Origin of the sequence: Arthrobacter sp. ISL-5, assembly GCF_018613835.1 — a bacterium.
Taxonomy (GTDB): Bacteria; Actinomycetota; Actinomycetes; order Actinomycetales; family Micrococcaceae; genus Arthrobacter.
The window spans coordinates 1-113,617 of sequence record NZ_JAGGPM010000016.1; the positions used below are offsets into that span (position 1 = coordinate 1).

At 66.9% G+C, this 113,617-nt stretch carries 105 protein-coding genes, 1 tRNA gene, 1 pseudogene and 2 riboswitches (1 of these 109 cut by a window edge); of the genes and pseudogenes, 51 read left to right on the forward strand and 56 right to left on the reverse strand.

The window, feature by feature from the left end; genetic code table 11:
- Positions 1-18: 18 nt before the first annotated feature.
- Together J7I89_RS08320 and J7I89_RS08325 are read right to left on the reverse strand one after the other, a co-directional pair.
- Entirely contained in the window at positions 19-159 is a 141-nt protein-coding gene (locus tag J7I89_RS08320; RefSeq protein WP_214969016.1) for a hypothetical protein, read from the reverse strand.
- A gap of 277 nt (positions 160-436) precedes the next feature.
- Positions 437-1,924: an MFS transporter gene (locus J7I89_RS08325; protein ID WP_214969018.1), complete on the reverse strand. Its 1,488-nt coding sequence runs from the start codon at positions 1,922-1,924 to the stop codon at positions 437-439.
- An 84-nt stretch (positions 1,925-2,008) separates the two neighbouring features.
- Between J7I89_RS08325 and J7I89_RS08330 the strand changes: the two genes are divergently transcribed.
- Entirely contained in the window at positions 2,009-2,386 is a 378-nt protein-coding gene (locus J7I89_RS08330) for a MarR family winged helix-turn-helix transcriptional regulator (RefSeq protein WP_214969020.1), read from the forward strand.
- A gap of 51 nt (positions 2,387-2,437) precedes the next feature.
- Complete coding sequence (locus tag J7I89_RS08335) at positions 2,438-3,025, forward strand: adenylate kinase (RefSeq protein ID WP_214969021.1); 588 nt, start codon at positions 2,438-2,440, stop codon at positions 3,023-3,025.
- Between the two features lie 36 nt (positions 3,026-3,061).
- On the opposite strand, the gene J7I89_RS08340 is transcribed toward J7I89_RS08335, so the two are convergent.
- The 8 genes from J7I89_RS08340 to J7I89_RS08375 all read right to left on the reverse strand — a co-directional run bounded on the left by J7I89_RS08340 (position 3,062) and on the right by J7I89_RS08375 (position 10,036).
- Positions 3,062-3,730, reverse strand: coding sequence for a response regulator (locus J7I89_RS08340; RefSeq protein ID WP_214969023.1), 669 nt, complete (start codon positions 3,728-3,730; stop codon positions 3,062-3,064).
- Positions 3,727-5,415 carry a sensor histidine kinase gene (locus tag J7I89_RS08345; protein WP_214969185.1) on the reverse strand — a complete coding sequence of 563 codons (1,689 nt, stop codon included), beginning with the start codon at positions 5,413-5,415 and terminating at the stop codon, positions 3,727-3,729. The genes J7I89_RS08340 and J7I89_RS08345 overlap by 4 nt, the downstream gene beginning before the upstream one ends.
- Before the next feature lie 173 nt (positions 5,416-5,588).
- A complete protein-coding gene (locus tag J7I89_RS08350; protein WP_214969024.1) occupies positions 5,589-6,656 on the reverse strand; it encodes a maleylacetate reductase in 1,068 nt (355 codons plus the stop codon).
- Between the two features lie 11 nt (positions 6,657-6,667).
- Positions 6,668-7,018: a GNAT family N-acetyltransferase gene (locus J7I89_RS08355; protein ID WP_214969026.1), complete on the reverse strand. Its 351-nt coding sequence runs from the start codon at positions 7,016-7,018 to the stop codon at positions 6,668-6,670.
- A 22-nt stretch (positions 7,019-7,040) separates the two neighbouring features.
- The gene (locus J7I89_RS08360) at positions 7,041-8,054 is read right to left on the reverse strand and encodes a pirin family protein (protein WP_214969028.1); all 1,014 of its coding nucleotides are present in this window, start codon (positions 8,052-8,054) and stop codon (positions 7,041-7,043) included.
- Positions 8,051-8,560 carry a carboxymuconolactone decarboxylase family protein gene (locus tag J7I89_RS08365; protein ID WP_214969030.1) on the reverse strand — a complete coding sequence of 170 codons (510 nt, stop codon included), beginning with the start codon at positions 8,558-8,560 and terminating at the stop codon, positions 8,051-8,053. Before J7I89_RS08365 ends, J7I89_RS08360 begins: the two co-directional genes overlap by 4 nt.
- 113 nt (positions 8,561-8,673) lie before the next feature.
- Positions 8,674-9,219, reverse strand: coding sequence for a YceI family protein (locus J7I89_RS08370; protein ID WP_214969032.1), 546 nt, complete (start codon positions 9,217-9,219; stop codon positions 8,674-8,676).
- A gap of 346 nt (positions 9,220-9,565) precedes the next feature.
- Positions 9,566-10,036: a MarR family winged helix-turn-helix transcriptional regulator gene (locus J7I89_RS08375; RefSeq protein WP_214969034.1), complete on the reverse strand. Its 471-nt coding sequence runs from the start codon at positions 10,034-10,036 to the stop codon at positions 9,566-9,568.
- Positions 10,037-10,227: 191 nt separating this feature from the next.
- Here J7I89_RS08375 and J7I89_RS08380 point away from each other — a divergent pair, with 191 nt between their 5' ends.
- The 3 genes from J7I89_RS08380 (at position 10,228) to J7I89_RS08390 (ending at position 12,642) form a co-directional block, all read left to right on the forward strand.
- Positions 10,228-11,199: a ring-cleaving dioxygenase gene (locus J7I89_RS08380; RefSeq protein WP_214969036.1), complete on the forward strand. Its 972-nt coding sequence runs from the start codon at positions 10,228-10,230 to the stop codon at positions 11,197-11,199.
- A 6-nt stretch (positions 11,200-11,205) separates the two neighbouring features.
- A complete protein-coding gene (locus tag J7I89_RS08385; RefSeq protein WP_308159840.1) occupies positions 11,206-11,844 on the forward strand; it encodes an alpha/beta hydrolase in 639 nt (212 codons plus the stop codon).
- Between the two features lie 90 nt (positions 11,845-11,934).
- Positions 11,935-12,642, forward strand: a complete 708-nt coding sequence (locus tag J7I89_RS08390) for a hypothetical protein (protein ID WP_214969037.1) — start codon at positions 11,935-11,937, stop codon at positions 12,640-12,642.
- An 87-nt stretch (positions 12,643-12,729) separates the two neighbouring features.
- On the opposite strand, the gene J7I89_RS08395 is transcribed toward J7I89_RS08390, so the two are convergent.
- Complete coding sequence (locus J7I89_RS08395) at positions 12,730-13,368, reverse strand: dihydrofolate reductase family protein (protein ID WP_214969039.1); 639 nt, start codon at positions 13,366-13,368, stop codon at positions 12,730-12,732.
- 156 nt (positions 13,369-13,524) lie between these two features.
- On the opposite strand from J7I89_RS08395, the gene J7I89_RS08400 reads away from it, so the two are divergent.
- Positions 13,525-14,115: a dihydrofolate reductase family protein gene (locus J7I89_RS08400; protein WP_214969041.1), complete on the forward strand. Its 591-nt coding sequence runs from the start codon at positions 13,525-13,527 to the stop codon at positions 14,113-14,115.
- 25 nt (positions 14,116-14,140) lie between these two features.
- Here J7I89_RS08400 and J7I89_RS08405 read toward each other — a convergent pair.
- From J7I89_RS08405 to J7I89_RS08415, 3 genes and pseudogenes are all read right to left on the reverse strand, one after another.
- Positions 14,141-14,908: pseudogene (locus J7I89_RS08405) on the reverse strand (SDR family NAD(P)-dependent oxidoreductase).
- 15 nt (positions 14,909-14,923) lie between these two features.
- Positions 14,924-15,691: a hypothetical protein gene (locus J7I89_RS08410; protein WP_214969042.1), complete on the reverse strand. Its 768-nt coding sequence runs from the start codon at positions 15,689-15,691 to the stop codon at positions 14,924-14,926.
- 255 nt (positions 15,692-15,946) lie between these two features.
- Positions 15,947-16,369, reverse strand: a complete 423-nt coding sequence (locus J7I89_RS08415) for a hypothetical protein (RefSeq protein WP_214969044.1) — start codon at positions 16,367-16,369, stop codon at positions 15,947-15,949.
- Positions 16,370-16,458: 89 nt separating this feature from the next.
- Here J7I89_RS08415 and J7I89_RS08420 point away from each other — a divergent pair, with 89 nt between their 5' ends.
- The 8 genes from J7I89_RS08420 to J7I89_RS08455 all read left to right on the forward strand — a co-directional run bounded on the left by J7I89_RS08420 (position 16,459) and on the right by J7I89_RS08455 (position 24,185).
- A complete protein-coding gene (locus J7I89_RS08420; protein WP_214969046.1) occupies positions 16,459-17,823 on the forward strand; it encodes a glutamine synthetase family protein in 1,365 nt (454 codons plus the stop codon).
- Positions 17,823-18,965: an amidohydrolase family protein gene (locus tag J7I89_RS08425; protein ID WP_214969048.1), complete on the forward strand. Its 1,143-nt coding sequence runs from the start codon at positions 17,823-17,825 to the stop codon at positions 18,963-18,965. Before J7I89_RS08420 ends, J7I89_RS08425 begins: the two co-directional genes overlap by 1 nt.
- 194 nt (positions 18,966-19,159) lie before the next feature.
- Positions 19,160-20,167, forward strand: coding sequence for a tripartite tricarboxylate transporter substrate binding protein (locus tag J7I89_RS08430; protein ID WP_214969050.1), 1,008 nt, complete (start codon positions 19,160-19,162; stop codon positions 20,165-20,167).
- Positions 20,164-20,667: a tripartite tricarboxylate transporter TctB family protein gene (locus J7I89_RS08435; RefSeq protein ID WP_214969052.1), complete on the forward strand. Its 504-nt coding sequence runs from the start codon at positions 20,164-20,166 to the stop codon at positions 20,665-20,667. Before J7I89_RS08430 ends, J7I89_RS08435 begins: the two co-directional genes overlap by 4 nt.
- Entirely contained in the window at positions 20,668-22,353 is a 1,686-nt protein-coding gene (locus J7I89_RS08440) for a tripartite tricarboxylate transporter permease (protein ID WP_251045080.1), read from the forward strand.
- The gene (locus J7I89_RS08445) at positions 22,350-22,745 is read left to right on the forward strand and encodes a universal stress protein (RefSeq protein ID WP_214969054.1); all 396 of its coding nucleotides are present in this window, start codon (positions 22,350-22,352) and stop codon (positions 22,743-22,745) included. Before J7I89_RS08440 ends, J7I89_RS08445 begins: the two co-directional genes overlap by 4 nt.
- Positions 22,746-22,870: 125 nt before the next feature.
- Entirely contained in the window at positions 22,871-23,182 is a 312-nt protein-coding gene (locus J7I89_RS08450) for a hypothetical protein (protein ID WP_214969056.1), read from the forward strand.
- A 40-nt stretch (positions 23,183-23,222) separates the two neighbouring features.
- Complete coding sequence (locus J7I89_RS08455) at positions 23,223-24,185, forward strand: D-2-hydroxyacid dehydrogenase family protein (protein WP_214969057.1); 963 nt, start codon at positions 23,223-23,225, stop codon at positions 24,183-24,185.
- Positions 24,186-24,195: 10 nt separating this feature from the next.
- Here the strand turns inward: J7I89_RS08455 and J7I89_RS25095 are convergent, their stop codons facing one another.
- From J7I89_RS25095 to J7I89_RS08505, 11 genes are all read right to left on the reverse strand, one after another.
- A complete protein-coding gene (locus tag J7I89_RS25095; protein WP_251045081.1) occupies positions 24,196-25,629 on the reverse strand; it encodes a PEP-utilizing enzyme in 1,434 nt (477 codons plus the stop codon).
- Between the two features lie 30 nt (positions 25,630-25,659).
- Entirely contained in the window at positions 25,660-26,862 is a 1,203-nt protein-coding gene (locus J7I89_RS25100; RefSeq protein WP_251045082.1) for a PEP/pyruvate-binding domain-containing protein, read from the reverse strand.
- A gap of 221 nt (positions 26,863-27,083) precedes the next feature.
- A complete protein-coding gene (locus J7I89_RS08465) occupies positions 27,084-27,506 on the reverse strand; it encodes a heat shock protein transcriptional repressor HspR (RefSeq protein ID WP_214969059.1) in 423 nt (140 codons plus the stop codon).
- A gap of 15 nt (positions 27,507-27,521) precedes the next feature.
- Complete coding sequence (locus J7I89_RS08470; RefSeq protein WP_214969061.1) at positions 27,522-28,505, reverse strand: DnaJ C-terminal domain-containing protein; 984 nt, start codon at positions 28,503-28,505, stop codon at positions 27,522-27,524.
- A 111-nt stretch (positions 28,506-28,616) separates the two neighbouring features.
- The gene (locus J7I89_RS08475; RefSeq protein WP_214969063.1) at positions 28,617-29,306 is read right to left on the reverse strand and encodes a nucleotide exchange factor GrpE; all 690 of its coding nucleotides are present in this window, start codon (positions 29,304-29,306) and stop codon (positions 28,617-28,619) included.
- Between the two features lie 2 nt (positions 29,307-29,308).
- A complete protein-coding gene (gene dnaK / locus J7I89_RS08480; protein ID WP_214969065.1) occupies positions 29,309-31,192 on the reverse strand; it encodes a molecular chaperone DnaK in 1,884 nt (627 codons plus the stop codon).
- Positions 31,193-31,521: 329 nt separating this feature from the next.
- Positions 31,522-31,944: a hypothetical protein gene (locus J7I89_RS08485; RefSeq protein WP_214969067.1), complete on the reverse strand. Its 423-nt coding sequence runs from the start codon at positions 31,942-31,944 to the stop codon at positions 31,522-31,524.
- Between the two features lie 126 nt (positions 31,945-32,070).
- The gene (locus tag J7I89_RS08490) at positions 32,071-32,970 is read right to left on the reverse strand and encodes a carbohydrate ABC transporter permease (protein WP_214969069.1); all 900 of its coding nucleotides are present in this window, start codon (positions 32,968-32,970) and stop codon (positions 32,071-32,073) included.
- Between the two features lie 2 nt (positions 32,971-32,972).
- Positions 32,973-33,941 (reverse strand): carbohydrate ABC transporter permease, encoded by a 969-nt coding sequence (locus tag J7I89_RS08495; protein WP_214969071.1) that lies wholly within the window; start codon positions 33,939-33,941, stop codon positions 32,973-32,975.
- Between the two features lie 68 nt (positions 33,942-34,009).
- Entirely contained in the window at positions 34,010-35,341 is a 1,332-nt protein-coding gene (locus J7I89_RS08500) for an extracellular solute-binding protein (protein WP_374102010.1), read from the reverse strand.
- A gap of 176 nt (positions 35,342-35,517) precedes the next feature.
- A complete protein-coding gene (locus J7I89_RS08505) occupies positions 35,518-36,228 on the reverse strand; it encodes a TetR/AcrR family transcriptional regulator (RefSeq protein WP_214969073.1) in 711 nt (236 codons plus the stop codon).
- Positions 36,229-36,359: 131 nt separating this feature from the next.
- On the opposite strand from J7I89_RS08505, the gene J7I89_RS08510 reads away from it, so the two are divergent.
- Positions 36,360-37,313 (forward strand): NAD-dependent epimerase/dehydratase family protein, encoded by a 954-nt coding sequence (locus tag J7I89_RS08510; RefSeq protein WP_214969075.1) that lies wholly within the window; start codon positions 36,360-36,362, stop codon positions 37,311-37,313.
- 185 nt (positions 37,314-37,498) lie between these two features.
- The gene (locus J7I89_RS08515) at positions 37,499-39,061 is read left to right on the forward strand and encodes a hypothetical protein (RefSeq protein WP_214969077.1); all 1,563 of its coding nucleotides are present in this window, start codon (positions 37,499-37,501) and stop codon (positions 39,059-39,061) included.
- Here the strand turns inward: J7I89_RS08515 and J7I89_RS08520 are convergent.
- Entirely contained in the window at positions 39,051-40,379 is a 1,329-nt protein-coding gene (locus J7I89_RS08520) for an APC family permease (protein WP_308159843.1), read from the reverse strand. The two genes, J7I89_RS08515 and J7I89_RS08520, sit on opposite strands and share 11 nt — an antisense overlap.
- Before the next feature lie 116 nt (positions 40,380-40,495).
- Between J7I89_RS08520 and J7I89_RS08525 the strand changes: the two genes are divergently transcribed.
- The 4 genes from J7I89_RS08525 to J7I89_RS08540 all read left to right on the forward strand — a co-directional run bounded on the left by J7I89_RS08525 (position 40,496) and on the right by J7I89_RS08540 (position 44,954).
- A complete protein-coding gene (locus J7I89_RS08525; protein ID WP_214969081.1) occupies positions 40,496-41,311 on the forward strand; it encodes a methyltransferase domain-containing protein in 816 nt (271 codons plus the stop codon).
- Positions 41,312-41,471: 160 nt separating this feature from the next.
- Positions 41,472-42,095: a LysE family transporter gene (locus J7I89_RS08530; protein ID WP_214969083.1), complete on the forward strand. Its 624-nt coding sequence runs from the start codon at positions 41,472-41,474 to the stop codon at positions 42,093-42,095.
- 145 nt (positions 42,096-42,240) lie between these two features.
- Positions 42,241-42,813 (forward strand): low molecular weight protein-tyrosine-phosphatase, encoded by a 573-nt coding sequence (locus J7I89_RS08535; RefSeq protein ID WP_214969085.1) that lies wholly within the window; start codon positions 42,241-42,243, stop codon positions 42,811-42,813.
- A complete protein-coding gene (locus tag J7I89_RS08540) occupies positions 42,810-44,954 on the forward strand; it encodes a chorismate-binding protein (RefSeq protein ID WP_214969087.1) in 2,145 nt (714 codons plus the stop codon). The genes J7I89_RS08535 and J7I89_RS08540 overlap by 4 nt, the downstream gene beginning before the upstream one ends.
- Positions 44,955-44,981: 27 nt before the next feature.
- Here J7I89_RS08540 and cls read toward each other — a convergent pair whose 3' ends face one another.
- On the reverse strand, positions 44,982-46,469 hold the full coding sequence (cls, locus tag J7I89_RS08545; RefSeq protein ID WP_308159844.1) for a cardiolipin synthase: 1,488 nt from the start codon (positions 46,467-46,469) through the stop codon (positions 44,982-44,984).
- Between the two features lie 93 nt (positions 46,470-46,562).
- Between cls and J7I89_RS08550 the strand changes: the two genes are divergently transcribed.
- The 6 genes from J7I89_RS08550 to J7I89_RS08570 all read left to right on the forward strand — a co-directional run bounded on the left by J7I89_RS08550 (position 46,563) and on the right by J7I89_RS08570 (position 50,987).
- Positions 46,563-47,495, forward strand: a complete 933-nt coding sequence (locus J7I89_RS08550) for an aminodeoxychorismate lyase (RefSeq protein ID WP_214969091.1) — start codon at positions 46,563-46,565, stop codon at positions 47,493-47,495.
- Positions 47,496-47,545: 50 nt separating this feature from the next.
- The gene (locus J7I89_RS08555) at positions 47,546-48,328 is read left to right on the forward strand and encodes an alpha/beta fold hydrolase (protein ID WP_214969093.1); all 783 of its coding nucleotides are present in this window, start codon (positions 47,546-47,548) and stop codon (positions 48,326-48,328) included.
- 146 nt (positions 48,329-48,474) lie between these two features.
- Positions 48,475-48,612, forward strand: coding sequence for a hypothetical protein (locus J7I89_RS08560; protein ID WP_214969094.1), 138 nt, complete (start codon positions 48,475-48,477; stop codon positions 48,610-48,612).
- A gap of 17 nt (positions 48,613-48,629) precedes the next feature.
- Positions 48,630-49,028, forward strand: coding sequence for a hypothetical protein (locus tag J7I89_RS25105; protein ID WP_251045084.1), 399 nt, complete (start codon positions 48,630-48,632; stop codon positions 49,026-49,028).
- Positions 48,925-49,881 (forward strand): FAD-binding oxidoreductase, encoded by a 957-nt coding sequence (locus J7I89_RS08565; RefSeq protein ID WP_251045085.1) that lies wholly within the window; start codon positions 48,925-48,927, stop codon positions 49,879-49,881. Before J7I89_RS25105 ends, J7I89_RS08565 begins: the two co-directional genes overlap by 104 nt.
- 95 nt (positions 49,882-49,976) lie before the next feature.
- A complete protein-coding gene (locus tag J7I89_RS08570; protein WP_308159845.1) occupies positions 49,977-50,987 on the forward strand; it encodes an EAL domain-containing protein in 1,011 nt (336 codons plus the stop codon).
- A gap of 17 nt (positions 50,988-51,004) precedes the next feature.
- Here the strand turns inward: J7I89_RS08570 and J7I89_RS08575 are convergent, their stop codons facing one another.
- Genes J7I89_RS08575 through J7I89_RS08585 form a run of 3 tightly spaced genes read right to left on the reverse strand, consistent with a single transcriptional unit; the run spans position 51,005 to position 55,006 of the window.
- The gene (locus tag J7I89_RS08575; RefSeq protein WP_214969096.1) at positions 51,005-52,054 is read right to left on the reverse strand and encodes a PLP-dependent cysteine synthase family protein; all 1,050 of its coding nucleotides are present in this window, start codon (positions 52,052-52,054) and stop codon (positions 51,005-51,007) included.
- On the reverse strand, positions 52,051-53,706 hold the full coding sequence (locus J7I89_RS08580; protein WP_214969097.1) for an aromatic amino acid ammonia-lyase: 1,656 nt from the start codon (positions 53,704-53,706) through the stop codon (positions 52,051-52,053). Before J7I89_RS08580 ends, J7I89_RS08575 begins: the two co-directional genes overlap by 4 nt.
- Before the next feature lie 4 nt (positions 53,707-53,710).
- The gene (locus tag J7I89_RS08585; RefSeq protein ID WP_214969098.1) at positions 53,711-55,006 is read right to left on the reverse strand and encodes an NtaA/DmoA family FMN-dependent monooxygenase; all 1,296 of its coding nucleotides are present in this window, start codon (positions 55,004-55,006) and stop codon (positions 53,711-53,713) included.
- 187 nt (positions 55,007-55,193) lie between these two features.
- A riboswitch (SAM riboswitch) is annotated at positions 55,194-55,309 on the forward strand.
- A gap of 13 nt (positions 55,310-55,322) precedes the next feature.
- Between J7I89_RS08585 and J7I89_RS08590 the strand changes: the two genes are divergently transcribed.
- Genes J7I89_RS08590 through J7I89_RS08600 form a run of 3 tightly spaced genes read left to right on the forward strand, consistent with a single transcriptional unit; the run spans position 55,323 to position 57,247 of the window.
- On the forward strand, positions 55,323-55,631 hold the full coding sequence (locus J7I89_RS08590) for a DUF1737 domain-containing protein (RefSeq protein ID WP_214969099.1): 309 nt from the start codon (positions 55,323-55,325) through the stop codon (positions 55,629-55,631).
- Entirely contained in the window at positions 55,628-56,038 is a 411-nt protein-coding gene (locus tag J7I89_RS08595) for a rhodanese-like domain-containing protein (RefSeq protein ID WP_214969100.1), read from the forward strand. Before J7I89_RS08590 ends, J7I89_RS08595 begins: the two co-directional genes overlap by 4 nt.
- Positions 56,039-57,247, forward strand: a complete 1,209-nt coding sequence (locus tag J7I89_RS08600) for an O-succinylhomoserine sulfhydrylase (RefSeq protein WP_214969101.1) — start codon at positions 56,039-56,041, stop codon at positions 57,245-57,247.
- Between the two features lie 33 nt (positions 57,248-57,280).
- On the opposite strand, the gene J7I89_RS08605 is transcribed toward J7I89_RS08600, so the two are convergent.
- Complete coding sequence (locus tag J7I89_RS08605) at positions 57,281-57,586, reverse strand: DUF1905 domain-containing protein (protein WP_214969103.1); 306 nt, start codon at positions 57,584-57,586, stop codon at positions 57,281-57,283.
- 75 nt (positions 57,587-57,661) lie between these two features.
- Here J7I89_RS08605 and J7I89_RS08610 point away from each other — a divergent pair, with 75 nt between their 5' ends.
- Positions 57,662-60,250, forward strand: a complete 2,589-nt coding sequence (locus J7I89_RS08610; protein WP_214969105.1) for an AMP-binding protein — start codon at positions 57,662-57,664, stop codon at positions 60,248-60,250.
- Here J7I89_RS08610 and J7I89_RS08615 read toward each other — a convergent pair.
- The 3 genes from J7I89_RS08615 to J7I89_RS08625 form a co-directional block, all read right to left on the reverse strand.
- Complete coding sequence (locus J7I89_RS08615) at positions 60,238-60,906, reverse strand: aspartate/glutamate racemase family protein (protein ID WP_214969107.1); 669 nt, start codon at positions 60,904-60,906, stop codon at positions 60,238-60,240. The genes J7I89_RS08610 and J7I89_RS08615 overlap by 13 nt on opposite strands.
- 238 nt (positions 60,907-61,144) lie before the next feature.
- Positions 61,145-62,383, reverse strand: coding sequence for a glutamate--cysteine ligase (locus tag J7I89_RS08620; protein WP_214969109.1), 1,239 nt, complete (start codon positions 62,381-62,383; stop codon positions 61,145-61,147).
- A 161-nt stretch (positions 62,384-62,544) separates the two neighbouring features.
- Entirely contained in the window at positions 62,545-64,068 is a 1,524-nt protein-coding gene (locus J7I89_RS08625) for a UDP-N-acetylglucosamine 1-carboxyvinyltransferase (RefSeq protein ID WP_214969111.1), read from the reverse strand.
- A gap of 246 nt (positions 64,069-64,314) precedes the next feature.
- Here J7I89_RS08625 and J7I89_RS08630 point away from each other — a divergent pair, with 246 nt between their 5' ends.
- Both J7I89_RS08630 and J7I89_RS08635 read left to right on the forward strand, forming a co-directional pair.
- Positions 64,315-65,292 (forward strand): hypothetical protein, encoded by a 978-nt coding sequence (locus J7I89_RS08630; protein WP_214969113.1) that lies wholly within the window; start codon positions 64,315-64,317, stop codon positions 65,290-65,292.
- A 27-nt stretch (positions 65,293-65,319) separates the two neighbouring features.
- Positions 65,320-65,805 (forward strand): GNAT family N-acetyltransferase, encoded by a 486-nt coding sequence (locus J7I89_RS08635; RefSeq protein WP_214969115.1) that lies wholly within the window; start codon positions 65,320-65,322, stop codon positions 65,803-65,805.
- Between the two features lie 16 nt (positions 65,806-65,821).
- Here the strand turns inward: J7I89_RS08635 and J7I89_RS08640 are convergent, their stop codons facing one another.
- From J7I89_RS08640 to J7I89_RS08650, 3 genes are read right to left on the reverse strand one after another with little or no spacing between them, the layout of a single operon-like run.
- Complete coding sequence (locus tag J7I89_RS08640; protein WP_214969117.1) at positions 65,822-66,625, reverse strand: energy-coupling factor transporter transmembrane protein EcfT; 804 nt, start codon at positions 66,623-66,625, stop codon at positions 65,822-65,824.
- A complete protein-coding gene (locus tag J7I89_RS08645) occupies positions 66,622-68,265 on the reverse strand; it encodes an ABC transporter ATP-binding protein (protein WP_214969118.1) in 1,644 nt (547 codons plus the stop codon). The genes J7I89_RS08640 and J7I89_RS08645 overlap by 4 nt, the downstream gene beginning before the upstream one ends.
- On the reverse strand, positions 68,265-68,885 hold the full coding sequence (locus J7I89_RS08650; RefSeq protein ID WP_214969120.1) for an ECF transporter S component: 621 nt from the start codon (positions 68,883-68,885) through the stop codon (positions 68,265-68,267). The genes J7I89_RS08645 and J7I89_RS08650 overlap by 1 nt, the downstream gene beginning before the upstream one ends.
- Before the next feature lie 71 nt (positions 68,886-68,956).
- A riboswitch (TPP riboswitch) is annotated at positions 68,957-69,100 on the reverse strand.
- Between the two features lie 120 nt (positions 69,101-69,220).
- Between J7I89_RS08650 and J7I89_RS08655 the strand changes: the two genes are divergently transcribed.
- Positions 69,221-69,772 (forward strand): heme-degrading domain-containing protein, encoded by a 552-nt coding sequence (locus J7I89_RS08655; RefSeq protein ID WP_214969122.1) that lies wholly within the window; start codon positions 69,221-69,223, stop codon positions 69,770-69,772.
- A 36-nt stretch (positions 69,773-69,808) separates the two neighbouring features.
- The gene (locus J7I89_RS08660) at positions 69,809-70,072 is read left to right on the forward strand and encodes a DUF4235 domain-containing protein (RefSeq protein WP_214969124.1); all 264 of its coding nucleotides are present in this window, start codon (positions 69,809-69,811) and stop codon (positions 70,070-70,072) included.
- A gap of 40 nt (positions 70,073-70,112) precedes the next feature.
- Here the strand turns inward: J7I89_RS08660 and J7I89_RS08665 are convergent, their stop codons facing one another.
- Together J7I89_RS08665 and J7I89_RS08670 are read right to left on the reverse strand one after the other, a co-directional pair.
- Entirely contained in the window at positions 70,113-70,319 is a 207-nt protein-coding gene (locus J7I89_RS08665; protein WP_214969126.1) for a helix-turn-helix transcriptional regulator, read from the reverse strand.
- Positions 70,319-70,798: a DUF2975 domain-containing protein gene (locus J7I89_RS08670; RefSeq protein WP_214969127.1), complete on the reverse strand. Its 480-nt coding sequence runs from the start codon at positions 70,796-70,798 to the stop codon at positions 70,319-70,321. The genes J7I89_RS08665 and J7I89_RS08670 overlap by 1 nt, the downstream gene beginning before the upstream one ends.
- 608 nt (positions 70,799-71,406) lie before the next feature.
- Here J7I89_RS08670 and J7I89_RS08675 point away from each other — a divergent pair.
- Positions 71,407-71,652 carry a hypothetical protein gene (locus tag J7I89_RS08675; protein WP_214969129.1) on the forward strand — a complete coding sequence of 82 codons (246 nt, stop codon included), beginning with the start codon at positions 71,407-71,409 and terminating at the stop codon, positions 71,650-71,652.
- A gap of 20 nt (positions 71,653-71,672) precedes the next feature.
- Here J7I89_RS08675 and mnhG read toward each other — a convergent pair whose 3' ends face one another.
- From mnhG to J7I89_RS08705, 6 genes are read right to left on the reverse strand one after another with little or no spacing between them, the layout of a single operon-like run.
- Positions 71,673-72,092 carry a monovalent cation/H(+) antiporter subunit G gene (mnhG, locus tag J7I89_RS08680; RefSeq protein WP_214969131.1) on the reverse strand — a complete coding sequence of 140 codons (420 nt, stop codon included), beginning with the start codon at positions 72,090-72,092 and terminating at the stop codon, positions 71,673-71,675.
- Positions 72,082-72,360, reverse strand: a complete 279-nt coding sequence (locus tag J7I89_RS08685; protein ID WP_104137894.1) for a monovalent cation/H+ antiporter complex subunit F — start codon at positions 72,358-72,360, stop codon at positions 72,082-72,084. Before J7I89_RS08685 ends, mnhG begins: the two co-directional genes overlap by 11 nt.
- Positions 72,357-72,902 carry a Na+/H+ antiporter subunit E gene (locus J7I89_RS08690; RefSeq protein ID WP_214969132.1) on the reverse strand — a complete coding sequence of 182 codons (546 nt, stop codon included), beginning with the start codon at positions 72,900-72,902 and terminating at the stop codon, positions 72,357-72,359. The genes J7I89_RS08685 and J7I89_RS08690 overlap by 4 nt, the downstream gene beginning before the upstream one ends.
- Positions 72,899-74,500, reverse strand: a complete 1,602-nt coding sequence (locus tag J7I89_RS08695) for a Na+/H+ antiporter subunit D (RefSeq protein WP_214969134.1) — start codon at positions 74,498-74,500, stop codon at positions 72,899-72,901. Before J7I89_RS08695 ends, J7I89_RS08690 begins: the two co-directional genes overlap by 4 nt.
- Positions 74,497-75,060: a Na(+)/H(+) antiporter subunit C gene (locus J7I89_RS08700; RefSeq protein ID WP_214969136.1), complete on the reverse strand. Its 564-nt coding sequence runs from the start codon at positions 75,058-75,060 to the stop codon at positions 74,497-74,499. Before J7I89_RS08700 ends, J7I89_RS08695 begins: the two co-directional genes overlap by 4 nt.
- Positions 75,057-78,143: a Na+/H+ antiporter subunit A gene (locus J7I89_RS08705; protein WP_214969138.1), complete on the reverse strand. Its 3,087-nt coding sequence runs from the start codon at positions 78,141-78,143 to the stop codon at positions 75,057-75,059. The genes J7I89_RS08700 and J7I89_RS08705 overlap by 4 nt, the downstream gene beginning before the upstream one ends.
- 193 nt (positions 78,144-78,336) lie before the next feature.
- Here J7I89_RS08705 and J7I89_RS08710 point away from each other — a divergent pair, with 193 nt between their 5' ends.
- The 4 genes from J7I89_RS08710 to J7I89_RS08725 all read left to right on the forward strand — a co-directional run bounded on the left by J7I89_RS08710 (position 78,337) and on the right by J7I89_RS08725 (position 82,914).
- Complete coding sequence (locus tag J7I89_RS08710; RefSeq protein WP_214969140.1) at positions 78,337-79,740, forward strand: MFS transporter; 1,404 nt, start codon at positions 78,337-78,339, stop codon at positions 79,738-79,740.
- A gap of 103 nt (positions 79,741-79,843) precedes the next feature.
- The gene (locus tag J7I89_RS08715; RefSeq protein ID WP_214969142.1) at positions 79,844-80,326 is read left to right on the forward strand and encodes a cation:proton antiporter regulatory subunit; all 483 of its coding nucleotides are present in this window, start codon (positions 79,844-79,846) and stop codon (positions 80,324-80,326) included.
- Between the two features lie 5 nt (positions 80,327-80,331).
- Entirely contained in the window at positions 80,332-81,516 is a 1,185-nt protein-coding gene (locus J7I89_RS08720; RefSeq protein WP_214969144.1) for a cation:proton antiporter, read from the forward strand.
- 252 nt (positions 81,517-81,768) lie between these two features.
- Entirely contained in the window at positions 81,769-82,914 is a 1,146-nt protein-coding gene (locus tag J7I89_RS08725; RefSeq protein ID WP_374102012.1) for a DDE-type integrase/transposase/recombinase, read from the forward strand.
- A gap of 113 nt (positions 82,915-83,027) precedes the next feature.
- Here the strand turns inward: J7I89_RS08725 and dcd are convergent, their stop codons facing one another.
- Positions 83,028-83,603 (reverse strand): dCTP deaminase, encoded by a 576-nt coding sequence (gene dcd / locus J7I89_RS08730; protein WP_214969148.1) that lies wholly within the window; start codon positions 83,601-83,603, stop codon positions 83,028-83,030.
- A 104-nt stretch (positions 83,604-83,707) separates the two neighbouring features.
- On the opposite strand from dcd, the gene J7I89_RS08735 reads away from it, so the two are divergent.
- Positions 83,708-85,570: a CAP domain-containing protein gene (locus J7I89_RS08735; RefSeq protein ID WP_251045087.1), complete on the forward strand. Its 1,863-nt coding sequence runs from the start codon at positions 83,708-83,710 to the stop codon at positions 85,568-85,570.
- 145 nt (positions 85,571-85,715) lie between these two features.
- On the opposite strand, the gene J7I89_RS08740 is transcribed toward J7I89_RS08735, so the two are convergent.
- Entirely contained in the window at positions 85,716-86,162 is a 447-nt protein-coding gene (locus J7I89_RS08740; protein ID WP_214969150.1) for an SRPBCC family protein, read from the reverse strand.
- Positions 86,163-86,404: 242 nt separating this feature from the next.
- On the opposite strand from J7I89_RS08740, the gene J7I89_RS08745 reads away from it, so the two are divergent.
- From J7I89_RS08745 to J7I89_RS08755, 3 genes are all read left to right on the forward strand, one after another.
- Positions 86,405-86,478: transfer RNA gene (locus tag J7I89_RS08745), tRNA-Gly, on the forward strand.
- A gap of 157 nt (positions 86,479-86,635) precedes the next feature.
- Positions 86,636-86,782 carry a hypothetical protein gene (locus J7I89_RS08750; protein ID WP_181038455.1) on the forward strand — a complete coding sequence of 49 codons (147 nt, stop codon included), beginning with the start codon at positions 86,636-86,638 and terminating at the stop codon, positions 86,780-86,782.
- Positions 86,779-87,942 carry a N(5)-(carboxyethyl)ornithine synthase gene (locus J7I89_RS08755; protein ID WP_214969152.1) on the forward strand — a complete coding sequence of 388 codons (1,164 nt, stop codon included), beginning with the start codon at positions 86,779-86,781 and terminating at the stop codon, positions 87,940-87,942. The genes J7I89_RS08750 and J7I89_RS08755 overlap by 4 nt, the downstream gene beginning before the upstream one ends.
- A gap of 3 nt (positions 87,943-87,945) precedes the next feature.
- On the opposite strand, the gene J7I89_RS08760 is transcribed toward J7I89_RS08755, so the two are convergent.
- A complete protein-coding gene (locus J7I89_RS08760) occupies positions 87,946-89,274 on the reverse strand; it encodes an MFS transporter (RefSeq protein ID WP_214969154.1) in 1,329 nt (442 codons plus the stop codon).
- A gap of 172 nt (positions 89,275-89,446) precedes the next feature.
- On the opposite strand from J7I89_RS08760, the gene J7I89_RS08765 reads away from it, so the two are divergent.
- Together J7I89_RS08765 and J7I89_RS08770 are read left to right on the forward strand one after the other, a co-directional pair.
- Entirely contained in the window at positions 89,447-90,301 is an 855-nt protein-coding gene (locus tag J7I89_RS08765; protein WP_214969155.1) for a LysR substrate-binding domain-containing protein, read from the forward strand.
- Between the two features lie 108 nt (positions 90,302-90,409).
- Positions 90,410-90,763, forward strand: coding sequence for a hypothetical protein (locus J7I89_RS08770; RefSeq protein WP_374102011.1), 354 nt, complete (start codon positions 90,410-90,412; stop codon positions 90,761-90,763).
- Between the two features lie 74 nt (positions 90,764-90,837).
- Here the strand turns inward: J7I89_RS08770 and J7I89_RS08775 are convergent, their stop codons facing one another.
- A complete protein-coding gene (locus J7I89_RS08775) occupies positions 90,838-94,362 on the reverse strand; it encodes a bifunctional proline dehydrogenase/L-glutamate gamma-semialdehyde dehydrogenase (RefSeq protein WP_214969157.1) in 3,525 nt (1,174 codons plus the stop codon).
- Between the two features lie 402 nt (positions 94,363-94,764).
- A complete protein-coding gene (locus tag J7I89_RS08780) occupies positions 94,765-96,228 on the reverse strand; it encodes an amino acid permease (protein ID WP_214969159.1) in 1,464 nt (487 codons plus the stop codon).
- Between the two features lie 171 nt (positions 96,229-96,399).
- Here J7I89_RS08780 and J7I89_RS08785 point away from each other — a divergent pair, with 171 nt between their 5' ends.
- The 4 genes from J7I89_RS08785 to J7I89_RS08800 all read left to right on the forward strand — a co-directional run bounded on the left by J7I89_RS08785 (position 96,400) and on the right by J7I89_RS08800 (position 100,055).
- Positions 96,400-97,341 (forward strand): LysR substrate-binding domain-containing protein, encoded by a 942-nt coding sequence (locus tag J7I89_RS08785; protein WP_214969161.1) that lies wholly within the window; start codon positions 96,400-96,402, stop codon positions 97,339-97,341.
- A gap of 59 nt (positions 97,342-97,400) precedes the next feature.
- Positions 97,401-97,829, forward strand: coding sequence for an aspartate 1-decarboxylase (panD, locus tag J7I89_RS08790; protein ID WP_214969163.1), 429 nt, complete (start codon positions 97,401-97,403; stop codon positions 97,827-97,829).
- Between the two features lie 143 nt (positions 97,830-97,972).
- Positions 97,973-98,899 carry an AEC family transporter gene (locus J7I89_RS08795; RefSeq protein ID WP_214969165.1) on the forward strand — a complete coding sequence of 309 codons (927 nt, stop codon included), beginning with the start codon at positions 97,973-97,975 and terminating at the stop codon, positions 98,897-98,899.
- A gap of 25 nt (positions 98,900-98,924) precedes the next feature.
- Positions 98,925-100,055 (forward strand): FAD-dependent oxidoreductase, encoded by a 1,131-nt coding sequence (locus J7I89_RS08800; RefSeq protein WP_214969167.1) that lies wholly within the window; start codon positions 98,925-98,927, stop codon positions 100,053-100,055.
- Positions 100,056-100,141: 86 nt separating this feature from the next.
- On the opposite strand, the gene J7I89_RS08805 is transcribed toward J7I89_RS08800, so the two are convergent.
- The 4 genes from J7I89_RS08805 to J7I89_RS25770 all read right to left on the reverse strand — a co-directional run bounded on the left by J7I89_RS08805 (position 100,142) and on the right by J7I89_RS25770 (position 108,259).
- Positions 100,142-102,769 (reverse strand): trehalase-like domain-containing protein, encoded by a 2,628-nt coding sequence (locus J7I89_RS08805; protein WP_214969169.1) that lies wholly within the window; start codon positions 102,767-102,769, stop codon positions 100,142-100,144.
- Positions 102,770-103,006: 237 nt separating this feature from the next.
- Entirely contained in the window at positions 103,007-104,329 is a 1,323-nt protein-coding gene (locus tag J7I89_RS08810; RefSeq protein WP_214969170.1) for a hypothetical protein, read from the reverse strand.
- 407 nt (positions 104,330-104,736) lie between these two features.
- Positions 104,737-105,726 (reverse strand): LLM class flavin-dependent oxidoreductase, encoded by a 990-nt coding sequence (locus tag J7I89_RS08815; RefSeq protein ID WP_214969172.1) that lies wholly within the window; start codon positions 105,724-105,726, stop codon positions 104,737-104,739.
- 208 nt (positions 105,727-105,934) lie between these two features.
- Entirely contained in the window at positions 105,935-108,259 is a 2,325-nt protein-coding gene (locus J7I89_RS25770; RefSeq protein WP_214969174.1) for a PxKF domain-containing protein, read from the reverse strand.
- A 306-nt stretch (positions 108,260-108,565) separates the two neighbouring features.
- Here J7I89_RS25770 and J7I89_RS08825 point away from each other — a divergent pair, with 306 nt between their 5' ends.
- Both J7I89_RS08825 and J7I89_RS08830 read left to right on the forward strand, forming a co-directional pair.
- Entirely contained in the window at positions 108,566-110,266 is a 1,701-nt protein-coding gene (locus J7I89_RS08825) for a helicase HerA-like domain-containing protein (RefSeq protein ID WP_214969176.1), read from the forward strand.
- A gap of 128 nt (positions 110,267-110,394) precedes the next feature.
- Entirely contained in the window at positions 110,395-111,387 is a 993-nt protein-coding gene (locus J7I89_RS08830) for a hypothetical protein (protein ID WP_214969178.1), read from the forward strand.
- Positions 111,388-111,448: 61 nt separating this feature from the next.
- On the opposite strand, the gene J7I89_RS08835 is transcribed toward J7I89_RS08830, so the two are convergent.
- Positions 111,449-112,330 (reverse strand): type IV toxin-antitoxin system AbiEi family antitoxin domain-containing protein, encoded by an 882-nt coding sequence (locus J7I89_RS08835; RefSeq protein WP_214969179.1) that lies wholly within the window; start codon positions 112,328-112,330, stop codon positions 111,449-111,451.
- A 200-nt stretch (positions 112,331-112,530) separates the two neighbouring features.
- On the reverse strand, positions 112,531-113,617 hold the 3' portion of the coding sequence (locus J7I89_RS08840; RefSeq protein ID WP_214969181.1) for an NHL domain-containing thioredoxin family protein. It continues 923 nt past the right edge of the window; only the last 1,087 of its 2,010 coding nucleotides appear in the window; its start codon lies off the right edge, out of view; the stop codon is at positions 112,531-112,533.

Here is a 113,617-nt window from a genome sequence, read left to right on the forward strand (position 1 = left end):
AACCATTAACACGTGACACTAGGCCTCGTCGTGCCACCAGCCTGCCCAGGCGGTGGAGGTCAACTGGCCGCTGGGGAATCCGGGGCCGGCGCCGCCAAATTCGTGCCGGTCGTTCCGGCGGGAGTCAAGAAAGAGGGTAAGGCTGTTCCAGATCATCATGGCTGTGTCCTTCCGTTCACCGTCCTGACGACGGTTTCCAAGTAGGCATCAGCATAGCCAAGCAGTGTTTCGTGGTATCGACGCCACGTTTCGGATTTGTATCTGGAATCTATCGTGGCTGTGCAGGGCCCTTGTGAGGGTCCGTTCAAGACCGGCAGTTTTAGTCGAATCCCAATCTGGACGAAGTTAGGCCGGGCCCCGGCTGCTCACCGCACCGGCCCGGGAATGCGGGCGCCGGGGGCGGCGCCGGCAACCGCCCCCGATTTCAACTCATGAGTCAGGCCGTTACGCGGTCTGCGGCGCTGGATACCCGGCTGCGGGATGGCGCCGCAGCGATGAGCAGGGCGGCTATGGCCACCGCTGCGCTCAGGATCAGGCCGGGGCGGTACTGTTCCAGCATCGCCGCCGCATCCACCGAGGTGCCGGCGGCGGGCGCGTTGCCGTGACCGCTGACCATCGCGGTGGTAACGGCAAGCACCAGGGCGGCCCCCACCTGTGTGCTGGTCTGGATCAGACCGGCCGCCAGACCCTGTTCCGAATTTCGGATGCCTGCGGTGGCCTGGACGTTGATGGACGGGAAGGCCAGAGCGAAGCCAATGCCCAGCAGCAGGACCGACGGCAGGATATCCGTCACGTAGTTGGGTGAGGTGCCCACGCGCAGGAACAGTACGTAGCCGAGCGCCAATGACGCCAGACCGGTCAGAATGAGCCGCGGGGCGCCAAACCTGTCGATGAGCCGGTCCGCGAAGGGAGCGCTCGAGGCCACCAGCAGGCCGGTGGGAAGCAGCGCCAGCGCCATGCCCAGCGGGCTCCACCCCAGCACGGACTGCAGGTAGAGCGTCAGGATGAACTGGAAGCTCAGGTACGAGCCGAACAGCCCCACGGCACTGAGGTTGGCCCGGGCAACCCAGCCTTCCTTGAGGATGTTGAACCGGATCAGCGGGTGCCTGACCCGGTTTTCGATCACGGCGAAGGCTGCCAGCACCGCTGCGGAGGCTGCGAATCCGGCGATAGTTGCCACAGATCCCCAGCCGTTCCCGGGTGCCGAAACCAGCGTGTAAACCAGCCCCAGCATGCCTGCCGCGAGCGTCACGGCACCCCAAACGTCATGTCCGCTGTCCTGGCCCTTGCCTTCGGCCTTGCCGGCGGCAGCGTCCCGGGGGATGTACTTCAGGCCAAGAATCACGACGGCGACCGCCACAGGCACCGAGACAAGGAAAGTCCAGCGCCAACTCATGGCGGTCATGAGGCCTCCGACAACAAGGCCGAGTGAGAAGCCGCTAGCGCCGAAGGTGGTGAAAATGGACACGGCGCGGTTTCGTTCGCGCCCTTCCGCGAAGTTGGTGGTGATGATCGAGAAGCCGGCAGGAGCCGTGAACGCGGCGGCCAGCCCTTTGATGAAGCGCGTGGCGATCAGCAGGGCAGGGTCATCCACCAGGCCGCCGAGCAGGGAAGCTGCGGCAAAGACGCTGAGCGCAATGAGGAAGATGCGCCGCCGGCCGAGCAGGTCCGCCATCCGGCCGCCCAGCAGGAGCAGGCTTCCGTAGCCGAGTACGTAGGCGGAGACGATCCATTGGAGGGATTCGGTCCCCAGGTGGAGTTCGGTGCCGATCGAGGGCAGCGCCACTCCGACCATGGAAACGTCCAGCGCGTCGAGCGCCAGTACGGTGCACAGGACCAGGAGCAGCATCCACTGCGCACGGGTCCAGCGGACGGGCGAAAGCCGTTCTCCGGCAGATCTTTCAAGGGTGGAAGTTGAAGTCATGGGTTCAACTTATATGACACGTCATTGAATGACAAGGAATATTATGACGTGGACTTTTAATTCGTCATGAACTAGAATCGCTGCATGGCAACACCGCAGGACCGACAGCTGGTTGAGCAATGGCGCAGCATCCAGAGCACCTACTTCCGCACCGCGGGCGCGATCGACCGAGCCCTGGAATCGCGGTTCAGCATCGGCCTGACCGAGTTTGAAATCCTGGACCTTGTGGCCGAAAGCGCGGACGCGGCGTGCAGGATGAAGCAGCTCGGCGAGCGGACGCCCATGACCCAGAGCGCGATGTCCAAGGTGGTGGACAGGCTCGAGAAAGCCGGACTCATATCCCGCCATTCCTGCGAGGACGACCGGCGTTCGCTGTTTCTGGAACTCACCGACGCGGGCCGCGCCCTGCACGGGGAAGCGGCCGTCGAACACCGCGCCCTGCTGAAGGAAAACCTGGCCTGAGAGCGTCACTCCCCCGCACTGTCAGCACGTACTACCTGAACGGATAGGCGCATGACAAGATTACTGATCATCGGCCCTCCGGGCTCGGGCAAAGGCACCCAGGCTCACCGCATCAGCAAACAGCTGGGGATCGTGGAGATCTCCACGGGAGACATGTTCCGCACCCACCTGGCCGACCGCACGCCCCTGGGTACCGAGGCCCAAAAGTACCTGGATTCCGGTGACCTGGTGCCGGACCATCTCACCACGGCCATGGTGCGCGAACGGCTGCAGCAACCGGACACGAAGAACGGCTTCCTTCTGGACGGCTACCCACGAACGGTCAGCCAGATGGACGACCTGGGCGGCATCCTCGAGGAGACTGGTGACACCCTGGACGCCGTCCTGGAAATCACTGCGGACGACGACGAGATCGTCCGCCGGCTCCTGCTGCGGGCCGAGGCCGAAGGGCGCAGCGATGACACCGAAAGCGTCATCCGGCACCGCCTGCAGCTTTACCGGGAGGAAACCGAGCCCGTCATCTCGCGCTACGCCGAGCGCGGCCTGCTGGTCCGCGTGGACGGAACGGCCGACGTCGACCACGTCACCGCGGGCGCGCTGAAGGCCATCGAAACCGCCAAGGCGGGCCGGGCAAGGTAGCCGCCGGCACCTGACAACGGCCGCGCAGCTAGGGCATCACGCCTGCTTCCAGGCATACCGGCGTTCGGGGCGTCCGACGCCGTACTTAAGGGTGACGTCCACCATCCCCTCGTCATTGAGGTACTCAAGGTAGCGCCGCGCGCTCACCCGCGACGTGCCGACCACCACGGCCAGTTCGGCGGCCGAAAGATCGCCCATGGAGGCGAGCAGCGCCCGCTCCACGAGCTGCAGCGTCTCGGCGCTGCAGCCTTTGGGCAGCGGCCGGTCGCCGCGCTCCAGCCCGAAGACCCGGTTGACGTCAGCCTGTTCCGCCACGTCCTTGGAGGAAGCCAGGCTTTGATAGGTGTTCCGGTAGTGCTCCAGGCGCTCCTGCAGGTCCGTTTGGGAAAACGGCTTGATCAGGTAGTGAACGATTCCGCCGCGCAGTGCCCGGCGCACCGTCTCCACCTCCCTGGCCGCACTGATCACCAGGACGTCCAGCTCGGGCGCCACCTCCCGCAGCTGATGCATCAGGTCCAGCCCGTTGATATCCGGGAGGTGGATGTCCAGCAGCACCAGGTCCGGCTGCAGCCGCTGCGTCTCCAGCACCGCCTGCGCGCCGGTATGGGCGACACCGACGACGGCGAACCCCGGCGTGCGCTGGATGAACCCGGCGTGGACCTTGGCCACCATGAAATCATCATCAACAATCAGGACGCTGATCATGGCTGCTTCCCCTCATTGATCTGGTTGGCCCGCAGCTGTTCGGCGGGCAACTGTTCGGCACCGGTCTGGGCCGCACCGGTCTGGGCCGCGCCGGTCCGACCGTCGGCGCGCACCGGATCCGCACCGAAAAGTTCCGCCGTGAACACGGCGCCGCCGTCGTTGTGCACGGTCAGCCGGCCGCCGCGGCGCTGGCAGACCACCCGGGCGAGCGCGAGGCCGTAGCCGCGCCCACCGTCGGGCGAATTCTTCGTGCTGAACCCCTGGCGGAAGATGTCCTCCATGACGTCCGCCGGGACTCCCGGTCCGGAGTCCCGCACCACAACCCGCACGCCGCCGTCGTCGTCCTCCCCGATGAGCACCTCCACCTCAGCGTCGGCAGCGGCGTTGGTGACCGCGTCGAGCGCGTTGTCCACGAGGTTGCCCACCACGGTGGTCAGGTCCCGGGACAGTGCCTCATCAATCCGGCCCAGCCGGGACTCTCCGGCCAGCTGGAGTGACACGCCGCGCTCCGTGGCGAGGCTCGATTTGGCGATGAGCAAGGCGGCCAGCGCCGGGTCCTGGATCCTGCTGGTGACCTCGTCGTTGAGGCGGGTGCGGTTCAACGTAGTGCCGTTGACGAACTGCACCACGGCGTCATACTCGCCGATCTGGATCAGTCCGGAAATCGTGTGCAGCTGGTTGGCGAACTCATGTGCCTGGGCGCGGAGAGTGTCCGTGGCTGTCCGGGTGGTGCCCAGTTCCCGTTCCAGGGAGGCCAGTTCCGTCCGGTCACGCAGCGTGGTCACCGACCCGATGACGCGGCCGTGCGAGCGCATGGGCATCCGGTTCAGGACCACCAGACTCTCGCCCACCAGCACCAGCCTGTCCGGTCCGGGCTGGTCCTGCGTGAGGACCTCCTTGAGCGCCGGCTGCACGGCAAGGCTGCGGAGATCCTTCCCCACGCAGTCGTCGGGGAGGCCCAGCAGGCGCCGGGCGCTGTCGTTGACCACGGTGATCCGCTGCTGCGGATCCAGCGCCACCACACCCTCCTTGAGCCCGTGAAGCATCGCTTCCCGGTTCTCGACGAGCCCGGTGATCTCGTCCGGCTCCATGCCCAGCGTCTGGCGCTTGACCCGCCGCGCGAGCAGAAGCGAACCGGCCACCCCCAGGACACTCGCCACGCCCAGATACGTCAGCAGGTTCGGCACGGCATCGCCCAGCCGCTCCAGTACGGACGGGAAGTTCCTGCCGACGGCGGCGATGCCCACGATCTTCCCGCCGTCGTCCAGCACGGGAACGTGGGCGGAGAGCGCTTCGGCACCTCCCGTATCCACGAGGCCGGTCCAGGCCCGCCCGGTCATCACGACGCTGTCGCCGAGTTCCATCGCGCGGCCCTCCTGCGAGGGGTCCGATGACGTCACCACCGTCCGGTCAGCGCGGGCCAAGGCGACATGTGAGGAGCCGGAGATTGTCCGCACGGATTCGGCGACGGCCGGCAGTGCGGACCCGCTGCCCGGCTGGGCATCTGCCAGCAGGCTGCGGACGGCCGGGTGTGCCGCAAGCGTTTCGGCCGCCGACAGCGCGCGGCGGCCTTCGATCCGCTCGAACGCGGCCGCGGACTGCGCCAGCGAGATCGCCACCACGGCCACCAGCACGGCCAGCACTATCAGCAGCTGCAGCCGGAGATACTGCCCCGCAAGGGACATCCCTCGCCGTCGAGTCATGTGCTGCTGTCTTTCTGTGTGTGTTGGCCGCGGTCGTGCGGGAGGTGGGGCAGGGGCCGGTTCGCCGTACCCGCGATTCCGCGCCGTTTCCGTCGCGGTGGGGTGAACTATACCGCACCCGTGGTGGCTGGTTTTCGCGGGGTGCGGGGGCCCGGTTAGAGGTGAGCCGGTGAGGTTCCGGCTTGGGCTGCTGTGATCAACGCGGTGAGGTTTTCCCTAGTGACTGGGCGGGGGTTGGAGGCGGGGATGACGGGGAGGATGAGCTGGACTGCTTCGGCGATGTTTTCCTCGGCAAAACCGAGATCTTTGAGTGAGGTGGGGCCGTCCAGTGTGTCCCGGAGCGTGTTCAGGCCCTCCAGGGCGTTGCCGGTGCCGAGTGCGGCTGCGATCCTGGCGGCCGCATCGTTGATGGCGGGGGCGTTGAATGCCAGGACGTGCGGGAGCACGACGGCGTGGGTTTGGGCGTGGGGCAGGTTCCATCTGCCGCCGAGGATGTGGCAGATCTTGTGGTGCATCCCGGACCCTGCGGACGCGAAGGCGACGGCGGACAGGTAGGCCCCGTACTGGGCTTGCTCCCTGCCGGTGAGATCGTTCGGGTTGCTGCTAATAGCCGGAAGGCCGTCGGTGAGGGCGCGGATGCCTCCTAGTGCCAGCGCCTGGTTGATGGGGTCTGTGCGGGGCGCCCATATGGAGTCGATGCAGTGGGCCAGAGCGTTTAGCCCTGAGGCTATGCTCAGTTCCTTGGGCAGGGACAGTGTGAGCTCGGCGTCGTAAATGACGGTTAAGGGCAGCACGCGGTCGTCGACGCCGGTGGTTTTGTGGGAGGCATCGGTCAGTCCCCAGACGTTGGTCGCCTCGGAACCGGCGTAGGTCGTCGGCAGGGCGATGATCGGCAGGCCGGTCGTCAGTGCGATGGCTTTGGCCAGCCCTATGGCGGAGCCGCCGCCGACGCTGACGAGCAGGTCTATGCCGTTCCGGATCGCTGCGTTTCGGGCCGTGTCGGCCTTGTGGAGGGGCACGTGCGGGGCGACGTCGTCATGGATCAGTTTTACCTTTATGCCGGCGGTGATCTTTTCGGCTTCTGGCCGTTCCCTGGCGGAGGCGATGACCATGATTTTTTGGGCGGTGAGGCGTTTGACCTCGGCAGTGAGGTGTTCGGCTGCTTTTCCGGCGCCGAACAGCACTCGCTGGCCCAGGGTGTTGTGCACGAATGTCAGTCCCACGGCCCTTGTCCTTACGGCGTGTAGACGCGACCGACGGCGGCCAGGTGCTCGGGCCGGATCGGCGCGGCGTGCTGCTGGTAGTCAGGGTGCCGGCGTATCCAGCCCTTGATGTAGGGGCAGACGGGGATGATGGTCAGCCCGGCGGCGATGGTGTCGTCCAAGGCATGCTTGGCCAGGACTGCGGCGGGGCCCTTGCCTGCGTAGGCCTCGCTCACCTCGGTGTGGTAAAAAATCCGTTCGCTGTCGTCCGGGCCGCTGGCGGGCACGTACTCGGTCTTGCCGATGGCGGTCTCCCCGTCGATGAGCTCGTAGCAGTGGTCGGCGGGGTCGTGTCGGACGGTGATGCTTTTTTCCAGTTCCATGGGGACTCCTGATGGTCGGTTGCTAGCCGCGGGGCCGCAGCTGTGCGTTGGGCAGGACGGGCGCGGGCAGCGGAGCGGGGGTTCCTTGCGGGAACGGACCGAAGCGCGGGTAGGAGGCCCCGTCGGGGTAGGCGCCGCCGCTGGGCTGGGAGGCGCGTTCCGCACCGATTTCTGCCTGCCACGCTGCCCGGTAGGCGACGACTTCCTCGTGCGTCCGTCCGACGAAGTTCCACCACATGACGATCTGCTCCCCCAAAGGTTCGCCACCGAGGATGAGCACCCTTACAGGGGTGTCCCCGGCTTCCAGGACCAGACGGGACTGCCCGGCGGGCAGGTAAGCCAGGTGGTCAACGGGCAGGAGTGAACCGTTGAGGAGCACGTTCCCGGTGTCGAGCAGGATGCCGTGCTCGAAGGATGGGTCGAGGTCCAGATCCAGTGTCCCGCCGGAGCGGATAGTGGCCTCGGCCGCCATCAGCGGCGGGGTGTAGGTTTCCACCGGCGACGTGGATCCGGCCAGGGAACCGAGGAAGACCTTCAGTTCGGCGTTCCCAAGGCGCTCCGGCTCAGGGGCATAGTGCTCGAACGTGGGGGCCATGTGGCGGGTGGAATCCGGCAACGCGAACCACAGCTGCGCTCCGTGCAGGACCGTTGTGGCAGGGGTGGAGAGTTCCTGGTGGGAGATTCCGCGGCCGGCGACCATGAGGTTGACCTCCCCTGGGCGGACGGTGGCCGTGTAGCCGGCGGAGTCGCGGTGCTCGATTTCTCCGGTGAACAGCCAGCTGACAGTGGCCAAGCCGGTGTGCGGGTGCCGTGCCACCTTCATGCCTCCCGAGGAGGAGACCAGGTCCGGGCCGTAGTGGTCCAGGAAGCACCAGGAACCGATGAGGCTGCGTTTTTTCTGGGGCAGGGTCCGGCGTACGGGCATGGCGCGGGGCCCGCCCAGGGGAACTACACGCGGGGGCAGGAATTCGATGCCTTCGGGCTGCCCGTCCTCACCACAGAGTATTTCCTGGGGGACGGTTTCCAGGTTGCTCATGCCTGGCTCCCCACGGGTTCCCGGCCGGGGCCGGCGGCCCCGGCGGAGGACCGGGGGCGGACCGGGTGGCGGCTGAGGATGGAGATCCGGTTGAAGGCGGTCATGGTGACCGCTGCCCACTGCAGGGCCGAATACTGGGCGTCGGTCAGTGCTGCGCGCGCTGCAGTCATACCGGCGTGGAGGCTGTCGTGACCGGGCAGTCCGGTGACGGCTTCGCCGATGGTGAGTGCGGCGCGCTCGGCCTGGGTGAACAGGGCGGTATCCCGCCAGGCGGGGAGCACCGCGAGCTGCCGGTCGCTGACGCCGGCGTCACGGGCGAGCCGGACGTGCAGGTCCAGGCAGAAAGCGCAGCCGTTCAGCTGGGAGGTCCGCACGTTGACCAGTTCCATGACCGATCTGGGCAGGCCCGCCTGCTCGGCGGCGTCTGCGACCTTGAGTGCGAGCCCGTTCAGGGCCCGCCAGCTGGCCGGGTCGGACTTGTCGAGAAAGAAATTACTGCCTGGCATGCCGCTCCTTGTCATCACCCGGCCGGCATTGCTCGCCGGCCTCATCCAACCTCACCACATTGCCCTCCAGTCTCTCCCCCAACTTCCGGCGTGGCGCCGGCCCCCGGGTGGGGTTAGCTGGCGGGGAGAACGAAGGCCGAATCGACCGTGATGGTGACCTTGTCGCCGACGAGGACTCCGCCGGCCTCGAGGGCGGCGTTCCAGGTGATGCCGAATTCCTTGCGGGAGATCTGCGCGGAGGCGGAGAAACCGGCGCGGGTCGCGCCGAAGGGGTCAACGGCCACGCCGCCGAACTCGACGTCAAAGGTCACCGGCCTGGTGGTTTCCTTGATGGTCAGGTCACCGCTGAGGCTGAAGTTCTCCGGTGTTCCATGGACCTCGGTTGCCGTGAAGGTCATGTTCGGGAACTGCTCAACGTTGAAAAAGTCCGGCCCCTTGACGTGGGCGTCGCGGTCGTTGTTGTTCGAGTCGAACGAGGCGGTTTTCACGGTGGCCTCAACGGACGAGGTGCCGAGGGTACCGCCGACGACGAGCGTGGCGTCTGCCTCGGTGAACTGACCGCGTACCTTGCTAATGCCGGCGTGGCGGACTGAGAAGCCTACTTCGGTGTGTGCCTGGTCGAGCGTCCAGGTGCCGGGGGTGAGTTCAATCGTGGTCATGGTCTGCTCCTTGGGCTGGTCGTCGCAAGTAGAGGATTTACATGCGTATGCATATAACTATCACCGCCTCTTGCGTGCTTGTCAACTGAGAAGATTCTTTATGGAATATAGCTTGCTGGAAAGCTATCCACTGCCTGCCCTGTCCGGGGCGGGGATACGTACTGGATTTGGTGCCGTCTCCGGGCGGGCTGGATGCCACCGAAGTCTCCGACGGCACCCCCGTCGCCTCCCCCGAGTACAACCGGCCCTTCCCCGGGCACTGAAGGCATGCAGAACGGCGCCCGGATGACGCAAGTGTGCCGTGGGGGCCCGTTCCGGCTTCCGAAACTAGGAGGCGGAGGAGTTCCTACAAGGTGGCGTTGGCTTCGCGCAGTTCAGCCATGGCCTCGGCGACCATTTTCGCCCGGTCGGCCCCGAGGACGTCGATGTAGGTTTTGCGGACGATGTCGGCAACGAGGTCGTGGAGTTCGTCGGCGAGCTTCACACCAGCCGCGGTCAGTTCTAGGTAGACGACCCTGCGGTCGTCGGCGCAGGGGTTTCGGACAGCCAGGTCGCGTTTGGCCAGGCGGTCCGCGATCTTGGTAAATCCGCCCGTGCTGAAAGCCGCCTCACGGGCCAGCGCCGCCATGGGCATCCGGCGCTCCGGGCTCCGGGTGAGTCGCAGCAGCGTCTCGGCTTCGGCCGGATCCAGGGAGAGAGCGTCAGCCACCGCCCGGTGCAGCTTCTTGTTCGTGATCTGGAAGCCTTCGATGACCAAGCCCCACTGCGTGACCGGATCAAGGCCCCGGCCAGCCTTCGTCGTCGCCTGCTGTGTCATGTCCGGTCCTTTCCGCTTCAAATGATACTGCGCTGCAGAAGCTGTTTCCATGCAATCTTCTTGCTCGGCAGTTTCTTGCGACCTTGACGGATTTATCTTCCTAGGAAATAATCTTCTCGATAGATGCATTTGCATATACATCACCGGCCGGGGGCTTCCTGACCGGATCAGTCCGAACAGGAGGGGTCAACATGACCGCGAATACCTCAGGCTTGCACCACGTCACAGCCATCGCCGGCGATCCGCAGTCCAACATCGATTTCTACGTCAAGGGCTTGGGCCTGCGCCTGGTGAAGAAGACCGTCAACTTCGATGACCCTTCCACGTACCACCTGTACTACGGCGACGAGGCTGGCCAGCCCGGCACGCTCATGACTTTCTTCCCGTGGCGGGGCATCGCGCCGGGCCGCATCGGTGCAGGGCAGTCCACCTCCACTGCGTTCTCCGTCCCGGAGGGAACCCTTGGCTGGTGGCAGAACCACTTCAAGGCCCTGGGCGTCGAATCCAGCATCACCCGAGCCTCGGCCGAGGAAGAGCGCCTCTCCTTGCGCGACCCGGACGGGCTGCAGCTGGACCTGGTCGCCTCCAGCACCATCGATCCTCGGAATCCCTGGGATTCGGCCTCCGTGCCTGCCGAGTACGCCGTGGGCGGCCAGCACTCCTCGGTGCTCACCGTCGCCAATCCGGACAAGACCGTAGCCGTGCTGACCGAAGACCTCGGCCTGCACCTGGTCGGGACCTCCGGTAACCGCACGCGTCTGGCCGCCGGAAACGGCGGCCCGGGAAACATCGTTGACGTCATCGCGGACCCCAAGGCCAGACCCGGCCTTTCCGCCGGCGGCACCGTCCACCACATCGCCTTCCGCGTCCCCGACGTCGCCACCCAGGAGACATGGCGCCAGGAACTGGTCGGCCGTGGTTTCCACGTTACGGAGATCCTCGACCGCCAGTACTTCACCTCCATCTACTTCCGCGAACCGGGCGGCGTGCTCTACGAAGTCGCCACCGATACCCCCGGCTTCGATATCGACGAACCGCTGCTGGAACTCGGCCGTTCCCTGAAGCTGCCGCCATGGCTCGAGCCCTCCCGCGAGGCCATCGAACACTCCGTGGCCCGCATCCAACTGCCCGCCGAAAACAACCCCGCCCTGGCGGGACGGTAGGCACCGGTGAGTACCGCAATCACCCCCGTCACCTGGCCACACGTCTTCAGTCCCGGTGAGGCAGGCGCTCCGGTGCTGCTGATGCTGCACGGCACCGGCGGCAACGAACACGAGATCCCTTCCCTCGCCGTCGAACTCCACTCGGGAGCGGGTGTCCTCGCGCCGCGGGGGCAGGTGCAGGAAAACGGAATGCTCCGCTGGTTCCGGCGCCACGGCGAAGGGGTTTTTGACGTGGACGACGTCATCGCCCGCGCCACGGAGCTGGCCGCCTTCCTGAACGCGGCGCGGGAACACTACAACCTCGGCAACAGGCCCGTGGTGGCAGTCGGGTTCTCCAACGGCGCCAACATAGCCCTGGCCACCGCCATGCTCCAGCCCCAGACCCTGGACCGGGTCATCGCGTTCTCCGGCATGTACCCCTTCGCCGACCGGGAATCCCCCGCTGACCTGGCCGGCAGCAGGCTGCTGATCCTGAACGGCGAGGCCGACCCCATGGCCCCGCCCGCCAGCGTCAGCACGCTCATCGCCGCCCTGCACCAAAACGGTGCAGACGTAGAACAGGTCCTACGTCCCGGAGGACACGGCATTGCCCACACGGACCTGGAAGCCGCCAAGGAGTGGCTGGCAAAGGTCCTCGCAGCGTAAGAGGAAGCGGCCCGGCCGGAAACGTGAAAGTCCGGCCCCATCTAAGCTGGCAATGTGCCCGTTGGTGGAGCAAGAGCAGAGGGGAAATGAGTGGAACGAGACGACACTTACCCGGCGCCTGAGGGCCATGGGGATGCACCGGTACTGCCCAATGCCGGGGATTCCTTTCACGCCTTGCCTGACCGGCCGCAGGCTTTCTTCAGTTCTCTACTCACCGAGCACTTCGTGCTGGAGTCCGCCAGGGGAATAACGGTGGCCGAGTCCAGCAGCAGGGCGTCGCTTTACCTCATGACACTATCGAGCTCCCTAGTTGCGTATGGATTCCTCGCCCAGACTCCAATAGCCCTAAATTTCTTAGCAGTAGTGATTCCTGTGGTCGTTGTCCTGGGCCTGTTCACGTACGAACGACTGGTCCAGACGTCGCTGGAGGACGTGGCCGCATTGGACTCGATGCAGCGAATTCGCCGGTACTACGCTCGCATACTCCCGGGGGCCGAAGATTTCTTTTCCATGCCGCATGGGCAACACGCGCTGAATGAACTGCTCGATATCGGAGGCCGCGGATCGTGGCGGGGTGTCTTCTTCACAATGTCTACGGCTATCGCCACGGTGAATTCCATCGTTGCGGGCGCGGGCGTGGCACTTCTCAGTTACCCCACGGTCGGTAGTGAAACTGCTGCCATCCTCCTTGGGGCAGCGCTAGGTGCCCTCTTCCTTCTGGCGCAGGCCGGATATCAAGTGCGCCGCTACCAGAAAGTGATCCGGATTATCCTGGCAGGGCACCGCCCCCGCAGGTAGGCCAGGGTCACCGGCAAAAGAAGCTGTTGCGCAGTTCGACGACGCTGACGGGTCCTGAGCACAGGGTGTCGTCCGTAGTGACAACTGCTACTTCGCGGCGACGTGATTCGGGTCGGCCGTGGACGTTGCGTACTCCGGGCGCCCAACAGGCCGATAGGTCTGGATGGTTATGCCGCGGGAAGTGGTCCGCGAGCTGACCAGATCGAGCGCGATGTCCGGACCGGAATCGGGGAACAGCCGTGTGCCCTGGCCGACGACGACTGGATAGGTGAGCAGGTCGAGCTGGTCGACCAGGCCGTTGGCGAGCAGCCATCGGACGAGGGCACCGCTGCCGGGCACCAGCAGTTCGCCGTCTTGCTGCGCCTTCAGATCACCGATGGCTGCTGCGATATCGCCGGTCAGGACAGTCGTGCCCGCCCACTTCGGGTCGGTGAGGCTGGTCGATGCCACGTACTTCGGACGGCTGTTCAGCGCGGTGGCAATCGGGTTCGTGCTCGGGTCGGCCATCGCTCCCCAGTAGCCGGCGAAGATCTCGTACGTCCGCCGGCCGAACAGGAACGCGGCCGCGCCGCCGTAGATCTGGTTGAGATAGTCCCCGGTTTCGGTATCGAGAAGCGGTATGGCCCATCCGCCGCGGTCGAAGCCGCCGCTGCGGTCTTCGTCCGGTCCGCCCAACCCCTGCATCACGCCGTCCACCGAGACGTTGGTCGTGGTCGTCAACCTCATGTCGTGGTCACCTCGCCGAACAAGGGCCGCATATCCCTTCTGGATCTGCGCTACTTGCTTCAGACAAGCACAATTGCTCCTGTTTATCCACGCCGGAATCGTGCATTAGATGCGAGGAACCTATGCCTACCAAAATGGTGGTGACAGGATGGGCTCATGAGCCAAGTCACGTGCGATCTGACCATCTCCCTCGACGGATTCGCCGCCGGCCCGAACCAAACCCTGGCGGAGCCCCTGGGCGAGGGTGGAGAGCTCCTGCACAGGTGGCAGTTCGAAGAACCCGAGTCCAACGCGGCCGCCATCGCAGGCATCCTGGAAGCCGGCGCCTACATTATGGGACGGAACATGTTCGCAGGGCCCGGGCCGTGGGATGCGGAATGGCGGGGATGGTGGGGTGAGGAACCGCCCTATCACGCACCCGTGTTCGTTCTCACCCATCATCCATGCGAGCCCCTGGAGATGCAGGGCGGCACCACGTTCAACTTCGTGACCGATGGGATCGAATCAGCGCTGGCCCAGGCGCGGAAGGCCGCCGGTACCAAGGACGTGGCCATTGCCGGCGGAGCGGAGGCCGTCCGCCAATACCTTTCGGCGGGGCTGATCGACGAGCTGCGCCTCCACATCGCGCCCATCGTCCTTGGAGCAGGCGAGCGGCTGCTGGACGGCGTCGCGAACCTCAAGCTTGAGCCAACGGAAGTAAGCGGTACCCGCCTCGTCACCCACGTCCGCTATCGGGTAAACCACTGAAATCGCCGCCGACGACGCCGGGAAGTCATAGTGCCGTCAGGCCGCCGTCGACGGTGAAGAGGCCTCCGGTCGCGTAGGCCGATTCATCGCTGGCGAGGAAGACCATGATGCCTTCGACGTCGGCAGCGGTGCCTGCCCGTCCGAGCATGGTGGAATCCACCAGGCCGGCGCGGCTGGCGGGGTCGTCTGCGATGGTCTGCACCAGCGGGGTCTCGGTGTACCCGGGTACCACGGTGTTCACCCGGATGCCTTCGTTGGCGTAGTTGGCCGCGACGACGCGCGCCAGTCCGTGGACGCCGGCCTTGGAGCTGGAATAGGCGGTGAACGTTTGCCCGCATGCGACGACGGCGGTCGGGCTGCCGGTGCAGATGATCGACCCGCCCCGCCCTTGGAGGGCCCGCACCGCGTGCTTGAGGGTAAGGAACGCTCCCCGGTGGTTGATGGAGACGGTTTTTTCCCAGACTTCCAGGGACAGCTCGCCTACTTTGGCGTCCTGGCCGAAGAGCTGGACTCCGGCGTTGGCCACGACGATGTCCAGCGGCCCGCCGGCGGCGATGGTGGCGTAGGCGGCTTCCACGCTGTTCTCGTCGGAGATATCCATGGGCAGGGCTGCGGCACGGTCGTTGCCCGTGGCTGCGGCCGCTTTTTCGGCAGCTTCGATGTTGATGTCGGCGAATTACACGCGGGCGCCTTCGGCGGTGAAGCGCTGTGCCACGGCCAGCCCGATTCCGGATCCGGCGCCGGTTACGAGGGCGGTCTTCCCTGCAAGCCTGTTGGACATCTTGTTCCTCATTTCGTGGTGGATGGATCAGCCGAGCGGCCGGATTGTTGCCGACCAGGCAGGAATGTCTAGAGTTCGCGTGTATTCCCCGGCTTCGAGCCTGACGCCTGTGCGCAGCGGCCCTGCGGTGAGGTTCGCGGCGAAGAGCAGCACGCCGGAGTCTGCAGTGACCGGGTAGAGAACCAGCCCGGGGACGGCGCCCTCCACCTGCAGCACGTCGGCGCCGCGCAGTGCGGCCAGTTTCTCCAGAATCTGGAGTGCCGGCGTCGGGGTGCCGTCCTCGGTGAGGAGGCCCCTGGGTCCGCTTGCCTCGAAGTAGCTGAGGGACTCCACGCCGGGCAGCGTTAAGGCCGCGATGCTGCCCAGCAGCCAGGCGGCGGTGAAGTTTTCTGCCTGCAGCGGGTCGGTCGTCATCGCCTCGGCGGTCAGGGAGTCGTAGGCTCCCTCGGTCGAGACGGCGTTGAAGCGTGCCTTGAGGGTCACGGGGCCAATGTGAAGTGGTTTGCCGGACCCGATCCGGAGGGCGTTCAGCGCTGTTTGCCGTTGGATCGGGAGGCTTTCGACGATGTGGGGTACTTCGGTCGCGTGCATCTGGGGCGTGATGCTGTAGGTGGTGGCGTCGGCGTTGCCGCGAAGGACGTCTTGCCGACGGTTGAGCTCGGTGAAATGGGAGCGGGCGCCGGCGAGCAGTGTGCCGGTGAAACCGCGCCGCTGCGCTGCGGAGTGCAGTTCTCCCCCACAGGCCGGGCTCTGTGACGTGGCTGCCGGAGCTGAATGCGCCGATTCTGAGGACATTCTCCAAGGGCAGCAGGTCCATCACGGGTCGGATGTCCCCGGGGCCGGTCGCGGTGATCCTCACGTCCAGCGCAGTGCCGAGCTGGGCGGCCTGGTCGGCTGCCTGCCGGAGGATCTGGGTGGCCGCGGCGGTGTCATCGCCCGGAACTTCGACGGTCAGCGCGTCCAGGCCGGGCATGGCGCCGAGTCTGGCTGCTGACCGGGACGACGACGTTCCCAGGGCGGGAACCCGGCCTTTGGCCTGCCGGCGCACCGTCAGCACGTCGGGTGCGGGTTCCGGGGAAAGAGCTTCTGCCGTCCGGGTGCGGCGGTGAGGCGGATGCCCTGGTGGACCCGGTCCCCGGCTCGCACGGTCACCGGGAAGGGACGGGACAGCGGCGTGCTGTAGGTCTTGAAGGAGGCGTCGGTCCAGTTTCTCTGGTCTTCCGTTTCAAAGATGTCGCCGCTGAATTCGAGCCCGAGCGCGGTGCCGTCACGTTCCCAGCTCATCGCGGCAATGTCCAGGAAGGGCTGGTGCGGGCTGATGTCCGTGGGAAATGCGCGCTCGGTCCGGCTCTGGTCCGGCGCGGTGATGGTGACGTTGCGTCCGGCGTCGTCGGTTCTGTGCAGGACGACCAGGCCGATGCGATTGCACGTCGTCGAGCCCGAGCTCGTGATTCGCGATTCGACGTCACGCATCGCACGGCCTTGAGAGGCAGCGGCATAAGCCAAAAGTCCGCACATTTGTGAACCTTTCATTGGACGGGGAGGCGCCGCATGATAGGCGCATGACTCAAATCACATCAGCCGAGGAGCCCGCCGTCGCAAGGGCACAACGCGAGCTCCAAGACGCCGGTGTCCGCACAGTGATCGGCACGGTGGTGAATGCTGCGGGCGTCACGCTGGCGAAGAGCGTTCCGCTGGCCCGGCTCGGAGCCTTCCACCAATCCGGGATGGGCGCCGCCCCTGTCTGGCATGTCTTCACCATCGACGGCGGGATAGCGTTCACGGACACCATCACCCCCGTTGGCGATATGCGCCTCAAGATCGATATCGCGGGACTCCGTGTCCTGCCGGGGGGCCGGGCATGGGGACCAGCCAGCCTTTTCGAACAAGACGGAGCCGCCTCCCCGGCCTGTGCCCGCGGCCTTCTGACCGACGTCGAGGGCAGTCTCAACGAGGCCGGATACCAAGCGTTCGTGGGCCACGAACTTGAATTCTTCCTCGTCTCCCCGGATGGTTCAGCGCTGGAAAACACGCCCTGGGTTCCGTACGGGGCAACCGGCATTCTGGACCGATCGGAATTCCTCGATGATCTGCTGGCAGCGATGAACCAGGCCGGCATTCCCATGGAGCAGATCCACGCCGAGTACGGCAGAAACCAGTTCGAGTTTTCCCTTCCCCCTGCCTCGCCCGTTCACGCCGCGGACACCGTGGTCTTTGCCAAGATCATCGTTGGCATCGTCTCCAGAGCCCACGGCATGCAGGCCTCGTTCTCCCCCTCACCCTTTCCCGGCACCGTCGGAAACGGAGCCCACCAGCACCTGTCGCTCCAAAAGAACGGCCTGTCACTGTTCTCCGGCGGCAGCGGACCGCACGGCATCTCCGCCGAGGGAGGTGCGGCCATCGGAGGAATCATCGCAGGACTCCCCGATATCCAGGGTTTCCTCACGGGATCAGTTCTGTCCGGAAGCCGGTTGGCACCCGGCACCTGGTCGGGAGCCTACTTGTGCTGGGGTCTGGAAAACCGGGAAGCGTCGGTGCGCTTTCTGAACGAGGGCGGGAGCAATCCGCACGGAGCCAACGTCGAGGTGAAAATCATCGACCCGTCGGCAAACGTGTACCTGGCCTCCGCAGCCATCCTTGCACTCGCCCTTGACGGCATCCGCAGCGGGCGCGAGCTTCCGGCAGAAATCCCGGGTGACCCGGCAAGGCTTTCCGAAGACGAACGGCATCGGGCCAACGTCCGTTTGCTCTCCGACTCCCCCGCCGCCATCATCGACACACTGGACAAGTCGCGCCTGGCACGCGGGCTTCTCGGAGACGCCATCGTCGATGCCACCGTGGCCGTCCGGCGCTATGAACAGCGGACCTCCGCGGACCTCGCACCGGACGAGCTTGCCGAACGCTTTCGACTTGCCTGGTCGATCTAATGGCGGGCGGTTCCTTCCCGGACTTCGTGGAACAAGTGAGCCTCATCGACCACCATGTGCATGGCGCGTTTCAGGCCGACGGCGACGAGGCACGCTTTCAGAACTCACTCAACGAGGGGAACAACGAACCCCTGACCAACCCCGAGGACACCTACAACACGCAAATAGGGCTCGCCATCCGACGCTGGTGCAGCGGCATTCTTGACCTGCCACGGCACGCCTCACCGGCGGACTACTGGAGCCGGCGCTCCGAGCTTACAGAACTTGAGGTCAGCCGGCGCATGACCCGCGCTGCCGGGGTGAGCGACTGGCTGATCGACACAGGACTCAATAGCGCTGACTACCTCGGCCCGGCCGGCATGGCCGACGTCTCGGGTGGGCGGACCCACGAGATCGTCCGGCTGGAAGTGCTCGCCGAGTCGCTGATCCGGGAGATTGCCAATCCGGCGGATTATGTCGAAGTGTTCGGTCAGCGGCTTCAAAACCTCACGCTCAGCGCTGTGGGCGTCAAAACAGTTCTCGCCTACCGCGCAGGCTTCGACCGGAATCTCAGCCGACCGACACCCCCTGCGGTCACTGAAGCAGCCCGCCGGTGGCAGGAGAACCTGGGCGCCGGCACCAATGCGAAGCTCACGGACGTGACACTCATTGCCCACGGGATCCATACGGCGGTGTCGATGAAGCTTCCGTTGCAGTTCCATGTCGGCTTCGGTGACCGCGACCTGGACCTCCACAAAACCAATCCCCTGTACCTCCTGGACTTCCTCCGGTCCCCCGAAGTCCGAGACACGCCGATCATGTTGCTCCACTGCTATCCGTTCGAGCGCGAGGCCGGCTATTTGGCCCACGCCTTTGAAAACGTCTATATCGACGTGGGCCTGGCCGTGAACTTCACCGGGGCACGGAGCCGGGACTTGGTGGCTCGCTCCTTCGAACTGGCTCCCTTCACAAAAATCCTCTACTCCTCCGACGCCTATGGCCCGGCCGAACTTCACTACCTCGGAGCGAGACTATGGCGCAACGCCATCACCAAAATAGTCGGCGGATGGATCGACGACGACGACTGGTCAGAGGCAGACGCCCGCAAGATCGTGCAACTCGTCGCACGCGACAACGCCCGCCGCGTGTACGCGCTCCCCTGAGCCGCCGACCCGAGGAAGGGCCACCGCTGGCCCGCCGATCGCGCCCGCTGACCCGCCGTTTGCTCCCCGTGCGCCCCCTGAAACGTGAACGCAATGAACTTAACTTTCTCTGGTTACACAAGAGTGAGCCGCGTCACTTTCGGTCCTAGCATCGGACTACACCGATCAAACGGATCAACGAGAAGAGGAACAACATGCGCGGATTGAGCGCATTGCGCGTAGCTGCAGTCGCGGCAGGCATCGCCTTGATGGCTTCGGGCTGCGGTGCGACCGGCACTAAAGCCGGCCCCGCCACCACCGGCGCAAACAGCGGCCCCATCACCGGGCTGCGCATCATGGTGCCCAACACCCCCGGCGGCGGATACGACACCACGGCACGCGCGGCGGCAAAGGTTCTCGAAGACGAGAAGCTCGCCACGAACCCCGAGGTCTTCAACCTCGCCGGCGCCGGCGGGACCGTAGGCCTGGCCCGGGTGGTTAACGAGAAGGGCAACGGCGACCTCACCATGCTGATGGGCCTCGGCGTCGTCGGAGCCAGCTACACCAACAAGTCCGAGTCGAAACTGACCGAGACCACCCCGCTGGCGCGGCTCATCGAAGAGCCCGGCGCCATCATGGTCTCCAAGGATTCCCCGTACAAGACCATCGACGACCTCATGGCTGCCTGGAAGAAAGACCCCTCAAAGGTCAGCGTCGGCGGCGGCTCATCGCCCGGCGGACCGGACCACCTCCTGCCCATGCAGCTCGCCGGTGCAGTCGGCATCGACGCCACCAAGGTCAACTTCGTCTCCTACGACGGCGGCGGCGACCTGCTTCCGGCGATCCTCGGCAACAAGCTCGGTTTCGCAGCGTCCGGTGCCGGCGAATACATCCAGCAGATCAAGTCCGGGGACATCCGTGTGCTGGCAACCAGCGGCGAGAACCGGCTTGAGGGAGTAGACGCCCCCACTCTCAAGGAATCCAACATCGACCTGGTCTTCACCAACTGGCGCGGCATAGTCGCCCCTCCGGGCATCAGCGACGCCGACCGGGACGCGCTGATCGCCACGCTGACGAAGATGCACGAGTCGGCGTCCTGGAAGGAAACCCTGAAGACGCGCGGCTGGACCGACGCTTTCATCACCGGTGACGAATTCAAGTCCTTCCTCACGGATCAGGACAAGCGCGTTGCCGACGTCCTGACGAAGCTCGGCCTGACGTGACCTCCTTGGCCTCCCGCCTCAAAGGCCGCTCCGAGCTGGGCGTTGCCGCCCTGCTCGGGGCGGCCGGCGCCCTGGTTCTCCTCGACGCAGCGCGCCTGGTCACGCCCTACTCCCAGTCGGACCCGGTTGGCCCCAAGACTGTGCCCCTGATCGTTGGAGCACTCCTGCTCGTCTGCGCCGTATTGCTGGCCGTAAACGTCCTCCGCGGCGGCCACGGCGAGGCCGAAGCCGGCGAAGACATCGACCTGACCCATCCGGCCGACTGGAGGACCATCCTTCCGCTGGCCGGCGCATTCATCGCCAACATCCTGCTGATCGACTGGGCCGGCTGGGTCATCTCCGGAACGGTGCTCTTTTGGGGCAGCGTTTGGGCTCTCGGAAGCCGCCACTATGTCCGTGACGGACTGATCGCGCTGGCCCTGGCGCTCCTGACCTTCTACGGCTTCTACCTCGGCCTGGGCATCGCCCTTCCCGCCGGGCTCCTTGAAGGGATTCTCTAGATGGACATCCTGTCCTCACTCATGGACGGGTTCGCGACGGCGCTGACCCCCATGAACCTCCTGTACGCCCTGATCGGCGTCCTCCTGGGCACCGCCGTCGGCGTCCTGCCCGGCATCGGTCCGGCCATGACCGTGGCGCTGCTGCTCCCGGTGGCCATGGTCCTCGAACCCACCAGCGCGTTCATCATGTTCGCCGGCATCTACTACGGCGGCATGTACGGCGGTTCCACCACGTCGATCCTGCTCAACACACCCGGCGAATCGTCTTCCGTAATCACCGCGATCGAGGGCAACAGGATGGCAAAGGCGGGCAGGGCCGCCCAGGCATTGGCGACGGCGGCCATCGGCTCGTTCGTGGCCGGCACCATAGGCACCGCCCTGCTCGTGGTCTTCACCCCCATCGTGGTTGATTTCGCCGTCAGTCTCGGCTCCCCCAGCTACTTCGCGATCATGGTCCTTGCCCTGCTGGCCGTCACCGCGGTCCTGGGTGCGTCCCGGCTCCGCGGCTTCGCCTCGTTGGGCCTCGGCCTGGCCATCGGTCTGGTTGGTATCGACTCCGTTACCGGGCAGCGACGCCTCACGTTCGGCCAGCCCCTGCTGGCTGATGGGCTCGACATCGTCGTCATTGCCGTCGCGATCTTCGCTGTGGGCGAGGCCCTGTGGGTCGCCGCCCACCTGCGCCGCACACCGCTGCAGATCATCCCGGTCGGCCGGCCCTGGATGGGCAAGCAGGACTGGAAGCGGTCCTGGAAGCCGTGGCTGCGCGGCACGGCATTCGGATTCCCCTTCGGCGCCCTGCCCGCAGGCGGAGCCGAAATCCCTACCTTCCTCTCCTACGTGACGGAGAAGCGGCTGTCCAAGCATCCCGAGGAGTTCGGTAAGGGTGCCATTGAAGGCGTGGCCGGGCCCGAGGCTGCCAACAACGCCGCGGCCGCCGGCACCCTGACCCCGATGCTCGCACTTGGTCTGCCCACGAACGCCACCGCCGCCGTCATGCTGGCAGCGTTCACCCAGTTTGGCATCCAGCCCGGACCGCTCCTGTTCGAAAACGAGGGACCCCTGGTGTGGGCACTGATCGCCAGCCTCTTCATCGGCAACACACTGCTGCTGCTGGTGAACCTTCCCCTGGCGCCGGTGTGGGCGAAGCTGCTCCGGCTGCCGCGCCCGTACCTGTACGCGGGCATCCTCTTCTTCGCCACGTTGGGTGCATACTCGGTCAACCTGCAGGCGTTCGACCTGGTGATTTTGCTGGTCGTGGGCGCACTGGGCTTCATGATGAGGCGCTTCGGACTCCCCGTGCTGCCGCTCATCCTCGGCGTGATCCTGGGGCCGCGTATTGAGGGCCAGCTGCGGAAGACCCTGCAGTTGAGCGCTGGCGACGTCTCCGGCCTCTGGAGTGAGCCGATCGCCGTCGGGGTCTACATCATCGTGGCACTCGTCCTGGTCTGGCCGCTGCTGTTCAAGGCATGGCGCCGGGCCCGGCCCGCCCGGGTGGCAGTCGTCGGTCCCGTCAACGGCGGCCCCATTGCAGACAGTTCGGCGGCCCGTCCGACGGCAGAGAGCCCGACGGCAGACAGCCCGACGACGGCCGGCCCGGCCGCGCGCGACGGCCAGGTCCGCGATGGCCAGGAGAATGCGGACGCACCCAAAGCCACCCATGCAAACCACGGACAGGAGAAATCGTGAGCATCGTCGTCGGCTACGTCCCCACCGCGGAGGGCGCAGCAGCCCTCGACCGGGCGATCACCGAGGCCCAGAGAAGCCAGAGCCGGCTCGTCATCATCAATTCCTCACGGGGCGACGCGCTGGTGGACAAACGGTACGTCCAGGCTGAGGACCTCACCGCGGTCACCGAGCGGCTGGAAAAGGAGGGCGTGGAACATCTCGTCCTGCAGCCGGTCCGGGGACATGATGCTGCGAACGAGGTGCTGGATGCCGCAGAGAAATACGGCGCCGACCTGATCGTCATCGGCCTGCGGAAACGCACTCCGGTCGGAAAGCTGATTATGGGCAGCACGGCGCAGCAGATCCTGCTCGAAGCCTCCTGCCCGGTGCTGGCGGTCAAAGCCGGCGGCTGACGCTGCCGGCGGAACACTAACCAGCGCCCGCCGCCAACCGGCCCGCCCCACAACCACGCCTCGGGCCGGGGCCCGGGTCCATCGCGATCCGGACCCCGGCCCGAGGCACTTTGAAAGGACCACCTATGACTGTCTGCGCCCCCGATCTCCGTGCCCGTTCACCGTGGCCGGCCCGCGAACCCGTGGCCAACTGGGCAACTCTTTCCCCGGCTGATGAGGTGGAGATCCGCCGCGACGGGCGCGCCGTCGCGTCCGGCCGCGTCGACATGCGCGCTCCCGACGGCAGCGTCATCTGGCTCATCCAGGACGCCGGACGGGGACGTGCACTGTTTCTGCACAGCGACGACGTGATGGTCTACCGACGCGCCCGGCGGCACATCGCCAGCCCGGGCCGCACCCGGATTCCGGGCGAGGCCGGCCAGGCGCGCCGGCCCTGACCGCCGGTCCTGACCCTTCGCCGTCCGATACCGTAAAGCCATGAACCAGTACCGGCTAGCCATCCTGGACGACTACCAGGGCGTCGCGGAGGACTTCGCCCCGTGGAGCTCCCTGGGGCAGCGGGGCGTCGCCGTCGTGGTGTTCGACGGGCATTTTGGCTCCGAGGCCGAAACCGTGGCGGCCCTCGCGGACTTTGACATCGTCATAGCCATGCGGGAGCGCACGCCGTTTGCCCGCAGCGTCGTCGGGCAGCTGCCCCGGCTGAAACTGCTCGTGACCACGGGCGCCGCCAACGCGGCCATCGACCTGCAGGCGGCAGCCGACCACGGCGTAGTGGTGTGCGGAACCGGTGGCTCACCCACCGCGGCGCCGGAACTGACGTGGGCGTTGCTGCTGGCATTCGCCCGGAACCTGACCGCGGAAGAGGGCTCCCTGCGCGCCGGCCACTGGCAGGCGGCCATCGGGTTCGAGCTGTCCGGAAAGACGCTAGGAATCGTCGGGCTGGGGAAGATCGGCACGCGCATCGCCGCCTACGGCCGTGCCTTCGGGATGGACGTGCTGGCCTGGAGCCAGAACCTGACCGAGGAAACCGCCGCGGCTGCCGGCGCCCGGAGGGTCAGCAAGGAAGAACTCTTCACGGAGTCCGACGTCGTGTCCCTGCACCTGCGCCTGTCGCCGCGTTCGGAGGGGACGGTTGGCGAACGGGAGCTGCAGCTGCTTGGGCCCGATGGTGTCCTGGTGAACACCGCCCGGGGCCCGCTCGTGGACCAGCAGGCACTTGTCACCGCCCTGCAGGAGGGCTGGATCCGCGGGGCAGCCATTGACGTGTTCGACGAGGAGCCACTTCCGGCAGGGCATCAGCTGCTGGCCGCTCCCCGGACACTCCTGACGCCCCACCTCGGCTACGTTACGCAGGAGAGCTACCGGGCGTTCTTCGGCGGCGCGTTCGAGGACGTGACAGCCTGGCTGGACGGCGCCCCGGTCCGGACGCTGACACCGTAGCCGAGTAGACCTACCCCTCGGCGCGCTCAATCGTGACCGTGCCGGCGTCGCCGTCGACCTTCACCTGCCGGCCGCTCGTCAGCCGCTGCGTGGCGACGCCTGTGCCGAGAACGGCAGGGATGCCGTATTCGCGGGCGACGATCGAGCTGTGACTCAGCGGTCCGCCCACGTCGGTGACCACTCCCGACGCCATGGCGAACAGCGGCGTCCACGCGGGCGTGGTCATGCGGGCAACCAGGACCTCGCCCGGCCGCATGCTGGCGAAGTCCTCGGGGCCGCCGAGGACGCGCGCCGGCGCGGTCACCTGCCCGGAACTGGCGCCGACTCCCGAGAAGGTGTCGCCGCGCTGGTCCTGGGAGCGGGCCGGCATCATGCTTCCGAACGCCCGTTCCATCCATCGGCTTTCGGGCAGGAGCTGCGGCGCGGCGGCCTTCCGCTGGCCGCGCCACACCATCTTGCGCTGCTCCACGGCGTCAGCCCGTACCGGCCGTTCGGCGCCGGTGATGGCTGCACCCGGTGTGGCAAGGCCGAACCCGATGGCGTTGCGGAGCTCGTCGAGCCGCAGCCAGAAGACGTCGGCGGGGTCGGCGATGATCCCCGAGCCGACCAGCCTCTGGCCTAGCTCCAGCAGCATCCGCCGCATCAGCGGCCACGCCAGGCCGATGTCTGCCAGCGCATCCTCACGCACGGGTGCCGCCCTTTGCGCCCAGCGCAGCAGGCGGGTGAACGCGGCGCGGCGGGCAGGGTCAAGCCTTGCGCTGATCGCCCGGCTCTGGTTCTCCCGGCGGTCGGCCGAACGCTGCTGGCGCTCATGCGGGTCGCGGCCCTCGCCGCGTAGGAAGAACTTCAAGGTTTCCAGCAGGGCCGAAGGATCGTCGGCGGGCACCGGGTTGACGAAGTCAAGGTTGTACACGGCATGCCCGAACCGGTCCAGATGCCGCTGGAAGCGCGCCCGCCACTGCTCCCAGTCCTCCGCGCCCACGCCGGCTGGCCTGTCTCCCGTCCGCACCGACGCGGCAGCGGATTCGGCGGGTCCGGAGGTCAGGGCTGCGGCCAGGTCCGGATGTCCGCGGGTCCATGCCGCCAGGTCGTACAGTGACTTCTCGGCACGGATGGGCTCGCTGTCGAACCCGAGCAGGAAGGTCTGCCCGGGCGGGTCGCCGGCACGGCGGACCAGCCGGTCGTAAAAAGCCCGAAACGTGATCTCGCTCGTTGCCGCGATGGGGATGACGGACTGCACCGCCGTGTAGTAGGCGGTTCCGGCGTCCAGCAGCTCGGAGATCCCGCCCAGCAGCTCGGGCGCCGGAAGGTCCTTCAGCGGTTTGGCGGCCCAGCGCCGCACCAGCCCGCGGTAGCGGGGGTGGGAATGGTCCCGCCAACCCTTGATGCCCATGTGCGCCTTGCCGCGGGCGAGGGCACCCACCGCAGTCAAGGACTTGCCCATCACCCGCCACATTCCGCTGGAGCTGTAGTACTAATAGGCGTAGCCGTTGATCGAGGGCAGTGAGACGTCCCCCTCCCGCACCACGTCGCGACCCACGGCCTCGGACAGCAGGGCCCTGATCGACCGCGTCACCGAGCCGTCGATGAGGTCGGCGAACAAGGGTGAGAGCGGATCGGGCAGCTGCTCCACAATGCTTGCCCGGAAGTACATGCCCTTCGGATAGGGCAGCGGCCATTCTGTCGGGGTCTCGGCCGCGGGCTCGGGCAGCGCGGTGACGGGGCGGGACTGGACAATGAAGAACTCACCGGCCGAACGCGCCCATTCGATGTCCTGCGGCGTGCCGAAATGCTCCGCGATGGCCACTCCCTGCCGGGCCAGCGCGGCCGCCGCGGCGTCATCCAGGACAGGCTGGCGGCGCTGCTGTTCCGGAACCGGCAGCTCCCTGGTGCCCTTGCCCGAGTAGGCGGTCATGACCTCCTTGTCCGCGGTCCGCCGCGACTCCACGCGGCCCGTGGCGTCCACCACGACGTCGTCGGTGGTGACGGCTCCGCTGACCACCGACTCGCCCAGGCCCCAGGCGGCGCTGATCACGACCTGGTCGCGGCGGCCGTTGGAGGGGCTCGCGGTGAACATGACCCCGGCGGCGTCGGCTTCGACCATCCGCTGGACCACCACCGCCAGGCGCACCGTGGCGGGATCGAGCCCCTCACGGGAGCGGTAGGCCATGGCGCGCGCATTCCACAGCGACGCCCAGCAGTCAATGACAGCTGCCGCGAGGTCCCCGGAGCCCCGGATGTTCAAGTAGGTGTCCTGCTGTCCTGCGAAGCTGGCCGAGGCAAGGTCCTCGGCCGTGGCTGAGGACCTGACCGCCACCGGCGCTTCCGCACCGCCGCCGTCATCCGGGGCCTCGGCCCGGGAAAGGCCGCCGTAGGCCTCGCGCAGCTCGCGGGCGATCTCCTCCGGCATCACGCCCCCGGCGAACAGCTCCCGGATCCGTTGCGCAGCGGCATCGTAGTCGGTTCCCCGTGCACCGGGAGGAAGCGTGGCAAATTCGAGAATCCGCGGGGCGAGGCCGTTGGCCTCGACGAAGTCCGCATATGCTGCGGTGGTCAGCACGAAGCCGGGCGGAACGGGAAATCCTGCCTGGGCCAGCTCCCCGAGGTTGGCGCCCTTGCCGCCGGCCATGCCGACGTCGCCGCGCCCCACCTGGTCAAAGTCCTTGATGTAGGTCATGACCGTGCGTCCCTTCTGCCCTGACCAATCAGCAGCAACCGCCCAGTTCGCAGCACCGCCCAGTTCGCAGCACCGCCCAGTTCGCAGCACCGCCCAGTTCGCAGCACCGCCCAGTTCGCAGCGCTGCGCCTGGTTGATCCCATTCTGGCACGGCCGAATGCACCGTCCTATGGCCCGGCGCGACCGTCAGAAGCGGGCGGCGGGCCCGTGAGACGCCCCTTTTACTCCGTGCCGTGCGGGCGCCACACCACCACTGCCTGGGACCTGGCCCGCGGACGCTGCCCCCGGGCCAGGCTGACCACGTCACCGGCCGTGCCGGCGGCGAAGATGCGGGAGTCCAGGGGCTGACGACGGCGGCCCAGCTCCTCGGTCAGTTCACTCACCCGCCGCTGCAGCGCGGCCACCTGGTTCTCCAGTTGGAGGATGCGTTTGATCCCCTCGAGCGAGACGCCCTCGTGGGAGAGCCGTTGCACCTCCCGGAGCATGGTCACGTCCCGCTGGGAGTACCGGCGGGATTTGCCCGGGGCGCGGCTGGGCGAGACGATGCCCAGCCGGTCGTACTGGCGGAGGGTCTGCGGGTGCATGTCAGCGAGCTCGGCCGCCACCGAGATGACGAAGATCGGCTGATCGAAGTTGATGTCCACGGCTGACGCCCGTCGCTAGAGCCGAGCCTTGGCTGCCAGGCCCTCGCGGACATCCGCGCCGGCGGTGGCGGCGGCGAATGCTTTCACGGCCTCCTCGGCTTCCTTGCTCAGGTTCCGCGGAACGGCGACGTCGATGGTAACCAGCAGATCGCCGGTGCCCTTCGAGGTCTTCACGCCGCGGCCCTTGACCCGAAGGGTGCGCCCGGACGGCGTGCCGGCAGGCACCCGGACCCGGACGTGTTCGCCGTCGATGGTGGGAACCTCGATGTCGGCGCCCATGGCAGCTTCCGGGAAGGTGACGGGGACGTGGATGCGGAGGTTGTCGCCGTCGCGCGTGTAAAAGTCGTGGGGCTTGACGTTGACCGTCACCATCAGGTCGCCGTTGCCCGAGGGGCTGTACTGGCCCTTGCCGCGGACGCGCACCTTCTGGCCGTCCTTGATGCCGGCCGGTACGCGTACGTCGATGACCTCTCCGTCCGGCTCGCGCAGGCCGATCGTGGTGCCGCGGATGGATCCGGCGAAGGAGATGCTGGTGCTCGCCGTCCGGTCGGCGCCCTTCTGGGGCGCGCGCTGGTAGCCTGCCGGACCGCCCGCGCCGCCGAAGCCGCCGCCGAACAGGTCCGCGAACTCGGGCGGGATGCCGCCGGCCGTGCTGAAACCGCCGGAGTGCCGGCCCGCGTTGCCCGTGAACAGGCCGCCGAAGAGGTCCTCGAAACCGCCGTTCGCGGTGCTGCCCGCACTGTGGGGAGCAAAGCGGGCCCCGCCGCCCATGGCACGGATGGCGTCGTACTGCTGGCGCTCATCAGGATCGGACAGCACGGAATAGGCCTCGGAGATGTCCTTGAACTTCTTCTCCGAGGCAGCGTCACCAGAGTTGGTGTCCGGGTGGTGCAGGCGTGCGAGCTTCCGGTAAGCCTTCTTGATGTCAGCGTCGGAAGCGTCCTTGGCGATGCCAAGGATCTTATAGAAGTCCTTGTCCACCCAGTCCTGGCTAGCCAATGGCGTTTCCTTTCAAAAGTGCAAAAAGCGTTAAGGCGAGATTACCGCTGAACGCCGTAGCGGATGAGGGGGCCGGGAGTGGCCCCCTCATCCGCGAAGGCGTGGAGGCAATTACGCCGGAACGGCCACAATCACTTGTGCCGCGCGGAGGACGCGTTCGCCCGACTTGTAGCCGGAGCGGAGCACCTGGCTGACGGTGTCAACCTCGATGTCGTCGCCTGGCTGCTGGATGAGTGCCTCGTGGATGGTCGGATCGAACTCCACGCCGGTCTCATCGATGCGGGTCAGGCCGTACGTCTTCAGCGCGTTTTCCAGCTTGGCGGCGATCGCGGCGAACGGGCCGTCCGCGAGGTCACCGTGCTGGCGGGCGGCGTCGACGTCGTCCAGCACCGGGAGCAGCGAGTTCAGGACGCCGATGACGGCCATCTCCCCTGCCACGGCACGGTCGCGTTCAACGCGCTTGCGGTAGTTGACGTACTCGGCCTGCAGGCGCAGCAGATCGTTCTTCAGCTCCGCGGCTGCAGCGGCTTCCGTTCCCTGGGCCACCGATTCTTCCGCCGGCACCTCCACCTGGTTGAGGATTTCCTCAGCCTGGGCGAGGGCGTCGCCGTCGGAATCCGCGGCGGTCTCGACGGGCTCGACCACCGGTTCGCGGTGGTGCTCGCCCTTCGGGTGCCGTGCCTGCCCGGTCACCGGGTCCACCTTGCGGTGGTCCCGGATGACGGGCTCGTCACGCTTGCTGTCCTGCTGCTCCTTGTCTGATGAAGAGCGGTGCTCTTCTTCATTACCGTGATGCGGCATGGTTACTTCTTCTCGTCTGCGACGTCTTCGTCAACGATCTCGGCGTCGACGATGTCTTCGTCAGCCTTGCCGCCGCCTGTGGCACCACTAGCGGCGCCTTCGGCACCGGCGGCGCCGGTTGCACCGTCCGGCGAGCCGGCCTGGGCGTAGATGGCTTCGCCGAGCTTGGACTGGGACGCCTGCAGCTTCTCAAACGCGGTCTTCACGGCTGCGTCATCGGTGCCTTCGAGCGCCTTCTTGAGGGCGTCGACGTCGGCCTTGACCTCGGTCTTGACCTCTTCCGGCAGCTTGTCGCTGTTGTCGGCGATGAGCTTGTCCACGGAGTAGGCGAGCTGCTCGGCCGTGTTGCGGGTGTCCGTTGCCTCGCGGCGGGCCTTGTCCTCGGCTGCGTGCTCCTCGGCGTCCTTGACCATGCGGTCAATGTCTTCCTTGGAGAGCGCGGTGCCGCCGGTGATGGTCATGGACTGTTCCTTGCCGGTGCCCTTGTCCTTCGCCGAGACGTGCACGATGCCGTTGGCGTCGATGTCGAAGGTGACCTCGACCTGCGGGACGCCGCGGGGAGCCGGGGCGATGCCGGTCAGTTCGAACGTGCCCAGCGGCTTATTGTCGCGGGTGAATTCACGCTCGCCCTGGAAGACCTGGATGGCCACGGACGGCTGGTTGTCGTCAGCGGTGGTGAAGGTCTCGGACCGCTTGGTGGGGATGGCCGTGTTGCGCTCGATCAGGTGCGTCATGACACCGCCCTTGGTTTCGATGCCCAGGGACAGCGGCGTGACGTCGATGAGGAGAACGTCCTTGCGCTCGCCCTTCAGCACACCGGCCTGCAGGGCCGCGCCCACAGCCACGACCTCGTCCGGGTTGACGCCCTTGTTGGGCTCCTTGCCCCCGGCCAGTTCCTTGACCAGTTCGTAGACGGCGGGCATACGGGTGGAGCCGCCCACGAGCACGATGTGGTCGATCTGGGAAAGCTTGATGCCGGCTGCCTTGATGACGTCCTGGAACGGCTTCCTGGTGCGCTCGAGCAGGTCCTTGGTGAGGTCCTGGAACTTGGCGCGGGTCAGCTGCTCGTCCAGGTGGACCGGGCCGTCGGGGGTGACGGACAGGTACTGGAGCGAGACATTGGTGCTGGAGGAGGAGGAGAGTTCCTTCTTGGCCTGCTCGGCAGCTTCACGGAGGCGCTGCAGGGCGATCTTGTCCTTGGACAGGTCGATGCCCTTGACCTTGAGTTGGTTCAGCAGGTACTCAACAACGCGCATGTCCCAGTCGTCGCCGCCGAGGTGGTTGTCACCGGCAGTCGCCTTGACCTGGATGGTGGAGAAGTTGTCTTCATCCTTGCCGACTTCCAGCAGGGAGACGTCGAACGTTCCGCCGCCGAGGTCGAAGACCAGGATGAGTTCGTCTTCCTTGCCCTTGTCCAGGCCGTACGCCAGTGCGGCGGCGGTGGGCTCGTTGACAATGCGGAGGACGTTCAGGCCGGCGATTTCGCCGGCTTCCTTGGTGGCCTGGCGCTGGGCGTCGTTGAAGTACGCCGGAACGGTGACCACCGCGTCGGTGACCTTTTCACCGAGGTAGGACTCGGCGTCGTTCTTCAGCTTCATCAGGATGCGGGCGGAGATTTCCTGCGCGGTGTACTTCTTGTCGTCGACCGGGACGCTCCAGTCGGTGCCCATGTGGCGCTTGACGGAGGCGATGGTGCGGTCGATGTTGTTGACGGCCTGGCGCTTGGCTATCTCGCCGACCAGGACTTCGCCGGACTTGGAGAACGCAACGACGGACGGCGTGGTGCGGCCACCCTCAGCGTTGGCAATAACGGTGGGCTCGCCACCTTCGAGAACGGAGACGACGGAGTTGGTAGTTCCGAGGTCAATACCTACTGCACGTGACATGTGTTGCTTCCTTCTTTCCTTGGAAACTTTCTGCCCCGATCCTGAGCCCGCCGGCCGGGCTTTCACCCGCCGGGATGACTGCAGGCCCGCTGGCCGGGCCTGTCGAGATCGAGGTTCGCCCACTCCTTGAGCGATCTACACTCAACTTTACCCAGGAGCTGATTTAAGTCAATCCAAACTTGAGTCAACTACGCTCAAGTTTGGTTCTCGGGCATCCCGTACGCAAGGAAAGGCCCCCGGTGTTCCGCGGATATCCGCGGAACACCAGGGGCCACGACGCCGGCGCCATTGCGGTTTCGCTGAGCGTGAACCTGCCCGGCGGCGAGGCGCTATGCTCCGGCGGAGGTGCCGCCGTTGTCCTTCCTTGGCGCGTTGACCTGGCCGTCCGTCAGTTCTTCCTTGAGGTCATCGGCCGTGCCGCGCTCCGGAGCGGTCCCGGCGGCACCGTAGTCGCCTTCCGGGTACTCCCCCTCTTCGTCGCCGGGCTGTTCCTGGCCCACCGTGCCGGCCTTGCCGTAGTCGCCTTCCGGGTAGGCGCCTTCCTCGACGTCGGCGGCGACTTCAACCGTTCCGGCGTCGCCATAATCGCCGACAGGGTATTCGCCTTTCTCATCGGCGCGAGCTTCGTCGCCCACCACGCCGGCGTCGCCGTAGTCGCCTTCCACATACTGGCCGCTGTCACCTTCGAGCGCCGGATTCCTGGTGCTGTTGTGGGTCTTACCTGCGGCTTCAAACTCGCTGTTCTCGGTCATCGCGTAATCACTCCTTCGGAGGACTGGGCGCGCCCATCCGGGCGCAATGGCAGTCTACTCAGCCGAGGCAGACGGCAACAGGGGCTTGGAACGGAGTGCGATTGACGCGGCTCAGGCCCCGGCGGCTCAGGTCCCGGCCAGGCCGGTGGTGGCCACGCCCCTGATGATCTGCCGCTGGAAGAACAGGAACACCACGATCAGGGGCAGCGCGGCGAGCAGGGCCGAGGCCATGTTCTGGGCGTACTGGATGCCGTAGGCGCACTTGATGGTCTGCAGCCCCACAGGGAGCGTAAGCAGCGAGCTCTCGTTGGTGGCAATGAACGGCCACAGGAAGTTGTTCCACGCCCCGATGAACACGAAGATCGCCACGGCGGCCAGGATCGGCCGGGACAGCGGGAGCACAATCGTGGTGAAAATCCGCAGCCGGCCCGCACCGTCCATCAGGGCTGCTTCCTCAAGTTCACGCGGAATCTGGTCGAAGAACTTCTTGAGCACGAACACCATGGGCGAGTGGATCACCTGCGGCAGGATCAGCGCCCAGTACGTGTCGATCAGGTTCAGCGACTGCATCTGCTGGAACAGCGGGATGATGAGGACCGGCGGCGGAATGATGATGGACGCCACGATCACACCCATCAGCATCCTCTTGCCGCGGAAATCGACCCGCGAAATGGCGTAGGCCACGGACGCGGAAATCACCAGCGTGATGGCGGTGATCGCCGCGGAAGTGAACAGCGAGTTGAGCGTCCAGGTGGGGATGTTGCCGCTCTGCAGCACCTTGGCAAAGGCATCGAGCGTGAACCCCGACGCCGGTAACCAGCTGATGGGGGTGGACGCGGCATCCGTTTCGCTCTTCAGCGCGGTGGCGGTGGCCCAGGCGAAGGGCACGAGCCACGCCACAGCGAGGACGGACACGACGACGGTGGCCAGGATGCGCGACAGCGGCGTCTTCGGGCGGCGGTTAGGCACAATGTCGGCGGTGCCCTTGGGCCGGAGTGCAGGCTTGGAAAGTGTGGTGGTAGCCATGGCTAGGCGATCCTTTTCCGTGTGGTGAAGACCTGGGCCAGCGCGATGAGCAGGATCAGGGCGAAGAAGATGTAGGAAATGGCTGCGGAATAGCCCAGCCGGTAGCCCGTGAATCCGGCCTCGAAGATGTACTGCACGATGGAGCGGGTGGCTCCGCCCGGTCCGCCTTCGGTCATCTGGTAGATCTGGTCAAAGACCTTCAGGGACGCCAGGATCTGCAGGATAACGATCATCACCGTGGTGGGGCCCAGCTGGGGAAGGCTGATGGAGAAGAACTGCCGCCAGCCGCCGGCGCCGTCGAGCGAGGCCGCTTCATAGTGCTGCTGCGGGATGTTCTGGAGCGCGGCCAGGTACAGCAGGAAGTTGAAGCCCACGGTCCACCAGACCGTTGCAATCACGACGGCCCACATCGCCACCGAGGGGTCGTTCAGCCACGCCACCGGCGGAATGCCCACCTTTGCGAGCAGATCGTTGAACAGCCCAATCTCCGGGTTGTACATCCAGGCGAAGAAGAGCGAGACCACGGTGGAGGCAAGCAGGAACGGGGAGAAGAAGGAGAGCCGCCACAGCCACTGCGCGGGAAGGCCCATGTTGACGAGTGCCGCCAGGGCCAAGGCGATCACCACCAGCGGCACGGTGCTGATCAGCGTGAAGTACAGGGTGTTCCCCAGCGACCGCCACATGTCCTGGTCGGCGAACGCCTCGGTGTAGTTGGCCAGGCCGATGAACCCGCTGCTGGCGCCGGTGAGCGACTTTCCGGTGAGGCTCATGACCGCCCCGGAAATCATGGGCCAGACCAGGAACATCAGGAAGAAGGCCAGGAACGGGGCAGAGAAGGCCCAGCCGTGGATGTTGTCGCGCCTGGAGCGGGATGATTTCGCTGCGGGCGCTGGGATGGTGGGCGCTGGAACGTCGTCGCGCCGGCTGCGGGACGGGTTCCCGGTGGGCGCTGTTGCGGGGGCGGTGCTCATGAGGACTCCTTTGTCACGAACGGGTCGATGCACAAATCGGGATTCGGCGACCATGCCGGGTTCGGCGCTCACACCGGGTTGGGCATGGCGAGGACCGAATTGATGCGCTTCATGAAGGCGTCCCAGCCGTCCGTGGCCTTGTCCCGTCCGAGGAACACGTTCTGGACGTTCTCGGCGAAATAGCTCTGGAAGTCGGATCCGGAACCGGTGAACCAGGCCTCGGGGTCGTAGTTGATGATGTCCGCGGCGTGCGCATAGTCCGCCTGCGGATCCAGTGCCGCGTACTCGCTGGACTTCACCACCGGCTGGTAGGCCGGAATGTGGCCGGCCTCTGCCCAGCTCAGGGATCCCTTGAGCATCGACGCAACGAACTGGTACACCCCGCGGCGCTTGGCCTCGTCGAGCTTGGCCTGGTGCGGCAGCACGAACGAGTGCGAGTCGGCGAAGGCCGCCGGCGTTCCGAACAGGGTGGGGATGGTGCTTGCTCCGAGCGGAACTCCCGCCGTCTTCATGGTGGGCAGTTCCCAAACACCCGTGAAAAGCAGCCCCGACCCCTGGCTGGCGAATTCGGCGATGGCCGTGCCGCCGTCACCGCTTTTCGTGGAGATGGTGTTATCCAGGAGCGACGCGATGAACTCCAGGCAGTCGATGGCCACATCCCGCTCCACCTGGGCGGGCTTGCCGGGATCCAGGACGAAGTCCGCGCCGTGCTGGCGGTAGAGGGTATAGAAAAGGCGCCACATCTGCGCGCCGTCGCCCAGGTATCCGTAGGAGAGCCCGTGCTTGCCGGTGACGCGTTGCATTTCACGGCTCACTTCAAGGAACTGCGACGGCGAGGAGATCTCGGCCAGCCGCCCGTCGTTCCCCAGCACGCCGGCCTTGCCCGCCACCTCTGTGTTGTACAGCATCACGAACGGGTGCGAGTCCAGCGCCAGCGAGAACACCTGGCCGTTGAACTGGCTCTTCTCCCAGATTCTCGGGCCGAAGTCCTCCGGCCGCACCCCGAACTCCGCCAGCAGGTCCAGGTCCCAGGCATCCAGCAGTCCGCCGGGAGCATATCCGGGCACCCTGGCCGCGTGCATGATGGCCACTTCGGGCGGCCGCCCGCCTGCAGAGGCCATGGCCAGCTTGGTGTAGTACGGCGCACCCCAGGCGAGCACGGTGGGCTTGATCGTGAAGTCGGCGTGGTCCGCGTTGGCTTTGTCGATCATGGCCATCATCTTGATGCCGTCGCCGCCGGACAGCAGGTGCCAGAAGCGGATGTCATTCCCGGCGGCCTGAGCCGCCCCGCCGCAGCCTGTCAGGCTTGCCCCGAGCGAAAGGCTGCCAACCAGCGCACCTCCTCCCAGCAGCAGTTGCCTGCGGGAAAGATGCATCGGGCGTGAATCAACTTGCTTCACCGTCACTCCTTTGGACGTAGCCGCTGGCAAATGTGCGGCCCCGGCGACCGCCGGCGCCACGCTCAACGGCTGTGGGCTGAGACACACTTTATATCGTTGTAAATTCACTTACAAGACATTTTTGTTAGCGTTAACAAACTGATAGTTGCCACTCTGCTGCCCGGGCGCAGCGGCCCTTACTCGAGGCCGGCGACGCCCGCCAGTATCTGCAGGTGATGACGGAACAACTCATCCCTCGCCGAGAAGGTGTCGGCGCCATACTGGCCGAAGACTTCGAAGCTGATGGCGCCGAAGACCGACGTCCAAGCCAGCGCACCGCGGGCCAGCAGCGTGGCCGGCACGGCCAGGTCCATTTCGCTGCGGATTGCCTCGAAGTCCGCGGCCAGCGCCGGAACCACGGCCGCGGCGTCCGGCGCAGCCAGCTTGCCGGCCCTGTAGGCGGAGTCCAGGATCCCCATCAGGCCGGTGACCACCCGCGTGCCGGGACCTGTGGTCCGCTCTGCCGGCGCCTGATACCCGGGCACCGGGCTTCCGAACAGGAGCGCGTAGCGGGCGGGCTCGCTGAGCGCCCATTTTCTGACAGCGAGCGCCAGGGCGGCAAAACGGCCCCTGAAATCGTCGGCCGGGAGGGCCTCGACGGCGGCCTCGACCGCATCCCCCAACTCGCCGTAGGCGTCGATGAGCAGAAGGGTCAGGAGCTCATCGCGGCTCTCCACATAGCGGTATACGGCGGAGGATACGACGCCGAGGTCGCGGGCGACGGCGCGCAGCGAGAGTGCGGCCGCTCCATGCAGGGCGAGATGCTCCCGGCCCAGCCGAATGATCTGCTCGATGGTCCGGGCACGGGCCTGCTCGCGGGGCGTCGGGGGCTTTAGGGGATCGGCCATGCTCCAAGGATGGCATGAAGTAGAGCAGTGAACACAATTGCGAGCAGCGCTCTTGACTTTGGGACGCGGCACGTCCATTCTGGATTCAGAGAGCACTGCTCTCACATCTCAAAAATGAAAGCGGGTACGCCATGCCAGAAGAACTATTCGTCGTCACGGGGGCCGGGCCGGTGGGCTGGACGGTCGCCGAGCAGCTCGCCGGCCAGGGCCACCGCGTCCGTGTCCTGACACGGTCCGGCAGCGGCCCGGAACACCACCTGATAGAAAAGCGCGCCGTGGATGTTTCAGACCGGACGCTGGTGGCGGAGTCGCTGGCCGACGCCAGCGCCGTTTTCCACTGCATCCATGGTTCGGCCTACAGCGTCAAGGCGTGGGAGGGGGAACTTCCGCGGGCGGAAGCGGCCGTCCTGGCGGCGGCAGGCGAGGCGGGCGCCGTCGTCGTCTTTCCCGAAAGCCTCTACTCCTACAGTGAGCCGGACCGGGTGATGACGGAGGACTCCCCGCGCGCGGCACGGGGCGGGAAGCGCGGAGTGCGGTCGGCGCTGCTGCAGGCGCGGGAGGCGAGCGCCACAAATACCGTGAGCGTGGTTGCGGGGGACTTTTTCGGTCCCCGGGTCCGGACATCGCACGCGGGCGAGCGCATGGTCCCGAGGATTCTCGCACGGCGGCCGCTGCAGGTGGTGGGCAGCGCTGACCAGCCGCATTCGTTCACGTTCGTGCCCGACCTGGCGGCGGCAATGATCAAGGCTGCGCAGACGCCCGCGCTGTGGAATCGCGTGCTGCACGCCCCCACCAATCCGGCCCTCACCCAGCAGCAACTCGCTGGCGCGCTGGCTGAAGCGGCTGGCGTACCCCGGCCAAAGGTCGGCGTGCTGCCGGGCTGGCTGCTGCGCGCGGTCGGAGTGTTCTCGGCCGATGTCCGCGAGATCGCCGAGATGCTGTACCAGTTCCAGCGGCCGTTCGTAATGGACTCGGCAGCCAGCGAGGCGGCGCTGGACCTTGGCCCCACTCCCCCGACCGCCGCGGCCCGGATGACGGTGGAGTGGTGGAGGCAGGAGGCTCCCGCAGCGGCAGCACGATCCTGACCGCGTCACGGGACGCAGACTTATGGGCCTGCCGGATCGGCTCGAGCGCCCGTTTCCGGGCCGGCCAGCCCGCTGCCGTCCCAAAAACCTGTCAGGCGTGACGCCGGGCAGCATGGATGGGCCGGACCGGATCGAGTCGTGTCAAACACCGCGGTGCATTCAGTTTCGATGATTGACTAGCAAGCATGTTCGAGTCTGTAAGTCTTTGGGGGATGCACGCCGCAGACCTGGTCTCGCTGGCACCGTCCGCACTTGCCATTTATGCCGGGTACAGCGCTTGGCGCGCCCAGCCCAGATGGCTGATGGGGCGCCGGCGTCAGCACGCAATGAAGCACGTAGGCATCCCCAAACGGGCTACGAGGCTTCGCGTAGGGCAGATCATCGCGGGAGGTCCAAGGACAGCAGCCGATGAACTGAATTGGCTCGCCACCGCATATCCTGCGAACGGATCGGCGCCTGCCTTCGGCCGTGGCAACCCCATGCCCGTGACCTTTGCGCTCCCGGCCCATGCCCTGAACCGGCTCTCCAAAGCCTACGCCGCCTATGCGGCCGACATCCGCCGGGGTTCCTTCCTTGGGACAACATCGGTACCGGTCGTTGAACATGACGCCGCGATGGCTCTCCAGACGTCGGCGCTTCTCTCCGAAGCAGCCTCGGGAGGAGGTTCCGACGCCGCGATGGAAAGCAGGCACGTCCGGCTGGAGCTGCATCACCCGAAGCGCACGCTGGACATCTGGCAGTTGCCGGATGTCAAACGAGGCACTCTCGCCTACGACCTTTACGTCAGTTACCGCCGTCACCGCCTGAGGCCGGAATTCCTGGAACCGTCTTCCGGCGGCCCATCGGCACCCGCGCCTTTGGAAGCCCCGGATATGGAGACCGAGCTCTTGCGCACCACTCCAAGCGAAGACCGCGCGCTGAGGAGCAAGTTCAGCTCCCAGCATTCCTTTGACGGGGTTCTGCCACGCCTGGTCGGCTGGCGGACTGAGCGGGACGACAGCAACGGACGGCTTCGCCTCCATCTGGCAATGGCGGAAACGACATACGCCGCCGTGCTCATTGACCACTACCCCGAAACAGTCAACGGCTTGCACGGGACCGGGCCGGGGGTACAGCGGACCGTCAACGGAAACGAGGCCAAGCTTCTAACTCTTTCCACGGTGGTGGTCAGCTCCGATCGGATGATGCTCTTTGCCGGCCGGTCCCGCAATGCCGGCTCCCATCAGGAACAATTCGGGCCAGCAGTGAACGGAAACCTCGAGCTGCGGGCGCGCAACGGAATAGTGCCGGACAGCGGCCAGTCTGGTGTCCCGGACCCTATACGCGCTTTGGCACGGGAGGCGGGCGAGGAGCTGGGCCTGGATCTGGATCCTGGGCGGTTCCAGGTGCTCGGGATAGGAAAGTTCAGCGTTGCCAAGGAGAACGGCACCCACGTGCTCTTGTCGGTGGCCCACTCCGACCTGACGGCGGAGGAGATTGTTGACGGCGTCCGAAATGCTGATCCGATGGAGGGCCGGTGGGAACTGGGCGGCGAGGTCCTGGCAGCGCCCCTGCCGCAGGATGCACATGGCGTAGAGCCGTTATTGTCATGGCTGCTTCACGATTCCGAACTAACACCTCATGCAACCCTGACGGGAATCGCCGTCGTGGCCAGATACTTCCCCGTGTCGCACGATCAGTTGATGCGCCTGGCGAGCGCTCCCTGGGATCGAAGCTATGTTCCTCGTCGGATGCAGATCAAGTTCTGACGCCGGCTTCCTGGGCCTCGGGCTTACCGACCCCTTCGTCCGCCGCGTCGTCCAGCGTTCCGCGGCGCCGGGCGTGCCCGCCGACCGCCACCGCGGCCGCGCCGAGGAGGACCGGAACCAGCAGCGCCCACCCGCTGAACAGCAGAACCAGCACCATCACCGCCGCAGCAACGATGACGCCGTACCAGGCGGCCGACCCCGGGCGAAGCAGCCGCACGCCGGACGCAAGCCCGAATGCAGTCACCGCTGTAAAGCAGGCCGACGCCGCACCGATCTGGAACTGCATGCTTGCCAGCCCGGCCGCCGCCGCGCCGAAGGACACAAACGTCAGGGCTGCCAGCACCGCAAGGCTGACGGCCGGCACCTGCCCCGGGGCTCCGCCGCGCGCCAGGCGCCGCGGCAGCACACCGTCGGACGCCAGCTTGGCACCCAACCGGCTCGCGCCCGCAATGAAGGTGTTCAGCGGGCCGAAGGTGAGGACCGCCGCCGCGACCGCGGTGAGCGGGGCGGCCACTCCTCCCAGCCCCTTCTCCAGCAGGTCCGCCACGGGCACCGCACTGCCGGGCAGCCCCGGGCCAAGGACTGCGACGGCGGCCGCCACCACGCCGATGTAGACCACGCCCACCACGATTAGCGTCAGCCAGGTGGCCCGCCTGAGGTCCCGCTCCGGGTGGCGGAATTCCGCGGCCAGATGCGTCACGGCCTCCCAGCCGGCGAAGCAGAAGAAGAGCAGGCTCGCGGCGCCGCCCACAGCCCAGTAACCATGGGGCGCGAAGGGCTCGAAGTTCTCCGCCTTCGCATACGGGGCGGCCACCGCCACGGCCAGCGCCAGCAGCCCCACGAGGACCACCACGAGCGTCAGCTGGATGCGGCTGGAGAGTTTGATTCCGACGGCGTTGCTCGCGAACCCGGCCGCCAGCAGCAGCGCTGCGGCCGCCAGGGCCGTCCCGCGGCCGCCGCCCAGGGCGTGGGCGATGTAGTTGCCGCCGATCACCCCGGTGGCGGGAGCCCCGAACGGGATGGCGAAGTAGAAGAGATAGCCGGCAACGGCCGAGGCGCGCCGCCCGAACGCCCGCGTCACGAAGTGGGCTATCCCCCCGGCGTCGGGCTGCTGGCCGCTCATTTCGGCGAAACTGAACGCCACGGGCGTGCAGAACACCAGCAGCAGCGCCCACGCGAGGAGCGACGCCGGACCCGCCTCCTGGGCCGCGATGGCCGGGAGCACCAGCACGCCTGACCCGAGAATGGCACCGATGTAGATCCCCGTCGCCCGGAAGACGCCGAGCCCTGATTTGTTGCTGGTCCTGTTGTTCTCCACCCCTCCAATCATCCGCAGAACCCGGTCCGGCAGAAGCAGGGAAACAGACGGCCGACAACAAAAAACTGCCTGTCTTGCTCCGGCCGATCCCGGGCGCGGAGGAGTAGCGTTTCCCTATGAGTGCGGAGCAGCCAGACGATGTGTACACGCACGGCCACCACGAGTCGGTGGTCCGGGCCCATGCCTCCAGGACGGCGGAGAATTCCGCGGCGTTCGTGATCCCCCACCTCACCCCCGGGGTCTCGGTGCTGGACGTCGGGTGCGGGCCGGGCAGCATCACGTGCGACTTCGCCGGGCTGGTGGCCCCCGGAAAGGTGACCGGACTGGATCGCTCCCCGGACGTGATTGCCCACGCGCGGGAGCTGGCGGCCGATCGCGGCGTGGAGAACGTCGAGTTCGTGGCCGGCAACATCTACGACCTGGACTTCGAGGACGACACGTTCGACGTCGTGCACGCGCACCAGGTCCTGCAGCACCTGACCGATCCCGTGGAGGCGCTGCGGGAGATGCGGAGGGTGGCCGAGCCGGGCGGCATCGTGGCCGTGCGCGACGCCGACTTCCACGGCATGAGCTGGTACCCCGCCATCCCCGAACTCGATGAGTGGATGAACCTGTACCAGCGGATCGCCCGGCGGAACGGCGCCGAACCGGACGCCGGACGCCGCCTCGTTTCGTGGGCGCAGGCCGCCGGCTTCACGGACGTGGCGCCGACGAGCAGCAACTGGCTCTACGCCACCGGGCAGCAGCGGCGCTGGCAGGCGCGGGTGTGGGGCGAGCGCGTGCTGCATTCGGCCTTCGCCGACCAGGCCCTCGAGTACGGGTTCGCGCAGGAGGCGGACCTCACACGCATCTCCGCCGGGTGGCACCGCTGGGGCTCCACGGACGACGGCTGGTTCCTCATCCCCAACGGCGAGGTCATCGCGAGGGCCTGAACCTGGCTCCGGCACACGCACGCACCCCACCCATGCGCCGATTCACCAAAAATGGCCGCCCAAGGCACCGTCCGGGCGGCCATTTTTGGTGAATGGCCGAGGGGCGCCGTGGTGAATGGCCGTGGAGTGACCCGCCGGCGGGCCGCACTAAGCTTGTTTGGTGCAATTCTCCCTGTGGCTGGCCCTCGCGGGTGCCGGCGTCCTCATCAGTTTCACTCCCGGCGCGGGCGCCATCAACACCATGAGCAACTCGCTGACGTCCGGCTTCCGCCGCTCCATCTGGGGCATTCTCGGCCAGCAGGCGGCGCTGATCATGCACGTTGTCATCGTTGCGCTGGGCGTCGGAGTCCTTGTTGCGGGATCCCCCGTGGCCTTCAACGTCATCCGCTACGCCGGGGCCGCCTACCTGGTGTACCTCGGGATCAGGCAGTTCCTGCACAAGCCGGACCTGGACCAGGAAAAGACCGCCGCCCTCAGGAAGGAGCCCGCCTGGTCCATGTTTCGCCGCGGCCTCTGGGTGAACCTGCTCAACCCCAAGGCGATCGTGTTCTTCCTGGCCTTCATGCCGCAGTTCATCCGGCCGGAACAGCCGCTGCTGGCGCAGTACGTCGCCCTCACGGCAACGGTGGTCATCATCGACATCCTCGTCATGTGGTTCTTCTTCGCAGCGGCGGCGAAGTCGTTCCAGCGCTTCACCCATGATGTCCGGGGCCAGACCAGGCTCAACCGGATTTTCGGCGTCCTGTTCGTCGCCGTGGGCATCCTGCTGGCGCTCATGCACTAGGTCCGGTTCACTGGGCCGGGATCACTACGTCCGGGGAGTGCGATTTCGCCAATTATGACCCGGCCAGCAGGCAACTTTACGGATTCCCCGGATCATAAGGCCCCTTACTAGCCAAGGTGGAGTGTCATCCTCCATGCTTAGCACCATGACCTCAATGACCAGCCCCTACCGGATCATCGCGGTCTGCACCGGCAACATCTGCCGGTCGCCCATTGCCGAGCTGATGCTCACCGAGGCCTTCGCCGCGGCGGGGCTGGCCGGGGACGTCGTCGTCGACTCCGCGGGCACCACGGCCTATGAGGTAGGGCGCCCCATAGACCCCCGGGCGGCGCGGAAACTGACCGCCAACAACCTCACCTCGGACCATCACGCCGCCAGGGAGTGGCGCGCCGAATGGTTCACCGAACGCCACCTGATTCTCGCCCTGGACGTGGACCACTACGGCTGGCTCCGCGCGTCGGCACCGGACAAAGAATCACTGGCGAGAATCCGTATGTTGCGCAGCTTCGACCCCGCCCTGGAATCGAAGGATCCCCTGGAGCAAGGAATCGAAGACCCCTGGTACGGCGGGCAGGCGGACTTTGATGCCGTGTGGAACCAGGTCCAGGCATCGGTGCCGGGAATCGTCCAGTATGTCCGTTCAGCCATAGCTGCAGCGTCAGAGGAAGACGCCCCGCTCCAGCTTCAGAACAATGAGCAGGTACGCTCTATTTCATGACCCCCGCTCCTGTGATCATCGCCATTGACGGGCGGTCCGGCGCAGGCAAAACCACGTTGGCCATCGAACTGGCGGCACGGCTGCGGAACCACCACAAGGTCTCCCTGTTTCATCTGGAGGACATCTATCCGGGCTGGAACGGGCTCGCCGCTGGCGTTGAACGCTATGTGACCACGGTGCTGGCGCCCCTGCGCCGCGGAGAACCGGCCACGTGGATCAGCTGGGATTGGGCGCGGCATTACGACGGCGACGCCCGGGTCACGCTGCCCGCCGAGATCGTGATCGTGGAAGGTGTGGGGGCAGCTGCCGCCGCGGCCAGGCCGCTCCTGGACGCCGTCATCTGGGCCGATTCCCCGGATGACGAACGCCGCACCCGCGCCCTGGAGCGCGACGGCGACACCTACGAGCCCTACTGGGACCAGTGGGCCGCCCAGGAATCGGAGCTCCTGGCCTCGGACAGCATCCGGGAGCACGCGGATGTCCGGGTCCTGAACCGCGCCGACGACACCGCCCCGGCCGACGTCCTGCAGGCGCTCACCTACCTCCCGGCCCTCGCCACCGTGCTGGTTCCGGAGCTCTCCGCACGCCGCGGCCTCCGGCTCCGGGCCGAGCGCATCGAGGGCCGCCCGGACGCCGCCGCCCTCTTCGGATCGCTGTACGGCAACTCTGCGAATGCAGTCTGGCTGGATTCGTCCCTCGTTCCGCCCGCCGCGGACAGCGCGGGCTGGGAGGGGACGCCCGCCGCGGAGCGCAGCCGCTTCAGCATCCTCGCGGACGACGGCGGCACGTTCGGCCAGTCGGTCCGGCACCGTTCGGGGACCAACCGGATTACTGCCGGATCCGCCACGGCGGAGGTGTCCGGCACGTTCTTCCGCTGGCTCGAGACCGTCTGGGGCCGGAAGGCGGTCCGCGGCCCCGAGGGCTACCCGTGCGACTTCACCCTGGGCTGGCTCGGGTACCTCGGCTATGAACTCAAGCGCGAAACCGGCGGATCCGACGTCGCGGCGGACACCCCGGATTCGGCCCTGATCTTCGCCGGGCGGGCAGTCGTCCTGGACCACGCGGACGGCGCCGCCTGGCTACTTGCCCTTGACGCACCGGACGCGGCCGACTGGCTCGCCGGCGCCCGCGCCGCCGTAACCGCGGCGGGCCGGGCCGCCACCGAGCGTGCGGCCGGCGGCAACGGCGTCGTGAGTCGGGCGGCGCCGGCGTTCACTAGCCGCGATACCGAGGCCGGCTACAAGCGCAAGATCGTTGAGGCCCAGCACGAGATCACCGAGGGGAACACCTACGAGGTCTGCCTCACCACTACGCTCACGGCCGACGTGCCCGCCGACGGCCTCGATCCCTGGCCGACGTACCTGGCGCTGCGGAGGAGGAACCCGGCGCCGTTCGCGAGCTACCTTCGCTTCGGCGGCCTGACGGTGGCCAGCACGTCGCCGGAGCGTTTCCTGCGGATAGCGTCCGACGGCGGCATGCGCGCCGAGCCGATCAAGGGCACCCGGCGCCGGGCTGCTGACCCGGAGCTCGATGCGGCGCTGCGGCGGGACTTGGCGACCTCGCTCAAGGACCGGGCCGAGAACATCATGATCGTCGATCTGCTCCGGAACGATCTGAGTCACTTTGCCGAACCGGGCTCCGTGACCGTCAGCCGGCTGTGCGAAATCGAAAGCTACGCCACGGTGCACCAGCTCGTGAGCACCATCGATGCCACCTTGCTGCCGGGGTCGCCGCGGGCCGAGGCGGTGGCGGCGTGCTTCCCGGCCGGCTCCATGACGGGCGCGCCGAAAATCAGCACCATGGCCATCCTGGACCGGCTGGAGGACGGCCCGCGCGGTGTCTACTCCGGGGCGATCGGATACTTTTCGCTCAATGGGGCCACGGACCTTGCAGTGGCCATCCGCACCCTGGTGATCCAGTCGGACGGCAGTGACGACTGGGCGGCCGACGGCGGCCAAGCCATCGGCGGCGACACAGACGGCAACGCGACCGGCGCCAAAGGGGGGCGGCGGGCGAGGCTCAGTCTCGGCGTCGGCGGCGCGATCACGGCCGATTCTGCGCCCCAGGAGGAATACGAGGAAATCCGCACCAAAGCCTTCGGCGTGCTGTCCGCGCTGGGTTCGGAATTCCCCGGCAGCTGAGCCCGCGGCTCAACAGCCGAACCCCGCCTACTGCACCGTCGCCGTAAGCCGTGCGACGTTGTCCACGTACCTCGCCGCGAGGGGCCGGCGCATCCAGGCGTCGAGCTTCAGCTCGTGCGAGATGTCCCGGTACGTGTCCTCCACCGCGCGCATGCTGTCCACGATCTCCGTGCCCAGCATCATCACGGAGACCTCCATGTTCAGCGAGAAGGAGCGCATGTCCATGTTGCTGGAACCAAGGACGGCCACTTCGTCGTCAATGGTGAAGTGCTTGGCATGCAGCACGAACGGAGCCTTGTAGAGGTAGATCTTCACACCAGCCTCCAGCAGCGCCTGGTAGTACGACTGCTGCGCGTGGTGGACCAGGAACTGGTCGCCTTTCTCGGAGACGAAGAGTTCGACGTCGACGCCCCGCTGCGCCGCGGTGGTGATCGCATAGAGCAGGGAGTCGTCCGGAACGAAGTACGGGCTGCAGACGGAGATCCGGTGCTGGGCGGAGTAGATGAGCGTGTTGAACAGGCGGAGGTTGTTTTCGGTGCTGAACCCGGGCCCGCTGGGAACCACCTGCGCCGTGACACTGCCCGGGGCGGCCTCGGCGGGAAGCTGCAGCTGGGCCTCGAGCTGCGCTTCCAGTGACTCGTCCGTCTCGCTGAGCCAGTCGGTGGCAAAGACCACGTTGAGCGTCGGCACGATGGGGCCGCGCAGCCGGGCCATCAGTTCCACCCATTCACGCCCCACTTTGCGGTGCTTGGGGTTGTTGTAGGACGGCTCGATCAGGTTCTGCGATCCGGTGAACGCCACTTCGCCGTCAATCACCATGATCTTGCGGTGGTTCCGCAGGTCCGGCCGGCGCCACTGGCCGTGGATGGGCAGCAGCGGGAGCATCCGCCGCCACTGGATCCGGCTGGCCCTGAGGCGCTTGAGGAGCTCGCGGTAGCCCTTGATCCGGAGAGTGCCGATGTGGTCAAACAGCACGCGCACCTCAACACCGCGGTCGGCGGCCTCTTCCAGGGCCGTGAACAGTTCATCCGTCACGTGATCCGTGCTCATGATGTAGAACTCGGCGTTGACGAACCGCTTGGCGTTCCGAACGGCCTCGGTCATGGCCGCGATGGAGTCCGGGTACCCGGGGATCAGCTCCACGGAGTTGCCGTCCACCATGGGAATGGAGCCCAGCCGGCGGTTGAGTTCGGCCGCGGACTTCACCCATTCGGGCCCCGGGTATTCACTTCCGACGTCGGACAGCACCGACGTGCGGGCCCGCACCCTTTCGCTGACCAGCTGCTGCTGCTCCACGCGGCGCCGGGAAAGCCGGAAGTTGCCGAAGAGCAGGAACAGGATCAGGCCTACGGACGGCACGAAGAAAATGCCCAGCAGCCAGGCCATGGCGGTGGTGGGGCGGCGGTTGCCGGGGATGATGCCCACCGCGAGGATCCGGATCATGAGGTCGGCGGCGCCCAGCAGCAGGATCAGCCAGGACGGCAAGGTTCCGGCAAGCGGAAATGGCCACAACACAGGCGAACCCCCGATATTTCTTGCCCTCGGAGCCATTCCGGAAGGCGCGGACCTGCCCAGCCTATCGGGCACGGCCCGCACTAAGCTGGAGGCATGACTTCTCCTGCCTCCGCCACCGTGCTGGTATTCCTCGACCCGGACTACGAATTCGGCCGGATAGCCGACCCCACGCAGCCGCAGCTGATGGCCACCGACCAGGGCGCCACGCGCGGCGACGGCGTTTTCGAGTCCATGCTCGCCGTGGCCGGCCGGACCCGGAAGGTCCAGGCTCACCTGGACCGCCTGGGCGGCTCCGCGCTGGCCCTGGACCTTGAAATCCCCGCGCAGGACGTATGGCGGCGGGCCATCGAAACGGGCGTCGCGGCGTTCCGTTCAGACAACCCCGCGTCCTCCCCCGATGAGGATGAGGCCGTGGTCAAGCTCCTGGTGACCCGCGGCGTCGAGGGAGCTTCCTCCCCGACGTGCTGGGTCCAGGTCTCGCCCGTCGGGGCTGCGGCCCGGCGGCAGCGCGAAACCGGCATCGACGTCATCCTGCTGGACCGGGGCTATGACAGCGACGTTGCCGAACGCGCCCCGTGGCTGCTGCTGGGGGCCAAGACTCTCTCCTATGCCGTCAACATGGCCACCCTCCGCCACGCGCACAAGCAGGGCGCCGACGACGTCATCTTCACATCGTCAGACGGCCGCGTGCTGGAGGGCCCGACGTCGACCGTTCTGCTGGCGCACGTCGAAACGGGCGACGGCGGCGCAACGGTCAAGCGCCTCATCACGCCGCAGCTGGACAGCGGCATCCTCGCCGGCACCTCACAGGGCGCCCTGTTCGCCGCAGCCAAGGCGGCCGGCTGGGAGCTGGGCTACGGCCCGCTGGAACCCCAGGAGCTGTTCGACGCCGACGCCGTCTGGCTGATTTCCAGCATCCGGACGCTGGCGCCGGTCAACCACATCGACGGCCGCGAAATCGGCACCCCGGCGCTTCGGAAGCAGCTGACGGCCGAGCTGAACGAGCTGTTTGCCGGGATCGGATAACGCCTGCCGGACGTTGTGGTGCTGGCCGGCCTGGAGGAAAATAGCGAACCATGGCCAGCACAGTGGAAATCGACGGGCACCCGACGTGGGTCGAAGACCGTGGCGGTTCAGGCACACCGCTCCTGCTGCTGCACGGCGGCCTCAGCAACAGTGACGAGCTACTGAACAGCATCGGGCGGGGCCTCTCCGAAAGCTACCGCGTTATCGCCTTCGACCGCCGGGGCCACGGCTATACGGCGGACACCGACGCCGACTTCCACTACGCCGGCATGGCAGCCGAAACCATCGGTGTGCTGGAAAAAGTGGTGGACGGGGCGGCCCACCTGGTGGGGTGGAGCGACGGCGGGATCATCGCCCTGCTCGTCGCCTTGCAGCGGCCCGACCTGGTTCGGAAGATGGTGGTCATCGGGGCGAACTTCCACTATGACGGCATGGTGCCCGTGGAGATGGATCCCGATTCGCCGATGGCGCGGGAACTGGGCAAGGCCTACATCGAACGCTCCCCTGACGGTGCGGGACATCTGGATGAGGTCTTTGGCAAGAGTCTCGCGATGTTCTCCGCAGAGCCGACACTCACGGCCGCTGACGTCGCGCAGATCAGCAGTCCGGTGCTCGTGCTGTCCGGCGACGACGACCTCGTCTCGCTGTCCCATACCGTCGCCCTCTACGAAGCGCTGCCTGAGGGCCAGCTGGCCGTCGTGCCGGGCGCATCGCACGCGCTTCCGCTCGAGCAGCCGGACGCGGTCAACGCCCTTATCCTCAAGTTCCTGGGTGCCGCCGGGCCGCCGCAGACGCTGTTCCCGATCCGCCGCGCGCGCCCGGCCACCGCATAGCGTCGGAGCCCATTCCTTCCGAGAGGCGGTAAGGGTATGGTCTGGCTCAGGAGGCGAGCACATGGACTGGGCGCTGGGACGATCCCCGGATTCACCGCTGCATGATCGGCCGCCATCCAGTGCGCGGCCCGTGACGAATCACCGTCATGAGCAAAGCGGAGAAGCAGAACCTGCGGTATTGCGACTACTACTGTTTCATGTCGCTGGCGGACTTCATGGCGTGGGTGCAGGAGGACGGCGGCAGTGAACCGGACATGTCCTACACCCGGGAACGCACCCGGTAGCTGTTGGAGGGCGGGCCGTGAGTGAGCGGCCCGGAGGCAAGCCCCTTTCCCTCTGGGTTGCCACGGCCGGGTCCACCACCTATGCCTCCCTGGACGCCGACATTGACGTCGACGTTGCCGTGATCGGCGGGGGCATCGCCGGACTTACGGCGGCTGAACACATCGCACGAACGGTTTCCGGGGAAGGGCTCGACTGCGGCTTCCGCCGCGTATCCAACTACACCTACGCCGAGACCGACGGCGCCTTGGGCCGCGTGCGCGACGAAGCGGCCCTTGCCGCCCGGCTCGGCCTTCCGTCCGTCTTCGCGTCCGATGTCCCGTTGCCCTTCCCCGTCAAAGGCGCCGTCCGCTTCGACGGCCAGGCGCATCCACGCGGTCAAGTACCTGCAGGGCCTGGCCGGAGCAGTCCATGGTGACGGCAGCTTCGTGTTCGAGGAGTCGCCCGCGGTCGCGCTGCAGGACGGGTCACCGACGGCGGTCAACACCGAGCGGGGCTCTGTCCGGGCGCGGGACGTCATCGTGGCCACGAATGTACCGTTCGGCGACCGGGGCGTTTTCGATGCCCGCTGTTATCCGCACCGCTCCTACCTCACCGCCAGCCTGGCCGCCGGGCGACGGCTCGATGACGCGTTCAGGAACTCCACGTTCATCGGCGTTGACGAGCCGATGCGCTCCATCCTGACGGTCGATGTGGACGGAACCAGCTACGTGCTCACCGGGGGTGAAGGCCACCGGGCGTCCGACGTCGGCGACGCCGCCGAGCGCTACAGCCGGCTCGCCGCCTTCGCCCGGGACCGCCTCGGCGCCGGAGAGACGGCGTTCCGCTGGTCAACGCAGGACGCCATGCCCGTGGACGGGCTGCCGTACGTCGGGCTCATGTCGCCGGATGCCCGCCACGTCCACGTGATCACCGGCCTGCGGAAGTGGGGCCTGACCAACGGCACCGCTGCGGCACTCATTCTCGCCGACACCCTCTGCGGCCGGCACAACGCGTGGGCCGCGGTGTTCCGGTGGCACCGTCATTCAGGGGCCGGCCGCGAAGAACCTCCCGCCCAAGCCGCTGCCCTACTGAGTACACCGGACGCCCACGTGCCGGCGAAGCCGAGTGAAGGAAAAGTGTCGCAGTACACAAATGTGGCGCAGTCCACAAATAAGAGACAGCGCGCCCTTTCCCGTTGTACGCTTCTACCACGGCCATCCCGTCCGCGCCTCGCGGGGAAGCGGCGGAGTGGCCCGGTTCCGGGCTCAGCCGGAATCGTGAACCTATAAAGGAATAGCCGATGTCTAGGGACGAAACCTCCCTTCCTGCATTGACAAACTCACTACCCGCGGGTCGGGGGGCCCAGGCAGAGCTGCAAGGGGATGTGGGTGACACAGTTGTGCGCTGGCAGGCCCGAGGAATTATCGACGAGCTGCTGGCGGAGTCCGATCCGGAGACTGAATGGACCCGGGTAAATTTGCGCGAGCTCGTGGCGGCGCATCCGGACAGCCCTGAGCAGGCGTTGCTGGAACACCTCACCGCCACCACCGCACTGGCGAACGCCCCGGAGGATGACGCGCAAGTCACCCAGGCTGAGCAGCAGCCAGTGGAGGTGCCCGCCCCCGTTCCCTTTACCAGGCGCAGCAGGAACCGGATTGAAGCCGTCCTTGGCGACAGGATGCTCATGACCGCCTTCCAGCCCGTGCGCCAGCTTCCGGCCGGGCATGTGACCGGCGTTGAAGCCCTAACCCGGTTCGTCAGTGATGACGGCGCCAGCGCCGACCACTGGTTCAACGAGGCCGAGTCTGTGGGCCTCGGCGCTGACCTTGAAATCGCCGCCCTCCACCGTGCCCTCACGGCGGCCCAGGCTGTCCCCGAGCACCTGTTCATCGCCCTGAACCTGACACCCGCCACGTGCATGGACCCCCGGATCCAGGGATTGCTCGAGCACTCCCAGCTGGCCGTGAACAGGATCGTCATCGAGCTGAACGGCCAGGTCCCCGCCAACAAGTACGCTTCCCTCTCGGCCGGCCTTGCACCGCTTCGCGCGCGCGGACTGCGAATCGCCGTGGACGGAGCCGGCGCCGGCTTCACCTCCATGGACCAGGTGCTGGAACTCCATCCGGACATCATCAAGCTGGGCCGCACGTTCATTGAAGGAATCGAAAGCTCCGAGTGGCAGCGGCTGCGGGCCACCGCCATGGCCGAGCTCGCCCAGCACATCGGCGCTGCCCTCGCCGCGCAGGGCGTCGAAACCAAGGAGGAACTGGCGGCGGTCACTGAACTCGGAGTGTCTGCCGCGCAGGGTTATCTCCTGGGCCGCCCTTCAGTCCATCCACTGGACTGGAACGCCTGGACGCGGTCCGAAAGCGAAACGGCCCAGAGCGGTTTCTGACGCCGGATGCCGGAGGATCAGTCCTCCGTCAGGTCCGTGGCGAGGCGGATGTGGTTGTCCGCCAGCCACTCCGGGTTGAAGGCTTTGCTCAGGTAGTTGCTGCCCGTGTCGGGGGCGATGGCCACCACCACGGACCCGTGCGGCGCTGCCCGCGCCACCCGGAGGGCCGCCGCAACGGTCAACCCGGACGACGGCCCGAGGGACAGCCCCTCCTCGTTGAGAAGCCGGTGCACGGTGGTGTACACCTCGTCGTTGGGGATCCGCAGGAACCGGTCCAGCAGGCTGCGGTCAAAGACCTTCGGCCAGTCCGGCTTGGGCCAGGAATTGCCAACTCCGTCCACCAGGATCTGGCCCGGGTGCCCGCCGCTGTAGACCGAGCCGTACGGGTCCGCGCCGATCACCTCCACATGCCCGGCCGATTTCTCTTTCAGGTACCGCCCGTTTCCGGTGATGGTGCCGCCGGTTCCCACTCCCGCCACGAAGTGCGTCACCCTCCCGGCCGTCTGCTCCCAGATCTCGGGCGCGGTCCCCTCGTAGTGCGCCTGTGGATTGGCGGGGTTGTCGAACTGCAGCGGCCGCCATGCCCCCGGCGTTTCCGCGGTGATGCGCGCAGCCACGGCCCTCGCATTGGCCGGTGAATCCGCGGGCGCAGTCCAGTCCGTGAACACCACGCGGGCACCGTAGCGGTGCAGCAGTTCCAGCTTTTCGGAGGATATGGAGTCTCCGGTCACCACCACCACCGGGTGGCCGGTCAGTGCCCCGATCAGGGCCAGCCCGATGCCGGTGTTCCCGGAGGTGCTCTCCACGATGGTTCCCCCCGGCTGCAGTTGCCCGCTGCGCTCGGCGGCACGGACCATGCTCAGCGCGGTCCGGTCCTTGATGGAGCCGCCCGGATTTTCCGACTCCAGCTTCACGAAAACCGTGCTGCCCAGCCCCCGGCTGAGCACGTCCAAGGGCACCAAGGGGGTGTGGCCCACCTGCGCCAGGACAGCCCCGGCGTCGGCCGTAAGGTCCACCGCTGGCGCCGCATGCCTGGGCGGCCGGTGCCTGCCGGTCACGGTGCTCATGCCTCTCCTCCCGCGTCGTCGTCCCCGGCCGGAGCCGGCGTGCGCAGCTCCGGCAGCCCGGCAAGCAGATCCCGCAGCTCGTCCCGGGCCCTGTCAACCAGCACCGCCGCCGGCAGCCGGTCCGCCAGCAGGACGGAGAGGCGGTCGACGACGGCGACGGTCCCCTTGCCGAGCGGCCTCACCTCGGCGGCGGACTCGCTTCCCCCGCCTTCCGCGCCCTGCGCCTCGGCCAGGAGGTACGCGGCCGTCAGCGCCTCGATGGTGAGCAGCTTGTCTGCGGTTTCCACGGCCCGTTCCAGCTGCTGGAGGGCCAGCGGCGCCAGGGTGGAGTGGTCCTCCACATCGGCGGAAAGGGTCGGGGCGCCGAGCGTTGCCGGGGCGGCGAGGAACTTCAGCTCGGCCAGCAGCCCCGCGGCCGAATACCAGAGCAGGCCGGGGAGGTCCTCGGACGCCAGCGGGGTGCCGCTCCGCGCAGCCTCCAGGTTGAGCTGCCGGATGAGCCGCTGCGGCGGATACAGCTTCGCAATCCGCCGCTCGCTGCTGATCCCCACGTGTGCCAGCCCCAGCCGCAGCGCCTCGAAGGCCAGGGCCAGCTGCATCGGCTGGAAGTTCCCGCCGGAGACCATCCGCCCGGAGACCAGGTCCGTCAGCGGGTTGTCGCCGCGGCCGTTGAGCTCCACCTCCAGCGCCTCGGCGAGGGCCGTGACCTGGGCCCGGAAGGCGCCGTGCGTCTGGGGCGCGGCCCGGAAGGACAGGGCGTCCTGCACCGACACGTCGCGCCGAGGATCCTCCAGCCAGCCGCCCCGCACAAGGCGCCGGACCCGGGCGGCCGAGACTCTCTGGCCGTCCACGGCCTTGGCCGCCTGCACGGCCGGCGAAAACGGGCTGAGGTTCCCGCCGCCGTCGTACCTTGCGGTTGCCTCCAGGGACAACGCAAGCGCGGTGTCCGCGAGGTCGGCGAGCCGCAGGAGCCGGCCCAATTCGAGCGCTCCGGCGCCGATCGAATACGCGTTGGCGCTGACCAGCGCGAGGGCCTCTCCCGGTGCGAGGACCAGAGGTTCCAGCCCCGCCCGGGCGAGCGCCTCGGCGCCGGCCACAATGCTGCCGTCTGCCGCGAGCGCCTGCCCTTCCCCGATGGCGACGGCGGCCACGGCGGCCAGCTGGGTCAGGTCCGACGATCCCACGGACCCGTCGCGCGGAATGGCCGGAGCCACTCCCCTGTTGAGCAGTTCGGCATAGAACCTGGCCGTGTCCGGGCGGACTCCCGAACCGCCGCGGGTGAAGCCGATGAGCCTGGCCAGGATCACGGCGCGCACCTCGTCGGGGGCCAGCAGCGCTCCCACGCCGCTGTGGTGGTACCGGATCACCTGGATCTGGTAGTCGAGGATGGACTCCTCCTCGACGGCGGTGTCCCGGCCGGAGCCGAGCAGGGTGTTCAGTCCATACACCTTGTGGCCGGAGTCGATGGCCGCCTGGACCACCTCGCGCGACAGCCCCATCAGTTCGAGGGCGTCGGCGCTCAGGAGAACCTCGACCCCCGGATCTGCCGCGGCCCTGGCCACTTCCTCGGCCCGGATGTGCGCCGTGCCGATCAGGAAGGCGCCCCGCCGGGTGCCCGGCTGGAGGCCTTCGGATACCCTGGCCCCGTCCATGGCGTCAGAAGTCCAGCAGGTTCCGGCGGAACCCGCCGTCGCCGTAGCTTGTCCGGAGCAGTCCCCGGCGGCGAAGCACCGGCGCCAGTTTGTCCAGCACCCCATGCACGGTGGCGGGGTCCACGAATCCGGAGAACAGGAAGCCGTCCCCGCCCACCGCCGCCCCCGTCTCCTCCAGGTAGTCGGCGATTTCCTCGGCCGTGCCGATGATGCTGTCGCCTGCGCCGCCGCTCCTGGCCTGCAGGAGCTGGCGCAGCGTGGAACCGGGCGGACCTGCCTTGGCGAAGTGGTCCAGCGTGCCCTGGTTGCTGTTGGTGGTGAGCTCCGGGAGGGGCTCGTCCAGGTCGAACTGCTTGAAATCGATCACGGAAAGGTAGGAGATGGAGTTCAGCTGGCTGTCGATGTCCCGCTGCGTGAGTTCCCGGCGCGCGGCCCAGAGCTCGTCCGCCTCCGCACGGGATCCCACCACGGTGGGCTTGAAAACGAAGAGGACCTTGACGTCGTCGGGGTTCCGGCCGGCGGCAGTTGCCTCGGCCCGGATCGAATCGCGGTAGGCCTTCATGCCGTCCACACCCCTCGCCAGGGCAATCGCAACGTCCGCGTTGCCGCCGGCGAAAGCCTTGCCGCGCGGCGAGGCGCCGGCCTGCACCAGCACAGGCTCCTCCGGCAGCGGTGCCGTGTTCAGCGGGCCGCGGACCTTGAAGAACTCGCCGCTGTGGTGGATGGGCCGGACCTTGGTGTGGTCCGCGAAGATGCCGGCCCGGGTGTCCTCGAGGATCGCGTCGGGTTCCCAGCTGTGCCAGAGTTTGCGCACGACGTCCACAAATTCCTCCGCCTTCTCGTACCGGAGGTCGTGTTCGATCTGCTGGTCCAGGCCATAGTTCTGCGCGGCGAGGTCGCTGCCGGACGTCACCACGTTCCAGCCGAGCTGCCCGTTGGAGAAGTGCTGCAGCGTGGCCAGCAGCCGGGCCGCGGTGAAGGGCGGGTAGAAGGACGCACTGACGGTGGGCACGATCCCCAGGTGCTCCGTGTCGGAGAGCAAATACGGCACCAGCGCTAGCGGATCATGCTTCGGCGCGAACGACGCCTGGGCCAGGCTCACCGCTGCGCTGCCGCCGTACGTATCCGGGACGGTGAGCGAATCCTCGATGATGAACAGGTCCAGGCCCGCCCGCTCGAACTCCCGCACGGCATGCTGGTACAGCGCGGGTTTCTTCCAGTCATACCCGATCCCGTAGCCCGGCGTCCCCCAGCCCTGGACTCCGAAACCATGGCCCACAAACCATCCAAAGTGCAGCATGGGACTGACTGTATTGCCGCTCGACTCGTTCACGCTTGCCTGGTTTCATCCGGCGTTACGGTGGTTCATCTCCCGTCATTATCCCCCCGGCCGGCGGCTTTGCAACCGGGCTTCCGGGGCCCCAGCGTTACGCAACATGACGGCGACGGCGGTGCGCGCCGCCGTCGTCGGTGTTACGTTTTTGGGGAGTAATGAGAATCGGTGCCAAGCCCTGACTGGCCGGTCGGCAACCCTCCCTTTCGCGGCGGGGTGCCTCAGGTGAATACTCGGCATATCGACCACTTCGAGCTGCAAGCGTGAGAGAAGGAGATCCGTCATGACGGACGCCCCCGCCGGCGTAACCCTGCCGTCCCAGCAGGACCAACCTGAGGAAAAATTGTCCTACCGCCTGATCACGGGACCGGACGACCGTGCCTTCTGTGAGCGCATCTCCACAGCCCTGGCAGAGGGGTACGTGCTGCACGGCAGCCCCGCCGCCACGTACAACGGCATCAATGTGATCGTGGCGCAGGCCCTTGTTCTGCCCTACGCAATCGCCACCGCCGACGCCGCTGTGGCCACCGCCGTGGACCGGCTGGACTCGGACGAAGACCTCAACGCCGAAGCATTCGAGGGGCACGCATGAGCTACGCCGGAGACCTGACCCCGCAGGATGCGTGGGCCAAGCTGGAGGAGGGCGCCATCCTGGTGGACGTCCGCACCGAGGGCGAGTGGGCGCACATCGGCATCCCGGACACCAAGGCCACGGAGAATGACCCGCTGTTCATCCAGTGGACCTTCCCCGGCGGCATCCCCAACCGCGACTTCATCGAGCAGCTGAAGCAGCAGGCCCCGGAGGACGCCAGCGTTGAACTCGTGTTCCTGTGCCGCTCGGGCCAGCGGTCCATCGCCGCCGCCATTGCCGCCACGCAGGCGGGTTTCACCGCCTACAACGTCCTCGAGGGCTTCGAGGGCGAGCCCGACCGCTACGGCGAACGCACCGTCAACGGCTGGAAGAACCGCGGCCTGCCAACGAACGTGGGAAAGAACTAAGTGACCTTCAATCAAGACGCCGCCGGCTGGAGCCCAGAGACCCAGGCTGTCCGCGGCGGGCTGGACCGTACCAACTTCCAGGAAACCACGGAGCCCGTGTTCCTGAACTCCGGGTTCGTCTACGAATCCGCCGCCGCCGCCGAGCGTGCCTTCACCGGCGAGGACGAACGCTTTGTCTACTCCCGCTACGGCAACCCGTCCGTGGCCACCTTCCAGGAGCGGCTGCGCCTGCTGGAGGGCACCGAGGCATGCTTTGCGACGGCGTCCGGCATGTCCGCCGTGTTCACCGCGCTCGGTGCGCTGCTCGCCGCCGGGGACCGCGTGGTGGCGGCCCGCTCCCTGTTCGGTTCCTGCTTTGTGATCCTCAACGAGATCCTGCCGCGCTGGGGCGTGGAGACGGTCTTCGTTGACGGACCAGACCTGGAGCAGTGGCGCGAGGCCCTTTCCGTGCCAACCGCCGCCGTGTTCTTCGAATCGCCGTCGAACCCGATGCAGGAGATCGTGGACATCGCCGCGGTCAGCGAACTGGCACATGCCGCGGGGGCCACCGTCGTCGTCGACAACGTCTTTGCCACGCCGCTGCTCCAGCGCTGCGGCGAGCTCGGCGCGGACGTGATCGTCTACTCCGGCACCAAGCACATCGACGGCCAGGGCCGCGTCCTGGGCGGGGCCATCCTGGGCACCAAGGAATTCATCGACGGACCGGTCAAGCAGCTCATGCGCCACACGGGGCCGGCGCTGTCCGCGTTCAACGCGTGGGTGCTCACCAAGGGCCTGGAAACCATGGCCCTGCGCGTGAACCACTCGTCGGCCACCGCCCTGCGCCTCGCCGAGTGGCTCGAAGCCCAGCCCGCCGTCAGCTGGGTCAAGTACCCCCTGCTGAAGTCCCACCCGCAGTACGAGCTCGCCGCCAAGCAGATGAAGGCCGGCGGCACCGTGCTCACCCTGGAACTTGGGACGACGGCCGGCCAGTCAGGCAAGGACGCCGCCTTCGCGCTGCTGGACGCCCTGAAGATCATCGACATCTCCAACAACCTGGGCGACGCCAAGTCCCTCATCACCCACCCCGCCACCACTACGCACCGCGCCATGGGCCCGGAAGGCCGCGCGGCCATCGGCCTCAGCGACGGCGTGGTGCGCCTGTCGGTGGGCCTGGAGGACGCCGAGGACCTGATCGGGGACCTGGAGCAGGCGCTCAAGCAGATCTGATTTTCGGGGTGACTGGGCGTCAGGCGTCAGTCGTCAGTCGTCATGCTGGAAGGTGAACACAACACCCACCTCATCTCCGGCGCTGATGCCTGCCGCCGTCCTGACGGCTTTCTTGACGGGGAGCAGGTAGGACCGGCTCTTGCTGTCGGGGAACAGGGACGTCTCCCACCGGTGGCCGGCAATCGAGGCCGCCACTTTCACGGAGCCGAAGCCTTTCCGGAATGCGGCCGACTCCTCGCGGACCTCGTCGGCGAGGTCCTCCGGCAGGGTGAGGAAGTGCCAGCCGGAGTCCCCCGGGTAGAGCCATAATTCGGCCCGGAACGCATACGAGGTCGTCACGAGATGAGTATCGCACGGCGTAACGCGGGCGGATCGGTTTTACTTAGGTAAGCCTTAACTAATAACATCTTCCGGGTGACCACACAGCTTGATTTCGAGCGGGTGTCCTTTGCCTCGGATCTTGCGAGCCACGGGGACAGGCCCGCCATCCTTGCCGACGACCTCGCCCTGACGTACCGGGAACTTGCCGACCGCGTCGACGCTCTCGCGCTCCGGCTCGGCACCGAGCGGCGCCTGGTGGCGCTGGCCGCCGCCAACGACGTCGACTCCCTGATTGCCTACCTGGCGGCTTTGGTCTCCGGCCACCCGCTGATCCTCGTCCCGGAGGACAAACCCGCCGCCCTGAACTCCATCGTCGCGGCCTACGACCCCGACGTCATTCTGCGCTCCGGGAACGGGCAGGCCGTGCTGGAGGAACGCCGTCCCGGCACCCGGCACGAGCTGCACCCCGACCTTGCACTCATGCTCAGCACCTCCGGCTCCACGGGCTCGCCCAAACTGGTGCGCCTGTCCCACGCCAACCTGCAGTCCAACGCCGAGTCCATTGCCCAGTACCTGAACATTGGCCCGGAGGACCGCGCGGCGACGACCCTGCCGATGTCCTACTGCTACGGGCTGTCCGTGATCAACAGCCACCTGCTGCGCGGTGCAGGACTGGTGCTCACGGACCTGTCGGTTGTTGATCCGTGCTTCTGGGACCTGTTCCGCAGCCGCGGGGCAACCGCGTTCGCGGCCGTTCCCTACACCTTTGAGCTGCTGGAACGGGTGGGATTCGCGGAGATGGACCTCCCCAGCCTGCGCTACGTGACCCAGGCCGGCGGCCGGCTCGCACCCGAGATGGTGCAAAGCTACGCCGGGCTCGGCCGCAGGCGCGGCTGGGAACTCTTCGTGATGTACGGCCAGACGGAGGCCACGGCCCGGATGGCGTACCTGCCACCCAAGCTGGCAGCCACCGTGCCCGGCTCCATCGGTATTCCCGTGCCCGGCGGAGCGTTCCGCATCGACCCCGTGCCCGGCCTGGCCGACGGCGAACTGGTGTACACAGGGCCCAACGTCATGCTCGGCTACGCCGAGAGCCCGGCGGACCTCGCCGCGGGCAGGACCATCAGCGAACTCCGCACCGGCGACCTCGCCCGGCGGCATCCGTCCGGCGTCTACGAGGTGGTGGGCCGGCGCAGCCGGTTCGTCAAGATCGTGGGACTGCGGGTGGACCTCGGGCAGGTGGAGCGGATCCTGGCCGACCTTGGCGTGCAGGCGGCGAGCGCCGGCACCGACCAGGGCCTTGTTGTCGCCGTCGAAGGCGACCACGACACGCACCTGCTGGGGAAGGTCCTCGCCCAGGGGATCGGGCTGCCCCGGACGGCCCTCGAGCTGCACGCCGTCGAGCATCTCCCCCGCCTGGCCACCGGCAAACTCGACTATCCGGCGGTCCTTGCCCTGTCCCGAAACAACCTGTACGGCCTGGAGCCGGCCCGCCCCGATCCGGCCCGTCCGGAGCCGGCCGACGGCTCGTCGGCGACGGCCGCCGGGCCTGACAACGTCCGCAGGATCTTCCAGGACACCCTCGAGCTCACGGACATCACCGACGGCGACACGTTCGTCTCGCTGGGCGGGGACTCGCTGTCCTATGTGGCGGCGTCCGTCCGGCTTGAACAGGCCCTGGGGCACCTCCCGCCGGACTGGCACGTCACCCCGGTCCGGGACCTGGAACCGCGACGGCGGGACGTGCCGGCGCGCGGGTTGCGGCGCTTCTTCGCGCCGCTCGAAACCAGCATCGTGCTGAGGGCCGTGTCCATCGTGCTGATCGTCAGCACGCACATCGGGTTCTTCAGCTGGCAGGGCACGGCGCATGTGCTCATGGCGGTGGCGGGCTACAACTTCGCCCGTTTCCAGCTGTCCGGGGAACGGCTCCCCAGGCTCCGGCGGCAGCTGGCCAGCCTTGCCAGGGTGGTGGTCCCCAGCATGGTGTACATCGCGTTCGCCTACCTGGTCACCGACAGATACAGCCTCGCCAACATCGTCCTCCTCAACGCCGTCATCGGGCCGGAGGCGGTGACCACCCAGTGGCACTTCTGGTTCATTGAGGTGCTGGTCTACCTGCTCGTGGGCATGACAGCCCTGCTCGCGATTCCCTGGGTGCACCGCACCGAGCGGCGCTTCCCGCTGTTCTTCCCGCTCGCCATCACCGGGGCCGGGCTGCTCTCCCGCTACGACCTGGTTGATCCCGGCGTGCCGCACACTTCGCCCGCACTGTGGCTCTTTGCCCTGGGCTGGGCCGTCGCGCGGTCCCGGACCGTGGCCCAGCGCTGCATCGTGTCTGCCCTCGCCGCCCTGACAGTTCCGGGGTTCTTCGAGAACGCCACCCGGGAACTGACCGTGGTCGCGGGGATCCTGCTGCTCATCTGGCTGCCCACGCTGCCTGTGCCGAAGGTCTTCCGCCGCCTGACCGTGCTGCTGGCCAGCGCCTCGCTCTACGCATACTTGGTCCACTGGCTGGTCTACCCGCCGCTGGTCGGGATCAGCCCTGCGCTGGCCGTCGCGGCATCGCTTGCCGCTGGCGTTGCCTACTGGGCGCTGTGCATGCGGGTGATGGGCACGGCGAGCCGGTGGAGGATTAACCGGCGGCGGGAACGTGCCGGCCGAATCCTGCCTCAGACTGTCTGAAGCTCCCGGGCCTGCAGGCCCCGCGAGGCGACGGCCGAGACCAGCATGGAACCTGCAGCCATGACCGGGTCGATCACCGGAATCCCGAGCCTGCTCCGCAGGACGTCCGCCATGCCGATGCTCGTCAGCCCGGTGCTTGCCTCAACGATGACATCCGCGCCGGCATCCACCAGCATGTGGGCGGCGGCGAGGGCGTCGAAGATTCCCGTCGGCAGGAGGAAACCTTCGGGGGTCTCCACGCTCTCCGGGCCGTCGATCAGCAGCATCCGCTCCCCGAGGGCGTCCGAGATCGGGCCCGGCACCGAGTGCTTCAGGCCCAGGACGCCCACCCGGCCGCCGAACGTGAGCGCGGCGGCAGCCGCCGCGGAACCGGCACCGATCACCGGAATCTTCACCAGGCCGCGCACCTCCGCCAGGCCGGGGTCGGCGGCGCAGCTGACAATCAGGGCATCAACGTCGCCGGCCATGTCGAGCGCCAGCTCCACGACCTTCGGAACCGCGCGCCGCAACGACTCCGCGTCGTAAACCCCCGACGGCTGGTCCGGGATGCACCGCGACGTCACGTCGAAGCCGAAGGTCTCCTGCAGCAGCTTTCCGTGGGAGTTCAGCAGACGCCGGTCCGACGTCGTCAAAACCCGGATGATTCCTACGCGCATGGTCCATGCCTTCCCCGAGCGGATCATTTGGTTCCACAGTATCCAGCCAATATTTCGGCCGGTTTACCGGAAAATGACTTTCGGAAACATCCCCGCCGCTAAGCCGCACCCGCACCCGCACCCGCCGCCGCGCGAACTGTCAGATAACGCCCTGTTTCCCGCGTTTTGAGGGCATTACCTGCCCGTTCGCGCTGCAGGAAGGGGCTGAATTGTCCGTTCGCGCTGTGGAGGAAGGCGATCAGGACTGGCGGACGCGCAGCAGCTCGGGCACCGGAACAGCGTCCGCGTCGTCCGCGTGGCCCACCGTCCCCCGCAGTGTGGCCCGGACGGCATGCGCGACGACGGCACCCAGCCCGCCGTCGTCGGGCGCTGCCTTCTCCATCACCGTTTCGCGGATGGTGCGCTGCTCCGCAGCGCCGGTTCCGCGCGCGATGATCTCCTCGACGCCCTGTCTGGCGAGCTCGAGCTCCCCGTTCTCGGCCAGGACCGGCTCGAGGAAGTCAACCAGCGAGCGCGCCACGTCGGCGGCGGGTGCCGGCCTGAAGCTGCCGAAATCCAGCAGCTCCCCGCGCAGGCCGAAGTTGCTCGCCTGCCAGGCGGCCATGCGCAGCAGCACCGTGGGGACAGGTGCCGGCTCCACGCCGTCGCGCCATTCCCTGCCCGCGGACTCCACCAGCGCGCGCACCAGGACGGCGATCAGCGCGGCGTCCTCGGCACGGAGGCAGACGTCCGCCACGCGCACTTCCACAGTCGGATGGTTCCGGGAGAGGCGGGCGTCAAAGTAGATCATGCCTTCGTCAAACACCACGCCGCTTTCCAGCAGCCGGGTCACGACGCGCCGGTAGGAGGACAGGCTGCCGTAGATGGCGGTCGGGCCCGACGACGGCCAGCGGTTCCACGCCTGCGTCCGGTAGCTTTCGAATCCGGTTTCTACGCCGTTCCAGAACGGGGAGTTGGCGCTGAGCGCTATTAGAACTGCCAGCTTGTCCCGGATCCGGTCCAGGACGGCCACCCCTTCGTCCGGGGATTCGATGTAGGTGTGGACGTGGAAGCCGCAGGTCAGCTGTTCCTGGGCTGTCAGTCCAAAACGTTCCAGCATTCTGGCGTAGCGCGGGTCCGGTGTGGTGTGGCTGGAGAGGGCCAGCGGCGAGGTGGCCAGCGCGGCCACCCGCGCGCCCTGCCTCTGGGCGGCTTCATCCGCCATGACCCGGCCTGCGAGGATCTGGCGGAGCAGTTCCGCACGGTCCAGGCAGGGGCGCGTCTGGGTCTCAATCTGCTCAAGCTTGAGTTCGGCGCTCAAGCCCATTTCGTCGTCGTCGGCCGTTGCAGTGGCCTGCTTCTGCAGCAGCCGGGGTTTGTCCGGTGCGTCGTCGGCCGCGAGTTTGCGGCCGGCCAGCAGCGCATCGGCGAGCGCAAGCGGTTCGCCGCTGTCCGGATGCACGATCAGCAGTTCTTCCTCGACCCCAAAAGTCCGCATGCCTACATTGTGCGCCAGACCAGCCAAAACGTCCCCGACATGACGAAGCGCGAACGAGCAGTTAACGCCCTCAAATCCGTCCGGAGGGGTCGTTATCTGCCAGTTCGCGCTTCGAGAAGGGGGCTTAAGTGTCCGTTCGTGCTCTGGCTTAGTCGTGGAAGTTAGTCCTGGAAGTACTCGATCTTGGCGCCGATGGTGTTAAGGCGCTCCGCCAGGTCCTCGTAGCCGCGCTCAATCACATAGATGTTGCGCAGTTCGGACACCCCCCGCGCTGCGAGCATGGCCAGGAGCAGGCAGGCTGCCGGGCGGAGGGCCGGCGGGCAGCCCACCTCGGCGGCGCGCCACCGGGTGGGGCCGTTGACGTAGATCCGGTGCGGATCCAGCAGCTGCACGCGGGCACCCAGCTTGTTCAGTTCCGTAAGGTAGATGGCGCGGTTCTCGTAGACCCAGTCGTGGATCATGGTCTGGCCCTCCGCGTTGCCGGCAATGACAGCGAAGAACGGCAGGTTGTCGATGTTCAGCCCCGGGAACGGCATGGGGTGGATCTTGTCCTCCGGCGCGCGCAGTTCGGAGGGTTTGGTTGTCACGTCCACCAGCCGGGTGCGGCCGTTGCGGGCCATGTACTCACCGGAAACCTCCAGCTGCTGGCCCATCTGTTCCAGGGTAGCGAGCTCGATTTCCATGAACTCGATGGGTACCCGGCGGATGGTCACCTCGGAGTTGGTTACGATTCCGGCGGTGATGAGGCTCATCGCCTCGATCGGGTCCTCCGACGGGAAGTATTCGATGTCGACGTCGATGGACGGCTTGCCGGTGATCTTCAGGGTTGTGGTGCCCACGCCGTCGATCTCCACGCCCAGCCTCTGCAGATAGAAGCAGAGGTCCTGCACCATGTAGTTGGGGCTGGCGTTCCGGATGATGGTGGTGCCGGGGCGGTGGGCGGCGGCCATGATGGCATTTTCCGTGACCGTGTCCCCGCGTTCGGTCAGCACGAAGGACCGGTCAAGATCGTCCGACGGCGGTGCCTGCACCGTGTAGAAGCCGGCGGTGGCCTCCACCGACAGCCCGAACTGGCGCAGCGCCTGCATGTGCGGCTCCACGGTGCGGGTTCCCAGGTCGCAACCGCCGGCGTAGGGAAGACGGTATTCGGCGGTCTGGTCCAGCAGCGGCCCGAGGAGCATGATCACGCTGCGGGTCCGGCGTGCGGCCTCGACGTCCATGGACGCGAGGTCCAGGACTGCGGGGCGGCGGAGCTGGAGATCGTTGTCGTTGAGCCAGGTGCATTCGACGCCGATGCTGGTGAGCACCTCGACGATCCTGTTGACTTCCTCAATCCGGGCCAGCCGGCGAAGCGTGGTGGTGCCGCGGTTGATGAGGCTGGCACAGAGCAGCGCCACGCCGGCATTCTTGCTCGTGTTGACATCAACGGAGCCGGAGAGCGTCTGGCCGCCTTCCACGCGGAGGTGGGTCATCTGGGACTTGCCGAGTTGGACGATGCTCCGGCCAAAGATCGCTTCGAGCCGCTGGATCATTTTCAGGCTCAGATTCTGTTTGCCCTGCTCCATCCGGGCCACGGCGCTCTGGCTGGTCCCGAGCTCGGCGGCAAGCTGCTCCTGGGTCCAGCCGTTCTGCCCGCGGGCATCGCGGAGGATGAGGCCGACTTGTTCAGCAGTCTGTTGTGTCATATCCAAAAAATATCACCGATGATGTATTAGCGCAGGCGAAACGCCGGAAGTGCCTTAAATGTCACATTCGTACCCGTTTCATGCGATAAAAGTAATCCTCTCGTTACCTCGGCTAGCAAGCAGCAGCGCGGGTCCCGGCATCCGCACGTTCCGGTTCGACACGCCAGAAGGCCTTGACCGGGGAGCGCATCGGGAGCAAGCTAACGCTACCGGCTGCGGCGCCGGTTGAGGGTACGGGAGGCCGCATTGTCCATCTTCAGTTCCGCGGTGTTCAGCAAGAAACGCCCTCCCCGGCAGCAGACGTCCGTGATGCTGTCCCTCGTCATTACGACCGTCCTGGGCCTGGTGCCCGGACCCCGTGTGGACGGCGCCCCGGCGCCGGAGCCGGAGTCGTCGGCCTCGCAGTCGGCCGCATCCCAGCCATCCGCGGCACCGACCGCCACAGCCTCTGCGGGCGTCCCGTCGTCGTCATCTCCCTCCGCCCTGGCCCAGCCGTCCGGCGCCCAGCCGTCCGGAGGCGGCGGGGTCCTGCTGGGCAACGACGTGTCCTGGCCGCAGTGCAACAAGTCCCTTCCCCAGGACCCGGCGTTCGCAATCGTCGGCGTCAACAACGGGCTGGCCAACACCACGAACCCCTGCCTGCATCAGCAGCTCGACTGGGCGGAGGACTCGCTGGGCGGGACGGGCCAGCCGACTGTGGCCCTGTACGTCAACACCGCCAACCCCGGCACCGCCGGAACCTGGTGGCCCACGAACAATGAGTATGGCGGCGAGACCGTGGCGAACCCGTACGGCGAGTGCGAGGAGGGACAGACGGACGCACCGTGCGCCTACATGTACGGCTACGCCAAGGCCTTCGACGACGCCTACCTCCGCAGCATCACCGACCCCGAGGACTACCTGTGGTGGCTTGACGTCGAGACCGGGAACACGTGGTCCGGCGACAAGAACGCGAACCGTGCGGACCTCGAGGGCATGACGGATTTCTTCCACAGCATCGGGGCAAGGGTGGGCATCTACTCCACAGGATCCCAATGGGGGCAGATCGTGGGCCCGGTCACCGCGGACAGCAGCCTGTATGACCAGCCGAGCTGGCTTGCCGGCGCCCGCACGGTTACCGGAGCCAAGAACAACTGCGGCGCCGCACCCCTAACCCCCGGCGGGAAAGTGGCCCTCACCCAGTTCGTGTCCAAAGGCTTCGACTACAACTACTCCTGCATCTAGCTGAGCACTGGCCGTTAGAATCTGGCCATGCAGAACACCGACGCCGTCCGGGCAGCCACTGCGGCCGACGCAGAATCCCTGGCCCGGCTACATCTCGAGTGCTGGCGCGAGACCTACTCGGGGCTCCTGTCCCCCTCCTTCGTCGCCGCACAGAGCGTGGAGGAACGGCTGGCCATGTGGCAGCGCCTGCTGGCCGGTCCGCACGCGGACCGTCAGTTCGTTGCCGTCCTCGGCGGACAGCCGGTGGGATTTGCCGGCTCGTTTCCGCCGGCGGAGGACCGGGACGTGGCCGAGCTCTGGGGCATCTATCTCCTCAAAGCGCACCACGGCGCCGGGCTGGGCCAAAAGCTCCTCGACGCAGCGCTCGGAGCCGAGCCTGCCGCGCTCTGGGTCGCCGAAGACAACCCGCGCGCCCAGGCGTTTTACCGCCGCAACGGGTTCACCTTCACGGGCGCCAGGGAAACCATCGACGGCTGGGAAGGAATAGCCGTACTGCGGATGACGCGCTCGTGAAACCGCAAGGCAGGGCCTAGGAGCCCTGGAGCCACACCATGTTCCACGTGCCCGCCCACAGCGCGGCGGCCACAGCTCCCCCGGCGATCATGACGCCACCCAGCAGCACCCAGATATCCAGCGCGCTGTACGTGGATTCGCGGGCCCAGGTCCGGCTGGCGCCGCCGAAGCCGCGGGCCTCCATGGTGACGGCCAGGCGGGTCGCGCGGCGGATTGCCTGCACCAGCAGCCCGAAACTCTGCCCCAGGGTGGCGCGAAGCCGCTGCCACGGGTTGCCGCGCGACCCGACGCCGCGGGCCCGGCGGGCCATGCCGATGGTCTGCCATTCCTCCGCCATCAGCCCCACCAGCCGCATCGCCGCGAGCGTGCCGAGAACGAAGCGGTGCGGCAGCCTCGCCTTCTGCGCCAGCGCATCGGCGAGGTCCGTGGGATCCGTGCAGCTCATCAGGAGCACCGCCGGCAGCGCGATGGCAAGGCCGCGCAGCAGGAAACCCAGCCCCAGCTCCAGGGAACCTTCGCTCATGGACCAGAGTCCGACGTCGAGCAGCACCTTGCCGCTGTCCGGCGCCAGGATGGATGTGCTCCAGCCGCCCACGGCGGCCGCGAGGATCAGCGGCCAGCCCCGCTGCCAGAGCAGCGTGAAGGTCAGCCCGGCCAGCGGGAACAGCAGGAGCTCGCATATCAGCGCCACGGAGGCGGACATCCAGTCTATGGACAGCGCCAGGACCAGCGTGATGAGGAAGACGGCAGCGAATTTGGCCAGCGGGTTGGCCCGGGTCAGCACGGCCTGGTTGCCGGAAAGTGTCAGGGCGGCCCTCATGGCGCGGCCTTTCCCGGAGCGGCCTGGCCGGGCGCGCTGAGTTCCCGGCTGCCCAGTCGGAGCTCGGTGCCGCCGAGGACATGCGTGAACTCCTCGTCGTGCGTCACGGACACCACGGCGGTGCCCGCGTCGAGCAGTTCGGACAGGAAGGAGGCGAGCTCGGCCCACGTGTTGGCGTCCTGGCCGAACGTCGGCTCGTCGAGGACCAGCACCTGCGGGTGGGCCGCGAGGACGGTGGCCACCGAAAGCCGGCGCTTTTCTCCGCCGGAGAGGGTGTACGGGTTGGCGTCCACAAGGTCGGTCAGGCGGAGCCGCTCCAGCAACTCGTCGACGCGCTCCTCGCCGTGGCCCAGGTGCTTCGGACCGAACTGAAGCTCATCCAGGACCCGGCCCGTGACGAACTGGTGCTCGGGTTCCTGGAACACCGTCCCGATCCTGGCAATCAGCTGCTCGGCCTTCCATTTGTAGGGGTCGATCCCGGCCCCGCGGCTCAATTCCACCGCTGCGGAGACCTTGCCGTCCACGGGCGGAAGAAGGCCTGCGAGGGTCAGCGCGAAGGTGGATTTGCCCGCGCCGTTTGGTCCGGTGACGGTCAGCGCCTCACCGGCACGGACCTGTGCAGTGACGTCCCGCAGGACGGGGACGGGCGGGACGGACTTGAAGCCGCGGCGGCGGGGGCGTTCGCGGGAAACCGCAAGACCTTCTGCAGCGAGCAGCAGCTGGCCGGGCGCAAGGGCCTGCTCCCCGTTGGCGGCAGAAGCTCGGTCCGCGGCTGCAGCAGGGCCGGCAAGGGTCCGCCGCCGCGTGGCCGGAACGTGGCCCGGCACCCAGACCCCGGCGGCGGTGAGCATCCCGCGGGCCTGCTTCAGGACCTGGTCCGGGGGGCCGTCGATCAGCACGGCCTGCTGCGTGGCGGACCCCGGCTGGAGGACCACGATCCGGTCCACGAGGTCCTTCCACACCGCAACCCGGTGCTCCACGACCACCAGCGTGGCGCCCGTCTTGTCGAGGCAGCGCCCCACGGCTTCCCGGACCTCCAGCACACCGGCCGGGTCAAGGTTGGCCGTGGGCTCGTCCAGCAGGATCAGCCCGGGCCGCATCGCCAGGATGCCGGCCAGTGCCAGGCGCTGTTTCTGCCCGCCGGACAGCGCCGACGTCGGGTGGTCCAGCGGAAGGTGAGCCAGCCCGACGTCGTCCAGCGCTTCGTGCACGCGCGCCCAGATCTGGTCACGGGGAACCGAGAGGTTCTCCGCGCCGAAAGCGACGTCGTCGCCGAGGCGCGAAAGCACCACCTGGGTTTCGGGGTCCTGCTGCATGAGGCCGGCGCGGCCGCGCCGGGCGCGCGGCGGCTCGCCGTCGATCAGGAGGCTGCCGGATTCGTCCGCGTCGTCACTGTCGGGAGGGCCGCCGTCGCCCGCTGTGCCGCTTCCCGAGGTGCTGTCGCCGAGCACGCCGGCGAGGGCGTGGAGCAGCGTGGATTTGCCGGCGCCGGAGGGTCCCAGGAGCAGGACGCGCTCCCCCGGACGGATGTCCAGGTCCAGCCCGTTGACCGCGGGTTTCGTGCGGCCGGCGTGGCGCCAGCCCCAGCCGCGGGCGGTGACCGCGGCGGGGCGGACACCGCCGTCGTGTGTTGCGGGCATCAGGAGAAGACGGGCTCCGTGGCTGCCTTGCGAGACGCGAACGAGCTCAGCACGCCGGTCTTGGCCAGGCCGCGGGTGGCGATCCAGGACAGGGCGCCGGCAATGATCGCGCCGGAGATGGCGCAGAACACGATGTACGCGAGCTTGTCACCCGCCGCGTACGCGATGTTCCAGCCCCACGGGGCGAACGAGTCGTTCAGGCCGCAGAACAGGCCGGCGCCGGCTCCGGCCAGCAGCGAGGCGGGAAGGTTGAATTTCTTGTACATGAAGGCGGCGAACACGAGCTCCGCACCGAGGCCCTGCAGGACGCCCGAAATCAGCACCGTGGTGCCGTACTGGGATCCCATGATCAGTTCACCGGTGGCGGCAACGGTCTCGCAGAACAGCGCCGCGCCCGGCTTGCGGATGATGAGCATGCCCAGCACGGCCGGGATCATCCAGCCGCCGGCGTACAGGCCGGAGAGGGGCGGGTAGACCGCGTTAATCGGGGCGGAAATGAGGTTGGCGCCCTGGGACCAGGCCCAGAAGATCACGCCGCCGGCGACCGCGATCAGTGCCGCCACCACGATGTCCGCCACGCGCCAGTTGTAACCGGTCTTCTTGATTGCTGCAGATGTCATAATCGTCCTCCTGAGGAACAGGAGGGGAAAGCGCTCCCCGGCTGCTGGTGGTTGGGCCGCCAACTGCCGGACACTTTGAGAACTCGACTCCCTTGCGCCGGTACTAGCCGGATCAGGTTCGAGGGTCTGCGGCGGTCCGCACTCTCAGCGCCCATCCGCGGTTCGGCTGACAGTTGCCAGTGATCCCCGACGGCGGCGCTCCCCTGTCGTAATAAATCTGCCCTTGTGGGCTAACCCAGTTTACACCGGGACGGCCCCGGAATACCGGGCGGCCGGTGTCACAATCCGAGAGTTTCCGGCGCCCTCCGGGAGGCGGTCCGGAGTACATTGGGGCCATGACGCATCAGGACTCCGGCAGCGGCGCTGCGAGCGATTACGACCCCGACTCCCCCGACGAGCAGCCCGCAGGTTCCCTGGCGGCACTGATCGCAGAGATCGACGCGCAGATCGCCGCGCTTCAGTTTCCCGCCTTCAGCAAGGACGACGCCCTCAACCTAGGCCTCCTGCTGGTTGAACTCGGCAAGAAGGGCAACCTGCCCATCGCCATCGACATCACCAAGGGCGAACAGGTCCTGTTCCACGTGGCGCTGGAGGGCGCCACGCCGGACAACGAGGGCTGGGTCAAGGCCAAGCAGCGGACCGCCGCACGCTATGAAGAACCGTCGCTGCTGGTGGGACTGCGCGGCAGGGTGGGCGGCGGGCGGATCGAGGACAACGCCTGGTTCGACCAGTCCATCTATGCGGCCCACGGCGGCGCCTTCCCCGTCTATGTGCGCGGCGTGGGCGCGGTCGCCATTGTCACCGTGTCCGGGCTGCCGCAGAAGGCCGACCACGACCTGGTGGTTCAGGCGCTGACGGAAATCCACCAGTCCATGCGGCTAGGCTAGGGGAAGTCCAGAATTCAAGACCGTAGGAGTCCCTGAATGAATTTCTTCATCAAGCTGCTTGGCACCGGCATCAGCCTGCTGGCCGGTTTCGCCGGCACCAAAGCCGTGGATACCATCTGGGAAAAGACCACCGGCCGCAGGCCGCCGAAGGGCGGGAAGGACGACGTCCCCACGACGCTGCGTTCGGCGCTGACGTTCGCGCTGATTTCCGCCTCGGTGAGCGCCGTCATCCAGGTGCTGACCAACCGCGGCACGCAGCGGGCCATTACACGCTTCGCCAAGAGCCAGGACATCGTCTAACGCGCTGGTTGAGGCTGTCGAAACCCGCTGGTTTCGGCTGTCAGTCCTCGACCCACTCAAGCAGGTCGCCGGGCTGGCAGTCGAGTACGCGGCACATGGCCTCCAGGGTGCTAAAACGGACAGCCTTGGCGCGGCCGTTCTTCAGCACAGCCACGTTTGCCGGCGTAAGCCCGATCCGTTCGGCAAACTCCCCCACACTCATCTTGCGCTTAGCCAGCTCGACGTCGATCCGCACCACGATGGGCATCAGATCACCGCTTCCATATCGGTCCGCAGCCCCGTTGCCTGCAGCAGCAGTGCACGCATGACGAGCATCAGGAGCCCCAGAACAGCTCCGCCCACCAGCATCATCAGCAGCAAGAGCGGCAGCCCGGGATCACCCGAGTTGATAGCGAGGTAGAGGAAGAGGCCGAGCAGCAGCACCCAGGCGACCAGGATCGCCCACACGATGGCATCCACCCATGCCAAGGCGGCCTTGCTGAAGATTCGGTCGCGCTTGACCATGGTGAGCAATTTCCAGGTGCTCACGATCACCACCTGGACGCACACCAGTTCCAGCACCGCGAGCGCCGTCAACGGCCACCGCAAATACGCCAGCTCCGGAGCCTCCTCGGCCATGTGCGCAAACTGCCCGGGAAAGGACAGGGTCTGGAAAACCGCCAAGAGCGCGAATGCCATTGCAAGCAGGATTCGGAGCGCGGTTACCGCCAGATGCGTCTTTTGCATACATCGAGTGTCAATTGCTTCCTATCGAATGTCAATATGCTGCTTCACTTCTCATTGTCCCCGCTCGGACGCTGCCTGGACCTTTTCAAGTGGGGCACCGTATCCGCCCACCGGACCTTTCAAGGGAGGCACCGCGGCCTGTTGCCTGCAACATAACGGGGGCCTAGGCTTGATATCTGGGGGCCGCAGCGTAGCGGTGTTGGGATCGGAGAAATATCGTGACAGCCAAGCTTAAAGTTCTGGTCCGGACGGACCTCGATTGTGCGCAGGCGCAGGTCTCGGCGTGCTGCCACATCACAGTGCTAAGCACCCAGGCTTGTACGCCGTAATGCAACGCGCCACCTCCCTTGCGGACGGCTTGGTCACGGAACTGGCCACGACGCCAGGATCGGCCCGGGGAGCCCTGAGCAACTCCAGCGGTATGCCGCATCCCACCGACTGCAGGCCACATCGATCCTCTGCAAAGGGACTGAGTGTTCAGGCGCGTGCAACCGCAAGGAACATTCCGCGCGCCGCCGAGGACGAGGCCTGACGACGGCTGCGCTTCGCGCATACTCCGGCAGACCCGGAAACTACCGAGTTCAACTCACATCAGGAAGTTGATCCAAATGCACATCAAGGACTATTGGGACCGCATCGATCACACCACGCAGAAGTGGCTCATCGATAATCCTGGATGCCAGATTCTCCCCCGCACCATCACGGCTGTGATCTGCAAGGAGACCGGCGACACCGATGAGGCGGACCAGCACGGCGAGGCAGTACTGTCCCAGGAAGACCGCGACTTCATTCGCGCCAGGGCGAATGACCACCGGCCTTATGAATACCGGTTCTTTGACTCAACCCAACCCTGAGGGCCCAAACAGCACCTCAGTCATCGGTCGATCGAGTCTGAAGCGCCGCCGTCGGGCTCTGCATCCTTGGCTGCCTGGGCGGCCTTCAGCACGACGGCTTCCAGCTCATCGGAGCTGAGCAGCTCCTTGTGGAGGTGCTTGGTGCGGTAGCCGGCCCGGCCCACCATGTGGGCGGAAACCGGGACCGTCAGCAGCTGGAAGATCCAGGCCACCACCAGCACCGGCCACACCCACCAGGTGCGCAGCTGCAGCCCCACCGCGGCCAGCAGCAGGAACAGCCCAAGCACCTGCGGCTTGGTGGCCGAGTGCATGCGGCTCATGAGGTCGGGGAAGCGCAGCAGGCCAATGGCTGCTGCCAGCGACATCACCGCCCCCACGATCATGAAGACGGCCGACACAGCGTCGATCACGGTGTCCACGGTGCTGGCATCAGGATTCATTGGTCTGCCCCCGGCGGTCCGCCACGAAGCGGGCCACAGTGACCGAGCCGATGAAGCCGATGATGGACACGGCAACGAGCAGCATCAGGTTGTTGAGATGCCTGTTCACGGCCATGTCGATGCACAGCGCCGCTCCGAGAATGGCCAGCAGCACGTCTGCCGCCAGCACCCGGTCCAGCAGGGACGGGCCGCGGGCAATCCGCACGATCGCCCCGGCGGCAGCGAGGGACAGCACCACGGCCGTGACGGTCAGGACCAGCTCCATCATGCGCCAACCTCCTGGTTCAGGGCCGCAAGTTCTTCCTTGGTTCCCATGACCCGGATGAGCCCTGCCTCGGTGTCCCGGACCTCCTTGCGGAGCTTCAGCACGTCGTCGGCGTTCCGGACGTTCAGCCCGTGGATGTACAGCGTGGACGTGGACCTGTCCACCTCCACCACAAGGGATCCGGGGATGAGGGAGATGACGTGTCCGGTGGCGGTCACCATGAGGTCAGAATGGCTCCGCAACGGCACAGCGACGACGGCGTTGGTCACCTTGGGGCCCTGGGCCACTGCCAGGTAGAAGACCTGGAAACTGGCGGCCACCACCCTGCCGATGAACATGACGGCGAACGGAATCGCCCGGAGGACGTTGAACCGGCCGCTCAGCTCCACCGGCGGCAGGTAGAAGAGGCGCGCCACCGCGGCGGCCAGCAAGGCTCCGAACAGCAGGTTGCCCGGACTGAAATCCTGCCACAGGGCGCCCCAGACAATCACGAGCCAAACGAGCAGCGGCAATTCCTGCCGCAGGGAGATTCGCTGCCGGCTCATTTCCCGCCGCCCATTGCAAGTCCCGGAACGGGCGCATTCTCGCCCAGCACCGACTCGATGTAGGCGGACCTGTCCAGCATGGTCGCGGCGGACTGGTTCGCCAGTTCAAACAGGGGGCCGGCAAAGACGGTCAGCGCCACGCCAAGCACCACCAGGCCCAGCGTGGAGCCCACCATGGTCCGCGGCAGCAGTGTCACGTTGGTCTTGCCCGCGCGATGGCCGGTCGCTGAGTCCTTGGCCTCGGCGAGCAGCACGGGATCAGGGTGCTCGGCGTCTTCGGGTTTCCGCCAGAACGCACGGTTCCACACGCGGGCAACCGCCAGCAGCGTCAAAAGGCTGGTCACGACCCCTCCGATGACCAGCGCGTAGGCAAGCGGTGTGCCCAGCCCGATGCCTGCCTGCATCAGGCCGAGTTTGCCCAGGAACCCCGAGAACGGCGGAATGCCGGCCAGGTTCATGGCGGGCACGAAGAACAGGAGGCCCAGGAGCGGGGACAGCTTGGCCAGCCCGGCCAGCCGGTCCACGGAGGAGCTTCCGCCGCGCCGTTCAATCAGGCCGGTGACCAGGAAGAGGCTGGTCTGGATGGTGATGTGGTGCGCCACGTAGAACACGGCCGCCCCCAGCCCGGCCACCGAGGACAGGGCGAGCCCGAACACCATGTAGCCGATGTGGCTGACCAGCGTGAACGAGAGCAGACGCTTGATGTCGCTCTGGGCGAGGGCGCCAAGGATTCCCACCACCATGGTGAGCAGCGCCGCCACCATCAGCGCCGAATTGAGGCTGTCTCCCGGGAAGAGGAGCGTCTCGGTCCGCACCATGGCATAGACGCCCACCTTGGTCAGCAGGCCCGCGAACACGGCGGTGACGGGTGCTGGCGCGGTGGGGTATGAGTCAGGCAGCCAGAAGGACAGCGGGAAGACGGCGGCCTTGATGCCGAAGGCGACGAGCAGCATGACGTGCAGGAGGGTTTTGGTGCCCTGGTCGAGCTCCGCGAGCTTGATGGCCAGATCGGCCATGTTGATGGTGCCGGTGGCGCCGTAGATCATGGCGATGGCGATGAGGAACAGCACGGAGGACACCACGGAGACCACCACGTAGGTGACGCCGGCGCGGATGCGCGGGCCGGTGCCGCCCAGGGTCATCAGCACATAACTTGCGGTCAGCAGGATCTCGAAGCCGACGTAGAGGTTGAACAGGTCGCCGGAGAGGAAGGCGTTGGAGACGCCCGCCACCAGGATCAGGTAGGTGGGGTGGAAGATCGAGACGGGGGCATCCCGGTCGCCGTCGGCCATGCCCTGGCCGGTGGCATACACCAGGACCGCAAGGCTCACCGCGGAGGAGACCACCAGCATCAGCGAGGAGAACTGGTCCACCACCAGGACGATTCCCCAGGGCGGCAGCCAGCCGCCGATGTTCACGGCCTCAGTGCCGCCGCCCCAGACGGACGCCAGCAGCCAGCACTCCAGCAGCAGCGTGAGTGACAACAGGGCGATGCTGACGGCCCGCTGCGCGTGGGAATGCCGGATCAGCAGGAACGTCAGCGCCGCGCCCAGGATGGGAAGTACGACGGCGAGCGGGGCAAAGCTTGCGATGCTCACTTCACGCCTCCTTCCGGGCCGGGGACGACGTTTGCGGAGCCGGGTTTTTCCTCGAGGGCGGCGTCCTCGGCGAGGATGGTCTTGCCGCCTGCCCTGACGGTGGCCGGCGAATCCGTGACCCCGGTTCCGTCGGAGCCGAGCATGGTCAGCGGGAACTCAGAGGTTTCCACGGGGATGACGGCGTCGTCCTCAGCGTCGAAACTCGGCGTCGCCGCCACACGGCGGTCTTCGACGTCGTCCTGGATCTCATCCTGGCGGGCCAGCACCCACGTCCGGTAGATGATGCCGAGCATGAAGGCGGTGACGGCGAAGGAAATCACGATCGAGGTCAGGATCAGGGCCTGGGGCAGGGGGTCGTTGTAGGCGTGCGGGTCCGTGTCCTTGCTGAAGAACGGGGCCAGGCCCGCGTACCCGCCGGTGGCCAGGATCAGCAGGTTGGTGGCGTTCGCCAGGAGCATCAGGCCCAGAAGCACACGCGTGAGGCTGCGTTCCAGAATGAGGTAGATGCCGCACGCGTAGAGCGCGCCCATGACCGTCAGCAGGGTCAGGTTGACGCTCATGCCGTGCCCCTTGCTGTGGTTTCGGCCGGGACGCCGCCGGGCTCCCGGTCATCGGACGGCCGGTCCGCTGGTTCCTCGGCCCGGCCGGGCCGGTCCGGCTGTCCCTCAAAGTGCTCGTCGATCTCCGCGCCCAGGCTCCGCAGCACATCGAGCACCAGCCCGATCACCACGATGTAGACGCCGGTGTCGAAGATGGTGGACGTGACGAACTTGACGTCGCCGAAGACCGGCAGCCAGAACTGGAGGATGGCGCTCTGGAACACCTGGCCGCCCAGGAGGACCGGGGCCACGCCGGAGGCCGCCGCCGTCGCCAGGCCGATCCCCAGCAGGGTTCCCGCACTGATGGGCGTGGCCTCCCGCAGCTCAAAGCGGCCGCCTGCCAGGTACCGCAGGGTCAGCGCCAGGCCCGCCATGAGTCCGCCCGCGAAGCCGCCGCCGGGGAGGTTGTGGCCCGCCAGCAACAGGTACAGGGAAAAGATGATCATCGAGTGGAAGACCAGCCGGGTGACCACCTCGAAGATGATGGAGCGGCGCTCCGGCGCGAGCGTGCGGCCGGCTACCAGCCAGGCGTCCCGCGCGGAGGCGGCGAACTTGCGGCTCAGGGCCAGGGCCGCGCCGTCCCGGGACGATTTATCTACGCCGGTCCGGCGGCCGACGGTGCCCTCGGCAACGGTCGACGACGTGCGGATGCGGTCGCCCCGGCCCTTGACGAAGATCAGGCTGGCGACGCCGGTGGCGGCCAGCGCCAGCACGGAGATTTCGCCGAACGTGTCCCACACCCGGATGTCCACGAGGGTGACGTTGACGATGTTCAGCCCGCCGCCGCCCTCATAGGCGAGTTTCGGGAACTCCAGGGACACCGGAGCGGCGATCCGGGCGCCCATGGCGTGGATGGCGACGAAGATCATGGTGGCGCCGAACGCCAGTCCGATGATCACGCGGACCACCCGGTACTTGCCGCCGGTGCGGTCCCGCAGTTCGGCCGGAAGGCTGCGCATGGCCAGCACGAAGGCAACGAGGATGATGGTTTCCACGAGCATCTGCGTCAGCGCGAGGTCGGGCGCACCCTGCAGCGCGAACATCAGGGCGATGCCGTAACCGGTCACCGAGACCATGAGCACGGCAAGGAACCGCTTGTTGGCCCGGACGGCTGCCAGCGCCCCGATCACGATCCCCGCTCCCGCCACCAGCTGCAGCGGAGAGTTGGGATCCACGAAGTACAGGCCCTCCGGCAGCGGTTTGTTCGCGGCGATCAGGGCGGTCAGCGGGAGCACGAAGGCGACGGTCAGGATCACGGCGAGGTAGAAGTACAGCGAACCGCGCTGCGTGCGCCCGGTGATCCAGACCGCGACGTCGTCCAGGGCGCCGATGGTCAATTGGTAGCCGCGGTCGGCATCGATCCATGCGGGGACGGCACTCTGGGCGCGGTCCACCAGCCTCCGGCCGTAGAACATTGCCGCGCCGAGCGCGAACGTCACGGCCGTCGGCCCCAGCGCGGGAGTGAATCCGTGCCACAGCGCCAGGTGCCCCGCGGCGGCTGCCGCAGTGCCGGCGTCGGACGCTCCCCCGGCGAACAGTGCCGCATACGGCTGGATCCAGCCGTCCACCGGCGTAGGCCAGAGACCGTAGACGATAGTGAGGACGCTCAGGACGGCCGGCGCCGCCAGGAAGGACGGCTTGATGGCCTTGAACGGCGTGCGGTCCACTCCCGGCTTCACGGCGAAGGCACCCCACATGAACCGTGCGCTGTACGCGAACGTGAGCACCGAACCGGCCACCACTCCCGCAAGCACCACAGTGCCCCAGGGCCCGTATCCAGGTTCGCTGGCGAAGTGGACGAATGCTTCGAGCACTGACTCCTTGGCCACAAAGCCGCCGAGCAGCGGAACGCCGGCCATGGACGCGGCGCCGATCCCGGCCACCACGGCGAGGGCACGGGAGGACCGGAAAACGCCGGAAAGCTTGCGGATGTCGCGCGTGCCCGCCTGGTGGTCGATGATTCCCACCACGAGGAACAGCGTGGCCTTGAAGAGTCCGTGGGCGAGCAGCATGGCGAGGCCGGCGAGCGCCGCGTCGGGCTTTCCGAGCCCGACGACCATCATGAGGAAGCCGAGCTGGCTGACGGTGCCGTAGGCCAGGATCAGCTTGATGTCCGTCTGGCGCAGGGCCCGGTAGCCGCCCACCAGCATGGTGGCCAGGCCCAGCCCCAGGACCATGGGCAGCCAGAAGGCGGTGTCGGTGAACCCCGGGGCCAGGCGCGCCACGATGTAGACGCCGGCTTTCACCATCGCGGCGGCGTGGAGGTAGGCGCTCACGGGGGTGGGCGCCGCCATGGCCCCCGGGAGCCAGAAGTGGAAGGGAACCAGCGCGGATTTGGTCACCGCGCCGATCAGGATCAGGACGACGGCGGCGCCCACGGCTCCCGCTGCCTCCCCGGCCACGAGTTCCGGCGCCCGGGCCAGGATGGCCGAGATCCGGTAGGTCCCCGCGCTGGTGCCGAGCATGATCAGCCCGACGAGCATCGCCAGCCCGCCGGCAGTGGTGACCATGAACGCCTGCAGGGCGGAACGGCGGGCCGCCAGCCGTGTGCGTGCGTACCCGATCAGGAGGTAGGACAGGACGGTGGTGAGTTCCCAGAAGATGAAAAGCATCAGCAGGTCATCCGCGGTGACCAGCCCGAACATGGCCCCGGCGAAGGCCAGGAGCTGCGCGCCGAACCCGCCCAGGTAGCTGTCCTTGTTCTTGAAATAGCGGGCGCAGTACACCAGCACCAGGGCGCCCACGCCGAGCACCAGCAGGGACATGACCCAGGCGAGGGCATCCATGCGGAACGCGAACTCGATTCCGAGGCCCGGGATCCAGGGGATGGTTTCGGCAGATTGGCCCGGTCCTGCTCCGGCGGACTCCGGGGCGGGCCCGTGGACGGCCCCGTGCTGGTAGATGGAACCGTGCTGAAACAGCAGCCACACGAACGAACCGGCAGGCACGGCGGCCAGCGCGTAAAACGAACTCCGGCGGAATTTCCGGAAGATGAACGGCGCCACAGCGGCTACCGCAAAGTGCACGGCAAGGACTGTGATCACTGGTATCTCCGCAAAGTCAGAAATTCGATTGTCAAAAGTTGGAGCAGGCGGTCATTCGTTGGGTTCGGTCCGGACAGTTTATCAAGGGGGGCGCTGACAGTTTTCCCGCCGGGGCGCGCAGCTAGCCCATGTTTCACCCAGCCCGTGGGAGAGTTTCCGTCCGGTGTTCGCCGCGGGCGGATAGCATCGCCGTATGAACTCCGCCGCCGCTCCCGAAGCCACGCAGCCGTCCTCGGAACTCGAGGCCGGGAACCAGGCGTCCAACAAGGGACGCATCCTTGCCTGGGCGGCGTGGGACTGGGGGTCCGCGGCGTTCAACGCGGTCATGACCACGTTCGTTTTCACCGTGTACCTGACCTCCAAGGCGTTCGGCGGCGAAGACCAGGCCTCGGCGGTGTTGGGCGGGGCGCTGGCCGTCGCGGGGGCGGCGATCGCCCTGCTCGCACCCGTCACCGGCCAGCGCTCGGACACCGGCGGACGGCGCAAGCTGTGGCTGGGAGTCAACACGGCCGCCGTCGCCCTCCTGACGGCCCTGTGCTTTTTCGTGTTTCCCCGCCCGGAGTTCCTCCTCGTGGGGGTTTCACTGATCGCCCTGGCCAACGTGTTCTTCGAGTTCGCGGGCGTCAACTACAACGCCATGCTGGCGCAGATTTCCACGCCGCGGAACATCGGCAAGGTCAGCGGCTTCGGCTGGGGCATGGGGTACCTGGGCGGCATCGTGGCCCTGCTGATTGTGCTCCAGCTCTTCGTCCAGCCGCGCTTTGAATGGCTTGGCGCCGCAACCGAGGACAGCCTCAACATCCGGCTCGTGGCAGTGTTCTCTGCCCTGTGGTTCTTCATCTTCGCCCTGCCCGTGCTGTTCGCGGTCCCGGAGCTGCCCAAGCCCCGGCACGGTGCCCGCCTCGGGTTCCTGGCGTCCTACGGCCTGCTGGTTCGCCGGATCAAGGCGATCTACCGGACCAGCCCGCACACCATCTTCTTCCTGCTGGCCAGCGCCATCTTCCGCGACGGGCTGGCCGCAGTGTTCACGTTCGGCGGGATCATCGCCGCCGGCACCTTCGGGTTCGAGCTGTCGCAGGTCATCTTCTTCGCCATCTTCGGCAATATCGTGGCGGCCGTGGGCGCCATCATCGGCGGCTTCCTGGACGACAGGGTGGGCCCGAAAACGGTGATCCTTGGCTCGCTGGTGGGGCTGTTGGTCGCCGGCACGGTGATCCTGGTGCTGGGCAACGGCGATTACGTCTTCTTCGGGATGAACTGGGCAGGCAGCACCACCTTCTGGGTGTTCGGGCTCTTCCTCTCCCTGTTCGTGGGTCCGGCCCAGGCGTCGTCGCGCGCCTACCTGGCCCGGCTCGCTCCGCAGGGTGAATCCGGCGAGCTGTTTGGCCTGTACGCAACGACCGGCCGCGCCGTCAGCTTCCTCGCACCGACGCTGTTCACGCTCTGCATCGCCGTGGCCACTCCCCTGGTGGCCGAAGGGGAGGCCCAACGCTGGGGCATCCTGGGCATCATGGTGGTGATCCTCGCCGGATTCCTGGTCCTCCTCCCGGTCAAGCCGCCCAGCGAAACCGAGATCGCCGTCGTCCCGCAGTCCTAGCGCGAACGGACACTTAAGCCCCCCGGCGCGAACGGACACTTAAGCGCCCGTTTCCCGCCCGAATCAGGGCCTTAACTGTCCGTTCGCGGACTACGCTGATGTTATGAACGTGGAAGAGACGGACCTCCCCGGCCTCGGCAGGCGCAAGGACTTCATGACGGTCTCCGGCCGGAGGATCGGTGTGGTGGAGCTGCGCGAAGGCCAGACAGAACTGTTCGTGTCCACCTGGGACGATCCGGACACGTGCCAGGCATCGATTCCACTGACCGGTGATGAAGCCGCCACTCTGGGCAATCTGCTGGGCGGCCAGCATCTGGCCATGAAACTCACGGAAGCCCACCGGGAGATACCGGGGATCGTCACGAGGCAGTTCTCGATCACCGCGGGCTCACCGTTCCAAAACCAGCCCATGGGCAAGGCGTGCATTCGCACCCGGTGCGGCGTTTCGATTGTGGCGATCATGCGTGAAGGTGAGGTGGTCCCCTCGCCGGGGCCCGACGTCGTTCTTCACTCAGGCGATCTGCTCGTCGCCGTCGGTACGCAAGAAGGGCTTGATACAGCGGCCGATATCCTGCGCAACGGCTGACGCCGATGGACGAGCTGGCACTGACCCTCATTGAACTGGGGGCCGTCGTGTTCAGCCTGGGCCTGCTGGCCCGGCTCGCGGGGCGGATCGGCATGTCGCCCATCCCGTTGTACCTGGTGGGAGGCCTGTTCTTCGGCGCCGGCGGGCTGATGAAGCTTGAAGGCATCCAGAGTTTCGCGCATCTCTCCGGCGAGATCGGTGTGATCCTGCTGCTGTTAATGCTCGGGTTGGAATATTCGGCTTCAGAGCTGGTTACCGGTATGCATCGCTCCTGGAAGGGCGGTGTCCTGGACCTTGTCTTGAATTTCCTTCCCGGAGCAGCTCTTGCCGTAATGCTGGGATGGGGCCCGGCAGGCGCAATGGTGATGGGCGGGATCACCTACATCTCTTCCTCCGGCATTGCGGCCAAGGTCATCACGGACCTTGGCCGAATCGGTAACAGGGAAACGCCGGTGATTCTCTCAATCCTGGTGTTCGAGGACCTGGCGATGGCCATGTACCTGCCCATTCTTACCGCAACGCTCGCAGGGATCAGCTTCCTCGAAGGCCTGCTGACTGTTGGCATCTCACTGGCCGTGGTCACAGTGGTACTGGCGGTGGCGCTCCGGCACGGCCATCACGTCTCCAAGGCAGTGCACAGCGAAAATTCCGAGGTCTTCCTCCTCAACCTGCTGGGTGCAGCGCTTCTGGTTGCAGGTTTGGCGTCGGCGTTGCAGGTGTCGGCCGCGGTTGGTGCCTTCTTGCTCGGCATCGCCATTTCAGGTGCGACGGCCGATAGCGCGACCCGGATCCTTGAGCCGCTGCGCGATCTGTTCGCCGCCATCTTCTTCGTGGCCTTCGGACTCAACACGAATCCGGCATCCATCCCCCCGGTACTCGGCTGGGCGCTCGTCCTGGCCGTAGTCACGGCCGCCACGAAGATGATTACAGGGGTGTGGGCGGCCAAGCGGGCAGGCATTGGGCGGCGCGGCCGGTTCCGCGCAGGAGCTGCGCTCGTTGCCCGCGGCGAGTTCTCAATCGTCATCGCCGGCCTCGCTGTGGCTTCCGGGGCGGCGTCCACCGAACTTGCCGCCCTCGCAACGGCCTACGTCCTGCTGATGGCGATCATTGGCCCGCTTGCTGCCCGGTATGTGGAGCCTGTGCTGCAGAAATTCACCCGGCCGGCAGCTCCCGACGCCGTCCACGCCTAGGGCCCGCCGGAGCCCTGCCGCGGGCTAGTCCCCGCTCATCGATGCGTGAGGTCTCGGCTTGTCCGTGCTGCCAAAGTGCCTGTGGAGTCTCATGACTTAATGGACACTTCTGTCTCAGGACATCGTGGACAGTGTGTCTCGGGACTTCGTGGACGCTGGGGCGGGTTTGCTCTCGTTATGAGCAAATTCAACCCGGATATCAAGGTCCGGCATTTGGTGGCGACGTGGCCCGAGGACGCTCCGCGGGGTGCGGTGACGCGGTTCTGCCGGCGCCCTGGGGTTTCCCGGGCTTGGTTCTACAAGATCAGGGCCGCGGCCGTGGACGCAGGACCGATCAAGGCGATGGAAACGGACTCCACCAAGCCCAAGACCAGCCCGTCTCAAGTCGGTCCCGGCACCGTTGAATTGGTGCTGTTGACGAGGGAGTCCCTGAAGCAGGCCGGCTATGACTACGGGCCGTTGAGTGTGGCCGCGAAACTACGCCGTCAAGGGTTCGAACCTCCATCCCGTGCGACCTTGGCCCGGATCTTTACCAGGGCCGGGGTTGTGGTCCCGGAGCCACGGAAAAAGCCTCGCAGTGCCTATCGCAGATTCGTCTATCCGGAGCCCAACGGATGCTGGCAGATCGACTCGACCGAGTGGCTGCTGGCCAACGGCACAAAGGTCGCAATCTTCCAGATCGTTGATGACCACTCCCGCCTGGCACTGGCCTCGCTCGTGGCAAGCGGGGAGACCAGCGAAGCGGCCATCCGGGTCGTGAATACAGCCATCGAACGCCACGGAGTCCCTCGGAAATTCCTCTCCGATAACGGCTCAGCGTTCAACCCCACCCGGATGGGGCGGACCGGCGCCCTGGTGGAATACCTGAAATCCCTCGGTGTCGAGCCGATCACCGGCAAGCCATACAAGCCCACCACTCAGGGCAAGAACGAGCGCTTCCACCGGACCCTGCACCTGTTCCTGAACAAGCGGCCGCCGGCTGCCACGATGGACGTGCTACAAGCCCACATTGACGTGTTCGACCGGTATTACAACAACGAACGCGAACACCAGTCGCTGCCTCCGGGTACTACTCCGATCGAGGCCTGGAACGCGACTGCGAAAGCCGATCCGCCGCAGCCTGTGGCGCCGGAAACCACCACGGCCCCGCCGCGCCGCAGCGTCCGCCGCACCGCCAATCTCAAAGGCGAAGCAACCGTTGTGGGCACCCGCTTCAAACTCGGCAAAGAGTACATCGGCCACGAAATACACGTCCTCTACGACGACGAAACCATCATGTTCTTCGACTCCCCCGGAACAGAAATCATCAGCCACGCACGCCCGCCAAGATTCACGAACTACGTCGGCAACAACAAACCCCGCGGATTCCTGGCCACCCAAACGTCCACGAAGTCCTGAGACAGGAAACGTCCACGATCAACTGAGACATGAAGTGTCCGCGATGTGCTGAGACATGACACGGAGCCTAAGTGCCGAGATCTCACGCCTCGGCGGCAAAGCCCGCCAAAAACCTAGATGTCCGTGCGGTGGAAGTTCAGGTGGCTGCGGCTCGCGGTGGGTCCGCGCTGGCCCTGGTAGCGGTTGCCGTATTCGCCGGAACCGTAGGGGAATTCGGCGGCGGACGACAACCGGAAGAAGCAAAGCTGGCCGATCTTCATGCCGGGCCACAGCTTGATGGGCAGCGTGGCCATGTTGGACAGCTCCAGCGTGACGTGGCCGGAGAATCCGGGGTCGATGAAGCCGGCGGTGGAGTGCGTCAGCAGGCCCAGCCGGCCGAGCGAGGACTTGCCCTCGAGGCGCGCGGCGATGTCGTCCGGCAGCGTCACGGTCTCATACGTGGAGCCGAGCACGAACTCGCCGGGGTGCAGGATGAACGGTTCGCCCTCTTCCACTTCCACCAGCCGGGTCAGCTCGGGCTGGTCTTCCGCGGGGTCGATGTGCGCGTACTTGTGGTTGTCGAACAGCCGGAAAAAGCGGTCAATCCGGACGTCCACCGAGGACGGCTGAACCATCGCGGAGTCGTACGGATCGAGAACAATCCGTTCGGAATCAATTTCGGCACGAATGTCGCGGTCAGAGATCAGCACGCCTTCCAAAATAGCATTGCTGGCGCCCGCGCCTCCCATTAGGGTTGCGAGAACAATCCGGCCGACGGTCTCACGTCACACGGCCAAAATAGAGCTGGGGATATTTGAAGAAGATTGCGGCCCACGCCGTCGTGGCGATCATGTGTGCCCTCGCACTGGCTGCGCCCGCGGCGGGCCCGCATCCGGTGCAGGCAGTCAGTCCTGCGCAGGCAGGCAGTCCGGCGGCCGCAACAGTCGGAACGCCGGTGACGCCACTTACCCCCAGCGCTTCCCCGGACATGCCCGACGACGGCGGACCGGCCACCGCAGCTCCCTCACCCGGGCGGCCACTCGCCGAAGCGGCCAACGCGGGGGGAGGCAAGGCAGCCGCCGCCCCCGCCCCGGGTTCGCCCTCCGTCCCGTCCGCAGTGGGAGCAGGGTCTGCAACGCCAGCAGGACCCGCCGCGGCAGAGGAACCGGCCGTCTCCCCGGCGCCGGAACCGGCAGTGTCCCCGGAACCGGCCGAATCCTCGGAACCTGCAGGCACAGGAACTCCCGCAGGCGACCCATCAGGAGCGGCCGCCGCCGGTCCGTCTGAGCCGGCATCCATCCCGCCGCTGTCAGCTCCGGACGACGCATTCTCCTTTCCGCAGGAGCCAGCCCAAACAGGATCCGCCCAAACAGAACCCGGGCCTGCCCCGCGAGCACTAACTCCCGAGGCACTGGTTCCGGACAGCAACGCGGCCCAGGTCGCCGCCGTCTTCAACGCGATCAACACGTACCGGGCATCCCTGGGCCTGCCCGCGGTGATGTACCACGCCACCGTTGCGGGCATGGCGCAGGAGTGGTCCGACAGCATCGCCGCCCGCGAGGTCATCGAGCACCGGGCCAGCTTCTGGACGGATGCCCGGGCGCTGAGTCCGGACAACGGCGCGGGCGAGGTCATCGCCGTCCGCTGGGACCGGGACGCCGCGCAGCTCGTCGAGTGGTGGAAGGGCTCCCCAGCCCACAATGCCATCCTCACTGATCGCCGGTTCAACGTGGTGGGCATCGGGATCACATTTACCGACGGCAACTGGCAGACCACCCCGGGCCGCTACACCATGTGGGGCGTGGTGGACTTCTTCGGCTACAGCGGCCTTCCGTCCGGGACCACCGCCGGCCCTGGCGGCAGCGCCGACGGCCCGGTCCAGCCAACCGATGTGTGCGAACCCCTGGTCAAGCACATGCCGCCGACCCTTGACCTGGCCACGGCCGCCATCAGGAGTGCCGGTGACCTGCTGTCCATGGACGCGGCGGGCCAATTGATCAACCGCCCGTCGCTCGGGAACGGGTTGTTTGGTCCGGCTGAGGTTGCCGGTTCGGGATTTGCCGCCGCCCAGGCCGTTTTTGTCACGGACTGGGAGCGAGACGGCATCTTTGACGTGCTGGCGCAGTGGGCGGACGGCCGGCTGACGCTGCATTCCGGGGCACTGGCGGGCGGTTTCCTGGCGCCTGTCACGCTGGGCCAGTCCGGCTGGGCGGGGCTGACGCTGGCAACCGGCGGATGGTGCTCGGCCAACCGGCTTCCCCAGCTCCTGGCCTTGGATTCCGCGGCAAACCTCTGGCTGTACCCGAACCTGGGCAGCGGCGACCTGGTCCAGCGCACGCTGATCGCGTCCGGCGTTTCGGCGACGTGCCTGGCCATGGTCGATTTCGACGGCGACGGTTTCCAGGATCTGCTGGCCCGCCAGGGCGACGGTAACGTCCTCCTGTACCGGGGATCCGGCACGCCGTGGCCCAAGGCCGAGGCCCGAACCGCGGTGACCAGCGGCTGGGGTGACGTGTCGGCGATCCGCTCCCTGCGGGACGTCACGGGCTCCTATTCCGCCGGGCTGGCGCTGCAGAGGGCGGGCAATTCCGTGCAGTACCTGGGCCTCAGCGGCGGAGCCCTGAGCGCGCCGTCAGCAGTTCCAGGAACCTGGACCGGCCAGCGGCTCGCGCAGTAAACCCAGGAAATCGCCGCAGAGCGCGTGCGGCATCCCTTCGCCACGGCGGCTTCCCTACGGTACGCCGCCGGAACGGCGCGGCAGCGACCCAAGGGTCCGGCAGCGGAACCGCACCGCACCGGAACCGCAGCCCCGCCGCGGAGTCCTAGTCCGCCGTCGGACGCCCTTCGAGCACGGCCCTGAGCCGCTCCAGCTGCGCGACCTGCGCTTTCAGCCTCCGCTGGGCCGCCGGGCGGGCGAGACTCCGGAGTCCTTTGAGCGGGGATTCGAGGGCGAAGCGCACGCGCGTTCCGGCGCCCTCCGTGCTGAGGTAGAACCCGCCATGGGGCAAGGACGGCCCGGCCACCACCTGGAACCGGATTTCGGCGCCCGGCCGTGCGTGCGTGATCTCAAAGTCCCCCGCGACCGGACGGCCCCGTGGACCGGTAAGTGTCACCTGGTACCGTGCACCGGCACTCCCCGCGCTGCCCGAACTCAGGCTGATGCTGCGGATACCCTGCTGCCACAACGGGAGGTTCAGCCCGTTCAGCAGGAAGGTGTAGACCGTCATCGCATCGCGCTGCACGAGGACCTCGTGTTCTGCAAATGCCATCGGATCCTTTTCCAGCGTCGGGCGGTTCGCGTAGCCCGTTCCCCCGATCTGCAGCTAACTGGACTCAGGATAGCCAGCGGCGCGAAGCCCCGGTGAAAGCTGGCCGGGCCTTTACCGAAGAGTTACGGGAGTCAGCAGGTGGGCCGGCCCGGAGAACGCGCGCAGGGCACGGAGCGGCGGTGACCCTGCCCGCGACGCAACTGCGCTAAGCTAGGTTCTGCGCCAGCGATATCCGGTGCAATGCGGCTGTAGCACAATGGTAGTGCGCTAGCTTCCCAAGCTCGACACGCGGGTTCGATTCCCGTCAGCCGCTCCATTTTCCGTCCAGGAGGCCATCACGGCCCCCGCCCGCCTGGAGCCGTGCGAGAGCCGGCCCGGAGCCGCCCGAGACCGGGCCATTCCCGCAGCCCATTAGGCAGCTACCTGTATCGTCAGAAGTCAGGAACCTCTTCGGTTCCGCTACAGGAGCAACCATGGCTGACAAGTCCCCCCGTCAAGCAGCATCCAAAAAATCCGGCAAATCCATCAAGGAAAAGCGCGCCGACAAGAGAGCCGCCGCAGCACCGGCCAGCTCACTGGACAAGACCAGCGCCAAGCCGGTGACGGCAAAGAAGAAGTGACCGGCTCGCCGAACCATCTCACCCTCGGGGTTGTCTCGTCGTCACGCAAACCGGATGAACGCCGCCTCCCCCTGCACCCCCTCCACCTTGAGCGCATCGCCCCGGAGCTGCGCCAGCGCATGATCCTCGAGCGCGGCTACGGCGAACGCTTCGGCTTTTCCGACGCCCAGCTCGCCCCGCTGGTGGGCAGCCTGGCCGGCCGCGAAGAGCTGCTGGCGAAGGCCGACGCCGTCCTGCTGCCCAAGCCGCAGCCGCAGGACCTCGCCGAACTGCGCGACGGCCAGGTCCTCTGGGGCTGGCCGCACTGTGTCCAGGACCGCGCCATCACCCAGCTGGCCATCGACAAGAAGCTCACGCTGATCGCCTTCGAGGCCATGAACCACTGGGCCAGCGACGGCGGATTCGGCCTGCACGTGTTCCACAAGAACAACGAACTCGCAGGCTACTGCTCGGTGATCCACGCCCTGGCCCTGACCGGGTCCACTGGCGATTACGGCCGGCGGCTCAGCGCCGTCGTCATCGGTTTCGGCGCGACCGCACGCGGTGCGGTGACGGCCCTGAACGCCCACGGCATCCATGACGTCCAGGTGCTGACCAACAGGGGTGTGGCCGCGGTGGGCTCCCCCATCCACTCGGTGCGGATCGCGCAGTTCGACCACGATGACAAGGCGCCGTTCCTCAGCCAGGTCATCACCGAACGCGGCCGCGTCCCGCTGGCCCCGTTCCTGGCCGAAAGCGACATCGTGGTCAACTGCACCCTGCAGGACCCCAACAATCCGCTGACGTACCTGCGGACGGAGGACCTGGGCGCATTCCGGCCGGGAAGCCTGATTGTGGACGTCTCCTGCGACGAGGGCATGGGCTTCAGCTGGGCCAGGACCACCACGTTCGCCGAGCCGATGTTCACCGTGGGCGACCACATCGACTACTACGCGGTGGACCACAGCCCGTCCTACCTGTGGAACTCCTCCAGCTGGGAAATCAGCGAGGCGCTCCTGCCGTTCCTCGAGACGGTCATGTCCGGCCCCGCCGCGTGGGAGGACAGCGACACCATCGCCCGCGCCATCGAAATCCGCGACGGCGCCATCATCAACAAGGACGTGTTGGAGTTCCAGCGCCGGGAGGCTGATTACCCGCACGCGGTGCTGCCGGAAAGCTGAGGCTTAGCCGGCCCGCTGCACCACCCGCAGCAGGCGCCGGCGATCCCGGAAGTCCACCTTGAGCTTCAGCTCACCCTTGCGGGCGAGTACGACGGCGACTGTCGCCGCTGCGAGCGCCGGCACCCCGCCTGCCACCAGGAGGGCGGCCTGCGGATCCAGGTGCTCGGCGATGGACCCGATCATGGGGCCGCCGATCGCCTGGCCGCCGATCAGCACCATGATGTACAGGCTCATCACCCGGCCGCGGATCCCCATGTTGGAGCTGATCTGGACCAGCTGGTTGGATGCGGTGAGGAACATCAGGCACCAGAATCCTGACAGCACCATGGCGGCGCCGAACCAGGCCAGGGACGGCGCGAAGGCGGACAGGCACAGCATGAGCCCGTACATCCCGGCGCCCAGGACCACGGACCGCAGCCGCAGCTGGCGGCGCCGGGTGGACGCGACCGCGCCGGCCAGCGCGCCGAGCGCCACGAGCGCGTTCAGCATCCCGTACCCGCCGGCGCCGATGCCGTAGACACGGTCCGCAAACGCGGCGAGCAGCACCGGCAGGCTCATGGCGAACACTGCGATGAAGCCGACCATCAGCCACGGCCAGTAGATGGTGGGCTTGCTGAGGGCGTACCGCAGCCCTTCGCGCAGCATGCCCTTGCGCTTCGGAGCCGGGGCGCTGACAAACAGCTGGTCCTTGCGCAGGAGAAGCAGCATGGCCACCGTGGAGCAGCAGGCCACCGCGTTGGCGGCGAAGGCCCAGCCGGCCCCGACCGCGGTGAGCAGCACGCCGGCGAGCGCCGGGCCGATCAGCCCTCCCAGCTGGAACGTTGTGGAGTTCACGCTGATGGCATTGCGCAGGTACCGAGGACCCACGAGCTCATGGACGAACACCTGCCGCGCCGGCTGGTCCAGCACCGTGACCAGGCCCAAAACGAACGCGATGACATACACGTGCCAGACCTCGATCCCGCCGCCCAGCGCCAGGGCGGCAAGGGCGGCAGCCAAGACGGCGGCGACCGACTGGCAGATGATCAGGATCCTGCGCTTCGCGAACCGGTCCGCCATCATCCCGCCCCACGGGCCGAGCACGAGCGACGGCATGAACTGCAGCGCCACGGTGATGCCGACGGCGGTGACGGATCCGGAGAGCTGAAGCACCAGCCAGTCCTGGGCGATGCGCTGCATCCAGAGGGCGATGACGGCCACGAAATGGCCGATCGCGAAGATGCGGAAGTTGGGGACTCGGAGGGAAATGAAGGTGTGGCGCCACGGAAGGCGTTCACTGACGACGGCGACGGGCTGGGTGACGGTGGCCGTTGACGGCGGTGGGGGTGTCACAGGAGTTCCTCAGGAGAGCGGGCCGGCGGGGACGCCTCTAACGCTAGGGCGGCGGCGAACGATTATGTAAGACTATTGGTCGTATAACTAGCATTGCGGATCGTAATGCCGGCTCCGTGGCCGGCCGCCGCCACCCCGCAGCCCAGCCCGCCCGCCCTACCCAGGAGGACGCATGTTCGAACCGGCACAGCTCCGATCGTTCCTCGCCGTTGCCGAGACGCTGAGCTTCACCAAGGCGGCGGACCGCCTGGGCCTCGCCCAGCCGACCGTCAGCCAGCATGTGCGCAAACTGGAGACCGCGGCCAAGCGGATGCTGATCACCCGCGACACGAGGGACGTCCGGCTGACGGACAACGGCGATGCGATGGCCGGGTTCGCCCGGAGCATCCTCTCCGCCCACGACGCCGCCGCGCGCTACTTCTCCGGTTCCGCCATGCGCGGCCGCCTGCGGTTCGGCACGGCGGACGACCTGGCCATCACGGGGCTTCCGCGCATCCTGCGGGAATTCCGGCAGATCTATCCGCAGATCAACCTGGAGCTCACGGTCGGCCAGAGCGACCAGCTGTACAAGCGGCTCAACTCGGGGCAGCTGGACCTGGTCTTCGTGAAATGGGTGGCCGGGGCAAAGGACGGCACCGTAGTCCAGCACGATTCCTTTTCCTGGGTCGGCCTCGAGCAGACCGCTCTGGAGCCCGGCGATCCGGTGCCGCTGATCGCCTACCCGTCGCCCAGCCTGAGCCGGAAACTCGCCATCGACGCCCTCGAATCCGTCGGCCGGACATGGCGCATCACGTGCACCACCAAGCAGATCAGCGGCGTGCTGGCGGCCGTCCGCGCCGGCATCGGCGTGGCAGTCATGCCCTCCTCACTGGTGCCCGAGGACCTGAAAATCATCACGCGCCGCTTCGAGCTGCCGCCGGTGGGGGACGTCGATTTCACCCTGATCCGGAACCCGCTGGCCAACGCCGAGGTGATCGATGCACTGACCCAGGCCATCATGGGAAGGACGCTCAAGAAGCCGGTTTGAACCGGGTCAGGCCGGGGTACGAACGAAAAAATGATTGATAACCGTTCGCAGCGGGCCTATGCTGGCAATGTTGTCAGTCATGCAGCGGCTGATAACAAAAAGGTTTCGATGACGAACATGCCTGGCAACGTCGCCCGCACTGTTCGGGATAGGTACGCCGTGACCACAGCCGCAAACCACCGCCACATCCCGCACCACTCTATGTCCCCCCACTCTACGACGCACCAATCTGCGACGCACCACTCCAGGACAGTCGACACGGAATATGTCGGCAAGCCCAACTGCGAAAAGTGCGGAACAGACGAGTTCATTTACCTCGAGTCCTTCATTCCACCGAAGTACCGCCATGACGGCGCCGTCAGGACGCTGGGCGAAGTCGCCTACACCTGCACCCGGTGCGAGGACTTTTCCGCCCACAGCGTCCCCGCGTCCTGGGCTCCGCCCGGCTGGTACCTGGGCTAAAACTGCACGAGCAAACGAACGGGCGGGCACCGGATGGTGCCCGCCCGCTGTTGTGCCTTTTTGACGCCTGAAGGCTAGATCAGCGAATCGGACAGGTGGTTCGGCGTTCCGAAGCGGTGCGCCGTGATGCTGACGGCCTGCTCGTGCAGGAACGGCAGCATCTCGATGCGGCCGGCCTCCGTCACCTCGTGCGCGTAGATGGCCAGGTCCGGGCGGCCGCCTGTCACCTCGGCCAGCGCCGCCGCAGAGCCGCCGATCAGGCGGATGCGGGCGCCGGACAGTTTGCCGGCGGCGGCGAGCCTGCCCGCGGAGGCCAGCCACGCGGCGTCGTCCTCCGCCGTGACGGCGATGTCCAGACCGGTCAGCACGGCACGCAACTGTGCCGGAAGTTCGACGCCGGTGGAGACGGTCAGCCGCGATCCGGCAAGTACGCCGGCGGCTACTGTCCGGACGAGCGCGGCGAGGGATCCGCCGTCGGACAGCCGGACGGTGACCGGCAGGGCACGGTAACGGAAGACGTTCCGCTCGGCGCCCAGACCGGAGACGTCCCTGGCCGCGCCGAACTCGTCCGCCCAGGCAAGGGCGTCGGAGCCCAGCGCCCGCTGCAGCTTGTCCAGCTCTGCGGCCTCGAACTCGCCCTTCACGGAATCCACGAGGCGCCGCACGCCCGGGCTGGAGATGCGCGCCGCTGAGCCCTGCGCGCTTTCCTTGCTGGTCCAGTCGCCGAGGCCGGCGAGGTAGTTGGGTCCGCCCGCCTTGGTGCCGGCGCCGACCGCTGACTTCTTCCAGCCGCCGAACGGCTGGCGCTGCACGATGGCCCCGGTGATGCCTCGGTTGACGTAGAGGTTTCCGGCCTGGATGGTGTCCAGCCACAGGCCGAGCTCTTCGGTGTTGAGGGAGTGCAGTCCGGCGGTGAGGCCGTATTCGATCTGGTTCTGGATGGCGATGGCGTCTTCCAGGGTTTCGGCGGTCATGACACCCAGGACCGGGCCGAAGAATTCGGTCAGGTGGAAGTAGGATCCGCGGCGCACGCCGTAGCGGACGCCGGGGCTCCACAGCCTGCCGGTGCCGTCCAGCTTCCGCGGCTCGACGGCCCAGTTCTCGCCTTCACCGAGCGTGGTGAGGGCATTGAGCAGCTTGCCGCTGGCGGGCTCGATGATCGGGCCCATCTGGCTCGTGGGGTCTTCCGGGTAGCCCACCTTGAGGGACGTCACGGCGTCGATCAGCTGGTTGTGGAACCGCCTGGACTTGGCCACGGAGCCCACCAGGATCACCAGCGACGCGGCCGAGCACTTCTGGCCGGCGTGCCCGAACGCGGAGTAGGCCACGTCCTTGGCGGCGAGGTCCAGGTCCGCGCTGGGGGTCACGATGATGGCGTTCTTGCCGCTGGTCTCGGCCAGGAGCGGCAGGTCCTTGCGGAAGGATCGGAACAGCTCGGCCGTCTCGTAGCCGCCGGTGAGGATCACGCGGTCCACGGACGGGTGCGAGATCAGCTGCTGGCCGAGCTCACGTTCGCCCAGCTGCACCATGGTCAGCACGTCGCGGGGCACGCCGGCCTCCCACAGCGCCTCGATCATCACGGCACCGCTGCGGCGCGCCTGCTTGGCGGGCTTGATGACGACGGCGGAACCGGCGGCGAGCGCCGCGAGCGTGGAGCCGGCGGGGATGGCCACCGGGAAGTTCCACGGCGGGGTCACCACGGTGAGCTTCGCCGGAACGAACGTGGCGCCGTCGACGTCGTCGAGCTTGCGTGCCGACTCGGCGTAGTAGTGGGCGAAGTCGACAGCCTCGCTGACCTCGGGGTCGCCCTGGTCGATGGTCTTGCCGGTCTCGCTGGCCATGACCTCGAGCAGGTCCGCGCGGTGGGCCTCGAGGGTTTCGCCGGCGCGGTGCAGGATCTCGGCACGTTCGGCGCCGGAGAGTGCGCCCCAGGCCTTGCCCTTTTCGACGGCGGTTTCGATCACCGTGTTGAGCGTTTCTGCGTCCGAGATGGTGGCGGCCTCCACGGAGGCGTTGCCCAGGGTCGACGCCGGAACGCGGTCCAGGATGGCGCGGCCCCAGTCGCGGTTGGCGGGCAGGGACGGGTCAGTGTCCGGGGTGTTCCGGAAGCCGTCGTGGGGCATCGGCGCGGCCGGGAGGCTGCGGTTCTGCCGGCGGTTCGGCGCCGGAACCTCGTCGTCGAGTTCCGCCAGGGAGGACAGGAAACGCTGCTTTTCGCGCTCGAACAACGCCTCGTTCTCACTGAGCTCAAAGACGGCGGACATGAAGTTGTCCTGGCTGGCACCCTCTTCGAGGCGGCGGATCAGGTAGGCGATGGCGACATCAAACTCCGCCGGGTGCACCACGGGGGTGTACAGCAGGAGCGAGCCGACGTCCTTCTTCACGGCTTCGGCCTGGCCCTGCGCCATGCCGAGCAGCATCTCGAATTCGATGCCGGATTCCACGCCGCGCTGCTTGGCGAGCAGCCAGGCGAAGGCGATGTCGAACAGGTTGTGGCCAGCCACGCCGATCCGGATGTTCCTGATCCGGTCCGGGTGCAGCGAGTAGTTGATGACGCGCTTGTAGTTGGTGTCCGAGTCCTGCTTGGTGCCCCAGGTGGCCAGCGGCCAGTCATGGAGGGAGGATTCGACCTGCTCCATGGGCAGGTTGGCGCCCTTGACCACGCGGACCTTGATGGCGGAGCCGCCCTCGGCGCGGCGGGCGGCGGCCCAGTCCTGCAGGCGGATCATGGCGGACAGCGCGTCCGGAAGGTAGGCCTGCAGCACGATGCCGGCCTCGAGGTTCTTGAACTCCGGCTTGTCCAGGATCCGGGTGAAGACCGCGATGGTCATGTCCAGGTCCTTGTACTCCTCCATGTCCAGGTTGATGAACTTCGCTGTGGGGAAGGAGGCGGCGCGGGTGAACAGCGGGGTGAGCTTTTCGACGACGTGCTCCACGGCCTCGTCGAAGGCCCAGGCGGAGTGCGGGGCAACGGTGGAGGAGACCTTGATGGACACGTAGTCCACGTCCGGGCGGGCCAGCAGCGTGTGGGTGCCCTCGAGCCGGCGGGATGCCTCGTGCTCGCCCAGGACTGCCTCGCCGAGGAGGTTCACGTTGAGCTTGATGCCGTCCTTGCGGATCTTGGCGATGGCCGGACCCAGCTTCGCGTCGGTGGCATCGACGATGAGGTGGCCCACCATTTCACGGAGGACGCGGCGGGCGATCGGAATGACCACCTGCGGCAGGACCGGAGCCATGGTGCCGCCGAGCCGGACGGCGCTGCGCATGTGCCATGGCAGGAAGGCCGGAACCCTCGGGGCAAGGGCGGCTAGGTTGCGGGCGGCCACGTGCAGGTCTTCGGGACGGACCACGCCGTCCACGAACCCGACCGTGAAGTCGAGCCCGTTCGGGTCCTTGAGGACGCCGGCGAGCTGCTGGGCCGAGGCGTCGACGGGGACCTTGGCGGCCTCCGTGAGCCAGTGGCGCACCAGTGCGATGGCTTCGCCGGACAGGGCGGTGGCTTCGGCGACGTCGGAGCCCGCCGGGCGGGTAGTGACGGCGCCGGTCTCAGCGGCGTCGTTGCCTGCGGAAACGCGGTGATCCGTTGCGGTGTTGGTCATGGCTTTTCTCGTTCTTTCAGTGGTTGGTGACCTCTTACTCATCAGTATGAGCCTGCAATCACATAAGATAAAGCGATGTTTTCTGAGCAATACAGGTTAGAAAAACCGAATGCTCAAACTCCCGTCCGAACGTTCGGAAAACCGCGGAAAATCCACCCTTTGCCACCGCCCCAACAACGCTCTCTCACATCCTGTCGCTTCTTCCCGGACGCTCTCTCACTTCCTGTCGGTTCTTCCCCGACGCTCTCTCACTTCCGGGCGCATCCCCCGGACGCTCTCTCACTTCCTGCAGAGAAAGCACGAACCCTCTCTCACCGGGTGAGAGAGGGTTCGTCAATATCGCGCAACATGCGCGAGAGCGTCCTGTGAATTGCTGCAGGAGGTGAGAGAGCGTTCGGGTTGCTAGTTCACGGGGGTGTGCATCTCCACTGCCTCTTCATGCCGCGGGCTGTTCGGGTTCATCAGCGAGTGCTTGCGGCCGTAGCCGAAGTAGATGACCAGCCCGATGACCAGCCAGATGCCGAAGCGGAGCCAGGTCTCCCAGTGCAGCTGGAACATCAGGAGCGCCGAAGCAAGGACACCGAAGGCGGGAACGACGGGCATGAGCGGCAGGCGGAACGTGCGCGGTGCGTCCGGCTTCTTGTAGCGGAAGATGATCACCGAGAAGCACACCACCACGAACGCGGCCAGGATGCCGATATTGGTGAGGTCGGCCACGGCCTTGATGGGGAACACGCCGGCAAGCAGGGCGGAGGCGATGCCGGCGATCCACGTGACGCGCTGCGGGGTGCCGTGCCGGTCTGTCTTCGAGAACCAGCCCGGCAGGAGTCCGTCGCGGCTCATGGAGAACCACACGCGGGTGACGCCCAGGAGGAAGGTGAGCATCACGGTGAGGATGGACAGCACAGCGAAGACGGAGATGATGGTGGCGATGACAGGCAGGCCGACGCTGGTGAACGCGGAGGCGAATCCGGCGGCCGGATCAATGTCCCGGTAGTTCTGCATGCCGGTAAGCACCAGTGTTGCCGCGACGTAAAGCAGCATGGCGACGATGAGGGACAGGATGATGGCCTTGGGCATGTGCTTCTTGCCGTCGGTGGCTTCTTCAGCAGCTGTGCTCATGGCGTCATAACCGAACACGGCGAAGAACACTGTCGCGGATCCGGCCAGGACGGGGCCGAAGCCGCTGGGCATGAACGGGTTGAAGTTTTCGGCGTTGATGTAGAAGACGCCGAGGCCAATGATGAACAGGATCAGGATGACCTTGATGGCCACGGCCACAAGCTCAAAACGGCCGAAGGTCTTGGTGCCGCGGGACAGGATCCAGGTGACGATCAGGCAGACGATGATGGCGGGGATGTTGATGATGCCGCCCTTGCCCTCGTCCGGCGTGGACGTCATCCACACGGGCATGTGGATGCCGATCCCGGACAGGAACGCATCGAAGTAGCCGGAAATGCCGATGGCCACCACCGCCACGATGGCGATGTATTCGAGCAGCAGGTCCCAGCCGATAAACCAGCCGATGATTTCACCCAGTGCCACGTAGCCGTAGGTGTAGGCGGATCCTGCGCGCGGGATCATGCCGGCGAACTCCGCGTAGGAGAGCGCAGCGGCCGCCGAGGCGAGGCCCGCGATCAGGAAGGAAAACAGCACCGCCGGGCCGACACCCGGCGTGTCTTCGCTGCCGTGGGCCACAAGCCCGGCCAACGAGAAGATGCCGACGCCGATGATGCCGCCGACGCCGATGGCGGTGAGCTGCCACAGCCCGAGGGACTTGAACAGGCCGCTGTGCTTGTTCTCGATCTCGATGTCATCAATCGGCTTGCGGCGCAGAATGGACTGCGTGGGATCGTTTGTACTCATCAGGGACTCCTGCGTAGGTGCGGCCCCATCAATCAGCCCTGTGATGGGGGTAACTCAGTCTGATCAGTATGCAAGCAACGTTGCATTAGATAAAGTGAATACTCCTAACCATTATTCGTTAGTCCAGCCATTCAATTTGGTTTCAACCGGATTCAACCAAAGGAACAGCCCGTGCTCGATGTTCGACGGTTGAGGCTGCTCCGCGAGCTGAAGATCCGGGGCACGCTCGCCGAGGTGGCCGCAGCCCTGCAGTACAGTCCGTCCTCAGTTTCCCAGCAATTGGCCCTCCTTGAGAAGGAAGTGGGGGTGGAATTGCTCAGGAAAACCGGCCGCAGGGTTCAGCTGACGCCCCAGGCCGAGGTCCTTGTGGCCCATACCGCGCAGCTTCTTGAGACGCTGGAGCAGGCTGAGGCGGATCTGGCTGCGTCACTCACCACGGTCTCCGGAACGGTCCGGATCGCAGTTTTCCAGTCTGCGGCCCTGGCCCTCATGCCGGACACCCTGACCCGGATGGCGGGAACCTACCCGGAGGTCCGGATCGAAATGATCCAGCGCGAACCCGAAACGGCACTGCATGAGACGTGGGCGCGGGACTTCGACCTCGTGATTGCCGAGCAGTACCCGGGCCATGCAGCGCCCCGCTATCCGGAACTGGACCGCATCCGCCTGACGGGTGATGCCATCAGGCTCGCGGTGCCGCCTGCGGCAGAGGGCAGGGCCAAAGTCACGTCCCTCGCGGACACGGCGGAGATGCCGTGGGTCATGGAGCCGCGCGGCGCGGCCTCCCGCCACTGGGCCGAACAGGCCTGCAGGAGCGCCGGCTTCGAACCCGATGTGCGCTTCGAAACGGCAGACCTTCAGGCCCAGATCCGCCTGATCGAGTCGGGAAATGCCGTGGCACTGATGCCGGACCTCGTGTGGACCGGCCGCGCCACCACCGCCCAACTGATGGAGCTGCCGGGAAAACCCCGCCGGACGGTCTTCACCTCGGTGCGCCGCTCCAGCGCCCAGCGGCCCGCCATCCTCGCCGCACGCGAGATCCTGGCGGCGACCGCCGCCTCCATCGCGGCCGCCCAGGAAGAATCGGACGCCGCAGCAGCGGGACAAGGTTAGCGGCCGGGGTGTTCTGGCTCACAGCCATACGGCTAGCCCGGCGTTACACTGTTGAGGTTATGAATCGCACAATGTTTAAGTCCAAGATCCACCGCGCCACTGTCACGCACGCGGACCTGCACTACGTGGGCTCGGTCACCGTGGACCTGGACCTGCTGGATGCTGCCGACATCATGCCTGGCGAGCTCGTGGCCATTGTGGACGTCACCAACGGCGCCCGCCTTGAGACCTATACCATCGCCGGCGAGCGCGGTTCCGGCGTCATCGGGATCAACGGCGCGGCCGCGCACCTGATGCACGAAAACGACATCGTCATTCTGATCACCTATGCCCAGATGACCACGGAAGAGGCCAAGGCCTACGATCCCAAGGTGGTCCACGTGGACAAGGACAACAAGATTGTCCAGATCGGCAACGATCCCGCGGAGGGCCACACCGCCGGTCTCATGCGCCCGCCGTTCGCGTTGAACAACGCCACGTGCAGCTGACTGCGCCCCTCAACTGGCCCAGGGCATCTGGCTGCCCGAATAGCGAGATCCCTGCCACAAGCTCATCCTTCGCTGAATAAATCTGATTAGGCTGGGATGGTGGACGCCACCGCCTGTAGACCCGACCCTTCAGAGACACCCGGATGCTAGGTGTCCTCGCGGGGTTTTTCGTCGTCTGGTCCATCATTCTGGTTGGCATGTTCGTCGGCAGGAAAGGCATCCTCGGCGACAACGCACGCCAGGTCCTGAGCGCGCTGACCTTCTTTGTGGCCAGCCCGGCCCTGCTTTTCGAGACACTGAGCAAGGCCCGCCTCCACGATGTCTTCGCCGCTCCCCTGCTGGTTGCGGCGGTGGGCGCCATTGCCACAGCCGCCCTGTTCTTCATCATTGTCAGGTTCCTCCTCAAGCGCAGCGTGCCCGAGTCGCTCATGTCGTCCATGAGCGCCTCCCTGGCGAACTCGGCCAACCTGGGCATTCCGATCGCCGTGTACGTCCTCGGCGACGCCAGCTATGTGGCTCCCCTACTGATCTTCCAGCTGGCGTTCTTCACGCCGCTGTTCCTCATGGCCCTCGATTCGACCACCAGCTCGCACCGCACCACCCCGCTCCGTTTCGCCGTGATGATCCTCAAGAACCCGATGATCGTGGGCTCGGCGCTGGGCCTGGTTGTGGCCGGGACGGGCTGGCAGGTCCCGGCGCTGATCCTGCAGCCCATCCACCTGATCGGCGGTGCCGCCATTCCGGCCATGCTGATGGCCTTCGGCATGAGCCTGAACGGATCGAGGCCGCTGCAGGCAGCCCAGGGACGCCGGGCTGACGCCCTGCTGGCGAGCGCCTTCAAGCTCATTGTCCACCCGTCGATCGCCTATGTTTTTGCCCGCTTCGCGCTGGGCCTCGAGGGCCAGGCGCTGTTCGCCGTCGTGGTGACCTCCGCCCTGCCCACTGCCCAGAACGTCTTCGTGGCGGCCAGCCGGTACAAGACCGGCCTCACGGTCGCCAAGGACACCGTGCTCATCACCACCGTCGTAGCGGTCCCCGCCATGATCGGCGTGGCAGTGCTCCTGACGTGAGAACCCACCCGATTCGGAGGAAACCTTGAACCCAACCCTGGACACCGTCGTCATCGGAGGCGGCGCCATGGGCTCCGCTGCGGCGTGGGCGCTGGCCCGGCGCGGCCGGGACGTGACCCTGCTGGAGCAGTTCGGCCCGGGGCACCGCATCGGGGCCTCCCACGGGGCCACGCGGAACCTCAGCCTGGCCTACTCCGAGCCGGAGTACGTCGCCATGCTGGCCGAGGCGCTCACGCTCTGGGGCGAGCTTGAAAACGAGAGCGGCGAGCAGCTGCTGGCGCGCACCGGCGTCGTAAACCACGGCCCGGATCCGCAGCTGGGCGCCATCCATGACGCGCTGACCAAGGCCGGCCTGCGGGCCGATTTTCTGCCGGTGCCGGAAGCCGGCGAGCGCTGGCGCGGCATCCGGTTCGACCAGCAGGTCCTGTACATGCCCGACGGCGGGCAGCTCAATCCCGAAGCGGCGCTGCCGGCCCTCCAGCGGCTGGCCGCCGCAAACGGGGCCGCGATCCGCCACCATGCGAAGGTTGTGGAACTGAAGATCCTCGACGACGGCGTGCGGCTCACCGTGGACGACGGCGGCCGCACCGAGGTGCTGACCGCCCGCCAGGCTGTGGTCACCGCGGGCGGCTGGACGTCGAAGCTGCTCGCCGGAGCCGTGGCCACGCCGCGGCTGACGGTGACCCAGGAGCAGCCGGCGCACTTCGGCATCTCCGACGACGGCGCCGAATGGCCCGGATTCAACCACTTCCCGGGACCCGGGGAGGGCTACGACGGCTGGTACTCGCCCGTGTACGGCATGCTCACCCCGGGCGAGGGCGTCAAGGCAGGCTGGCACGGAGTGGGCCCGGTGGTGGACCCGGACCGGAGGTCCTTCCGGCCCGAGCCGCGGCAGCGCGCCGCGCTGCAGCAGTACGCCAGGCAGTGGCTGCCCGGCGTGGATGCCGACGTCATGGCCGACATCAGCTGTACCTACACCACGGTGCCGGACCATAACTTCGTGCTGGACCGCATCGGCCCGGTGGTCATCGGGGCCGGTTTCGCCGGCCACGGATTCAAGTTCACGCCGGTGGTGGGCAGGATACTGGCCGACCTCGCCGCCGGGGACGGCCCGGCACCGGCCATGTTCTCGGCCACCCGCGCCAGTCTCCGCTAGCCCGGCGGCCAGGACGACAGTTATCCGGAAGCGTGCGTCTAAGCGAGGAACGAGCGAGCACGCGGAGGATGGCTGCCGTCCTGGACCTAGCTCCGCTGGTGCTGGTCCAGGAGCCGGGCGCAGCGGATGAAGCCGAGGTGCGAGTAGGCCTGCGGGTGGTTCCCCAGGTGCGTCTCGGTGCCGGGATCGTACTCCTCCGGCAGCAGCCCTGTCGGCCCGAACAGGTTGATCAGCTGGTCGAACAGGTCCCAGGCCTCCGAAATGCGGCCCACCGCCACGTACGCCTCAATCAGCCACGTGGTGCAGATGTGGAAGCCACCCTCCAAACCCGGCAGGCCGTCGTCGTACCGGTACCGGAAAACGGTGGGCCCCACGCGGAGCTCCCGCTCCACCGCGGTGACGGTGTCCAGGAACCGCTGGTCGTTGACGTCGAGCAGGCCGGACAGCCCGATGTGCAGGACCGCCGCGTCCAGGTCCGGGCTGTCGTAGGCCACGGTGTAGGACGAGGCGGTGTCGTCCCAGCCCTCGCGGAGCACCTCGTCCCGGATGGTGGCGGCCGTGGGAGCCCAAGACGGTTCGGGATCACGGCCGTGCCGGGCGGCGGTGCGGAGGGCCCGGTCGAGCGTGACCCAGCACATCACCTTGGTGTAGACGTGGTGCCGCGGTGCGCGGCGGGCCTCCCAGATGCCGTGGTCGGCCTCATGCCACCGTGCCAGCACGGCACTCGCCATCTGCACCATCAGGTCCCAGTGCGTGGCCGCCAGGGATCCCTGCGACTCACTCAGCGCGTGGATCAGCTCGGCGATGGGCCCGAACACGTCCAGCTGGACCTGGTGGTCCGCGGCGTTGCCGATCCGCACCGGCCGTGAGCCGGCATACCCGGGCAGGCTCTCGATGATGGCCTCCGTGGACAGCGGCGCGCCCGTGACCGAATAGAGCGGGTGCAGCCACTCCGGGCCGGGCGCATTCGCGAGGATCCGGCTCAGCCAGGCAAGGAATCCGTCAGCCTCCGCCGTCGACCCCAGGTCCACCAGCGCGTTGACCGTCATGGACCCGTCCCGCAGCCAGCAGTAGCGGTAGTCCCAGTTCCGGGTGCCGCCGATTCCCTCGGGAAGGGACGTGGTGGGAGCCGCGAGCACGGCGCCGGTGGGCTCGTGCACCAGTGCGCGCAGCACCAGCGCCGAGCGCCGCACCAGGGAGGGCTTCACGGACGGCAGCACCAGGCCCTGCACCCAGCGGCGGGAATGGTGCGCGACGGCGGAACGGCGGTCCGCCTCGTCAGTTCCGTGAGCGTGCCGGGACTCCGTGTCCCCGCACCGGAGGTTGAGGACCACGGGACCGTTCTGGAGGTTGACGTCGGCCGTGGCCGTCGCGTGCCGCCCGTCAGAGGTGATGGCGAAGCTGACGCCGGGGGCCAGCAGGACGATGGGATCGGACGTGCCGACGACGTGAAGCTCACTGCCGCGGGCTTCCATGCTGAACGGCGCGTTGGCGTAGTCCGGCCGGGGCGCAAACACGATCCGCGCCGCCCCCGTTCCGGACAGCACCCGGACCAGGCTGGTGATCCCTTCGGGGGCAGGTTCGAGGTAGTCGGTCACCGTGACGTCCGCCCACCGGGTCTCCACGATCATGGTGCTGTCCACATACCGCTGGCCCAGCACTTGCGAGGCCTTGACCGGCTCCACGGAGAAGTGTCCCGCGGCATCCCCGCCCAGGATGTGCGCGAAGAGCGAGCCCGAGTCCGGCAGGGGGTGGCTCATCCAGCAGATCTTGGCCTCGGGCGTGAGCAGCGCCGTGGAGGAGCCGTTGCCGATCATCGAGTGCCGCTCGAGGCCCACGGCATCCTCGCCGAACAGCCAGGCGCGCCGTAGCTCAAACAGGATTGCCAGCACGCGGGCAAAGGACTCGGGGTCCTTCAGGCGGTGCTTCGCCGGGCTCGGCAGGTCCCCCACCCACAGCCCCATGTCCGGGCCACGGAGCGTGGCCATGGCCAGTTCGTCGCTCACGGCGTCCCCCGCGTACAGCGCCGCGCTGACGCCAAGCCTGGACCGCAGGTGTTCAAGCGCGGCGGCTTTGGAGGGCTCCACTACGGACAGGTCCAGCACCGAGCCGTCCACGATGAAGAACAGCCCCAGGGCCCGGGCCACCTCCTCTGCCTTCTTCGCGGCCTTGGCCGCAACCGCGTGGGACGCCGGCCGGGTGTGCACCGAAACCGCCACCGGCTTCCGCTCGATGCTGATCCCCTTGTAGGCGCCCACCGATTCGATCAGGGCCTGGTTGGCCTGCTGCAGCACGGACTCGGTGGCCAGGGACAGCCCGTGGGCGAACCCCATGTCGAATTCAGCTCCGTGGGAGCCCACCAGATGCACCTCGGCGGGCAGCCTGGACACCGCCGCCAGATCGCGCAGCGACCGCCCTGAGATGACGGCCGCATGCGTGTTGGGCAGTGCCGCCAGGGCGCGGAGGGCTATCGCGGCACTGCCCAGGGGCAGGGTTTCGGTGGAGATGCCCTCCGCGGAACACAGGGTTCCGCCGTAGTTGCAGGCCACCAGCAGCCCGGGCGTGCGGGCCAGGATCTTCAGTTCGGCGAGCAGCTGGGGAGTGAGGCCGTCGTCGGCCGCTTCCGACTGGACGAAGGCCCTCAGCAGGCCCAGCGGCAGGGACTTTGTCAGAAGTGCGGAATCGGCCACCGTCTGGTTGAGCGGAGTTGGCATGCGCGGAATTCCTTCGGATCATCCCCAAATCGGTTCTGGACCCCTTCAGTGTCCGCCGCAGCCGTTTCCCCTGAATATCCCGGTCGTTGCGGTCGTGTTACTTCAGCGGCGGTACTCCGCTCTACTTCCGCACGAGAGTGGCGGCGGTGAAGCCGCTGGCGGCAGAAAGGTCCGCCCGGGCCGCGGTGAACGCGACCCGGGCGGACCCGGAATTCGTTGGTGCGTTTTGGTGTGGCGTTAGCAGGCCGGCGAATCGAACTCGTAGGCGCCCGAATCAGCGGCGGCGGTCCCGGCGCAGTCGCCGTTCTGCATGGCCGGGGCCCCGGCCAGGTCCAGGGTGGAGGCGCTGGTGTCGGCCCGGTCGATCGCCGGGCTGATGCTCGTCAGGCGGAGGTTCGTGGGTGCGCTGACAAAACCTGCGGGCGCCATGGTGGTGGTGCTGTTCGGCGAGATGTTCGTCGGGCCGTTGAGGACGTTCTGCTTCTCGGTCCAGCCCGAACCGTTCATGTACAGGGAGTTCTTGACGCCCACCAGGATGTTGGCCCGGACCACCGTTGAGGACGGGCAGGTCGCGTGGCAAACAACAGCCTGAGACACCGCGCCTGTCAGGTACACCGTGTTGAACTCAAAGACGGTGCCGTTGGTGGGCCCGAAGGAAGTGTAGGCTCCGCGGGCGATCAGGCCCTTCGCCTCGGAGCAGTTAGCCCCGCAGGTTGAGCGGATCAGGTTGTAGCGGTAGGTGTTGCCGTCGGCCGTCCCCGAGGACTTTCCGAGTTCGGAGAAGTTGTTATTGTCCAGGGACACATTGTGGTGAATGTTGTTGCGGTTGCCGTTGTAGATTTCGAAGGCGCCGCCGTCCTGGTTGTAATCGTAGGACTTCCCGGTGGAACCACTGACGGTATTGCCGGAAAACTCATTGTCGTTGCCGTTGATCAGAACACCAAAGGCACCGGAGTCATCGCTGCAGTTCACCGCGGAGGCAGTTCCGCAATTCGTGCCGGGGGTATTCACATTCATAATGTTGTTGTTTGTCAGCGAATTCCCCGTGTACCTGCCGAAATCGGAACCGGCTCCGATCTTGAGTCCAACGGCGTTGTTGGAGGCACTGGAGTTCCGCACCAGAGCGCGGTCTCCGGTGACGCTGATGCCCGCATACCCGCACGAGACGGCGCGCAGTCCGTCAACTGTGGTGTAGCTGCCGTTGATCCTGATGCAGTTTCCCGACTTGCCGCCGGTCACCGTGGGCGCATTGCCGGTTCCGTAGCTGTTCAGGGTGATCGGGGCCGTGGACGTGCCGCTCTGGGTGGTCACGATGCCGCCGGTCCAGGTGTCGCCCTTGCGGAAACTGACGGTGTCCCCGGGCTTGAGGACGGCCTGGCTGACTTTCGTCAGGGACTTCCATGGGGCTGCGCTGGACGTGCCCGCGTTGCTGTCGCTGCCGGCCGCGCTCACATAGTAGGTGGTACCCGCAGCGGAAGCCGGGGCTGACAAGCCTGCAACCAGCCCGCTGACCATGAGGAAGGTCATGAGTACGGCTGCGGCGGTGGACTTGATCTTCATATTCTTTACCTGGGTCTGATTGTGAACGGAGCTGATCGCATTCCATCCCGTGGATTTCTGAATCAGGCGCGCCGAAAAGACCTCACCCCCGCGGGGTTGAGGTCGTCAGGTGTAGTGATTTTGAGACCGCTACATTGGACCAGCTAGCCACAGCATCTGCGCTTGCATTGCAGAAGCTTATAAAGCACCCGGAATTACGGGCGGGGTAACGCCCATTACCGAAGCAAATTAAGACCTTGCGGTGCTAACGCTAGGTTCTGTCCGCCGTAGAAGTCAAAGATATCGGTTGTATAACGGCAATTTGAACCGTCATTTATCCAGGGCTAAATACAGCCCAGGGCACCCTGACCTGCAGTTTTATGTCTGGGGAGCCACCGCTGTAGGGTCTAAAAATATTTTTTTATGGGCTAAACGCGCGCCAGCCCGGCGGCCTGGGCCAGCAGCTCCACCGACCGGAGACGCGTCGCGGTCCCTGTGCTCTGGTGGGCCACGATGAGCTCGTCGGCGTCGGCGTGCTTAGCGAATCCGTCCAGGTACTCCATCACGGCGTCCGGCGTTCCAACCGCGGAATACTTCATCATCTGGGTCACATGCTGCCCCTGCGGGGAGTCGAGGATCATGTCCGCTTCGTCGTCCGTGAACTGCCGCCCGCCGCCGAAGAACAGCGAGACACGGGCCCGCAGGGTGTCCCGGAAGATCTCCTGCGCTTCCGGCGCCGAATCCGCGGCGATCACGTTGACGCCGGCGATGACGTGGGGCGCAACCTGCTGCTCGGACGGCTTGAACTCCCGGCGGTAGATGGCCACGGCGTCCTGGAGCGCATTGGGCGCGAAGTGGGAGGCGAAGGCGAAGGGCAGGCCCAGCTGGGCGGCGAGCCGTGCTCCGAACAGGGAGGAACCCAGGATGTACAGGGGCACGTTGGTGCCCCTGCCCGGCGTTGCCTCGACATCCTGGATGCGGGTGGGGCCGCTGAGGTAGCCCTGCAGTTCCAGGACGTCCTGGGGGAAGGTCTCCGCCGACTGGGGGTCACGGCGGAGCGCCCGCATGGTGTTCTGGTCACTGCCCGGGGCACGGCCAAGCCCAAGGTCGATGCGGCCCGGGTGCAGGGTCTCCAAGGTGCCGAACTGTTCGGCAATGGTGAGCGGGGAGTGGTTGGGGAGCATGACGCCGCCCGCCCCCAGCCGGATACTGCTGGTATTGGCGGCGATGTGGGCGATCAGCACGCTGGTCGCAGAGGAGGCGATGGAGGACATGTTGTGGTGCTCCGCATACCAGACCCGGCGGTAGCCCAGTTTCTCGGCAAGCTGGGCCATGGCCACGCTGCCGGCAAAGCTCTCCGCCGCTGTCTGGCCCTTGCCGATGGTCGCAAGGTCAAGGATGGAGAGGGGAACAGTCACGGAGGAGCCGGCCTTTCGTAGCGGAGCGTTGCGGCGGTCCGTTCCGGTAGCGGAACAGGCACAGTGGCGACAACGACGGCGGCGGCCGGGATATTTCTGGATGTCGCCGTGGCGCCGGACACGGAGGAAGGGGGCCACCGTTTCCGGCGACCCCCTTCCCGCGTTTTAGCCCATGCGTGCTACTTGCCTATCCAAGTCCGCAGCGGAGCTACTTCAGCTTGAAGTTGGCATCGATATGGGAACCGTCGGCTGACGTCATGCTGAGCTGGAAGCAGATTCCTGGCATGTTCGGCGTCTTCCAGTTGTAGATGTACTGGCCGCCCGTCGAGTCGTACCTCAAGGAGGTATTTCCGGTGGCCGTGATCTCGATTCCGTCCTGGATTGCCAGCGGGCTGCACGTGATCTGCCGGACTCCCATCTTCACGATGCTGGTGTCCGTCAGCTCTGTGGTGCCGGCGAACACTTCGAATTTGGCAGGTACGGTGCTTCCCGCCTTCACCGTGTTGAGGACGCTGCCCATGTCGATGGGCTGGTAGAACCCCTTGGGCTCCCAGGCTTTCACCGTATAGGTCTGTGTAGTGACGGACGTGCGCCCCGCATTGTCGGTGGCCGTGGCCGTCAACGTGTGGGTGCCCACCTCGGCAGAGTAGCCGGTCACGGCGCAACTGGCCGGACCTGAACCTGCATCCGTGGCGGTGCACGTGGGCTGAGTGCCAAGGGACCTGAAGTACGCGTCCGCCAGAACTGAGTCGAACTTGGCAACCGGATCCGTCAGATCCACCTTGAAGGCCGCGCTGGACACTTCGCCGGCAGGCGTTGTGTTGTCCGCGTCATCCGTGAACGCCGGGCTGGCCAGGACCATGTCGGTGCCTTCTCCACTGGAGACCGTCGTCTTGACCGCAGACTCCGGACCCGAGAGTGCATCCGTCCCGGTAAACGTCGCCGTGACCGGGCCGGTGTACCAGCCGTTCGCGCCCTCCGCGCCGCTGAGCTTCGTGAACGAAACGGACGGCGCCGTGAGGTCGATCTTGTAGCTTGCGGACGGAGTGCCGGCCTCCGAGGCATTGCCGGCAACGTCCGCGAAGACCGGGCTGCCAACGACGACGGCGGCGCCCTCTCCTGCGGATGTTGCGGTCTGGGTCGCTACGGCCGGCCCCGAAACTGCATCAGTTCCGGTGAACGTTGCCGTGACGGGGGCGTTGTACCAGCCCTTGGCATTCGGCTCCCTGTCAGCTTCCGAGTACGCCACCACTGGCGCCGTGCCGTCGATCTTGAAGCTTTGGGTCACCGCTCCAAGGGCCGAGGCGTTGCCTGCGGTGTCACTGAACACCGGGCTCCTGACCTCTATGGCCGCTCCTTCGGCGCCCGCGGCTGTCGTTTCGCTCGCGGACTGGGCGGCGGGGCCGGACGTTGCGTCGGTGCCGGTGAACGTAGCCGTAACAGGCCCCCTGAACCAGCCGTCGTTGCCGACGGGTCCTTCTGCCCCTGCGTAGCTCACTTCGGGAGCGGTGGCGTCGAGCCCCACGGGCACAGTGTCCTTGGAGGTGGAGCCTCCGGCGCTGGTTGCGGAGCAGGTGTACGCGATTTTCACCTGGTCCGCCGAAATGGCCTGTTCCTCGCAGCCGGTAGTGATCAATGAGGCTGGCGACTCGGAATCGGTGACCGTCCAGGTGAGGATCAGCGGCACGGTGAACCACTCACTGAGGCCGTTAGGCGTCCCCGGGTTCAGGGTGTAGCTGATCTGCGGACCGCTGGGGTCCAAGATGTTGTAGGTGGCTGAGCCGCTGGCGGTGAGCCCGCCGCCGTCTGTGTAGCTACAGCTCGCTGTCTGCTGGCCGATGCCGTCCGCCGCGTAAGGACCAGTGACGCCGCTGAGTGCTGCAGCGACCGTGCTGTTCCCGTCTTCGGCGTCGACGATGTTGCAGGACGCTGCGGGGACGGCCCCCTTGGAGTACGAAGCGCCCGTATTCACACCCGCCACCGTAACGGACGGCGCCGTGTTCGCGGGAGCGGGGGCCACCACATTGACGGTGAACGTTGCCGGAGCAAGATTGAAGGTTCCACCTGTGGTGTTGACGGACTGGGTGGCGCTAACGGTCGCGGTGCCGGCCGACAAAGGGGTAACGGTCAGCACCTTGGTTTCGCCGCAACTCGAGAAGGTCACGGAGGACGGGCTGACGGTGGCCACCGCCGCGTTGCTCGAGGCCAGGCCCAGGGTCAGGACACTGCCAGCTGTGAGGTTGCAGCCTTGCTTGCCATCGCCGTTGGCCGCGGAAATGGCAAGCGTTGTGGTGCCAGTGACGCCGCCCGCATTCAATGGCATGGATTCGGCCACGGCATCCACGCTCGCATCAACGTTGTTGTAAACCACGTCGGCATGGGCCACACCGGCCGCGGACAGTAGCAGTCCGCCCACCGTGACGGCAGCCAGGAAGGTCTTGCCGGCGCCTCCCGCGGACGTGGCGGACCACCACCCCGCTCGGGGCCGGTCCTTCGTTCTCTGCCCGGGACTCTTTCGGTCTGAATAGTTCACTGCAGCGCCTCCCTCGCAAGGATGCGGCCACCATTGACCGCAAATGTAGTCCCGATGCTATGGGCGCACGCCCAGAAAGACACCAGTAAATTCCACTCGACTTTGGGTATTTCCGTACCTGTTTTATGGAGGCAGTACTCGATTTTTCACTGCGGCTGACTTGAGTTGAATCAGCTCACTTCCGCGATGCCCGCTACGGGAACGTGTTCAGGGTGCGAGCCGCAGTTCGACCTGGCCGCCCATCCCGAGCCCATCAAATTCCTGGCTTTCACGAGAGATCTGGATACCCGCGGCTAAGCTATCGGCATGGCCAACAAATCCACCGCAGATAAAGTCGCCACGATCCAAAAAGGCTATGTCCTGGAGGGCGCCACCATCGAGCTGGGAGCCGCCATCGTCGACGGCGAACTCCACAAGGACGCTCCCGTCCGCCTGCCGCTGTCCATGATGAACCGGCACGGGCTCGTGGCGGGCGCGACGGGCACGGGTAAGACCGTCACGCTGCATATGATGGCCGAGCAGCTTTCCGCCGCGGGTGTGCCGGTTTTCCTGGCCGACATCAAGGGCGACCTGTCCGGGTTGGCCACCGCCGCCACCGGCAGCGAGAAGCTGAAGGCGCGCACGGAAAGCATCGGCCAGCAATGGGCGGCCAAGACGTTCCCCGTGGAGTTCCTCGCCCTCGGAGGGGACGGCAACGGCATCCCGGTGCGGGCCACCATCACATCGTTCGGGCCCATCCTGCTCTCCCGCATCATGGAGTTAAACGACACCCAGGAGTCCAGCCTCCAACTGGTGTTCCATTTCGCCGACAAGAACAACCTCGAACTGATGGATCTGAAGGACCTCCGCTCCGTCATCCAGTTCCTCACTTCGGATGAAGGCAAGGAGTCGCTCCAGGAGCTGGGCGGCCTGTCCAAGGCCACTGCCGGCGTCATCCTCCGCGAGCTGGTGACCCTCGAGGCACAGGGCATGGAGCGCTTTTTCGGCGAGCCCGAGTTCGACACCGCTGAGCTGCTCCGCACCGCACCCGACGGGCGCGGTGTCATCAGCTGCCTTGAGCTACCCACCTTGCAGACCAAGCCCATGGTCTTCTCCACCTTCCTGATGTGGCTGCTGGCGGATCTCTTCGAGGACCTGCCCGAGGCCGGAGACCTCGACAAGCCCAAGCTCGTGTTCTTCCTCGATGAGGCACACCTGCTGTTCAATGACGCGTCAAAGGCCTTCCTGGAAGCCATCACCACCACGGTCCGGCTCATCCGTTCCAAGGGCGTGGGCATCTTCTTCGTCACGCAGACGCCGAAGGACGTTCCCGCCGACGTCCTCGGCCAGCTCGCCAACCGCGTTCAGCACGCGCTGAGGGCGTTCACACCGGAGGACGCCAAGGCGCTCAAGGCCACTGTCTCCACGTTCCCGCTCAGCGACTACGACCTCGAGGAGACGCTTACCTCAGCCGGCATCGGCGAGGCGGTGGTCACCGTGATGAACGAGAAGGGCGCGCCCACGCCCGTGGCATTGACCCGCCTGCGCGCCCCGGAGTCCGTCATGGGCCCCAGCGCCGATGAGCTGATCAAGAGCACGGTGGCGGGGTCGGCGTTGCTCGCCAAGTACGGCACCGCCGTGGACAACGTCTCCGCTTACGAGAAACTCGCCGGCAAGGCAGCAGCCTCCACGGGTGCCGCCGCACCGGGCCAGCCGCCGGCTCCCTCCGCAGGGGTCTTCGTTCCAGGCAGCCTGGACACGCAAGCCGTCGACGCCGATGCCCGCCGCATCGAAGAGGAGATCCTGGGGCGCCCCAGCAGCAGGCCCGCACCCGAGCGGCGCCAGCCGACCCCGCCCGCACCGCGCTCCGCTCCCCCGGCCGGCGGCGGCATGATGGAGGACATCACCGGCGCCTTGGGCGGGGCTCTCGGCGGAGGCCTGAAAAGCATGGTCCGCTCCATGGGAACCCAGCTGGGCAGGGAACTTCTGAGGGGCGTATTTGGCACGTCGTCCCGGCGCCGCCGGTAGCGCCGACTCGCGCCGACCCGGACGGTGACGCCCCGCCGTCGGACGCTTTTTCACGCCCGCCCGGCGTCATGGCGGCACCTGTTACTCCTGCGTTCGCGGCACTTGCAGGTAACGTAAGGTGCGTGCAGATGAGTCAAGCGTTGGTGAGGACCGCGGCCGGGTGGCTGTTGGGCCTGATGCTTGCCGTGGTCGGAGCCATCGTCTCGGTGAACCTTGTGAACAGCTCAGTGGCCAGTCCGCAGCAGCCTGTGCGCGAATATCTGGAAGCCCTGCAGAAGGGTGAAGGCGAGCGCGCCCTTGGCCTGCTCCGCGCTTCCGTGCCGGACGCCGACCCCGCCATGCTCGACGGCACGGCGCTGCAGACGTCCGCCTCACGCATCACCAACGTGAAGCTCGGCGGTGCCGAGCAGCGCAGCGGCAACCGGGTCCTGGTGCCCCTGGACTACACCATCGACGGCAGCCAGCTGCGCACCGAGTTCCTACTGGAAAGCACCGGCACCGAATGGCTGTTCTTCCATAAGTGGGCGTTCGTGCCTGCGCCTCTGCCCACGGTGGACATCACCGTGGTGAACTCCAACGAGGCCACAGTCAACGGCGTCCCGGTGAACATGCCCGGCGGCCGCAACACCTTCGCAGTGTTCTACCCCGGCGAGTACGAGGCATCCCTGAACGGGCAGTTTTTCTCGGCGCCCCCGACCAGCGCCACGGTATCCGGACGGGACGCCCCCACGGCACCGCTGAATCTCCTGACCCAGGCAACGGAAGAGCTGAACCAGGCGGTGGCCGCCCGGGTCAAGGAATTCCTTGACCAGTGCGCCGCGGAGGCCGGCAAGCAGCAGAGGCTGCAACCCGACTGCCCGTTCTACCACGCCACCAACAACCGCGTGGTGGACGGGACCATCAAGTGGAGCATCACCGAGTACCCGAAGATCAGCATTGAGCCTTTCGACGGCAAATGGGTGGTCGCACCGCTGGACGGCAAAGCCAGGATCAACGCCGAACAGGTGGACCTCTTCACAGGGGCAGTTTCCGCCCTGAACGAGGTCCACGACTTCAGCTTCACCACGCGCCTGGACATCGAGGGCGACACCATCAAGGTCACCCCGCTCCTGAGCTTCTAACCCTGCCGGGCTGGCTCCGCCTTGGTGGGACCGGCCCAGTTTTCAAGCTTCCGTGACCGGATCATTGCCACGTCAGCCGGCTGGAGGCTCCATAACCGGGCTGGTCCGGTTGCGGCCAGCGGAGCGAGCCGCGAGCCAGGACCTCCCGCACCTGGGCGAGCATGGCTTCCGGGGCATGCACCACGTCGTCATAGAAGAAGCGCAGGACGGGCAGCCCGCGGGCTGTCGCCGAATTGTCCCGCCGCCGGTCCTTCTTGAACTGGCGCGGCTCCAGGTGGAAGGCGATGCCGTCTAGCTCAACAATCAGGAAGCCCTCGAGCAGGAAGTCCACCCTGCCTATCCCGTCGAGCCATACTTGGGTTTCGGTCGCGATCCCGGCATCCCTGAACAGCACGCGGGCAAGGGTCTCCAACAACGAGTCGGCGCCTCGCTCCACTCGGGCCAGGACGTCGCGGGCCTTCCCGCAACGGTTGCCGGCAAGGTGCCTGCGTAGGAATGAAGGTTCGATGTCTCCCCGGCTGTAGGCGCATTCCACCATCACCAGCGCATCCAGCGGCGGCAGGCACAGCAGCGCATGGAGCAGCACATCCGGTAGTGCGGCGAGAGTTCCGTGGACTGCGGGCTGGGTAAGCGCCAGTCGATGGCTGATGCACCGTGCAGTGGCCCTGCCGTTGCTGTGCCAATAGTGTGGCTGGACCGCAGGACGCAGCTGCCAGAGCGCGAATCGCGGGGCGGCCGAGACGCACGTGAGCAGGCCGCGTGAGCGCCCGGCGGCCACGAGTTCCGGATCGGCTCCGGCAACGGCCAGCAGCCCCCGCTCCACCCTGACCACATCGCCGTGCCGGACGGCGCGGCGGATGCCCGCTTCGGAGGCGCCCCTGGCCAGCACGTCCCGGGTCAGCAGGACGCCGCCGGCCGACACTATGATGTCCGCTGGATCCATTGGTCCACAGTGCCTGTTGCCGGAGCGCCCGGACAGGCTAAACACGGGCTATGTGGACAAGCCCGGCGCCGGGTCGCTGCGGAACTGGCCCAGCTTTGGGGCCACCGCCAACGGCAATGGCCCGGATCTCAGCCCGTAGGGTCGGAAAACCGGGCCATTCCAGGCGGTCGCAGGCAACAGCCCTTTGCTAGCGGCGGGGATTAGTCCATGCCGCGGAGGTCTAGCACCAGCTCGGTGTCGCCGTCGGCCTGCAGCACCACCGGGATGCCCCAGTCCTGCTGGTACAGGTGGCACGCGGCGTGGTCCGGGATCTCCCCGTCCTCGGTTTCCGGGCCGTCGCAGGCCGCGGCGCGGGCCGTAATGTGCAGCACGCCCTCGGGAACGTCGGAGGCCAGTTCGAGGGTGCGGAGCAGGCCCACGGAGGTTCCGCCGCCGGACACGAGCAACTCGGGCGGGGTGGAGGAGATCTTCAGCTGCGTGGGATCACCCCAGCGGTCGTCGAGCTTCTGGCCCGTGGGCGCCGTGAAGCGCACGGTCAGTTCCAGCGGTCCCGCGGCCACGGGGCTCTTGGGCCGGTGCGTCTGGACTGCGCCCTCGTCCACCTGCTGGGCTTCCTTCGGGATGGGCACGTAGACCAACTGGTGCTTGTTGGCCTCGACCACCACCAGCAGCGGCTCCTTACCTGCAACCTGCGTGTGGTCCACAATCACGTCGGAGGGCTCGGACAGGCCCCGCGCCAGGGTGGACACGGTCTTTGTGGCGGGGTCATAGCGGCGCACCGCACCGTTGTAGGTGTCCGCGATGGCCACGGAACCGTCCGGCAGCACCGTGACGCCCAGCGGGTGCTGCAGGCGCGCCCCGGAGGCCTCGCCGTCGCGGAAGCCGAAGTCGAAGAGCCCCTTGCCCACGGCGGATTCAACGGTGACGGTTCCGTCGTCGTCGATCACAAGCTTGCGGAGCGCTGAGGTCTCCGAGTCCGCCACCCAGATGTTGCCGTCCGCATCTTCGGCCAGGCCGGACGGCTGCGCGAACCATGCCTCGTGGGCGGGTCCGTCCAGCAGCCCTTCCAGGCCGTTGCCGGCGATGATCGATACGGCCCCGGTCAGCGGGTCGAAGCTGAAGATCTGGTGCACCCCGGCCATGGCGATCACCACGGCATTGAGCTTGGCGGACCAGACAACGTCCCAGGGCGAGCTGAGGGAAACCTCCAGCGGGTGCTCGCTGAGGCGGCCGGTAAAGCCGGCGGCGTCCTCGTCCACGCGGGCCGGCCCGCTCTCCAGCAGGCGC

Bases quoted from the DNA above. Each gene is read 5' to 3' on its own strand.
- J7I89_RS25095 (WP_251045081.1), bottom strand. From the start codon at position 25,629: ATGGGCAAGTCCTTGACTGCGGTGGGTGCCCTCGCCCGCGGCAAGGCG.
- dnaK (WP_214969065.1), bottom strand. From the start codon at position 31,192: ATGTCACGTGCAGTAGGTATTGACCTCGGAACTACCAACTCCGTCGTC.
- J7I89_RS08700 (WP_214969136.1), bottom strand. From the start codon at position 75,060: ATGAGCGTCAACCTGACCCTGCTGACGGTCATGGGCGCGCTCTACGCG.
- J7I89_RS08375 (WP_214969034.1), bottom strand. From the start codon at position 10,036: ATGACACAGCAGGCGACGACGAAGGCTGGCCGGGGCCTTGATCCGGTC.
- J7I89_RS08510 (WP_214969075.1), top strand. From the start codon at position 36,360: ATGCCAGAAGAACTATTCGTCGTCACGGGGGCCGGGCCGGTGGGCTGG.
- J7I89_RS08585 (WP_214969098.1), bottom strand. From the start codon at position 55,006: ATGCTGCACTTTGGATGGTTTGTGGGCCATGGTTTCGGAGTCCAGGGC.
- J7I89_RS08525 (WP_214969081.1), top strand. From the start codon at position 40,496: ATGAGTGCGGAGCAGCCAGACGATGTGTACACGCACGGCCACCACGAG.
- J7I89_RS08660 (WP_214969124.1), top strand. From the start codon at position 69,809: ATGAATTTCTTCATCAAGCTGCTTGGCACCGGCATCAGCCTGCTGGCC.
- J7I89_RS08340 (WP_214969023.1), bottom strand. From the start codon at position 3,730: ATGATCAGCGTCCTGATTGTTGATGATGATTTCATGGTGGCCAAGGTC.
- J7I89_RS08750 (WP_181038455.1), top strand. From the start codon at position 86,636: ATGGCTGACAAGTCCCCCCGTCAAGCAGCATCCAAAAAATCCGGCAAA.
- J7I89_RS08430 (WP_214969050.1), top strand. From the start codon at position 19,160: ATGCGCGGATTGAGCGCATTGCGCGTAGCTGCAGTCGCGGCAGGCATC.
- J7I89_RS08380 (WP_214969036.1), top strand. From the start codon at position 10,228: ATGACCGCGAATACCTCAGGCTTGCACCACGTCACAGCCATCGCCGGC.
- J7I89_RS08515 (WP_214969077.1), top strand. From the start codon at position 37,499: ATGTTCGAGTCTGTAAGTCTTTGGGGGATGCACGCCGCAGACCTGGTC.
- J7I89_RS08770 (WP_374102011.1), top strand. From the start codon at position 90,410: ATGACGAACATGCCTGGCAACGTCGCCCGCACTGTTCGGGATAGGTAC.
- J7I89_RS08655 (WP_214969122.1), top strand. From the start codon at position 69,221: ATGACGCATCAGGACTCCGGCAGCGGCGCTGCGAGCGATTACGACCCC.
- J7I89_RS08320 (WP_214969016.1), bottom strand. From the start codon at position 159: ATGATGATCTGGAACAGCCTTACCCTCTTTCTTGACTCCCGCCGGAAC.
- J7I89_RS08595 (WP_214969100.1), top strand. From the start codon at position 55,628: ATGAGCTACGCCGGAGACCTGACCCCGCAGGATGCGTGGGCCAAGCTG.
- J7I89_RS08650 (WP_214969120.1), bottom strand. From the start codon at position 68,885: ATGACATCTGCAGCAATCAAGAAGACCGGTTACAACTGGCGCGTGGCG.
- J7I89_RS08415 (WP_214969044.1), bottom strand. From the start codon at position 16,369: ATGCGTGACGTCGAATCGCGAATCACGAGCTCGGGCTCGACGACGTGC.
- J7I89_RS08425 (WP_214969048.1), top strand. From the start codon at position 17,823: ATGGCGGGCGGTTCCTTCCCGGACTTCGTGGAACAAGTGAGCCTCATC.
- J7I89_RS08580 (WP_214969097.1), bottom strand. From the start codon at position 53,706: ATGGACGGGGCCAGGGTATCCGAAGGCCTCCAGCCGGGCACCCGGCGG.
- J7I89_RS08400 (WP_214969041.1), top strand. From the start codon at position 13,525: ATGAGCCAAGTCACGTGCGATCTGACCATCTCCCTCGACGGATTCGCC.
- J7I89_RS08550 (WP_214969091.1), top strand. From the start codon at position 46,563: ATGACTTCTCCTGCCTCCGCCACCGTGCTGGTATTCCTCGACCCGGAC.
- J7I89_RS08535 (WP_214969085.1), top strand. From the start codon at position 42,241: ATGACCTCAATGACCAGCCCCTACCGGATCATCGCGGTCTGCACCGGC.
- J7I89_RS08565 (WP_251045085.1), top strand. From the start codon at position 48,925: ATGTCCCGTTGCCCTTCCCCGTCAAAGGCGCCGTCCGCTTCGACGGCC.
- J7I89_RS08835 (WP_214969179.1), bottom strand. From the start codon at position 112,330: ATGGATCCAGCGGACATCATAGTGTCGGCCGGCGGCGTCCTGCTGACC.
- J7I89_RS08620 (WP_214969109.1), bottom strand. From the start codon at position 62,383: ATGCGGACTTTTGGGGTCGAGGAAGAACTGCTGATCGTGCATCCGGAC.
- J7I89_RS08370 (WP_214969032.1), bottom strand. From the start codon at position 9,219: ATGACCACGATTGAACTCACCCCCGGCACCTGGACGCTCGACCAGGCA.
- J7I89_RS08740 (WP_214969150.1), bottom strand. From the start codon at position 86,162: ATGGCATTTGCAGAACACGAGGTCCTCGTGCAGCGCGATGCGATGACG.
- J7I89_RS08395 (WP_214969039.1), bottom strand. From the start codon at position 13,368: ATGAGGTTGACGACCACGACCAACGTCTCGGTGGACGGCGTGATGCAG.
- J7I89_RS08330 (WP_214969020.1), top strand. From the start codon at position 2,009: ATGGCAACACCGCAGGACCGACAGCTGGTTGAGCAATGGCGCAGCATC.
- J7I89_RS08715 (WP_214969142.1), top strand. From the start codon at position 79,844: ATGAACGTGGAAGAGACGGACCTCCCCGGCCTCGGCAGGCGCAAGGAC.
- J7I89_RS08450 (WP_214969056.1), top strand. From the start codon at position 22,871: ATGACTGTCTGCGCCCCCGATCTCCGTGCCCGTTCACCGTGGCCGGCC.
- J7I89_RS08720 (WP_214969144.1), top strand. From the start codon at position 80,332: ATGGACGAGCTGGCACTGACCCTCATTGAACTGGGGGCCGTCGTGTTC.
- J7I89_RS08335 (WP_214969021.1), top strand. From the start codon at position 2,438: ATGACAAGATTACTGATCATCGGCCCTCCGGGCTCGGGCAAAGGCACC.
- J7I89_RS08670 (WP_214969127.1), bottom strand. From the start codon at position 70,798: ATGCAAAAGACGCATCTGGCGGTAACCGCGCTCCGAATCCTGCTTGCA.
- J7I89_RS25100 (WP_251045082.1), bottom strand. From the start codon at position 26,862: ATGACCTACATCAAGGACTTTGACCAGGTGGGGCGCGGCGACGTCGGC.
- J7I89_RS08365 (WP_214969030.1), bottom strand. From the start codon at position 8,560: ATGCCAGGCAGTAATTTCTTTCTCGACAAGTCCGACCCGGCCAGCTGG.
- J7I89_RS08635 (WP_214969115.1), top strand. From the start codon at position 65,320: ATGCAGAACACCGACGCCGTCCGGGCAGCCACTGCGGCCGACGCAGAA.
- J7I89_RS08795 (WP_214969165.1), top strand. From the start codon at position 97,973: ATGCTAGGTGTCCTCGCGGGGTTTTTCGTCGTCTGGTCCATCATTCTG.
- J7I89_RS08690 (WP_214969132.1), bottom strand. From the start codon at position 72,902: ATGAGCCGGCAGCGAATCTCCCTGCGGCAGGAATTGCCGCTGCTCGTT.
- J7I89_RS08710 (WP_214969140.1), top strand. From the start codon at position 78,337: ATGAACTCCGCCGCCGCTCCCGAAGCCACGCAGCCGTCCTCGGAACTC.
- J7I89_RS08640 (WP_214969117.1), bottom strand. From the start codon at position 66,625: ATGAGGGCCGCCCTGACACTTTCCGGCAACCAGGCCGTGCTGACCCGG.
- J7I89_RS08455 (WP_214969057.1), top strand. From the start codon at position 23,223: ATGAACCAGTACCGGCTAGCCATCCTGGACGACTACCAGGGCGTCGCG.
- J7I89_RS08420 (WP_214969046.1), top strand. From the start codon at position 16,459: ATGACTCAAATCACATCAGCCGAGGAGCCCGCCGTCGCAAGGGCACAA.
- J7I89_RS08410 (WP_214969042.1), bottom strand. From the start codon at position 15,691: ATGTCCTCAGAATCGGCGCATTCAGCTCCGGCAGCCACGTCACAGAGC.
- J7I89_RS08645 (WP_214969118.1), bottom strand. From the start codon at position 68,265: ATGCCCGCAACACACGACGGCGGTGTCCGCCCCGCCGCGGTCACCGCC.
- J7I89_RS08560 (WP_214969094.1), top strand. From the start codon at position 48,475: ATGAGCAAAGCGGAGAAGCAGAACCTGCGGTATTGCGACTACTACTGT.
- J7I89_RS08505 (WP_214969073.1), bottom strand. From the start codon at position 36,228: ATGGCCGATCCCCTAAAGCCCCCGACGCCCCGCGAGCAGGCCCGTGCC.
- J7I89_RS08810 (WP_214969170.1), bottom strand. From the start codon at position 104,329: ATGAAGATCAAGTCCACCGCCGCAGCCGTACTCATGACCTTCCTCATG.
- J7I89_RS08765 (WP_214969155.1), top strand. From the start codon at position 89,447: ATGTTCGAACCGGCACAGCTCCGATCGTTCCTCGCCGTTGCCGAGACG.
- J7I89_RS08685 (WP_104137894.1), bottom strand. From the start codon at position 72,360: ATGATGGAGCTGGTCCTGACCGTCACGGCCGTGGTGCTGTCCCTCGCT.
- mnhG (WP_214969131.1), bottom strand. From the start codon at position 72,092: ATGAATCCTGATGCCAGCACCGTGGACACCGTGATCGACGCTGTGTCG.
- J7I89_RS08590 (WP_214969099.1), top strand. From the start codon at position 55,323: ATGACGGACGCCCCCGCCGGCGTAACCCTGCCGTCCCAGCAGGACCAA.
- J7I89_RS08665 (WP_214969126.1), bottom strand. From the start codon at position 70,319: ATGCCCATCGTGGTGCGGATCGACGTCGAGCTGGCTAAGCGCAAGATG.
- J7I89_RS08575 (WP_214969096.1), bottom strand. From the start codon at position 52,054: ATGAGCACCGTGACCGGCAGGCACCGGCCGCCCAGGCATGCGGCGCCA.
- J7I89_RS08805 (WP_214969169.1), bottom strand. From the start codon at position 102,769: ATGCCAACTCCGCTCAACCAGACGGTGGCCGATTCCGCACTTCTGACA.
- J7I89_RS08675 (WP_214969129.1), top strand. From the start codon at position 71,407: ATGCACATCAAGGACTATTGGGACCGCATCGATCACACCACGCAGAAG.
- J7I89_RS08775 (WP_214969157.1), bottom strand. From the start codon at position 94,362: ATGACCAACACCGCAACGGATCACCGCGTTTCCGCAGGCAACGACGCC.
- J7I89_RS08325 (WP_214969018.1), bottom strand. From the start codon at position 1,924: ATGACTTCAACTTCCACCCTTGAAAGATCTGCCGGAGAACGGCTTTCG.
- J7I89_RS08345 (WP_214969185.1), bottom strand. From the start codon at position 5,415: ATGTCCCTTGCGGGGCAGTATCTCCGGCTGCAGCTGCTGATAGTGCTG.
- J7I89_RS08825 (WP_214969176.1), top strand. From the start codon at position 108,566: ATGGCCAACAAATCCACCGCAGATAAAGTCGCCACGATCCAAAAAGGC.
- J7I89_RS08615 (WP_214969107.1), bottom strand. From the start codon at position 60,906: ATGCGCGTAGGAATCATCCGGGTTTTGACGACGTCGGACCGGCGTCTG.
- J7I89_RS08440 (WP_251045080.1), top strand. From the start codon at position 20,668: ATGGACATCCTGTCCTCACTCATGGACGGGTTCGCGACGGCGCTGACC.
- J7I89_RS08485 (WP_214969067.1), bottom strand. From the start codon at position 31,944: ATGACCGAGAACAGCGAGTTTGAAGCCGCAGGTAAGACCCACAACAGC.
- J7I89_RS08540 (WP_214969087.1), top strand. From the start codon at position 42,810: ATGACCCCCGCTCCTGTGATCATCGCCATTGACGGGCGGTCCGGCGCA.
- J7I89_RS08625 (WP_214969111.1), bottom strand. From the start codon at position 64,068: ATGACACAACAGACTGCTGAACAAGTCGGCCTCATCCTCCGCGATGCC.
- J7I89_RS08780 (WP_214969159.1), bottom strand. From the start codon at position 96,228: ATGAGTACAAACGATCCCACGCAGTCCATTCTGCGCCGCAAGCCGATT.
- J7I89_RS08555 (WP_214969093.1), top strand. From the start codon at position 47,546: ATGGCCAGCACAGTGGAAATCGACGGGCACCCGACGTGGGTCGAAGAC.
- J7I89_RS08355 (WP_214969026.1), bottom strand. From the start codon at position 7,018: ATGGAACTGGAAAAAAGCATCACCGTCCGACACGACCCCGCCGACCAC.
- panD (WP_214969163.1), top strand. From the start codon at position 97,401: ATGAATCGCACAATGTTTAAGTCCAAGATCCACCGCGCCACTGTCACG.
- J7I89_RS08830 (WP_214969178.1), top strand. From the start codon at position 110,395: ATGAGTCAAGCGTTGGTGAGGACCGCGGCCGGGTGGCTGTTGGGCCTG.
- J7I89_RS08495 (WP_214969071.1), bottom strand. From the start codon at position 33,941: ATGAGCACCGCCCCCGCAACAGCGCCCACCGGGAACCCGTCCCGCAGC.
- J7I89_RS08475 (WP_214969063.1), bottom strand. From the start codon at position 29,306: ATGCCGCATCACGGTAATGAAGAAGAGCACCGCTCTTCATCAGACAAG.
- J7I89_RS08360 (WP_214969028.1), bottom strand. From the start codon at position 8,054: ATGAGCAACCTGGAAACCGTCCCCCAGGAAATACTCTGTGGTGAGGAC.
- J7I89_RS08490 (WP_214969069.1), bottom strand. From the start codon at position 32,970: ATGGCTACCACCACACTTTCCAAGCCTGCACTCCGGCCCAAGGGCACC.